This window comes from Nocardia sp. NPDC057440 (assembly GCF_042802915.1).
In the GTDB taxonomy this organism is placed as follows: domain Bacteria; phylum Actinomycetota; class Actinomycetes; order Mycobacteriales; family Mycobacteriaceae; genus Nocardia.
The window spans coordinates 1-95,870 of sequence record NZ_JBHVDF010000020.1; the positions used below are offsets into that span (position 1 = coordinate 1).

Here is a 95,870-nt window from a genome sequence, read left to right on the forward strand (position 1 = left end):
GTCGAATTCCGCCGCTGGGCACTCGGCGAGGAATGGCCCGACGAGCGATTCGACCTGATCGTTTTCAGTGAGGTCTGCTATTACCTCGACGCCGCGAGCCTGCGTGCGGTGTTCGACCGCGCCGTCGAACACCTCGAATCCGGCGGCACGGTGCTGTGTGTGCACTGGCGACGAAAAGTGCCCGAGTACCCGATGTCCGGTGATCAGGTCCACGCGATCGCGTGCACCACTCGTGGCTTGTCGACGCTGGCGCACTACCGGGACGAGGACATGTCCATCGATGTCTTCACGGCGGTCGATCACGAGCCGCTATCGGTCGCGCAGGCCGAAGGGACCGGGTGACACACCGCCCGTTCGGCCACGTGGTATCGAACCGAGGACACGCGCCTGCCCGGACGATCACGGTGTTCGCGCGGATGTGACGTCAGGTGGTTCGGTAGGTGCGGGCGACCAGGGCCGAACGCAGGTACCAGAGGCCGGAAGGCTGGGAGGGGTCGAAGCCGGTGAGTTGGCCGATGCGTTTGAGGCGATAGTCCACGGTGTTGGTGTGCACGTGCAGGACTCGGGCGGTGCGCTGGCGGTTGAGGTTGTTGCCGATGTGGCGTTGCAGGGTTTCCAGTAGTTCGGGGTGCTCGTCGAGTGGATCGAGCAGTGAGCCGAGGTATTCGCGTCCCGGGCCGGGGCGGGTCAGCTGGTATTCGAGTGCCAGCTCGTCGAATCGGTACATTCCTGGCATCGCCTGCAGGCGCTGCACCATGTCGAGCAATTCGTGGGCCTGGTCGGCGGCGTTCGGGATCTGTTCGGGGGTGGCCTGCACCAGTGTCGCGGTGATGCCGACCTGTGCGGCGTGTGAGAGCTGGTTGACCAGAGTATCGAGGCCCTCGTTGTCGAAGGTCGCCGACGGAATGAGAATGGTGCCGCCGTCGACGCTGAGCAGCGACAGCGCGCTGTTGCCGCAGCGGGTCGCCAGCTCGGCCTGGGCTCGGCGGAGTTTGCGCCGGGCCACGACCTGACGGTCGAGGGCCGGGTTGGCTTCGTCGCGGTGCGCCGGAATCGCCGCCGCGACAACGACATACGACTCGGCGATGGAGATTCCGCATTCACGCGCCATGGTCGAGGTGCTGTGGCCGCCCAACAGCGCCGAGGTGAGCGTGTGGACGGCGGTGTGGTGCTCGCTGACCACCGCGCGCAGTTCCCTGACGTAGGCGACCGAGATCGCCGAGGTGATCATGTCCAGCATCTGCACCACCATGTGGGCGCCGTCGACCAGATTGTCGTAGTCCTTGATGGACGCGTTGGAGACCACCAGGTCGAGGCCCATCTGGAAGCCCTCGTGGATGGAGTGGTGGATGGTATCGATGGGCACGCCCTCGCGTGCCCATCCGGCGGCGGCGTCCCGGAGCCGCTGCATCTTTTCCGGGATGCCCTGTCCGTCGAGCATGCTGACCGCGAGCTCGAGGCAGGTCCTGGTGATGGTGGTGACGTCGCCGGAGATGGCATCCACCGGCAGCGTGCCGCAGGGGATGACATTCTCCACGAAGTGACCAACCATCTGGCGCGATAGCGTCCGGACATCTTTCAGCGGGGACGACATCGGCTGACCTGCCAAGGTCAGACTCGGCCAGGTCGGACTGTCGACGGACATTGGCGACTCCTTTGCCCCGGGATATAGCTGTGCAGGGCATTCACAGTAACTGCCCGAAGCGGGGCGTGGATCGATTCGCGATCTTCTGTGATGGCGAGGGGGACCGGCCGGTGTGCCCTTGTGAAGGGCCACAGGCATCATGGGGGCTACTGGCGAGTAATGAAAGCCGTCACACCCGGTTGCCGGACCGGAAGTTTGCGGGACGTTCCGCTGCGACGGTAGGGCATCGGCGGCGAGGTAAAAGCGCTGTTAAGCGACTTCGCATTCTTCTCGAATCATGGTAAAGCCCAATTCAATTGAAAAGTACCGATGGGTTGGTATGAAAATGCGGCTGACCGATCTGTGAACCTCGCGTGAACAGCGAACTCTGCAAAAATAGGACATGTTCCACTCTATGGTGGCGGAATTGGTTGATTGTCTGTGACAACGAATCTCAGAATTTGTTGTCTCAGACGCTAAGTCTCCAACCGTTGTTTCCGGGGCGTGAAACCATGTTTCGCGCGCTACACAGGACGTGATTAGCCGAGTAGTTGCCAATCCGGCAGACAGGCTGTGCTGCAGACGTTTTCGGATTGCAGGCCGCAAATCGACGGTGTACAGATGGGTGCATGCGCCGATGTTGTCGATGACGGTTGTGCAAGTTGACGAGGTATGAGACATAAACAGTCTTGATTGCCGATATCGGAGGGCAAGTGATCGCAGTCTCGGCTGGCGCCGAATCCTGCGCTACCCAGGGGGAATACTTTTACCGCGAGTCGATGGCACACCCATCGGACCGCATTCTGCTCACGGGGGAAGCGGAAGATTCCAGCGCAACGGGAGGTGCGAAATGATGGCGACACAGATGGTAAGCGAGCGCGTGTGCGAACTATTTCGACACGGTCTTCAAGTGGCCGAGATCGAGATAGACACACCGTTGCTGGATTATGGCTTGGACTCGGTCCGTTCGGCCGAACTCGTGATAGATCTCGAGCGAGCCTTCGGCATCGAGATCTCCGACGAGGAGGCTTCGACGCTGCACACAGCACGCGCGGTGATCGACTGTGTATCAGCGAAGATCGGGCAAGCAGCAGCCCGCCGCGCGGGAGTCGGAGCCTAGGTCGTGACTCCGAGTTTACAGTTTTCGGACATAGCATCGAGCAGTCATTCGGTGGCCGAAGTGTTCGATGATTTCGCACGGCACAACCGCCCGGGCCTGGCCCGGCTCCTGCGCGCCTGTCACCTCGATGTGGTTTACACGGGCGCGGAGGGTGATTGGTTGATTCGCGCCGACGGTTCCCGGGTATTGGATCTGGTCGGCGGGTTCGGTGCGGCGCTGTTGGGGCACAACCATCCGGCACTGGTGCGGGTGGCGACGGCGCGGCTGAATCAGCAGTCGCCGTTCGTGTCTCAGGGCAGCGTCCGCCCCGGCGCGGTCCGGCTGGCCCGCCGACTGTCCGAGTCGGTCGGCGCGGCCACCGATCGCGAGTACGTGGTGACTTTCGGTTCCACGGGCGCGGAAGCGGTGGAAGCGGCCATCAGGCACGCGGCGGTGGCGCATGCCCGTTCGCTGACCGACCTCGAGACCGAGTTGCGTCGCACCCTTCGTCGCGCTCGTCGTGACGGGCTGCACGACGTTCGCCCGATCACCGTCGCAGGGGCCGCCGATGCCGCCGCCGATCGCCGATCAGTGGTCGAGCTACTCACCGACTCGCTGCGTGAGATCGAGGAGATGCGCCGTCGCGGACCGATTTTCGTTTCGCTGGCGGGCGCATTCCATGGCAAGACGGCAGGCGCGTTCGCCCTGACCGAGCAGGCCGACACGCCACCGGATCTAGTGGTGCCGGGGCCCGAACGACGCAGGCTCGACACGTGGTCGCCGCGCGAGGTGGCCGCGGCGTTCGCGAGCGAGCTGCGGTCGGTGTGCCGAATCGTCATCGACAGCGCGGGTCGCCCCGTGCGGTCGTGGATGTCGATCTCGCCGATCGCGGCAGTGTTCGCCGAACCGATCCAGGGGGAGGGCGGTGTCCGCGAGGTGCCGGCCGAGACGCTGCGTGCGCTGCGTGCGCTGGCGGACTTGCACACGGCTGCCTTGATTTTCGACGAGATCCAGTCGGGCATGGGCCGGACAGGAACATTCCTGGCGTCGGCGCCCTCCGGGGTGGTTGCCGACTACTACCTGCTGTCCAAGTCGCTCGGTGGCGGATTGGTGAAAATCTCCGCCCTGCTCGTCGATCGCGCACAGTCGATCGGTGATTTCGGCAGGTATCACACGTCCACTTTCGCCGACGACGAGTTGTCGAGCGCGGTCGCCGATGCCGCACTGGACCTGCTGCGCGACAACCAGATCCGGATATCCGATGTCGGCGCTCGATTGCGGGCCCGCCTGGATGCGGTGGCGGGCCGCTGGCCGCGCGTGATCGCCGGAGTGCGCGGCCGCGGGCTGTTGCAGGGCATCGAATTGATCCCTCCGCAGCCGGAATCCGCGCTGCTACGCGAAATCTGCGATCCGGACATGTTCGGGTACGTGGTCGCGGGCTACCTGCTGCACGCCCACGACATCCGAATGCTGCCGACCCTGTCCGCACCGACCACCTTGCGCATCCAGCCCTCGGCCTTCCTCGCCGAGTCGGATATGGCTCGGATGGAGACGGCGCTCGACGAGGTGGCGGCACTGCTGCATCGTGGCGAGCTGGCCACCCTGCTCGCGCACTTGGCGAGCCCGGTGACGACGAATTGGCCGCTGCCCGAACGGACATCGTCCTCGGTGCGGCGCACCCGTGCGGTCGCGCGGGACTGGAACACACCGACCAGGGTGGTGTTTCTCGCCAACCTGCCCGAGGCCGCCGACCTGCGACGGTTCGCTCCCGAACTCGCCGAATGGTCGGACATCCAGTTCGCCGCGTTATTCGAACGCTTGCGCGGGGTGGCCGAGCCGTTCGAACTGACCAGGCAGATCGTCACCTCGCCGACCGGCGCGCAGGTCGAGGTGTGCCTGATCGCAGTACCGATCTCGGCCGCGCAGATCATCGAATGCCTGCGGGCGGGGCATCGGGCCTGGGTGCGCGATCTGGTGCTCGAGGCGGTGGAGCAGGCAATCGAGCTCGGCGCCACCGTGATCGGGCTCGGCGGCTATACCTCCATCGTCACCGATGCCGCCCGCGACGTGGTGGAGGATGCCGTCACGGTGACCTCGGGGAACTCGCTCACCGCGGCATCCGCCTACGAGGTGGTACGCGCGGAGCTCGCCGGGCTCGAGCCGGGTCGACGACGGGTCGGCATCCTCGGCGCGCTCGGCAACATCGGCGCGGTGATGGCCGAACTCCTTGCCCCACTGGCAGATTCGGTGACCCTGATCGGGCGCGCTGGATCGGCGAAGCGACTCGACCGGGTCGCCGCAACGCTGGACGGAACAGTCGAGGTCAGTGAGGACCTGACCGCGCTGCGCGACTGCCACATCGTCCTGACCGCTACCAACTCGGCCGTGCCTGTGGTCACCGCCGAGTCGCTGGCCGACGACCATCGGGTGCTCGTGGTCGATCTCGCGGTCCCCGGTGACGTGGATCGCGCGGTGTCCGACCATCCGAACATCACCCTGGTCTCCGGCGGCCGCATGGCGCTGCCGCTCGGCCAGACACCTCCGTTTCCCGAAACCGGGCTGCCCGGCGGGGTCGTCTACGCGTGCATGGCCGAAACCATTCTGCTCGGCTTCGAACCGCACACGGCGAGTCCCTCCTATGGCGGCCTGAGCGCGGCAGGCGTGCGCGCCGCCCGCGACCTCGCCGCCCGTCACGACGTGCGCCCGGTTCTGCTTCCGACAGGAGCTCCCACCGTGCACCATCCCGCTTCCACCCCGATACCTGGCCCGATGTACCTGGGCGCCGCCGATTTCACGGTCGAGAGCGCCGGCGGCAAGGCAGGCACTTTGCATGAACTGATCGTCGCCGGATTCGAAGTGCCCCCGGGATTCGTCGTCACCGCCGATCTCGACCTCGGCGCCGTCACCGACGAGGATCTGCAACGCTGGGTGCAGGCGCTCGGCGGTTTCCCGGTCGCCGCGCGTTCCAGCGGCGTGCTCGAAGACCTCGACGATGCGAGCTTCGCCGGCCAGTACGAATCCTTCTTGGACATCACCGATGCTTCGACGCTGCGCGGATACATCACCCAGTGCCGCGAGTCGGTGCACAACGAACGCGTCACGGCGTACCTGTCCCGGCACGGCTACCGCGAGGCCGGCGCGTCGGTGGCGGTGCTCGTGCAGCGAATGGTCGATGCCCGGTGGGCCGGTGTCGGTTTCAGCATCGACGCACTCACCGGCATCGAAGACCACGCGGTGGTCGAATGCTGCAACGGCCTCGGTGAACGCCTGGTCTCCGGGCATGTCACGCCGACGAGGTACACGCTGCGACTGTTCGGCGGTGACGTGGTGGCGCGCGACGCGGGCGGCGAAGACATCGAATTGGCGTCTGCCGCCACCGCCGAACTCGCGGCGTTGATGCTCGCGGTGCAGGCGCATCGACATCGGCCGCAGGACATCGAATGGGCCATCGATGGCGCGGGAAAGCTGTGGCTGTTGCAAGCCCGAGCTATCACGGCCATCTCCTGGCGCACCGACATCGACCAGTTCTCCGATGCCGACCTGCGTGACGGCGGCGTCTCGGCGCGGGTCTGCACGCCGATAATGTTCTCGTTGTACGACAACGCATTCCAGTTCTCGATGCAACAGTTCTTCGAGCGCCTGAGGCTGGCGGATCCGAGCGAAGAACCCGACTGGATGGCCATGTACTACGGCCGGGCCTACTGGAACGTGAGTGCGGTCAAGAAGTGCTTCCGGCGCATCCCCGGCTTCGACGAACAGCATTTCGATGACGACCTCGGCGTGCTCAACGAGTACGGCCCCGAGGGGCCCGTGCGCACCCCGAACAACCCGAAAACCATTGCCCGCGCACTGCCGGTGGCGCTCGCCGTGCAGCAGAGCTATCGTACGCAGCTCGACGAGGTCGCCGCATTCGCCGCCGAATGGCCCGCGAAGTACGCGGTGTGGCGGGAGCGGGTGCGCGAATTGCCGCACACCGGCGAGGCCGCTTTCGTCGCGGACCTGGCCGATTGCCTGCTCACCTTCCACGCAGCCACCGAACGCACCTACTTCACCACCATCTACAACAACTCCAGCGTGCAGACGGATTTCAAACAGCTCCTCGACAAGATCGACGCCGCGACCGGCGGCAGCACCTCGGCCATCGATCTGATGGGCGGGCTCGCCGACATCAGCCACATGCAGCTGCAACGCGGCATCGTCGAATTGCATCGGGTGGCCACCGATCACGGCCTGGACAGCGCCGCATGGACCACGGCACTCGACGCGTTCCTGAGCGAGCAGGGATTCCACGCCGACGCGGAACTCGATCTCACCAGCCCGCGCTGGTCGGAGGCGCCCGAGCGGGTGCGATCGATGATCGCGACGATGCTCGAACACGGCACCCCGCCCGCGGATCCCGATGTGACGCTGGTGGATCAGCGCAGGCGCTACGAAGACGAGCTCGCGACGGTGCGCGCGCGGGTGCGCGCCAAGCCGATCGCCCGAGTCAAGCACGCCAAGGCATTGGAAAAGCAGGTCGACCGGATGCGCAGGTACCTCGTTGCGCGCGAACGGATGCGGGAGTTCTCCTCGCAGTGTTACGCGATCGTGCGCGCCTATGTCCTCGAGGCCGGCGTCCGGCTGGCGGCGGCCGGAAGCATCGAGCAGGCAGACGACGTGTTCCAGCTGTCCATCCACGAGCTCACCGATCTCGCCGCGGGACGCATCGAGGCGGCCGCACTGACACCGCAGATCGCGTACCGCCGTGCGGTATACGCCGGATATCGCGATCTCGTGCCGCCGCACGAGCTGGGCGGCGGAGTCACCGTCGGCGCGATCCGTGAAATCGGTGACGGCGACCTGACCGGACTCGGTTGCAGCCCCGGCATCGCCGAGGGCACGGCGCGGGTGATCACGTCACTGGCCGACATCGACCAGCTGCGCGAGGGCGACATCCTGGTGACCCGGTTCACCGACCCCGGCTGGACCCCGGCGCTCGGCCTGGTCGCGGCGGTGGTGACCGAGGTCGGCGGGATGCTCTCGCACGCGGCGGTCATCGGGCGCGAGTACGGCATTCCCGCAGTGCTCAATGTCGCCGGGGCCACCTCGGTTGTTCGATCGGGGCAACGGATTCGGGTGGACGGCCGCGCGGGTGTGGTCAGCGTGTTCGACACCGAGGCCTCGACGGAGCAGGCCGCCGACCCGGGGACCGGTTCGGCGGCGCAATCCACGACACCCCCGGCGGGGCGGCCTCGGAAAGCACTGGCGGCCCCGCGCGCGATAGTGCCGGTCGATCAGCCGACGGCCGACGCGACGATTTCGCCGACCGCAGCCGTGGCGATCGTGCCCGAGACAGTGCCGGATACCGGGATGAAAGCACCGAAAGACACTGCGCCACCGGCGCGCCCGACTCGCAGTAGGGATGAGCAACTGAGCGCACGTAAACGCCTGATCTGCATCGCCGGTGGCGACGGTTCGGGCAAGACCACACAGGTGGCACGGATCGCCGCGGAGTTCGAGGCACAGGGGCAGACCGTTGCCGCGGTGACGATCTGGGACGCGTTCCTCGACCCGAAGGTCTCCTCGAAGCTGCCGTGGCGCAGCCCCGCCGAGATCTACGGCTACCTGAAGTTGTTGTCGCCGCTGAGCCGCGCGCACTTTCTGTTCCATGCCATGCAGCTGTCGTTCGATCTGGCCGCCGAGCGTGGCGTTGAGGTCATGCTGGCGAACGCGTACTGGTACAAGTACTTTGCGACCGAGGTGGCGCACGGCGGCGATCCCACGGTGCTGCGGCAACTCGCGGCGGGCTTTCCGGAACCCGACCGCACCTTCTACCTGACCGTCAGCCCACAGGATGCGCTGGGCCGCAAGCAGTTACGCAGTGACTACGAAAGCGGCTACGGCGACGAGGCAGCCTTTCTCACCTTCCAGCAGCGCAGCCATGGAGCCCTGGAGGCGCTGTCGGAGGAGTTCGGTTGGGTGCGACTGGACGGCACCGCTGCGCCCGCCGACATCACCGAGGCCGTGCTCGCACAACTGCGGGAGGACGACCGATGACCGCGACATCCACCCGCCGCATCGCCATCGTCGGCATCGATGGCGCGGGCAAGTCTTCGGTGATGGCCCGACTGCGTGAGCTCGCACCAGTCGGCGACGGGTCTTTCGCGTCGATGACATGTCCCGACTTCCACAACACCGAAAACGTGCCGCTGTCCGAGCTGTCCGAGCAGCTCAGGGCATTCAGCGTCGGCTGTGACGAAATCTCCAGTCTGGAGATGAAGGCCACCGCGATGTACCTGCAGATGACGCTGTTCGGCCCGGTCGAACGGCACTTCGTGCAGACCTGGTCGCCGGATGTGCTGGTGTTCGAACGGCATCCGCTGATCGAACTGCTCGTCTACGGTCCGCTGTACGTGGCACTCGCGCGTCCGGACTGGAATGGCCACGACCGGCAGGACGAAATCGCCGCTGTGCTGGAGCGGCACCGGCCCGGCACCTTTGCCGACATCCTGGCTTGGCAGCGGTCGGAGTCGACCCGCCTCGGCAGCTCACCCGATATCTGGGATCTGCTGTCGGAAATCGCGGATCTGGTGCGACGGGACGTGACCGCGTCCGTGCCCGGTTTCGCCGCGCGCTTTCGCACCACGCTGCCCGATGCCGTGCTCTGGCTGGACGCTCCGCCCGAACAAGCCGCGGCACGGTGCGCTGAACGTTCGGGGGACGGGCCCACTGAGGCCCATGAAACAGCAGAGCGGCTCGGAGCCCTGCGTGACGGATATCTACGGGTGCGCGACACCCTCGCCGCGGCCTTCCCCGAAGTGGGGTTCCACCGCATAGACACCGGCGACGGTGTCGACATCGAGGAGTCGGTGCGCGCCTGCGTGACGGAAGGGAAGTTACTCGGTTGAACACACGGACTCGCGACAATGCGGGAATCCCGGCGGCCGACGTCGAGGTGCGCGTGCGCGCCATCGTCGCCGAGGTGCTGTGGGTCTCGGTGGACGATCTCGACGCGTCCACACCGCTGATCGACTACGGACTGGATTCCCCGACAGCCATCGAACTGACCATTCAGCTGGAGCAGGCGTTCGGGATCGATATTCCCGAAGATGCTGCGGCACAGCTGAACACGGTCGGACAGATCGTGTACTACGTGAAGGACCAGTCATGATCGCAGTGCCAGCGTCCCAACGGTCCAGCATCGTGCACGCGCTATTGGCCAATGCCGAACTCGGAGCCGACGCGCCCGCCACCGTCTTCGTCCCGGAGCGCGCCGTCGACGGTGCGCGCGACGTGAGCTGGCGGCACGACGAACTCGCGGCGGCGGCCGCCCGGGTCGCCGCAGGTCTGGCCGCCGAAGGCGTCGGGCCGGGGGACCGGGTCATGCTGTGCCTGCCCACCTCGCCCGAGTTCGTCACCGCGTTCTTCGGTGCGCTGCTGCTCGGCGCGGTGCCCACCGCTGTCGCCACGCCGGGTGGCTTCGGTTCGGCAGACATCTTCCTGGACAAGTTCACCCGCTTGCTCGGCTATCTGGAGCCGGCGGCGGTCGTGGCGAGCGTGGCGGTGCTGAACGCCGCACCGATGCCGGACTCCGTGGCCGCGATCGACGGTGCAGTGCTGCACGCATTGGCCTGCGCACCGGATGCGCCCGCGCTGCCCCCGCGGCTGCCTGCACCCGGCGATCTGGCGTTCATTCAGGCGACCTCCGGTTCGACGGGCACCCCGAAGGGTGTGCAGATCACGCACGGCAACGTGGCCGCCAATTGCGAGCAGATCGCCGCGGCCGCAGCAATGGGCCGCGGCGACACCTGGGTGGGCTGGCTGCCGCTGCACCACGACATGGGACTCATCGGGGGTTTCCTGACACCGATGTTCCGAGGCTTCGACGCGGTTCTGATGCCGCCGAGCAGGTTCCTGCGCAGCCCGGGGGACTGGCTGCGCGCGGTCGGCCGCTATCGGGGAACCCTCACCGCCGCCCCGAATTTCGCCTACGGCTACGCGGCGGCGCGGGTGCCCGACGCGGAGCTGGCCGAGGTGGATCTGTCCAGCTGGCGATTCCTGTTCTGCGGCGCGGAGCCGATTCACCCGCCGACCGTGCAGCACTTCGTCGACCGCTTCAGTGCCTGGGGATTGCCGAAGGACGCATTGGTGCCCTGCTACGGCATGGCCGAAGCATCCCTGGCTGTCACCGTCGCCCGCCCGCGCACGCCGGTGGCCTTCGACTCGGTATCGCGCGAAGCGTTGACCGGAAGCGGTGTGGCGCTGGATGTTCCGGTCGGCGACCCGGACGCGATGCAGATCGTGGATTGCGGCGCGCCGGTGGACGGGACCGAGGTGCGGATCGTCGACGCGGATGAGGCCCCGTGCGGCGACGACATCGTCGGACGCGTCCAATTCCGCGGCCCGTCCACCACGGTCGGCTACTTCCGCTTGCCCGAGGCGACCGCGGCGGCCACCCACGAGGGCTGGTGGGACACCGGCGATATCGGGTACCTGCGCGACGGCCGGTTGCGTATCACCGGCAGGCACAAGGATTTGATCATCATCCGGGGCGCGAACTATCTGCCGACCGATTTCGAGATCGCGGCCCAGGAGGTGGCGGGTGTCCGGCTCGGCGGTGTCGCGGCCGTCGGTCACGCCGATACCGCGGGTCTGTCGGAGGAACTGCACCTCATCGTCGAATCCGGCTCGGACGCAGCACAACACGACGCGCTGCGCAGGGCGGTGCGCGTCGCGGTGAGCAAGCAGACCGGAGTGCTGCCCGCCGGTGTGCGAGTGGTGCCACCGCGCAGTATCCCCAAGACCACCAGCGGCAAGGTGCAGCGTGCCGAGGCGCGACGCCTGTTCTTGCTCGATGACAGCCTGATCGATGCCGGGGGTGCCGCATGACCGCTTCGGCGAAGGTTCGCCGCTTGGACGGCCCCACGCTACGTAACCCTTTGGGCGCTTATCTCGAGTACCGCAACGACCCGCTGACGCTGTTCTACGAACAGGCCGTCGCGCACGGTGGCAGCGTACGGCTGCGGCTGGCGCACCAACATGTGCATCTGCTGGTCGAGCCGGCACACATCAACCAGGTGCTGGTCGGCAACGCGGCCAAGTACGCGAAGGGGATCAGCTACCAAAGCCTGAACTACCTGCTCGGCCCAGGTCTGCTCACCAGCGGCGGGGAACTGTGGAAACGGCAGCGCGCGTTGATCAAACCGGCCTTCGCTCGCCGTCACGTGGAGACCGAGATTCCGCTGATGGCGGCGTGCGGAGAGCGAATGCTGGCCAGGCTCGACGCACTCGCCGCGCACGGCGAGGCGTTCGATCTGGTCCCCGAGGTGATGGGGTTCGCCGCCGACGTGGTCTGCCGCGCGGTCATGGGCGCCGATATCGACGGTGTGCTGCCGCAGATCGAAGACGATGTGCGTGAGGGCGTTTCGTGGGTAATGGGACACATGGCCGCACCCATTCAGCTGCCGCCCGGTGTGCCGACACCGGCCAATCGGCGCTTCAACGGCGTACGCGCCCGGCTGCATCGCGTTGTCGACGACGTCGTTCACAAGCACCGACAAGCCGAATCAACCGACACGACATCGCTGTTGGCCCGGTTGCTCGCGGCCCGTGACGACGCGGGCCATGCCATGGACGACGAACAATTGCGCCACGAGGTACTGACCTTCCTGCTGGCCGGTCACGAGACGACCGGCGGCGCGATGGCATGGACGATCTACGAGCTGTGCCGGAATCCGTTGGTACTCGGCCGTATCCGTGCCGAAATCGACACGGTGCTGGAGGCATCGGCCGATCGAGGGTCGAATTCGACCTTCGCGCACACGTTGCCGTCCCTGGAACTGACCGGTCACGCGATCGATGAGGCCATGCGTCTGCATCCGCCCGCCTGGGCGTTCAGCCGGACCGTGCTCGAGCGGGACAGTTTCGACCGCTTCGACCTCGAACCGGGCTCGATCGTGGTGATCAGCCCGTTCGTGAACCACCGGTGGCCCGAATTCTGGGACTCACCACTGACCTTCGATCCGGACCGATTCACCAAGGAACGAACCAAGGCTCGTCCGCCCTTCCACTACTTCCCGTTCGGCTGGGGCGCGCACCTGTGCGTCGGCCAACACATGGCGCTCATGGAGGTGCGGGTCGGCATCACGATGCTGCTGTCCCGCTACGACATCGAGCTGGTGAACGGTATCCGGGTTCGGGAGAACCCGGAAATCTCCAACACCCCCGACCCGGTTCTGGTGCGGCTGACCCGACGCAAGTCGTCGGTCCCGATCGCCAGGACGATGCAGGAGGCTGCGCAATGACCGGAACAACTCTCGGCGCGGTCGTGCAGGCCGCCGTATTGGCGGATTCGGCCACTGCACAGACGAATACCGCTCAGATAGGAGCCAAGGCGGCCAACCTCGGACGCCTGCTGGCCGCCGTCCACCGAGTCCCTGCCTTCGTCGTCCTGAGCGTGGATGCGTGTGCTCGCATCGTCGCCCCGGTCGCCGGCTCCATCACCGACCAACTGGCAACTCTCGACCAGACCGATCCCGCGTCACTGCGCTCGGCGTCGTCGGCGATCCGCGCACTGATCACCGCTCAAACCTTCCCGGATGACATCCGCGCCGAGCTCGACGCCGCCGTCGCCGCGCTCGTCGAGCCCGGCCCGCGATCGGCCGCCCGTGCGATGCGCGCGGTCGCGCAGCCTGCCGATACTCCGCACGGCAACGCCGTCGTCGAACACTCCGCGACATCGTCCGGGCCCGAGGTGCAGTCGGCTTCGGAGACGGCTGGAACCCGCAACAGCGTCGCCGGTTCGGCAGGCCGAGTGCGGTTGGCGGTGCGTTCCTCGGTCAGCGGCGAAGATTCGGCGACGGACTCCTTCGCGGGTCAGCTCGACACCCTCCTGAACGTCGCTCCCGAGGGCGTCGCGCCGGCGGTGCTCGATGTTCTCGCCTCGGCATACTCGGAGCGATCACTCTTCTACCGGGCACATCGCGGCCTGGACAACGCGACCATCGACTGCGCCGTCCTGATTCAGGTCCTGGTCGACAGCGCCGTATCAGGAGTGGTCTTCAGCTGTAACCCACAGACCGGCGATCCCGCCGAAGCGGTGGTCTCCGCGGCCCTCGGCCTAGGAGAGGGCGTGGTTGCGGGCACCGTCGAATGCGACACCTTCTTCGTGGACAACGCGTCGCGCACGATCACCTCACGGGTCGTGGCGGATAAACAGAGCAGAGTCGTCGCCGAATCCGGTTCCGGCACCACGATCGAGCGGTTGGCCGACACCATCGCCACCGCCGCATTGACCGACGCCCAGGTGCGCGAGCTCACCGCCACCGCCGCCGGGCTCGCCGAAACCTTCGGTGCGCCACAGGATATCGAGTGGGCATACGACGCCGACGGGACCCTCTTCCTGCTCCAGGCACGACCGGTCACCGCGACCGGCGCGCGCGAAACCATCTTCGACAACGTCAATGTCGCCGAGTCCTATCCCGGTATATCCAGCCCGTTGACGTTCTCCATTCTGCGGGCCGCCTACGAACAGGTCTTCCGCGCCTGCCACCGGGACTTCGGCGCGACCGAAACCATTGTGGAGCGCAATGCCGCGAGTCTCTATCCGTACCTCGTCGGCACCGCGCACGGCCGCATCTACTACAACATCAGCAACTGGTATCGGCTGTTCCTGCAGATTCCCGGAATGGAATTCGCCATCGAGGGCTGGGAAGCGGCGCTCAATATCGAGAACCGCTACCAGCGCCCCGCCGCACCGAAACGCGGCATGGCCCGCGTGCGGATGTACCTGCTGCGGTTGCGGGTCATCGCGATCATCGCCTTCGGCTGGTTGCGGCTGCGACGCAGGTTGCGGGCGTTCTTCATCGAGCTCGCCGCGTTCACCGCAGACCTCGACCACCGGCTCGCACCGGAAACGCTGGAGCGGGAACGTGATCCGCACGCGCTGCTGGAGTGGATGGAACGCTGCCTGCACGAGCTCGTCCCCGCGTACTCGGTACAGATTTTCAACGATTTCATCGCCCAGCAGATGTTCCATGTCGTCGGTCTCCTGCTCGAGCGGGAAGGTCTCGGCGAAGCGGAAGCGATCACCTTGCGCAACGAATTGTTTTGTGGGGAGGAGGGTGTCGACAGTGTCGACCCGGTTCGGTCGGCGCTGACCCTGACCGCCACCGTCCGCGACGATGCGGCCCTGCGCGAGCTGTTCGAGGGCCCGCTGGCACCACCGCAGGTGTGGAAAGCGCTGGCGCAGGCCGGATTCACGGACTTCAGGGCCGCCTGCCTGCGTCACATCGCCCTGTTCGGCGATCGCACCGTCGACGAACTGAAACTGGAAACCGACCCGCTCGGCGAACATCCCGAGCGGCTGGTGCCGATGCTTCGCAACTACCTGCGCGGCGGTCAGAACATCGACGAGATGGCGGCGCGGGAGAAACTCATTCGGCGTGCGGCCGAAGCCACCGCCGCTACGGTGTTCCGCGGAAAGTTCGGCAGACGCGTGGTGTTCGGTTTCGCGCTGGCTCGAGCCCGTGAGCACGTGAAGCAGCGGGAGAACATGCGCCTGGGCCGCAGCCGCTCGTTCGGGCTGGTCAAACGGGTGTTTCGCGAGTACGGCAGGCAGATGCACGCGATGGGTCTGCTCGAACAGCCGCGTGACATCTTCTGGCTCACCTACGAGGAGATCGCGGCACTGACCCGGGGCACCGCGGTCGACACCAACGCGGCCCGCACCGTCGCCACCCGCAAACGTGATCACGAAGTCTGGCACACCGAGGAACTCCCGTCTCGGATCATCACCTCGGGCATCGCCGCCACCACCATCAACGACCCGGCCTTCGAGCACCCGATCCCCGCCGTGGCGTCCGGTGCCGTGCTACGCGGAATCGGCTGTGCGCCAGGACGAGTCGAAGCCCCCGCGCTTGTTCTCGCGACACCAGACCCGGACATTGTCATCGACGGCCAGATCCTCGTCGCCTCGACCACGGACCCCGGCTGGGTGTTCCTGATGGTCGCGGCGGGCGGGCTGGTCAGTGAGAAGGGCAGCGTGCTCTCCCACACCGCCATTATCGGCCGGGAGCTGGGCATCCCCACCGTCGTCGGCGTCGCGGGCGTCACCCGACGGGTGTCCAGCGGGGACAGGCTGATCCTCGACGGCAAGGCCGGAACCGCAACCATCGTTCAGGAGGAAGGGGCATGACCTCCACCGAAGCTGTCCACGGCGAGAATTTCAGCCTCGAGCACTACCTCGATCCCGCCGCCCACACCTTCCAACAGCGCTTCGACGAATTCCGGCCCTACGTCACCAGGGCACGCGGCACCGGATTCGTGTTGCGCGAGATCACCGGTCCCACGCGAGCCGTCGTACAGGTGCGCGATCCGGGCAGCGCCGAGATCCGTGACCTGATCATGCTGGGCTCCAACAACTATCTGGGCTTGGGCAACGAACCGGAGATCGTCGAGGCGGCCGTCGCGGCAACCCGCGAATTCGGTATCGGCTGCGGCGGGCCCCCACTGCTCAACGGCACCACCTCGGTGCACCGGCGGCTGGAGGAACGCCTCGCCGAGACCAAGGGCTGCGAATCCGCGCTGGTGTTCTCTTCCGGCTACGCCGCGAACGTGGGCTGGGTGACCGGGCTGCTGCGCAAAGGCGACATCCTGCTCTACGACGAGCAGAGCCACGCCAGCCTCTACGACGGCATCCAGCTCGGCCGGGTGCGCTCGATGGCGTTCGATCACAATGATCTTCGGCATCTTCGGCACCGGCTGATGCAGATCCGCTGGCGCAACCCGGGTGCGAACATCGTGGTCGCCGTCGAGGGCGTGTATTCGATGGATGGCGATATCGCGCCGCTGCCCGACATTCGGGCGCTGTGCGATTCCTTCGGCGCCTGGTTGGCCATCGACGACGCGCACGGCACCGGTGTGCTCGGCGCTCGCGGGCACGGCACCGCCGAGCATTTCGGTATGGGCGACGGCTCGGTAGAGCTGTACATGGGCACCTTCTCGAAGGTGTTCGCGACCACCGGCGGATTCGTCGCCGGATCCACCGATTTGGTCGACACCCTGCGGTTCTTCGCGCGCTCCTACATGTTCTCGGCCTCGTTGGCGCCGGCAGTGGTCGCCTCGGTGCTCGCCTCGATCGACTTCATCGACGCGCACCCGGAACGTATCCGCCAATTGCACGACAATGTGGGCTATTTCGTGCGGGAACTGCGCCGCATGGGCTTCGCCGTCGACCCGCAGACCGCGATCATCCCGATCCTGGTGCCGCAGCGGCTGGCCGTGGCGGAGGTGGTGGCCGCGCTGCACGCCGAGGGCGTCTTCGTCAACGGCGTCGAGTTCCCTGCCGTCCCCCGCGAGCAGCAACGGCTGCGCGTCAGCATGATGGCCACCCTCACCCGCGACCAGCTGGACTTCGCGCTGGAAAAGATTTCGACCGTTGCTCGTCGCTTCGGTTTCCATCCCGAACAGGAAGGCAGAACGTGACCGCACCCGAGATCGCCGCGGGCGGCACTGCCGCTGAACGGCTGCTCGTGCACGCGGCGCTGGCCGCGCCGAGCACCGACGAGCGTGCCGAACTGGCCAAACTGGCGCACGAAATATCGGACTGGTCAGAGGTTTTCGATCTGGCACGGATCAATGCGACCGTACCCTTGGTGCAGCGCCGATTGGCGGCCGAAGAGTTGTACCACCTCGTCCCTGAGAGCGTGCGTGCGCGATTCGCCGACCTCATCGAACGCATTGCCGCCGCTAACTATCGGCGTCTGGAAGGTGCGCTGGAACTGTTGCGCCGGTTCGATGAGCGCGGTGTGCGCTGCGTCGTGCTGAAGGGCATGCTGTTCTCCTCGGAGATCTACCACGATCCGCGCTACAAGCGGATGAACGATCTCGACATCCTCGTCGAACTCGACCACGTGGACACGGTCGTCGAGATCTACCGCGAGATGGGTCTTTTCGCCACGTCCGAGCTGCTCGGCAAGGCGCCCAAGGTGCGCGCCGAACGTTCGCATCACCTTCCGTCGTTCGTCTCCAGGGACGGCACGCTGGTCGTCGGCACGCACTGGGGCCTGATCACTCCCTTGGCCGGGTACCGCATCGACTATCCCGCGATCTGGGATCGTGTGCGTCGCATCGACTTCTACGGCGTGCCCGCCTGGGCCATGTCGAACGAGGACAACCTGCACCACCTGGGCGTTCATCTGCCCTATTACAAGACCGGGGTCCGCGAACTCGCCGATATCTGGAACCTCGCCCGCCATTCCGCAGCAGACCTGGACTACGAGCTGCTTGCCGCCGAGATAGCAAAGGCGGGCAGTGAAAGCCTGATGTATCACGCACTCTCGCTGACACATCGCCTTGTTCCGATTCCACATTTCGCGGCTCTCCTAGAGCGGATCGCCCCGCGGATCAACCGGTTCACCCGATACGACACCGCACGCAAGACCGCCGACCTGTACACCCTGCTGCGCAGCCGCTCGACACACACCTCACGCATCGAAAAGGCGTACACCGAATTCAACATGACGGCGCTCGCACACGAGAAGCGCGCGGCGTTCGGGCGGCTGTGGTCGGATCTACTGCTGGTCCCCGCCGAGGAAGCGGCGAAGATGAGCTCGCTGCGGGAGCCGTCGACGCTCTCGGGCCTCGGTGCCAAGGTGGCCGCACCATACCGGCTCACCCGGGTCTTCCAGCGCGACCTCGGTCGCTGGCTGTTCCCAGCGGCCTTGGCGAAGACCGTGTTCGACTTGGGTGCCGCCTATGGTCTGGAACTCGCGGGGAGAGCGGGTATTGCCGCGCAGCAGGAGCGGCCGGGAATCGACGAATACGCGGCACAACTCGGCCTCACCCGCGCCGACCTCCAAGCCGTCCTGGATAGCCAGGAGTGACCGGCTACCGCACGGTGCTGTGGGATCTGGACGGCACCCTAGTCGGCCTTCACCAGCGCACGTTCCAGGTGCTGATGCCGCTGGGGGCGGCGCAGGCCTTCCGCGATCTGATGCCCCCGCGCCGGTTCCTGCGCACGTTGAACGGTGTGCTGGGGGTCGTCCGCGCCAACGACACCGAGTACACCAACACCGATCTCATGATCCGGCTGCTGGCCGAGCGGATGGGTATCGAACAGTCGCTTGCGGCGCGACGTCTGCACCGACTGGCAGAGATCGATTTTCCGCGCTTGCGCTGGTGCTTCTCTCCGCAACCCCAAGCGGTCGACACGGTAAATATGTTGCATGCCAAGGACATAACGCAAGTCGTCGCCACCAATCCGTTGTGGCCGCTGAGCACCGTGACCACTCGGCTGCGCTGGGGCGGCTACGAACCGGAGGTCTTCACCTTCCACACCAGCGGAGAGAACATGCGCAGCTCGAAGCCGCGCATCGAGTTCTATCGCGAACTCCTGGAGCGGCTCGGCGCCGAACCAGGAGAGTGCGTGATGATCGGCAACGATGCCGCCAAGGATGCGCCGGCGGCCCGGATCGGCATTCCCGTTTTCCTGGTCGGTGCGTCGGAATCCGCTGTCCCGTCGAACTGTGCGCAGACCGGTCTTGTCCGCACCGGGGACTGGCGCCGGCTACGTGCGTGGCTGGGTATCGAGGAGGAATCATGCTCGTCGTCCTGAATCCACAGTCCAATGCCGGAACGGCACTGGATCGGTGGCGCCCGGTGGAACGTGCACTGCGCGAACACGATACGGACCTGGAAGTTGAAATGCCCGGTGACACAGAACAAGCCGCGAAGCTGGTGCGCGCCCGCGTCGAGGCCGCCGACGGCGTGACACCCGATGTGATCGTGGCCGCGGGTGGCGACGGCATGGTCAATCTGGTGCTCAACGCGCTCATGGATCCGGCCACCGACCGACCACGGCGCGGCGCGGAAGCGCTAGCCCTTGGCGCCATCGGACTCGGCAGCTCCAACGACTTCCACAAGCCGATGCGCAGGGCAGCCGTCATCGCCGATGTCCCCGCGCGTATCGATACCGAACGCGCCGAACTCGTCGACGTCGGCAAAGCGACCATGCTGTTGCCCGACGGCACCCGCGCCGTTCGCTACTTCCTGCTCAACGCGAGCATGGGACTCGTTGCGGCTGGGAATCATTCGTTCAACCACGCACACGGTGTGGTCGGCTGGCTCAAATCACGCAATGTCGAGGCCGCCATCGTCGCGACCGCGTTGCGCAATATCGCCACGCACCGTCCGCTGCCCATCCAGGTGCGCGGCAGCGACTGGGAGCACACCGCGCCGATCACCAACGTCGGCATCCTCAAGAGCGTGCACTTCGCGGGCGGCATGTACTACGACACTCCGGTCACCCGTGCCGACGGCCGGTTCGACGTGAACATCTGGCAGGCCGCGGGCCGCGCCCGAATCCTCGGGCTCATCGCGGGGCTCTACCGTGGAAAATTCTCGGGATCGGCGCTGGCGACCTGCCATCGCGACCGTGTCGTCGAACTGCGCCCGGCGCACGCCGCCCCGCTCGAGCTCGACGGCGAGATCACGATCGTCGAGTCCGCGCGACTCGAGGTGTTGCCGGAAGTGCTGAAAGTGTGCCTCGCATGACCGTGGTCCTGGTGACCGGCGCCGCCAACGGGATGGGCGCCGCGACTGTCGAATACCTGGCGCATGTGGGCTATACGGTCGAAGGTAGCGACCGGATCGCGGGGGCGAACTCGGCCGTCGTCGACGTCCGTGATGCCGAGGCGGTGCGTGACTGGGTGCAGGCCGCGCACACCAGGCACGGCCGCATCGACGCCGTCGTCACTTTCGCCGCCTACGGCGTGGTCGGATCGGTGGAGGAAACCGACCCCGAGGAGGCCGCCGCGATCCTCGACACCAACGTGATCGGCACCCACCGCGTGCTGCGCGAGGTACTGCCGATCATGCGCGAGCAAGGCCACGGTCGGGTGGTCGTGGTGAGCTCCGGCGCGGCCGCCGTCGCCGAACCCTACGGCGGCTGGTACTCGGCCACCAAGGCCGCCATCGAACGCCTCGGTGAAGCCGCGCGCATGGAAACCGCGGCATTCGGAATCCACGTTTCGGTGCTCGCCCCCGGCTGGACGGTGACACCGATCATCGATGCCGCGGTGCGGGTGGCCGACCCCATCGACGCCTACACACCCGATCGCGTCGCGGTGCTCGGACGAGTCACCGACTATCTCGCGGCAGGCCAGCCCGCCGACGCGGTCGCCAGGAAGGTGCGCAGCATTCTCGAAGCGGCCCGGCCGCGCCAGACCTACCTGTGCGGCACCGACGTTCGGCTGTCGTTCTGGACCCGCCGCCTCGTTCCAGCCAGGATTTATGAACGTTTAGTTCTTCGTTACTACGGCTTGTGACAGGAGCAACCTCGGCGGTACCGGTAGGATCACCCGAGCCGGAACGGCCTCCCAGGAAACTGGGGGCTTGCCCGGTACCTGCCGTGCCTGAATGGTGTGCAGTACCCATCTGCTGGCCCGGCACGGCGGGAAGGCAGCGATGACCGAGCGATAGGGGCAGGCCGATGAGACCGGCTCTGAGATGTCTTGTCTGGGAACTGGACAACACCCTGTGGGACGGTGTCGTGTGCGATGCGACGAGCACCACACCGCGTCCCGAGGCCGTGCGCGCGCTCCAGGAGTTGAGCGATCGCGGCATATGGCACGCCGTCGCCAGCCGTAGCGACCGGGAACGAACCCTCGACAAGCTGTACCGCCACGGCCTCTACGAAATGTTCTCGGCGATCGAAATCGGCTGGGGCCGCAAGTCCGCCTCTCTCGTCCGGATCGCCACGACCCTCGGACTCGAACTGGACACGATCGGCTTCATCGACGCCGAGCCCATCGAACGCGCCGAAGTCCAGCGCGCACTGCCCCGCGTCCGCTGCTACGCCGCCCGCAACGTCGATGTTCTTCCCGCTCTTCCCGACTTCCGCCCGGTTCTGCACACCGGCCCGAACCCGACGCCCCCTTTGGGTTTCGCGAGGGTTCCCGCGTTGTAGAACCGCCCGCGCGGGTGGACGCCGGTTCGACCCGGTGACCAGGAGTGCGTGCACGAGGGCTCGCGGCTGCTGGTCGTGCAACCTGCACGCCGCTTGGGGGCGTCGGGGTGGTGCGAGGTTTTTGCGAGTCGGCTGGCGTCGCTGGTCGGAGTGCGGCGGCTCCTTCTCGGACAGACTCACATGAGGCAGCTACTGGGGCCGCCGGGCAGGTCAGCCGGGTCTCCCTCGCAGTGAGCAGTGTCATGGTGCCCGTGGAGCGGTCGCGGCGTAAATTCGTTAATTAGCGAAATGTCGAAGGGTGGTGTGTGTGCTCGACGAGTGCAAAGCATTGGCCAACGAGACCCGGCTGCGCATCCTGGAATGGCTGAAGGATCCGGACGCGAGCTTCCCCGACCGGACAGGGGAGACCGCTGAGCTCGGGGTCTGTGTGGGTCTTCTACAGCAGAAGGCGGGGACGTCGGCGTCGACCATGTCGGCGCATCTGGCGGTCCTGCAGCGCGTCGGGTTTCTGCGCGCCACGCGGCGGGGGCAGTGGACCTACTACCGGCGTGACGACTCCCGGATCACTGCTTTCACCGAACAACTTCAACGCGTGCTCTAACCCAGGAAAGGCAGCTCTATGCCCACCGCACTATCCATTCTCGATCTCGCGTCGATCGCGCCGGGCCGAACCGCGCGCGATAGTTTCGACAACAGCGTTGCCCTGGCCCGGGCCGCCGAACGCTCCGGCTATCGACGCGTCTGGTACGCCGAGCATCACAACATGCCCTCTATCGCCTCCAGCGCGACGAGCGTTCTGATCGGCCATGTCGCGGCGAACACCGACACCATTCGGCTCGGTTCCGGCGGAATCATGCTGCCCAACCACTCGCCGCTGGTGATCGCGGAACAGTTCGGCACCCTGGAGGTACTGTTTCCCGGCCGGATCGACCTCGGGCTCGGCCGCGCGCCGGGCAGCGACCAGAAGACGATGCTCGCGCTGCGGCGTAATCCGAATTCGGCGGATTCTTTTCCGCAGGATGTGCTGGAACTGCAGGGGTACCTGACGGGTCGGTCGCGGATACCGGGAGTGCAGGCCGTTCCACGTGCGGAAGGGGTTGTGCCGCTGTATATTCTGGGCTCGTCACTGTTCGGTGCGCAGCTCGCCGCGCAGCTCGGTCTGCCCTACGCCTTCGCGTCTCATTTCGCGCCGGACGCTTTGCATCAGGCGGTCGCGGTCTACCGCGACAGCTTCCGGCCGTCGGATCAGCAGGCCGAACCGTACGTGATGGCCGGTGTCAATGTGTTCGCGGCCGAGGACCACGACGAGGCGGTGGCGCAGAAGACGATCGCGTATCGGGCGCGGGCGCGGGCGATGGTGTCTCGTGGCGCTGCGGGAAACACATTCAGCGATGCGGAGATCGACGCGCTTCTTGCCTCGCCGAACGGCAGTCAGCTTGCCTCGATGACCCGCTATACCGCCGTCGGCACGCCTGCCGAAGTTCGTGACTACCTCGACGAATTCGCCGCGCCCATCCAGGCCGACGAGCTGATCCTGGCCCACCACGCCACGCAGATCGACGACCGGGTGCGGTCGGTCGAGCTCACCGGGCGGGCCGTGGCGGCTGCTTCGCTGGTCGCCGAATAATCGGCTGAGCGACGAATTTCCGGAAGTCTCGACGCTTCCGGTGCGGGCGACAGCCGGGCTGGGTCTCGGGTATTGGCTTCAGGCGCCAGCGGAGCAAGAGGGCCGCTCGGGTCGACGCTGGATACGAGGCACCGCACACTCGGCAGTGCACGGCTGGAGTATCCGGCAACTCTGAGCGACGGTGGAGCGAACGGCGATCTGACCGACGGGGCCGATTGTCGGTGCCAAAAAGAGAGCGCCGCTCTTGTTTTTCTCGATGGAGTATGGAATCGTCGGCCTCAATCAAGAGCAGTGCTCTCTGTTCTGGTTCGGATCGTCAGGAGTTCCAGTGAACGGCCATCAATCACGTACTCGTATCGGCGCTGCGGGCCTCGCGCTCGCCGGGGTCCTCTTCCTCGTCTACGAGACCGCCGCCCCGCGCAAAGACCAGGACACCCTCGAAGGCGCCGCCTCGTGGACGTCGACCGGATGGGCGGTCGGACATGTCGCCGCCATCCTCGGCTTGATTCTCATTCCACTCGGCTGGGGTGCATTACGAAATCGGCTGCAAGACAACAGGAACGAGAACCTCGCCTACCTGGCCGCCACCCTCGGCTACATCGGCTCGGCGCTGACGATCTCCTACTACGGCGCCGAAGTGTACGGGCTGCAGGCCATCGGCGCCCGCGCCGTGGCCGACGGTGATGCCTCGTTGACCAAGGTGGGCAACGACTTTCGGATGGACTCCATCGCGGTTACCGTCTTCGCCCTCGGTCTCGCACTGATCGCCGCCGCGGCGATTCTCGCGGCCGTGGCAATCTGGCGATCGGGGATCCTGGCGCGCTGGAGCGGTGTTGCGATGGCAGTCGCCATGGTCGTCTACCTGCCGCACTTCTACCTGCCGCATGCGGTTCGGGTCGGCTGGGGCGCGCTGGTGACCGTCGGCGCCTGCTGGATCGCTGTCGAACTCTGGCGCAGCGCCACGGTCGCGCACGATGCCGAGCTCGCCGCCGCCTGAGGCGTACCGATTTGCCGTGAGTCGCGGACAGTGCGAGCAGCGGCAGGCTCCTTGCGCCGAGTCCGTTGGCCGCGCGCTGCGGCCAACGGTGCGGACCTGAGCAAGACGAGCGAAAGCAGTAATAGCCAACGCATTTCAGGAGGTCCTTCATCGGGTAGGTGCTCCGTTGGGCGGCACCTGTTCCTGCTTGCACCGCCGCGCTGGGCGATCAGGTTAGGGTTCGGCATGGCCGTTATTCATCAGACCTCCATGTCGCCGGGCAAGCTGGAATTGCTCGCATCCTGGTTGCCGACACGGACCTGGTATCGCGCGAGTGGTCGGCCGCCGCAGCTGAGCAAGGCCGGCGGGTTCCGTCTCGATGATCCGGCAGGTGAGGTCGGCATCGAATTCATGGTGATCGCCGACAGTTCCAGTGCCGAGCCGGCTTTCTACCTTGTTCCGCTCACCTATCGAGGTGGCCCGCTCGAGAATGCCGAGGACGGCCTCGTCGGCACTTCATTGCACGGTGTGCTCGGGCAACGGTGGATCTACGACGGAACTCACGACCTGGTGCTGGTTGCGCAGATGATCGCGCTGTTGGCGGGAAAGGCGCAGCCGCAGGCTCAGAACAGCAGTGGCACACCGGATTTATCGGTCATCGTGGCCGCCGCCGACATCGTGTCGCAGGCAGTGGAATCGGCGTCGGTGGTCGATGGGGCCGACGGCACCGACATCGCCACGCCGGATGGTGTGATCGTTCGTGTCGAGCGGCTTCTGCGTTCCGGTGGCGTGTCGCAGAGTCCGCACGTCACCGCACCGTGGCGGCTTCCGGACGGCACCGACACGCGCGGGATCATTCTCACCGCACGAATATGATCGCAAACACCCGGCTATCTGCCCCTCGGGGTCATATCATGTAGCTATGCCCGAAAACGAGGGTGCGGGGCGTGGCGGTGTGCTTTTTCATGGGGCGAGGCAGGCAGTTCTTGTCGCCGGTGTTTGCTCGGTGATCCTCGGTGTGGTCATCGCGGTGTGGCCGCACAAATCGGTGGCGATCGCGGAGCTGCTTCTCGGGCTGTATCTGGTGCTCAGTGGTGTATTACAGATGACCGTCGCGATCGGCTCGCGGTTCGCGATGCCACTGCGGGTGCTGATCTTCGTCAGTGGCGCGCTGTCGGTGTGCCTGGCGTTGCTGTGCTTCCGCGGCGGGAATTCGGTGCTGCTGCTTGCCCTGTGGGTCGGGATCGGCTGGGCGATCCGGGGGGTCACCCAGGCCACCGTGGCGGTGTGGCACGACGGGCTGCCCGACGGCGGCAAGCAGGAGCTGTTCGGCGTGGCCACGATGGTGATCGGGATCGTGGTGATCGTGGTGCCTTTCGATTCGCTGGACGTCTTGGCGCTGGTGGCCGGTGGTCTGCTCGTGGTGCTCGGCGCATGGGAGATCCTCTCCGTCAGCCGTGGCCGAGGCGGTCTGGTGAGCCTGCCCGAGACGGCTCGGGTTCCGTTGGCGCCCAACTGAGCTGGCGAGCGGGCCGGGCAATTGGTTGACTGTGCGGCATGGCATCCACACACCGGCGGCACAGTTCGGATGGGTCGGCGCAGGCGGGGGCGACCCGGTCTGCCGCAGAGCTCATCATCGTCACCGAACGCACGACATCGGCTATCGACGAGATCGCGCTGCACACCAGCCGATCCACTCAATCGCATGTGGCCGACCTGCTGCCCCCGGGTGCCGAGATTGTCCGAATCTTCGGGCCCGCCAATCGACTCCGCCGCAGGTTGGTCGATACCGCAGGGGAGCCGGAGGGTGCGGACTATCTGAACTATTTCTCGGTGCACGGGGTTGCCGATCCGGAATCTGTTGCCGCCCGGCTGCGCACGGATGACTCGGTGGCTGCCGCCTACGTCAAGCCACCCGCCGAACCGCCCATCGCGCCGCCGATCGACGCGGGTATCGATGTCGCACCCTCGCTCGCCGACGCACCGCCGGTGACGCCGAATTTCGAAGCGCGCCAAGGCTATCTGGACGCGGCGCCGCAAGGCGTGAACGCACGCTGGGCCTGGACTCGACCGGGCGGACGCGGCACCGGGATTCGCATCGTGGACGTCGAGGGCGCCTGGCGGTTCACCCACGAAGACCTGCTCGACAACCAGGGTGGCGTGATCGGCGGCAGTCCGTCCGCCGACCTCGGTTGGCGCGACCACGGCACCGCGGTGGCCGGTGAGATCAGCGGCGACGTGAATGCCTTCGGCGTCACCGGCATCGCGCCGGAGGCGAGCATCCGGGCGGTGTCGATTTTCGGAGGCGCCGGCTCCGCGGCCGCGATTCGCACGGCCGCGGACGCGCTGAGCGCCGGAGACATCATCCTGCTCGAGCTCCACCGGCCCGGACCTCGATTCAACTATGCGGGGCGGCCCGATCAGCGCGGCTACATCGCGATCGAATGGTGGCCGGACGACAATGCCGCGATCCGCTACGCCATCGGCCGCGGTGTCATCGTTGTCGAGGCAGGCGGAAACGGGGCCGAGAACCTGGACGACGCGCTGTACGACATGCGACCCGCCGACTTCCCGGTGTCGTGGCGCAACCCGTTCCGTGGCGGCAGCGACGACTCCGGCGCCATCGTCGTCGGCGCGGGCGCTCCGCCACTCGGCTTCCACGGCCGCGATCACGGACCGGCGCGGTCGCGACTGGCCTTCTCCAACTACGGCTCTCGCGTCGACGCGCAGGGCTGGGGGCGTGAGGTGACCACCACCGGATACGGCGACCTGCAGGGCGGCTCCGACGAGGACCTCTGGTACACCGACATCTTCAGCGGCACCTCCAGCGCGTCGCCGATCGTGGTCGGCGCCGTGGCCTCCTATCAGGGCATGTCTGCCGCGAGCTCGGGCCGCAAGACGCCGGCGCAGGTTCGCGCGCGACTGCGTGAAACCGGATCACCACAGACCGACGCGCCACAGCGGCCCGCGACCCAGCGCATCGGCAATCTGCCCGACCTGCGCACACTGATCGAACCGACGCCCGACGCGTAGTTCCACTCACATCGCGATGCCGGACCTGCGGCTGGTCGCTGCGCCACCGTGGCGGTACCGAACTGGCTGATCGGACCGTGGGCGGTCGCCGCCCTCGGGTTCGTCGGGTACTGGCGGGCATGGCGAAAAGGGTTGCGGCACAGCAAATGCTGGTTGCGCGACACTTGGCTCGCTCTGGCGGGGTGCTGTCGGCGTGGTGGGCGTCTTGGCGGCACTGCAAACATCAGGGCAACGTCGGGTGGCGAGTATCCGTGGGGGCGTTGAACTTTGCGTGTCCCAGGGATGGCGGGTGGAGTCGTCTCGCGGATGGCGCACCCTCCGTTCGGCGCGGGGATCGCTATTACGACAAGACTCTGAACTGGTGAAAGGCCGTCTGATCCGGATATTCAGACAGTCGGTCGGCAGCTGAATTGTTGCGCCCGATGTCTCCAAGAGTGGTGAACGCCGCAGTGTCGACCCCCGGAAATGCCGGTAGCGTTCGGCGCGGCGCGGGCAGGCCAGGTGACTTTCTCGCGACTCCAGACCGATTCGAGGCCGAGGAGATTGTGGTGGGTGTTCCTACCGTTCGCGAAGAGCAGGCGATCCGCCGGTTGACCGATCGTCTGGTCGAAAGCTTCACCGACACTTACCCTGTCGAGCGCGTCGAGACCGCCGTCGGCGCCGCGCGCAGTCGCTTCGACGGCCATCCCGTTCGAGAGTTCGTTCCCATTCTGGTCGAACGCATCGCCCGGCGGGAGCTGGAGGCGGTGCCCTCCCCAGCCAGGGACGGCACGGTCACCTCAGTGGCCGAATCTGCCTCGTCGACAGCGCGATCGGACGCTGGAGGACGGTGGAATACGGATCTGCGACGGTCCATCGGCGCGGTCTTCGTCGGAAAGCGCGTCGCGGCGCTGTCGATCGCGGCCGCCGTTGTTGTCGCTGCCATTGTGGTGACAGTCGCGGTGCGCCAACCAGATTCACCTGCCACCACGGCTCCTGTCGCGCAATCGCCTGCCACGCTGCACGGCGTGGTCGGGTCGGAGAAGATCGCGTTCTTCTCCGACCCGAAAGTTGTCGAGGCGCTGGCCCGCAACGGTGTGAAGATCGAGGTCGATCCGGCCGGCTCCCGGCAGATCGCCACCTCGATCGACCTGAGCAAGTACGATTTCGCTTTCCCCTCGAGCGGGCCCGCCGCCGAACGCATCCAGCGCGCCCGCAACATCACCGCGAAATACACACCGTTCGCCTCGCCGATGGCGATCGCGACCTTCCAGCCGATCGCGGATCTGTTGACCGCGGCGGGTGTCGTGCGTCCCGGTCCGGTCGCCACCTTCGATATGGCCCGCTACCTCGAGCTCGCCCGCACCGACACCCAGTGGGATTTCCTGCCGGGCAACACGGCCTATCCGGTGCGCAAGAACATCGTGGTGTCCACGACCGATCCGCGTAGCTCGAACTCCGCCGCCATGTACCTGGCCATCGCCAGCTACGTCGCCAATGACAACACCGTCGTGCAGGGCCCCGCCGCCGAGCAGACGGTGCTGCCCGCGGTGTCGAAACTGTTCGCCCGCCAGGGCTATACCGAGAACTCCAGTGAAGGCCCGTTCAAGGAGTACCTCTCGGCAGGCATGGGCCCGACCCCGCTGGTGCTGATCTATGAAGCCCAGTTCGTCGAGGCCGCGGCCCGTGGACAGGTCAAGCCGGGGATGGTGCTGACCTACCCGTCGCCGACCGTGCTGTCCAAACACACACTGGTGCCGCTCAACGCTGAAGGCGACCGAATCGGCCGGCTGCTGTCGACCGACCCGCAGCTGCAACGGCTCGCCGCGGAACACGGCTTCCGCACCGGTGACACCGCGCCGTTCGCCAAGGTCACCGCGGACAACCACGTCCCGGTTCCCGCCGATCTGATCGACGTGATCGAGACACCCACCTATGACACACTCGAGCACCTCCTCGACGGCGTCACACAGTCCTACAACTGAAGCATCGATCGTTGCTTCCGCAGCGGCGATGGACGCCGTCGGCGGTCCCGTCCACCTTCTGATCGTGACCGGTGAGTAGCCGGATCGTGCCGATTCGAGTAGCACGACACTCGTTGCAGCGCGGTCGGTTCGCGGCATGCTGAGCCGAGGGGCGGGAGGGAATTTCTCGCATCGTCCAATGTTTGTGTCGTCGTACGATGTTCAGGTGGTGCTCGACGTCGAGCGAGGCCGGCCGTGTCAATACGCCGGAGGTCGTGGTCCTCGGCGCATCGGGTAAGGGGCGGAATGCGACTTCGGAGTGACGACCGTTCCAGCACGGGCGGCTACCTTCAGATCATGTCCGGAGCCACCGAATCGGTTCTGCCCGCGACCGCGTCCGGGCGGCGGATCGCGGAAGTCGACGTGCTGCGTGGGTTCGCGCTGTTCGGCATTCTGATCACCAATGTCACCGTCGCCACCATGCTTTGGTCGGCGGGCGGCACCGAAGCCGATCCGACGCTGCGCTTCGACGGCACCATCGACCACGTCACCGGTGGGCTGGTGGAGGCGCTGTTCGAGGGTCGGTTCTACCTGCTGTTCGCATTCCTGTTCGGCTATTCGTTCACCCTGCAGATCGCCGCAGCGCAACGGGCCGGCGCAGCACCGAACAAGCGGCTGCTCCGGCGCTGTGCCGCGCTGATGGCGATCGGGCTAGCCCACGTATTCCTGCTGTGGGTCGGCGACATCCTGACGCTGTATGCCTTCCTCTGCTTGATTTTGATCCTGCTGCGCAAGCTGCGGCCGCGCGCCGCCGTCATCACCGGCGCGGTCCTCTACGCGGCGTGGTCGGTCTGGGCCTTTCTGCCCGGCTCCGACGACGTGATCAGCGGCGTCGCCGAGGTATTCGACTTACCTGCGATTCACGAGGGGTTCACTGGAAACTCGGCCGACACCTTCGCCACTCAGGTGTCCCTGGCACCGGGATTCCTGCTCCTGATCTGGTTCACTCAGGGCATCACCAGTCTCGGCCTGTTCCTCATCGGTATGGCGGCAGGCGAACGTGGAGTGCTCGAGGATCGAAATACCTTGCGCCGCTGGGCTCCTCGCGCACTGTGGCTCGGTCTCGGTGTCGGCCTGCCGATCTCGGCGGTGTCGTTCGCCGGCTCGATGAATTGGTACCAGGTGCCATCCTTCTGGGGCGGTGTGCAGGAGCTGGTCAACCCGCTGATGACCTTCGCCTACATCGCCGGGATCGTGCTGCTTGCGCAGTCGGCGCGCTCCGCCCGCGTCATCGGATGGTTGGCCCCCGCAGGGCGAATGGCGGCGTCGAACTACATCGCGCAATCGGTGGTGCTGATGGTGGTCTACACCGGCTACGGTTTCGCACTGGTAGACACCATCCCACCCGCCGGAGTCATCGGCATCGCCCTACTGACCTACGCCGCGCAGTTGACGGTGAGCAGCTGGTGGCTGCGCACGCATTCCTACGGTCCTGTCGAGTGGTTGCTGCGCGCGGCGACCTACCTGTCGATCCCGTCGTGGCGGCGTTCCGACACGCGGAGTGCCTCGTCCAGGTAAGTCGATCGGGAATTCGGGCTGCCACATGACGTCACCTCCACCGCCGGTGCCGATGGAGGTGCTGTCGTGACTCCGCGACAGTGCGAGACCCCGGATTCGCTTCCGAATCGGGCGGAACGTCAGTGCCAGTCGCTGATCTGGACGTCGTGGGGATCCGGAGCGCCCTTCCCGGTTTCGATCAGTGACTTCAGGCTCATCAGAAAGACCGCCCACTTCGTGCTGCAATGGTGCATGAATTCCACCGGCTCCTTCCAACCTTGGTGTTCGAAGAGAACGATGGTGTAGTCGCCGACTTGATCGAGGTCCCAGTTCACATGTGTGCCGACCCATTCGTCGGGTCCATCGACCACCTCCCACAGCACATGCTTGCCTGGGGCGAGCTCGAGGACTTTCATATCGAATCCACCCGCGCTGAATCGGAATTGGAGCACACCGCCGAGGTCGTTGCCTTCGCCTCGGGTGTTGGTTGCCCACCAGTCGGCTAGCCTTTCGGTGGTGGTCAGGGCCGCGTAGACCTCGGCCGGAGCCGATTTGATTCCGACCCTGTGCAGGATGTCCACCATGTTCGATTCCTCTTTCCAGTAGTGGTTCTCGTAGGACTTTCGTGAGGTCATTGCGCTGTGCTGCGCTGGTCTTTCCCGCGCTGAATCGCTTCGGCGATCCGCTTGATACGCCGGAGCCTGGCGTCCCACGCCGCCCCCACCGAGGACAGCTGTGCGACCGCACGAGCAAGTTGCGCCTCGTCCACCCGGTACCTCTTCTCTCGGCCGGCAGGCGTGGCGTGCACCAAGCCGACGCGGCCGAGCACGCTGAGGTGTTTCGCGATGGCCTGCCGTGTCACCGGTAGCCGCTCACTGAGGCTGGTGGCCGTGCCATCGCCGTCTGCCAGGAGCAGATCGAGCATCCGCCGACGGGTCGGATCCCCGACCGCGGACCACAGGTCGTCGTCGACGGCGGCGGTCATGGAGTCGACACCAGCCGGGCGATGTACTCCCCGAGCCGGGGAACAAAGGTGTCCCAACCGACACTGTGTTCGCGGTACTGCTCCTCCAACTTCGCGGCCTCCCAGCCCATCTCACGGAACCCGGTCTCGGTGAGCCGAATCTTGGTGCCGGTGCCCGACGGGGTGAGCTCGAAGGTGACCAGCATCGAGTTGGCGGAGTCGTCGACCTTGCCCTCGGGATAGCACCAGCGGAACGAGAAAAATCGAGGCGGATCAGCGTTCACCACGGTGATCGGGACGACTTCTGCCCTGTCGCCCCAGACGAGTTCGCCGACCGCGCCGGGAGTCGCTTCGAATTCGGCATCGTCGGTCCACCATTCCGAGATGTGCTCAGGGCTGCTGACGACCTCGAAGACCACCTCGGGCGAGGCGTCGACGTGGATCTCTCGTTCGATGCTGCCGTACTCCATACTCTTCCCACTTCCGTCATGTGCAACGTTTGGTTGCGCATGACGCTAGCCGACCACCGGTCATCGCGCAACCATTGGTTGCTTATCGCACGGTGTTGCTGTGCGCTCGACGGCCGATCATCGCGGCCGCAGCGTGCCGGATGATGCGCTCGGCGCCGCTCGCGGGGTTCGGTCGCGGCTGTAGTGAGCGAAAGGCGGTCCCTATCAAGGTATTTCAGGGTCGCGAGTGCTCGTCGATCAGTGTTTGATACAGCGTGAATGCGGGTTTGGGGCGGTAATCGTCGGTCGTGATACCCAGCTGGTCGGTGGGTTCGGGGGCCGCGGAGTCGGCGTCGCGCAGGCCGAACAGTTCGTAGTGGGTGATGTTGTGAACAGGCGCGGCGTCGATGACTGTTTCGATCATCTGCTGGAGGCTGTCGGCTTGGTGGCGGGGCGAGCGGTCCGGTCCGGTGGGGCTGCCGTTTTCGACGATGTGCAGTGGCGCGGCATCCAGATGTGCTGTGGGGAGGCTATTTTCGCGAAGGTGGCGGATGGCGTGTTCGGTGAGTTCGATGAGGTTGCCTGGTGTGCCCGCGGGAGCGACGGGGGAGAAGGCGTCGGGGTAGAGGGCGAGGCCGACGTAATCGACGTGGTGGGCGAAGTCCGTGGCGGGGATCGTGGACAGGTGCTGCCAGAAGTCGGTATCGCCGCCGAGCCATTCGGGTGGTTCGGCTACCGAGAATCCGAGTTCGACGTGGGTGTGGCCGAGGCGGTTCAGTGCGTGGCGGGCGTGCGCCATGCCGTGGGTGAGTGCGTCGAGGACCGCCGGTGAGCTGCCGTCGATCCAGGGGATGGGGAAATTGGGTTCGAGGGTGATCTGCAGGAATCGGGTGATTGCGCCGTAGCGGTGGATGGCGTTGTCGATGAACGCCAGCCAGCCCGGGATGTCGGCCGTGGTCGGCTGATAGCTGAGCACGAGATCGAGTTCGCGGCGCTGAGTCAGGTACCAGTCGTCGGGCATGGTGAGACCGCGCAGCTCACGTTCCGGATCCGCCACCGCGACGCGTTCCGGCTCCGGTTCGGCGCCCAGATAGTGCAGGTACTCGCGGACGACGAACGGTTTGCCGGACTGCAGCGCGGTGACGAGTGCGTCGATCGCCGCGACATCGTCGGGGGCTCCGATGCTGGTGCCTACCTGGCTTGCGGCGTAGATGCCGAAGGTCAAACCCTTGTTGGCGCGCATACCGTCAACCCTAGGCCGAGACCGGCCCGCCGCCGTAGCGGTTGGGCGCGGTCGGGTCAGCTCGTGGCGCTGCGGGCACCCAGCAGCAGATCGAGCAAAAGCTGCGTGAACGCCTCCGGTTCGTCGGTGAATCCGCTGTGACCGCCGGGGAATATCGTCAGCGGCAGACCGAGGTTCTCGGCGAGGGCAGCGGCCGGGCGGTGCGGCAGCCGCCCGCGAGTGAGCTCGCCCGCACCGAGGACAAGGCGGTCGGAAACGGTCGCGAGCGCGGCCTCGTCGGGCAGATACGAGGTGATCGGTCGCAGTTCGTGCGCCATCATTATTGGTCCATTGGCCACGAGTCGGCGAATCAACCCGGCCGGGCGGGGCGGGAGCTCATCAGGGTTGGGGAAGCCCTTCATGGTGACGCCGACTCCTGCCGCGAACCGAGCGCCTGCTGCAGCGTGACCCTCAGTGCGCAGCAGGCGGCAGACCTCCTCGATGAACGCGTGATGCGCCGCCGCGTCGGGCAGTATTCCGAATATCGGGGGTTCGTGGGCGACGACGAGCCGAAGGCGTTCGGGGTGCTTCGCCAGCAGATCGAGCGCGACGACCGCGCCGCCGCTGCCGCCGAAGACGTAGGCGTCTTCGCCTGCGGGAGTGAGATGTTCGAGGAGGCGGTGGGCGTCGTCACTCATCACTTCGGCGGTCAGATCTCCGCGTTCCGGATCGTCGAGAGTGCTGTGTGAATAGCCGCGCGGGTCGATGGCGACGACGGTGAAATGCTCGGCGAGCGGCTCGGCGAGCTGGTCGAAGATGGCGGCGTCACCGCCGCTGCCCGGCAGCATCAGCAGCAGCGGGCCGCTGCCGCGGATCTCGTAGAAGAGGGTCGCGCCGGGGACCTTCAACGTCGCGCTTCGCATTACTTCTGCTCCTTGTTGTCGGTCGACGGCCACTGTTCGAGTGCGATGTGCAGTGCGTCGATGATGCGGCCCCAGGAGGCATCGGTCGGGCGCGAATGCCCGAAACCGCCGGTGGCCTCCAAGTTCGTGTAGCCGTGAAAGGTGCTGCGCAGCAGGCGAACCGCGTCGGTGAGATCGGGTTCGTCGAGTCCGTACGCGCGCAGCATCCCGTAGGTCAGGTCGATGGCGCGGCGCCACCCCGGCCAGGCGATCGCCGCCGCGGGGTCCACCGGCATCTGGGTCGCCGCGTAGCGACCAGGGTGGGCGAGCGCGTACCGACGCCAGGTGTCGGCGTAGGCGGCGAGCGCGTCGCGTCCCGCGAGACCGGCGACCGCCGCGGCGATCAGGGTGGTCTTCTCCTCGGCGGCCAGGATGGAAACCCGCTGGCGCAGATCCTTGATGTTCTTGATGTGCGAGTACAGGCTCGCGTCCTTGACGTCGAACTTCCGTGCCAGTGCCGACACGGTGATGTTGTCGAAACCGACCTCGTCGGCCAGATCGGCCGCCGCGTGGACGATCTTGTCGGCCGTGAGACCGGCGCGTGGGGACATGCGCACTTCCTTACCTAGGGTCACTAGGATAGAACCTAGTACCTCTAGGTGCAAGTGGCATTGTCCAGGGGGTATCCGGCCGACCGATGAGTTTTCGGCGTAACCGCAGTCAACACTCATGGACCCGCAGGACTACTCCACCAGGAGAATCGATGACCTCGACTTCGACCGCCCCCACCACAACCGGCACTCTCGACGTACCCGGCGCCCGCCTGCACTACGAGCTGCGTGGTACCGGACCACTGGTCGTACTAGTCGGTGCGCCCATGGACGCGGCGGCCTTCGCGCCGCTGGCGGACTTACTCGCCACCGATCACACCGTCCTCACCACCGACCCGCGCGGCCACCAGGGCAGCGTGCTCGACGACCCGACGCAGGACTCGACCCCCGAGTTGCGCGCCGACGACCTGGGCCGCCTGATCGCCTCCGTCGGCGTGGGCCCGGCCGTGGTGTTCGGCTCCAGTGGCGGCGCTGTCACCGCGCTGGCGCTGGCCCAAGCCCAGCCCGATCTGGTCACTACGGTCGTTGCGCACGAGCCGCCGTTGCTCGCGCTGCTCGACGACCGCGCGGAGCAGCGGGCGAAAACCGAGGAGATCATTGCCACCTATCAGAGCGGCGACACCTTGGGCGCCTGGCGGAAGTTCATGGCGCAGGCCAACATTCAGATGCCGGAGCCGGTGCTCGAACAGATCTTCGGCGGTGAGCGCGAGCCGAGGCAGCAGGCGAGCGAGAGTTATTGGTTCGGGCACGAGCTCCGCGGAACCACCTCGTGGGAACCCGATTCGGCGGCGTTGCGCGCGACGGCCGCACGCATCGTGATCGGTCTGGGCGCGGATTCGGCCGGAGAGTTGTGTGAGCGCACGTCGCGGGAGTTGGGGGAGATGCTCGGAGTCGAGCCGGTGCTCTTCCCAGGCGGTCATACCGGTTTCGTGGAGGACCCGGCGGCCTTCGCTCCGCGGTTGCGCGAGGTGTTGCAGGCTTAATGAGCAGGCGGACATAGAAATTGGTACCACCCCGGGCCGGGCGTTGAGTACCCGGGCAGGCGGTCGGGCCGCGCAGGCCGGTTCGGCTGTGGCCGGATTCGGTGGCCCTTGGTGACACACACCCAGGCGGCCGCCTATGTCAGTCCGCGAATGAACTCCACCAAGTTCTCGCCGCTGCAATCCGGCTTGCCGTTGTTCTGCACCGCCGCGGCCCCGATGTGGGTGTACCTCCATGGTCGGCGTCGCGCGAGGGCTCAGGCCCGGCGACCGGCCGATATCTCAGATACCCCGTGCGATCTCGTGCAGAAGGGGCGCCGTCCTGGACGGCACCCCACCTACGAATGATCTACTCCGCCGACTCCAAGTAGACCGGCAGCTGTGCATGTCCGTTGGAGATAAAGCTGCCTACCGGTGCCAGTTGTTGTGGATCCACAGCGAAACGCAGGTCGGGGAAACGGCTGAACAGCGCAGGCAGCGCGATAGTGGCCTCCATGCGGGCAAGGGGAGCGCCGATGCAATGGTGAGCGCCGTGGCCAAAGGCTACATGCTGGTCTTTGGTCGCGCGGTGCACGTCGAACTCGTCGGCAGTTGCGCCGTGCACCTTCGGGTCGCGGCTCGCGCCCGCGTATGAGGCGAGGATCGCGTCGCCCTTGGGGATGCGGATGCCGTCGATGTCGATATCTTCGACGGCATAACGCAGCGGCAGATGCGCGACGGGCGCTTCGTAGCGCAGTGTCTCCTCCACCAGATCCGACCAGGGCACCCGGCCCTCGACCACGTCGGCGCGCTGCTCGGGATGGGTCAGCAGCGCGAAGATCGCCTGATCGAGCAGGTTGACTGTGGTCTCGTGTCCGGCGTTGATGACCAGCATCAGCGTGTCGACGAGTTCCTTCTCGGTCAATCGTGAGCCGTCGTCCTCGTCGCGGGTGGCGATCAACACGCTGGTGATGTCGTCGCCGGGCGTCTCACGCCGGTAGGCCACCAGTTCGCTGATGTGCCCGTACATCTCGAGGTAGTTGGCCTGAGCCTGCTCGGGCGTGAACGAGGTGTCGAAGAACCCGTCGACGCACTTGTGGATGCTGGGGCCGAGATGGTCCGGCACACCCATCAGCTCGCTGATGACCTGGATCGGCACTGGATAGGCGAATCGCGCACGCAGATCGACGGACTCACCACGCGGTGTCGCCGCGAGCTGCGCAACCAGGTTCTCGGTGATCTCCTCGATCCGCGGCCGCACCGCCGCGGTGCGGCGGTGCGTGAAGGCGGGCGCGACCAACTTCCGCAGCCGCCGATGCTCGCTGCCGTACGCGGTGAACATATTTTCCACCGCCACCCATGGCAGCAACGGCCACGCCTCGGTGATCTCGCCGTTCATGTACGCCGCCCAGTGCTGCCGCGGGTCCTTCGACACCCGAGGGTCGGCCAGCAGGCCGCGTAGCGCCACCGCGTCGGTCACCGACCACGCGGGCACTCCGCCGGGCAACTCGACCAGCGCCACCGGCCCGCGCGCCCGGATCCGGGCGGACTCGCCTTGGATGTCGAGACCGGCTGTGTCCAGGACTATCGGTTCATGTTCCATCAGGACGCTCCTTACACCAGGTTCAACGGAGGGGACTTGGGGAACACGACCGGCAACGCGGCCATCGCCCGGTGGAAAGGACCCGGCCGCCAGACCAATTCGTCCTGCGGCACGGCCAGTTGCATCTCAGGAAGGGCGTCGAGCAGCTGATCGATAGCATCCTGGACGACCATGTACGCCAACGACTTGGCCGGGCAGGCGTGCGGCCCGGCGCTCCACGCCAGATGCGAGCGATTGCCGGTGCGGTCGCCACCGCGGATCTCGGGGTCGTTGTTGCAGCCGGCGAGGCTGATGAGGACCGGCTGATGTGCGGGCAGCCAGGTGTTTTCGATGAGGATCGGCTGCTTCGGGTAACTCATGCAGTAGTTCGCCATCGGTGGGTCGTTGAAGAGCACCTCATCGAGCGCGTCGCGCGTCGATAGGCTCCCGCCGAGGACCTCGTCGCCGAACCGGTCGTCGGTGAGCATCAGCAGCAGGGTGTTGGTGATCAGATTCTGTTGCGGTTCGATACCGGCGCCGTAGAAGCTGATCAGCTGGGAGAGCATTTCGGTGTCGTCGAGTTCGGCGGGATGGTGCGCGAGCCGCGAGGTGACATCGTCCCCGGGCGCGGCGCGGCGCAGATGGATCAGCTCCAACAGCGCCTCGCTGAGCGTCTGCATTCCCCATGCGGCGTTGACCGTATCGAAGAGTGCGGCCATTCCGGTCGCGACCCGCTGTCCGATTTCCGTCGGGCAGCCGACCAACTGGTTGATCAGCTCGAAGACCAGCGGTAACGCGTACTGCGACACCAGATCGGCCGAACCGGCCTCGCAGAAAGTATTGATCAGCGGAACGGCGACCTTTTCGACCGTGGAATGTAGCGCGTGTAGGTCGATTCCGTCGATGCTCGCGGTGTACGCCTGTCGATAGCGCGTATGCGCGGTTCCGCTGTTGCGCAGCGCGTTCGGATACCACTCCATCATCGGCTTGATGGGGGAGTCGTCGGGCACGTGCTGCTGCCAGGTCCGCGGGTCGGCCGGAAAATGGTCCGGGTCGTTGAGGATTCGCAATGCGGTGTTGTAGCCGATTACCAAGGTGGCGGGCACATCCGGAGCCAGCTCCATCGGCACCATCGAACCGTACTGGCTGCGCATCTCGCGGTAGGCGCGGTGCGGGTCGGCGGCGAATTCCGGCGTGTGCAGCGAGACCCGCGGACCATCGGTACGGATTGGTGAGCCGTGCGCGACGGGGCAGGTTCCGTTCGTGGCTGCGTTGGGTGCGGCCGACAACGGCGAGTGCGGCTTGGTCATAGGCGTGACTCCAGACGATGGATCAGAACTCGACGAGGTCGGTGATGCGGGCATGCGCCTCGGTCACGTGCGTCGAGAAAGGTCAGGGGTTCGCCGGGGTTTCGACGGTATGCTGCGCGCTTCGATCATCGCCTTACAGCCTCCCGCCACATCGCTTCGTTCAGCCCTTCCTCGCGGTTGCCGACCATCGTGACCCCGGCAAAGAGGTCAGTGCCGAAGACCGGAGTTCTGGCGAGGCCAACCACAGTCTCACCATCGTCACCTCACAGTCCCTGCAGGACAGATGATTTCGACAATCACCGACCGAACAAAGCAAGCCCTTCCAGTCGTCCGAAATCCGACGACTGGCTCACATTAGCAGCAAGACCGCCCGGTCTGCCTCGACGCCGCAACAGTGCGGGCCATCGATCCGGGCGCGCACGGCCCGGCAAATATGCTCATCTGCTATCGATCACATGCGGTTTTTCCGTGGCCGGCGGGCGTGGCGATGTCGACGACGAGTCGTGATGGCAGGCTGGGGGCATGGTGATGGACAAATGAGTCGTGGTGTGTTGGTGACGGGTGCGTCGCGGGGGATCGGACGGGCTATCGCGCACGCGTTCGCCGAGAACGGCGACCGGGTGGCGGTGCACTACGCGACCGGTAAGGACGATGCCGAGAAGACGTTGCGTGGGCTGCCGGGAACCGGACACATGCTTGTCAGCGGGGATGTCGGGTCACCGGAGGAGGCCGAAGCGATCGTCGCGGCGGCCGTCGAGGGGCTCGGCACCGTGCATGTTCTCATCAACAATGCGGCGGTGAACATCGCGCATCCGTTGGCGGAGACCAGCTATGCGGACTGGCAGCAGGCATGGCGCACGACCATGGATGTCAACGTGTTCGGCACCGCCAACGTCTCCTACTGCGCGGCCCGGCACATGATCGACCGCGGTGTCGCGGGCCGCATCGTGAATATCGGCTCCCGGGGCGCGTTCCGCGGCGAACCCGACTACCCCGCATACGGCGCGAGCAAAGCGGGCGTGCACGCTCTCGGTCAATCGCTGGCGGTCTATCTCGCTCCCTACGGAATCGCGGTCGCCTCGGTGGCGCCCGGTTTCGTAGCGACCGAACGCGTCGTGCACCGCGTCACCGATGAAGTCCGAGCCCAGAGCCCCTTCGACCGGGTCGCCGAGCCGGAGGAAATCGCCTCGGCGGTACGGTATCTCGCCTCGGCGGAAGCGACCTGGACCTCGGGTGCGGTGTTGAATGTCAACGGAGCCTCGTACCTGCACTGACGTTCCCGTGCGCGAAATGTCCCGAACGCGAAAGTACCGCCGCACTTCTTGCGTGTGCGGCGGTACCGGTCGGTGCGTGACTAGTGCACGAAGATCGCTGCGCGTTCGGCGATGTCCAGCATCGACTGGGGCAGGATGCCGAGCAGGACTGTTGCTCCCGCGGTGAAGGTGACCACCGCGGTGGTCAGGAATGGGCTGACCACCGCGGGGGCGGCTTCGGGCGGGTCGGTGAAGAACATCAGCACGATGACGCGGACGTAGAAGAAGGCCGCGATGGCGCTGGAGATCACACCGACGAGGACAAGCGGCGTTGCTCCGCCGGCGGCCGCCGCTTGGAAGACGGCGAACTTACTGACGAAGCCGCTGGTCAGGGGCAGGCCCGCGAAGGAGAGCAGGAAAAGGGCGAACACCGTTGCCAGGGCAGGGGAGTGGCGGCCGAGGCCGGCCCACTGGGACATGGCGGTGGCTTCGTCACCGGAGCTGTCCCGAACCAGGCTGACGACGGCGAAGGCGCCGACGGTGCCGATGCCGTAGGCCAGCAAGTAGAACAGGATGGCGGCGACGCCGGCGTCGGTGCCGGCGATCAGGCCGGTGAGAATGAAACCGGCGTGCGCGACCGAGGAGTACGCGAGCATGCGCTTCACGTCGGTCTGGGTGATCGCCATGACCGCGCCGATGAGCATGGTGGCGATGGCGATGGCGGCGAGCACCGGCCGCCAGTCGTCGCGCAGGCCGGGCACCGCGACCTGGAGCAGGCGCAGCAGTGCGCCGACCGAAGCGATCTTCGTTGCGGCGGCCATGAATCCGGTGATCGGCGTCGGCGCGCCCTGGTACACGTCAGGGACCCAGGACTGGAACGGCACCGCGCCGATCTTGAACAGCAGGCCGACCGCGAGCAGGCCGACACCGAGCGTGGCGAGGGTGGTGTTCTCCGGATGCCGCGCTATCGCATCCGCGATACCGCCGAGCCGGACGGTGCCCGCCTGGCCATAGAGCAGGGCGACGCCGTAGAGGAAGAACGCCGACGAGAACGCACCGAGCAGAAAGTATTTGAGCGCTGCTTCCTGGGAGAGCAGCCGCTTGCGACGGGCGAGCCCGCACAGCAGATACAGCGGCAGCGACAGCACCTCGAGCGCGACGAACATCGTGAGCAGATCGTTCGACGCCGGGAAGAGCAGCAGTCCACCGATCGCGAGCATCGTCAGAGGGAACACCTCGGTGGTCGCGACACCCGCTCGGATGGCGGCCATCTCGCCCGCGCCTCCGGGCACCGCGGAGGCTTGCGGCGTGAACGCGTCCAAGCTGCGTCCGACGGTGGCCGCCGCCAGACTCCAGGTGCCGGGACCAGAACGTCCTTCGGCGCGTGGCGGCGCGTCACGCTCGGCGATGAGCAGCAGCGCCAGGATCGAGACCACCAGGATCGTGCCCTGCAGGAACAGTGTGACGCCGTCGATCGACACCGCTCCGACCATCACGGTGGCATTGGTGCCCGAGAGGCGTACGACGGCAACCAGTGCCGCCAGCAAGCCGGCGAGCCCGAGCACCACCTGCGTCGCATACCGATACGGCCGGGGCAGGAACGCTTCGACCAGCACCCCGACCACAGCGACACCGAAAACGATGAGCATCGGCGAGAGCTTGCTGTACTCGATGCTCGGTGCGGGGACCGTGGCGGCGAGCACAGTTCCGTATTCGTAGGAAGTCACTTATGCCGTCCTTGATACGTGGAACATGGTGGCGACCTGCCTGACGGCACCGAAGTGCGCGCCACGGCCGGTACTGAGGCGGTCCGGTTGACGCTCGGCGGCGCTCACTTGTGCTCACCTCCGGTGTGCCCGGTCGCCCCCGCTTCGGGCAGCGACGGCACCGAGGGAGCGGGGTCGTGACGGCCGATGGTGGTCAGCGTCTGCCCGACCGCCGGATTGATGAAGTCCAGCAGCGGTTTCGGGTAGACGCCGAGGAACAGCAGCGCGGCGATCAGTGGTACTACCACGGCGAGTTCGCGGGGCACCAGATCGTAGAGGCGCTCGTTGCCTTCCTTCACCGGGCCGGTCATCATGCGTTGGTAGAGCCACAGCACATACAGCGCGGCGAGCACGAGTGCGCCGGTCGCGATGACGGCGGCGACCTGGTAGCGGCTGAACGTGCCCGCCAGGACCAGGAATTCGCTGACGAACGGGGCGAGGCCGGGCAGCGACAGCGTGGCGAGACCGGCGATGAAGAAGGTGCCCGCGAGCACGGGTGCGACTTTCTGCACCCCGCCGAATTCGGCGATGACCCGGGTACCCCTGCGCGACACCAGGAATCCGGCGATCAGGAACAGCGCGGCGGTCGAAATGCCGTGGTTGACCATGTAGAGGGTCGCGCCGGTTTGTCCCTGGCTCGTCATCGCGAAGATGCCGAGAATGATGAATCCGAAGTGCGAGATCGAGGTGTAAGCGATCAGCCGCATCACGTCGGTCTGGCCGACGGCCAGTAGCGCGCCGTAGATGATGCCGATGACCGCGAGAGTGATCACCAGTGGCGCATACGTACCCGAGGCATCCGGGAACAGCATCAGGCAGTAGCGCAGCATGCCGAAGGTGCCGACCTTGTCGACCACCGCCATCATCAGCACCGCACTCGACGGCGTCGCCGCGACCGCAGCATCGGGCAGCCAGGTGTGCAGCGGCCACAGCGGGGCCTTCACCGCGAACGCGAACATGAATCCGAGGAACAGGGCGTTGAGCACGGCGGGACCGGCGCCGAGCTGGCCGGCGTTGGCCGCGGTGACCACGGTGCGGAAGTCGAAGGTGCCCGCCGAGCCCGCGCCGAGCCCTTCTCGCGCGGTGAGCACATACAGTCCGATCACCGCGGCCAGCATGATCAGCCCACCGAACAGGTTGTAGAGCAGGAACTTCACCGCCGCCCGCGACCGCTGCTGGCGCAGCTGCACATCCGCACTGCGCGGTCCGAAGCCGCCGATGAGGAAGTACATCGGGATGAGCATGGCCTCGAAGAATACGTAGAACAGCAGGATGTCGAGCGAGACGAAGGAAATCAACACCATCGCCTCGACCATGAGGCTGAGCGCGACGTAGGTGTGCACGACGCGGCGGCCGCTGCCGACCTCGCGCTCGTCGTTCCAGCCCGCGAGGATCAGCAGCGGCACCAGCGCCGTGGTGAGCAGTACGAGTACCAGCGCGATCCCGTCGAGTCCCACGGTGTATCCGGCGCCGAAGGCCGGAATCCACTCGTGGTCCTCGACGAACTGATATTGCGCCCCACCGGGATCGAAGCGCACCGCCAACACGATGCCGATCACCAGCACCGCGATCGAGAGGCACAGGGCCAGGCAGCGGGCCAGTGTGCGTTGAGCGGCGGGCAGCAGGAGCACCGCAACAGAGCCGACTGCGGGCAACGCCCACAGCAAGGTCAACCAGGGAAAATCGGTCACCAGATCCTCACCGCCAGCAGGGCGGCGGCCACCAGGGCCGCGCCGGTGAACATGGACAGGGCATAGGAGCGTACGAATCCGGACTGGACGCGCCGGATGCGGCCGGAGAGGCCGCCGATCAGTGCGGCAGTGCCGTTGACGATCCCGTCGATGCCGCGGTTGTCGAGGAAGACGAGGACCCGGGTCAGGTAGGCGCCCGGCCGCATGAACACGCCCTCGTTGAACGCGTCGCCGTAGAGATCCTTGCGAGCCGCGACGGTCAGCGCGCTCACCGGTTCCGGTGCGGTCTCGGGGATTTCACGCTGGGCGTACTGGTAGTAGGCGAACGCGACGCCCACAGCGACGACGATCAGCGCGAACGCGGTGATGACCGCGGCGGGAACGGCCTCTTCACCGTGGTGTGCTCCGACAACGGGTTCCAGCCAGTTCTGCAGCGACGATCCGAGGACGAACAGTCCGCCCGCGGCCACCGATCCGACGGCGAGCAGGATCATCGGTCCCGTCATCACCGCGGGTGACTCGTGCGGGTGGGTGTCGGGTTTCCAGCGGCGTTCGCCGAAGAAGGTCATCAGCATCACTCGCGTCATGTAGAACGCGGTCAGTCCGGCGCCCAGCAGCGTGACGGCGCCGAGCGCGAAACCGCTCATGCCGCCCTGGTTGAACGCTGCTTCGATAATGCGGTCCTTGGAGAAGAACCCGGCGAACGGCGGCACCCCGATGATGGCGAGATAGCCGAGCCCGAAGGTGATGTAGGTGACCGGCAGCAACGTGCGCAGTCCGCCGTAGCGGCGCATGTCGGTCTCCTCGTCCATCGCGTGCATCACCGAACCCGCACCGAGGAACAGTCCGGCCTTGAAGAAGCCGTGGGTGAGCAGATGCATGATGGCGACCGCGTAGCCGGCCGGACCGAGCCCTGCGGCCAGCACCATATAGCCGATCTGGCTCATGGTGCTGGCGGCGAGCGCCTTCTTGATGTCGTCTTTCGCGCAACCGACGATCGCACCGAACAACAGCGTCACCGCGCCGACGAGCACCACCCCGAGCCGGGCATTGGGCGCCAGGTCGAAGATCGGGCCGGACCGGGCGATCAGGTATACGCCCGCGGTGACCATGGTTGCCGCGTGGATGAGCGCCGACACCGGGGTCGGGCCCTCCATCGCGTCACCGAGCCAGGACTGCAGCGGCACCTGCGCGGACTTGCCACACGCGGCCAGCAGCAGCAGCAATCCGATCGCCGTGAGCTTTCCCTCGCTGGCGGCGGACGCTGCGCCGAACACGTCGGTGAAGTTGATCGACCCGAAGGTAGTGAACATGGTGAACATGGCGATCGCCAGGCCCATATCGCCGACCCGGTTGACCACGAAGGCTTTTTTGGCCGCTGTCGCGGCGGACGGCTTTTCGTGCCAGAACCCGATCAGCAGATAGGACGCGAGGCCGACGCCTTCCCAGCCGAGATAGAGCACGAGATAGTTGTTCGCCAGCACCAGCAGCAGCATCGCCGCGAGGAACAGGTTGAGATAAGCGAAGAACCGTCGTCGCGCCGGATCGTGGCTCATATAGCCGATGGAGTAGATGTGGATCAGGGATCCGACTCCGGTGATCAGCAGTGCGAAACAGATGGACAGCTGGTCCAATTGGAGGCCGAAGTCGACCTCGAGTCCCGGCACCGGCACCCAGCTGAACAAGTCCTGGTGGATGGCTCGTTCGGCGTTGTCGCGGTCGAGCATGCTGAAGAATGCCATCCCGGCGACCACGAACGACGCGAGCGCCGCGACCGTGCCGAGCAGGTGACCCCATTTGTTGGTGTACTTCCCGCCGAGCAGCAGGAGGACGGCGCCTGCCAGCGGCAGCGCGGGCAGCAGCCCGAGAGTTGTCATCTCGTCCATGTCAGAACTTCAGCAGGTTGGCGTCGTCGACCGAGGTCGAGCGGCGGGCGCGGAAGATGGTCATGATGATGGCCAGGCCGACGACGACCTCGGCCGCGGCGACCACCATGGTGAAGAAAGCGAACACCTGGCCATCCAGATTGGCATGCAGCCTGGCGAAGGTGACGAAGGCGAGATTCACCGCGTTGAGCATCAACTCGATGCACATGAACACGACGATGGCGTTGCGCCGCAAGAGGACTCCCGCGGCGCCGATCGTGAACAACAGCGCGGACAGGAACAGGTAGTTCTGGGGGTTCACCGTATGCCTTCCTCGTCAGCTCTGTGGGGAATCGTCGGCGGGCGCGTGGTTTTCGGTCCCGTCGGGTGTGCTCGTCGAGCCGACCGAGATGACGGCCGCTTCGGTGAGCGCCCTGGTGCGGCGGTGCCGCAGGATGGTGCTGACCGACAATTCCTCGAAGGACCCGTCCGGCAGTCTGGCCGGGATGTCGACCGCGTTGTGCCTGGCGTAGACGCCGGGTGTGGGCAGCGGGGTGGCGCGGCGCGTGGGATGCAGCGGGTCACCTTGGCTGCGGAACCGGCGTTGCGACATCTCGCGCTGGCCGAGCCGCTGGCCGAACTGCTCGCGGTGCGCGAGCACCATCGCGCCGATGGTGGCGGCGATGAGCAGTGCACCGGTGAGCTCGAAGGCCCACACGTAGCGGATGAAGATCAGCTCGGCGAGCTCGCCGATCACGTCACGACCTGCGAATCCGGTGGCCGGGTAGGTGATTCCGGAGTTTCGGATGCCGTTGGCGATACCGCTGACCAGCAGCAGACCGAAGCCGAGGCCGACCGCGGCGGCGGAAAGCCGTTGCCCGCGAATGGTTTCCCGCAGCGACTCGGCGGAATCGACGCCGACCAGCATGAGCACGAAGAGGAACAACATCATCACCGCGCCGGTGTAGACGACGATCTGCACCACGCCGAGGAACAGGGCGTCCTGGGCGATGTACATGACCGCGAGCGCGATCATCGTCGAGGCGAGGCACAGCGCCGAATGCACTGCCTTGGGTGCGAAGACCATGCCGAGTGCGCCGATCACGGCCAGCGGGGCGAGGATCCAGAAACTGACAGCCTCACCGGTGGAGGCTCGGGTCAGTGGCTCGGCGGCCAGGATCAATGCGTTCACAGCGCGCCTCCTTCCGCGCCCGCGGTGGCGGGCAGCCTCGGGGGAGTGGGTTCCGCCTCGGCGGTGCCACCGGGCACGTTGCCCCGGTAGTAGTCGCCTTCGTCGGCGCCGGGATACATGGCGTGGGGTGGCGCGGTCATGCCCGGCTGCAGTGGGGCGAGCAGCTGGTCCTTCTCGTAGATCAGATCGGCGCGATTGTCGTCGGTCATCTCGTATTCGTTGGTCATCGTCAGCGCCCGTGTCGGGCACGCTTCGATGCACAGACCGCAGCCGATGCAGCGCAGGTAGTTGATCTGATAGACCTGGCCGTAGCGCTCACCCGGCGAGAAGCGCTGCTCCTCAGTGTTGTCCGCGCCCTCGACATAGATGGCGTCGGCGGGACAGGCCCAGGCGCACAGTTCGCAGCCGATGCACTTCTCGAGTCCGTCCGGATGCCGGTTGAGCTGGTGGCGACCGTGATAGCGCGGCGCGGTCGGCACCTTCTGCTCCGGATAGAACTCGGTGTTGGCCTTCTTGAACATGGTCGATGCGGTGACGACGAATCCGGCAAGCGGTGCGAACAGACCGGGTTTCGGCATGGGATGCGTCAGCGCGGGATCGGGCATGGGCGGTGTCGGGAAACCGAGGAACACCGTGGACCCGCCCGCGCCGGATGCCTCGGGACTCGGTTCCGCCACCGGCGGCGGCATGCCGTCCGCGCGTCCGGCCCGCAGGAACATGCCCACCATCAGCACGGAGATGATCAGCCCGCCGATGACCAACGCGGGCGTCTGGACGTGATAGCCCTCGGCCTCCAACACTCGAGCGGTCGCCACCAGCATCACCCACAGCAGCGACGCCGGAATCAGCAGCTTCCAGCCGAGGTTCATGAACTGGTCGTAGCGCAGCCGCGGCAGCGTGCCGCGCAGCCAGATGAACACGAACAGGAACGTCCACACCTTGAGGGTGAACCAGAGCACCGGCCACCAGCCGGAATTGGCGCCGTCCCACATGTTCAGCGGCCACGGTGCGTGCCAGCCGCCGAGGAACAGCGTGGTCGCCAGTGCGGAAACCGTTGCCATGTTGATGTATTCGGCGAGCATGAACATCGCGAACTTGAGCGAGGAGTACTCGGTGTGGAAACCGCCGACGAGCTCGCCCTCGGCCTCGGGCAGGTCGAACGGCGCCCGATTGGTCTCGCCGACCATCGAGACGCAATAGATCAGGAACGACGGCAGCAGCAGGAAGACGTACCAGGTGCCCTCCTGCGCCTTGACGATGCCCGAGGTGGCCATGGTGCCGCCGAGCAGGAACACCGTCGCGAAGCACAGTGCCATCGCGATCTCGTAGGAGATCACCTGCGCGGTCGAGCGCAGGCCGCCCAGCAGCGGGTAGGTGGAGCCGGACGACCACCCGGCGAGCACGATGCCGTAGACGCCGATCGAGGTGATCGCGAGGATGTAGAGCACGGCGACCGGCATATCGGTCAGCTGCAGCGCGGTGCGATGTCCCAGGATCGACACCTCCGGCCCGAACGGGATCACCGCGAACGCCATCACGGCGGGGATCACCGAAATGATCGGCGCCATGATGAAGATCGGCTTGTCCACGATCGTCGGGATGATGTCTTCCTTGAGCGCCATTTTCACGCCGTCGGCGATGGCCTGCAGCGTGCCCTTGGGGCCGACCCGGTTCGGGCCGACCCGCATCTGCATCCAGGCCACGATCTTTCGTTCCAGATACACCGCCATCAACGGGGTGAGCAGCAGGAAGCCGAAGATGGCGAGGGACTTTGCGAGCACGAGCCACAGCGGGTCGTGACCGAAGAGGGCGAACGCGTCAGGCCCGTAGGCGGCAGCGTGCGTAGCCACGGAGGGCCCCGTGGATGTCGCGACGAGCAGAGCCAGATCACTCATGACGGTGTTCCTTCATCCTCTCGTCCGCACGTCGCAGATGAACCACGCCGCCCGGTTGGGTGGCGAGTTGTTCGAAGACCGAACTTCCCGGCGAATTCAGCGGCAGCCAGACCACCCGGTCGGGCAGGTCGGTGATCATCAGCGGCAGTGTGATGGTGCCGCGCTCGGTCACGACGCTGATCGGATCGTCTTCGGCGGCACCGATTTCGGTGGCTGTTGCCTGCGAGAGTCGCACCACCGGCGGGCGTGCGATACCTGCCAGGTTCGGCTCCCCGTCCTGCATCCGGCCCTGGTCCAACAGCATTCGCCAGCCCGCGAGGACAGCGGTGCCCGGTTCGGGCCGGGTGATCGGGTGTGCGCGATGCGCGGGCGGCGCGATGGGCGGACCGTCCCACGCGCCGAGTTCGGCGAGTTCGGCACGGGCCGCGTTGACATCGGGCAGTCCGAGCGGCACGTGCATCTCATCCGCGATCGCCTGGATGACGCGCTGATCCGAGAGGGGAGCCGCCGTACGCCGCACGGCGGAGTCGTGCAGCGCTGCGTCGAATTGCCGCGCCCGGCCCTCCCAGGTGCGGAAGGTGCCGGACTTCTCCATCGCCGAGGCCACGGGGAACACGACATCGGCGCGGTCGGTGATAACACTGTGGCGCAGTTCCAGGCTGACCACGAAGCGGGCGGCGTCGACGGCGGCGAGCGCGGCCTGCGGGTCCGGCAGATCGGCGAGATCGACGCCGCCGATGACCAGAGCGCCGAGGGTGGACGCGGCCTCCAGGATCGCGGCGGTGTCGCGGCCGACGGTCACCGGCAGGTCGGGTACGTTCCAGATGGTCCGAACCTGTTGGCGAGCACGAGGATCCACGACGGGCCTACCGCCCGGGAGCAGGCCGGGCAGTGCGCCCGCCTCCACCGCACCGCGTTCGCCCGCCCGCCGCGGCACCCAGGCCAAGGCGGCGCCGGTTTCATCGGCGAGTCGGACCGCTGCCGAGAGCGCGCCGGGGATTCCGGCGAGCCGCTCGCCGACCATGATCACCGCGCCCGGTTGGCGCAGCAGCCGCGACGCCTCGGTCAACTGTGCGGAATAGACTTCCGCGGTGGCGATTTCACCGGTACGCAGCGTGTCGAGCAGGTGCGGCTCCGCGCCGGGCATCGCCTGCAGCAGGGTGCCGGACATGCGGTCGAGGCCACGTGAGGCGTAGGCGGCCAACGAGTAGACCGGCAGCCCGCGCTTGCGTGCGGCCTTGCGCAGCCGCAGATAGACGATCGGTGATTCCTCCTCCGGCTCGAAACCGGCGAGCAGGACGATCGGCGCCTTCTCCAGGCTGTCGTAGTCGACGGTGACACCCTGCCCCGCGATGCGGGCGGCAAGGAAATCGGCTTCTTCGACCGAATGCACGCGGTTGCGGAAGTCGATGTCGTTGGTGCCGAGGGCAACTCGCGCGAATTTCGCGTAGGCGTAGGCGTCTTCTTCGGTGACGCGGCCGCCGACCAGCACGCCCGCGCTGCCGTGCGCGGCGGCCAAACCTTCCGCGGCGGCGGCGAGTGCCTCCGACCACGAGGCAGGCGCGAGCTTGCCGTCCCAGCCGCGCACCATGGGTGTGGTCAGCCGGTCGCGTTCGGTGGCATACGCGAAAGCCCAGCGACCCTTGTCGCAGTTCCATTCCTCGTTGACCTGGGGATCATCGCCCGCCAGCCGGCGAAGCACCTTGCCGCGGCGATGGTCGGTGCGCTGCGCGCAACCCGACGCGCAATGCTCGCAGACGCTCGGACTCGACACCAGGTCGAACGGACGCGCGCGGAACCGGTAGCTGGTGCCGGTGAGCGCGCCGACCGGGCAGATCTGCACGGTGTTGCCGGAGAAATACGAATCGAGCGGCTCGGCCTGCGCGATGCCGACCTGTTGCAGGGCACCACGATCCATGAGCTCGATGAAGGGGTCACCGGCAACCTGCTGGGAGAACCGCGTGCAGCGGGCACAGAGCACGCAGCGTTCCCGGTCCAGCAGCACCGCCGTGGACAGCGGTATCGGCTTGGGGTAGGTGCGTTTCACGCCGTCGAACCGGGTTTCGGGCCGACCGCTGGACATCGCCTGGTTCTGCAGCGGGCATTCGCCGCCTTTGTCGCAGACCGGGCAGTCGAGAGGATGGTTGATGAGCAGCAGCTCCATCACGCCCTCTTGCGCCTTGTCGGCGACGGCGGAGGTGAGCTGGGTGCGCACCACCATGCCGTCGGTGACGGCCATGGTGCAGGAGGCGACCGGCTTGCGCTGACCCTCCACCTCGACGATGCACTGCCTGCAGGCACCGACCGGGTCGAGCAGCGGGTGGTCGCAGAAGCGGGGGATCTGGGTGCCGATCAGTTCGGCGGCCCGGATCACCAGCGTGCCCGCGGGCACGCTGACGGTGGTGTCGTCGATGGTCACGGTCACCAGATCGGCGGGGACGAGCCCGCTGGTGTTGGCATCAACAGTGGCGCGCCCACCCGTCACTCGTCCGCCACTCCCCATCGAATCGTTACGCGATGCTGTACTCATCGGACTCCTTCGGCCCAGGCAGTGGTGCGCGCGGGATCGAACGGACAGCCGTCGAGGCGCAGATGGTCGATGAACTCCTCGCGGAAGAACTTCAGGGAGGAGATGATCGGGCTGGCCGCGCCGTCACCGAGGGCGCAGAACGACTTGCCGTTGATGGTGTCGCTGATATCGAGCAGCTTGTCCAGATCGGATTCGGTGCCGCGGCCCGCCTCGATGCGCTTCAACAACTGGACGAGCCAGTAGGTGCCCTCGCGGCAGGGTGTGCACTTGCCGCAGGATTCGTGCGCGTAGAACTCGGTCCAGCGTAGGACGGCACGCACGACGCAGGTGGTGTCGTCGAAGATCTGCAACGCCTTGGTGCCCAGCATGGAACCGGCGCCCGCGACGCCCTCGTAGTCCAGCGGCACATCGAGGTGCTCGTCGGTGAACAACGGTGTCGACGAGCCGCCCGGCGTCCAGAACTTCACCCGATGCCCGGCGCGCACACCGCCTGCGTAATCGAGCAGTTCCCGCAGCGTGATGCCGAGCGGCGCTTCGTACTGGCCGGGCCGGGCGACGTGGCCCGACAGGGAGTACAGCGTGAAGCCTGGTGATTTCTCGGTGCCCATGGACCGGAACCAGGCCGTGCCGTTGAGGATGATCGGCGGCACACTGGCAATGGATTCGACGTTGTTCACCACGGTCGGGCAGGCGTAGAGCCCGGCGACGGCGGGGAACGGCGGTCGCAGGCGGGGCTGGCCGCGGCGGCCTTCCAGCGAATCCAGCAGCGCGGTTTCCTCGCCGCAGATGTAGGCGCCCGCACCGGCGTGCACGATCAGCTCGAGGTCGTAGCCGGTGCCGAGGATATTGCGGCCGAGGTACCCGGCCTCGTAGGCCTGGGCCACCGCGGCTTGCAGGCGACGCAGCACCGGCACCACCTCACCGCGCACATAGATGAAGGCGTGCGCCGCGCGGATGGCGTAGGCGGCGATGATCACGCCCTCGATCAGCGTGTGCGGAGTGGCCAGCATGAGCGGAATGTCCTTGCAGGTGCCGGGTTCCGACTCGTCGGCATTGACAACCAGGTAATGCGGCTTGCTGGTGCCGTCGGGGCCTGGACCCTGCGGAATGAAGCTCCACTTCATGCCGGTCGGGAACCCCGCGCCGCCGCGGCCGCGCAGACCCGCGTCCTTGACGGTCTGGATGACCTGATCGGGGTCCATCCGCAGGGCTTTGCGCAGCGCTCGGTAGCCGTCGTGGCGATGGTAGGTGTCCATCGTCCACGATTCGGGGTCGTCCCAGTAGCGGGTGAGAACCGGAGTCAACGTCATATCAGGCGCCCTCCATATTCGGTTGCGGCGCAGGCGGATTCATGTTGTGTTCCTGAGCGACCCGCAGACCGGCCAGGGTGGCCTCGCCCGCCGCGCCGTCGAGCACGCCGGGTCGCTGGTCGGGGAATCCGGCGAGGATGCGTGCGGTCTGCTTGAACGTGCACAGCGGCGCCCCGCGGGTCGGGGTCACCTGCTCGCCCGCGCGTAGCGAATCCACCAGTGCCTGAGCTGATTCCGGCGTCTGGTTGTCGAAGAACTCCCAATTGACCATGACGACCGGCGCGAAATCGCACGCCGCGTTGCACTCGACGTGCTCGAGCGTGATCGCACCGTCCTGGGTGGTCTCGCCGTGCTGGATGCCGAGATGCTGCTGCAGTGTCGCGAGAATGGCGTCGCCACCCATCACCGCGCACAGCGTGTTGGTGCAGACCCCGACGTGGTAGTCGCCGGTCGGTGTGCGCCGGTACATCGAATAGAAGGTGGCCACCGCGGTCACCTCGGCGCCGGTCAGTCCGAGCTGGTCGGCGCAGAATTCGATGCCGGTGCCGGTGACATAGCCCTCTTCGGCCTGCACCAGGTGCAGCAATGGCAGCAGCGCCGACCGGGGGTGCGGGTAACGGCCGATGATTTCCTTGGCGTCGACCTCGAGACGCTCGCGCACATAGACCGGGTACGGCTCTGGTCGCGTGGTCAGTTTCAGCAGAATCTCGGTCATCGGTCCACTCCGCCCATAACGGGATCGATACTGGCGACGGCCGCGATGACGTCGGCGAGCATGCCGCCCTCACACATCGCCGCCACCGCTTGCAGATTTGTGAACGAGGGGTCGCGATAGTGCACGCGGAAGGGCCGGGTGCCGCCGTCGCTGACCATGTGCACGCCCAGTTCGCCGCGCGGCGACTCGACGGCCGTGTACACCTGTCCCGCCGGCACCCGGATGCCCTCGGTGACGAGTTTGAAGTGGTGGATCAGTCCTTCCATGGATGTGCCCATGATTTTGCCGATGTGCTTGGGGGAGTTGCCGAGTCCGTCCTTGCCGATCGAGAGGTCGGCGGGCCAGGCGATCTTCTTGTCGTCCACCATCACCGGACCGGGGCGCAGCCGGTCGAGGCACTGTTCGACGATCTTGAGCGATTCCTTCATCTCCTCCACCCGGATCACGTAGCGGCCGTAGCAGTCGCAGCCGGTGGTGGTGGGAATGTCGAATTCGTAGGTCTCGTAGCCGCAGTAGGGCTGCGACTTGCGCAGATCGTGCGGCAAACCGGTCGAGCGCAGCACCGGGCCGGTGATGCCGAGCGCCATGCAGCCGGTGAGATCCAGGTAGCCGATGTTCTGGGTGCGTGCCTTCCAGATCGGGTTGGCGGTGAGCAGTTTCTCCATGTCCCGCAGCCGTTTCGGCATCAGCTCGAGCAGCTCGCGGACCTTCGCGACACCGTTGTCCGGCAGGTCCTGGATGAGACCGCCCGGTCGAACGTAGGCGTGGTTCATGCGCAGGCCGGTGATGGTCTCGAAGACGTCCAGGATCAGTTCGCGTTCACGGAAACCGAACAGCATCGGGGTCAGCGCGCCCAATTCCATGCCACCGGTGGCCAGTGCGACCAGGTGCGAGGAGATGCGGTTGAGCTCCATCAGCATGACCCGGATGACGGTGGCCCGCTCGGGGATCTGCTCGGTGATGTCGAGCAGCTTCTCCACGCCGAGGCAGTACGCCGTCTCGTTGAAGAACGGCGACAGGTAGTCCATCCTGGTGACGAAGGTGACGCCCTGGGTCCAGTTCCGGAATTCGAGATTCTTCTCGATTCCGGTGTGCAGGTACCCGATTCCGCAGCGCGCCTCGGTGACCGTCTCGCCCTCGATCTCGAGAATGAGGCGCAGCACGCCGTGCGTGGACGGGTGCTGCGGACCCATATTGACGACGATGCGTTCTTCACCCGCGCCGTCGAGCGCTTCGGCGACCTGGCCCCAGTCCTGTCCCGCGACCGTGACCACGGTGGGCTCTGCCCCCGCAGCCGACTCATGCCCGGCGTCATCTGCGACGTCGGGCCGAATGTCTGTTTCATTCATTAGCTGTACGTCCTCCGCTCGTCGGGCGGCGGGATACGCGCGCCCTTGTACTCGACCGGGATCCCGCCGAGCGGGTAGTCCTTGCGCTGGGGGTGGCCGCGCCAGTCGTCTGGCATGGTGATGCGGGTCAGCGAGGGGTGACCGTCGAAGAGGATGCCGAAGAAGTCGTAGGTCTCCCGCTCGTGCCAGTCGGTGGTCGGGTACACGCTGTACAGCGATGGGATGTGCGGGTCGGCGTCCGGCACGGACACCTCGATGCGCAGCCTGCGGTTGTGCGTGATCGACATGAGCGGGTAGACCGCGTGCAGTTCGCGGCCCTCGTCGTCCGGGTAGTGCACGCCGCTGACGCCGAGGCAGAGTTCGAAGCGCAGTGCGGCGTCGTTGCGCAGCGTGAGCGCGACGGTGGGGAGGTGTTCGCGGCGCACGTGCACGGTGAGCTCGCCGCGGAACACGACGATCTTCTCGATCGCGGTCTCGAAGCCGACGCCCGCGGCGGTGAGCGCGGCGCGCAACGCGTCGACTACCTCGTCGAAGTAACCGCCGTAGGGTGGCGGGGTGCTGCCCGGCAGGGTGACCGGCTGGACCAGCTGGCCGTAGCCGGAGGTATCGCCGGTGCCGCTGACACCGAACATGCCACGGCGCACGCCGATCACCTCGGCGCCCGATGCGGCCGACTCTTCCTCGGGGGCAGTGCCTTCCGGCCCGGCCGTCGCGGCCTGCGCGAGTTCCTCCGATGAAGGTGTTCCGGTGTTGTCCGGGGAGTCGAAGGTCATCGCAGCAGACCCTCCATCCGGATGGTCGGCGTCGATGCCAGCGCGGCCTGCTCGGCGGCGCGGACCGCCTCGTCGCGATTGACGCCCAGCGGCATCTCCTGAATCTTTGCGTGCAGTGCGAGAATCGCGTTCAGCAGCATCTCCGGCCGCGGCGGGCAGCCGGGGAGGTAGATGTCGACGGGAACGACATGGTCGACGCCCTGCACGATGGCGTAGTTGTTGAACATGCCGCCGGAGGATGCGCAGACGCCCATCGCGAGGACCCATTTCGGCTCGGTCATCTGGTCGTAGACCTGACGCAACACCGGTGCCATCTTCTGGCTGACCCGTCCTGCGACGATCATCAGATCGGCCTGTCGCGGGGAAGCGCGGAAGGCTTCCATGCCGAAGCGAGCGATGTCGAAACGGCCGGCGCCGGTGGCCATCATCTCGATCGCGCAGCAGGCGAGACCGAAGGTGGCGGGCCAGAGGGAACCCTTGCGCAGATAGCCGGCGAAATCCTCGACCGTGCTCAGCAGAAAGCCGCTGGGCAGTTTTTCTTCGAGACCCATGTTGGACTACTTCTCACTTCCACTGTGTCGACATGACGGCGTGCGTACGACCGCGCGGTATCAGTCCCAACTGAGGCCGCCGCGACGCCATTCGTAGGCGTAGGCGACAGAGACGTTGACGATGAACAGCGCCATCGCGGCAAGACCGAAGAGACCGAGCGCATCGAAGTGGACAGCCCACGGGTAGAGGAACACGATCTCGATGTCGAAAATGATGAATAGCATCGCGGTGAGGTAGTACTTCACCGGAAAGCGTTGTCCGGTAATGCTTCCAGGACCGCCGGCGACGGCGTGCGGAGTCGGCTCGATGCCGCACTCGTAGGCCTCGAGTTTGGCCCGGTTGTAGCGCTTCGGGCCGACAAGGGCGGCCATCACTATGGAAAAGACCGCGAACGCAGCGCCGATCGCGCCGAGCACAAGCGTCGGCATTTCGATATTCACTACTGCACTTCCCCTCCTGCGAGCTGGAGTCAGCGTGTCGGGTGGGCGCGGGTTCGGTGGGTAGTGAGACCTGCTGATGCGGGTCTCATACCGCGCCCGCGCTCATGTGAGCTAGGGCACACACTACAACTGGCACGCCTGGGTGAGCCCGGTTTCGGGGCGGAGTTTGATCGAATTCGCGACTGCTATTTATGACTGACACGGGGGTAATCGAGATGTCGTCACGTGACAATCGGGCACCGCGATGACGGGCTTTGCGCGCCATTTCGACGGATGCCGGAATACGGGATGCATAAAAGAGTCCCGGCGGATGCCGGGACTACGGAGATGTGGTTCGAGTCAGGCCGCGGTGCGCTTGCGCAGCAGAGCGACGACCGCCTCGGTCAGCCGGATCGGATCGATCGGGTGCGCGACGGCGGCCTCTGCGCGCGACCAACTGGCCAGCCAGGCGTCGTCGGGGCGGCCGGTGAGCACGAGAACCGGTGGGCACCGGTCGATCTCGTCCTTGAGCTGCTTGGCGATGCCGAGCCCGCCCGCGGGCGCCGCCTCGCCGTCCAGGATGGCCAGGTCGATACCGCCTGCGTCCATCTGGTCGATCACCACCGGTGCGGTGGCGACTTCGAGGAACTCCAGGCCGGGTAGCTCGGGGTGCGGGTGTTTGCCCAGCGCCAGCATCACCTGGCGCCGAGTATCGGCGTCGTTGCTGTACACCAGGACCCGCAGAGGGGTGGAACGAATCGTGTCGGCCACGGAGGGGATGGTACGTCCGCGAGGGCACTCGCCGTGGCAGGTTCGCCCAGATTGCTTCGCGCGTCGCGAGAGGTTGCGAATCGCAAGGGTTTCATAAGTTCTCGCCGGTAGTGTCCGAACGCATGCGGGGAGATATCACCCAGGCCCTCGTCGATACCGACATCTGGACCGACGACATGGTCGGCGCCGCCGGGATCCCGGTGATCGACGTGCCGTTCGTGACCATCGGGAGTGGGATCGGCTCGTTCGTCACCTACGACGCGCTCCGGATCTACGGGGTGCCCGCCGCATCGATGGCCGTGCTCGGCCCGCAGCAGGTGCCGTGGTCGTCCTACGAGTACCTCACCCGTGTCTCGCAGATTCCGCGTGGCGAACGGCTGCGCAGCGACTCCAGTTCGACGCCGGACAATATGTGGGGATTTCCCTCGTACGCGGTCCGTGAGGCCATCGCGGACACATCGATCAAACCGCTCTGGAATGTGTTCGTCGAGCCGATCTTCGCCAACTACTACACGCCGAAGGCCGGGCAGGCGTTCGTGGCGATGGAGCGCGAATTCCATCGCATCGACTATGCGAGCTCCTTGCATAAAGGGCATGTTCGCATGGTGCGTAAACGCAATGGCGGCGGCTATTTCACCATCCTGACACCGCCCGAAGGCCGGACGCCGACCAAACGCATTGCCTTTCGCAGCAACTATGTCCACGTGGGGGTGGGATATCCGGGTCTGAAGCTGCTGCCGGATCTGCAGCAATATCGGGAGAAATATCGCGATCCGACGCGGGTTGTGAATGCCTACGAGCCGCACGAGCACGTTTATCAGGCATTGCAGCGCAAGGCAGGCTCGGTGATGATCAGAGGCAGCGGCATCGTGGCCAGCCGGGTATTGCAGCGGTTGATCGACGACCGCGACAAGTTTCGGTTGAACACTCGGATCCTGCACTTGTTCCGCACGTACATCGCCGGTGCGCACGGACCGAATGTCTTCAGTAGACGCCGCGGCGGCGACGGTTGGGCGTATCAGGGTTTCAACTATCCGAAATCGGTGTGGGGTGGGCAACTGAAGGCGAAGATGCGCGCACTGCAAGGGGAAGAACGCGCCCGCGCCTATAGGGAGTTCAGCGGCACCAATACGCCGATCAGGGACTCGTGGCAGGAGCAGCTGCGGCGCGGCCGGAAAGAAGGTTGGTATCAGGTGATGGCCGGGACCGCGCGTGACCTGCGGCCCGCGCGCGGGCGGCCGGGCGTGGTCACCACCGTCGACCCGGATCCGAAGGCTCCGCTGCCCTTCCCGCCGCCGACTCGGCCGTTCGATACGACGGTGGACTACATCATCGACTGCACCGGGTTGGAGGCCGATATCCGGGAGCATCGGGTGCTGGCGGATCTGCTCGATCATGCCGGGGCCGGTCGCAATCCGGTCGGCAGACTAGATGTCGAAACGACTTTCGAGCTCATCGGCACCCGAAGCGGCACCGGACGCGTGTATGCATCGGGTTCCGCGACGCTGGGTGGGCCGTTCGTCGGGGTCGATACCTTCCTCGGTCTGCAGATCGCCGCGCAGGAGATCGCGGACGATCTTGCCGCCGTGGGATTCTGCCGCAGGATGGGTCCGCTGCGGTCGACTCATCAGTGGTGGTTGTGGGTCACGAACAAGAAGATTTGACGCCATGCTTCCTACACTGAACGGGCGAATCCAGACCCGTCTTCTCGCACTCGGCACTATCGGATTCATCGTCGCCCTCGTGATCACGCCAGTGCTGCCGACTGGCTCGCAGCCGCTGGGACAGACCTATCGGGTGACGCTGTCGGTGCTGCTCGCCACCGTTCTCATCGGAGTGCTGTGGGAATTGCTCTACCATTTTCTGCAGCAGTTCCGGTGGGAGAAGGACTGGCCCACGTTGTTCGGATTCGTCACCATTGTCAATGAGGGGGCGCTGATGTGGTTTCTCGTGCACTCCACGACGCTGGTGCTGCCACGGGATCTGCATCCGTCGCCCGTTGCGTTTCTCATCCAGTTCATCGTGACGTGGATGGTGTTCTGGCTCATCGTGAACGGGCCGATGCGGTTGGTGTTCCATCGGTGGCGGCTACAGGGCGGGCGATTTCTGTGACCTCCCAACTGGAGGTGCTGCCCGGTGCGCACCTGGTGGCGAATCGCGGCGGGGTGATCGTCGTTGTCGCGCACCGTCTCGAGGCACCCGCCACGGTGGAATCGCCTGCGGGGGAGGCATTGACGGCGCTGCTCGGGTTGGTGGACCAGGCTGCGCGCACGGAGCAGCGACGCACCGGCCGGGTGTTTGCACGGCTCGCCACGAACTGGCTGATGAGTCTGGAGGATGAGGACTCGGTGGAGTTCGGGGTGTTGACCCCGAACGAGTCCGGGCTCGCGGTCTTCCTGCACGGCGGTGTGACGGCGGTGCTTGCCGGCGCGGATCAGTCGGAGGTGTTGCAGGGCAGGGACGCCGGATTCACGGTCGATCGGGTGGTGACACCGGTGCCTGTGATCGGGGTCGGTGTGTTCGTGGACGAGGGTGGGGAGGATCGGGAGTCGTTGCCGGCGCGGGGGATCTATGAGTTGGGTGCGGGGACGGTGCCGGGACGCGGGGTGGTGCTGTGGTTCGGGGCGAAGGGGGTCGCGGAGTCGGATCGGCCGATGCTGCGGAAGAGTGGCCGGCTCGAGGCTCGGAGCGAGGGGCAGGAGATTGCGCCGGAAACCGGTGAGGTTGCGCCGACGCAGCGAGAATCGGTGGCTGTGGAGGATCCGGCACCGGGCGCGGACATGCGGTCCGGAGGAATATCCGCGGCCGGAGGGGCGGTGGCAGGCAGCGCTGCCGCGCCCGGCATCGGTGCGGTCGCGGGCAGCGGGGCGCAGCCCGGTACCCGGCCGGATCCGGTGTTCGAGGAGGATTTCGAAGAGACACTGGTGCCAACCACGGAAGTGGTGGCCCGCGCTGTGGCGGACGCCGCGAGTGCGGTCGGGCCCGGTGCTGTCGTCAAGGGCTTCCAGTGTTCTCGTCATCATCTGAACGACCCTCGCGTGTCGTTCTGCGCGATCTGCGGGATTCGGATGGATCAATTGACGTGCGTATTGACCGACGGTGTCCGGCCGCCGCTCGGATTGCTGCTGCTCGATGACGGCACCTCGATCGTGCTCGACACCGATTGCGTGCTCGGCAGGGAACCGGAGCATGCCGATGCGGTGAGCCGGGGCGCGCGGCCGGTCCGGCTGGCCGACAGTTCGGGCGGAATGTCGCGGGCGCATGCCGAGATCCGGCTCGTCAACTGGGACGTCTTCGTGGTCGATCACGGCTCGGCCAACGGGACCTTCGTCAAGTCGCCTGGCCGGCACGAGTGGACGCGCACGATCCCGGGACATCCGGCAATCCTCGTGGCCGGAGCACAGGTGCTTCTCGGCGGGCGTGTGCTGACGTTCGATTCACAGCACAGTCAGTTCTGAGGGGTGTGCCGCAACCGCACGACTCCGGACCACGGGTACCGACCGGGCGTGCGCGGGTCCGGTTGCCGCAGGTAGGTGAACAGGCGCAGGAACCACGGCGCCCGCCGGAGCTTGCGAGCGTGCACCAGCAGATGCTCCACCTCGAGCGGCTGCCAGCCGAGTTGCTCGAAGAACGCGATGCCGTTCGCGGGTTCGAAACGCAGTGGCGCGTTCTCGAACATCGACGCGTTGCTGCGCATGCGCTTCATGCCGACGGTGCCGTCGGCCAGCCACCAGGCGATCTCGGGGCGAGTCAGTGCGCGGACCAGATCGGCGACGGTCTTCTCGTCGAGGTACATCAGCAAACCCTCGGTCAGCACCAGTGCTTTGGTGGCGGGCGCTGCCTTCGGGCCGAGCGGACCGAGCGCCTCGTCGAGGAACTTCGCGCGAGCATCGGTGTCGGCGAGATCCACGCCGCGGCGCATGAGCGTGCAGCGAGACGTCTCGGTGGCCAGCGTGGTGTCCTTTTCCGCGGTCATCTTCGGCAGGTCGGCCTCGACCCACACGAAGTCTTCGGGCAGGTTCAGACGATAGGGCCGGGTATCGAGACCGGCGGCGAGATTCACCACCCGATCACAGCCCTCCTGGATCGAGGTCGCGATGAGATCGTCGATGAGTGTGGTCCGAGTGACCACCGGCCAGCCATTGCGCATAATCCATGGCGCGGCCGCCGCCATGGCATATCCACGTTCTCCCGCCAGTCGATCGGCAAGCGGGTCACGAAACAGGGCATCCGGTCGCGCGCTCTCGACAGCGCGATACGCCGCCACCCAACGGGCGGTGTCGGACACGTTCGATATCAGCGAGTCCTCGCCGGCCATGCGGGCAGTCTTGCACAGCACTGCGCCGGACTCGGGGAATGCCACACCGCTACCGCGTTGAGTCGCAACATGGATATTCACCGGCTTGTAACAGCGAACCTCGCTGCTCAGGTCGTCTATGGTCCACAATCGTCACAGCAGGCTTCGCAACCCGACGACCTTATGGTCGCTGGATCGCCGATCGGGTGGGGTCCGGGATGTGCACGCCCCCCGGACCTCACCGCCCGATCATTCGCGGCTCGCGCTTCGATCAGCTCGAGTACCTCGGACGTCGGGCGCACATCTCCGAATGACCGATAGATGGCGTACATCGCGGCACGTTCCGGCCCGAAGAACTCGAGGTTGCCCGGAGTGGGACCGCTCGCCGTCGGCAGCACCCAGGCGACGGTGCTCCGGCCGCCCACAGCTCCTGCCCAGCAGGCCGCTCATGGGCACAATGCCGAGGCAGTACGGATACCCGTCGACGTGAAACGGCACCATGTCGATCACCACCAGCGCGGTGCGCCGCGGATCGAGCCGCGAATACGCGAACCGTCTGCTCGGGTGCGCCTCCTGCCGGGCGTACTCACGCTCCTGGATCAGCCAATCATGTTGCATGGCAATAGCTTCGGCTTCTATTCGACTCCTTCGATTGCTGTTGCGGGTGTATAGCTCGGCGCAGCAATGAATTTGAACTGAACGGCACGCGACGGAATGCGGTGTAGACCACACCGATGCTCGATGTCGAGATCGATCTGATACCGACTGGGCAGTTCGAAATAGGTTCCCAGACTGGGGAATTGGGCGGTTGACTGGCGTCGGGAAAAGATCGAGTCTGATGCAGGAACAACATTATGCCGGAGTCGACCGGCTTCGGCGGATGTCCGTTGCGAATCGAGGTACGAACATGACTGCAATGATCAACGCGCCCAAGGCGGATCCGACGGATCTGGCCCAGGTGCCACCCGCGGACTTCGACACGACCAGCCTCGAGGAAAACCTCCGCTGGGGCCATTTGTTCTGGCCCGGTTCCACGGCGCTCACCGACGAACAGATTGCCGATCGGGTGGCCCGGTACCAGGCGTCATTGCAGCGGTATCGCGCGAGCGGTATGCAGGGCAACTACCTCCCGGACGACCTCGAGGTCGATTCCGCATGGCATGCGCATCAGTGTGACCCGGTCGGGTATCTCGAGTTCTGCAACACCTACTTCGGTGGCATCCTGGCTCATAACGTCCAGCTCTGTGTGTGCAACCTGGTAGACCCCGACGAGGCGCCGACGGCGAAATAGGCGCGAAAAGCGTTGAGGGCGGCGGCTGTTCGCAGCCACCGCCCTCGCGTTTTCGAATCGGTCAGAATTCGGCTGTACTGAGGTCGGACGGAAAGTCGTCACTCGCCGGTACGTGCGGCTGGGCATCGGGAGGGCCGACGATGACGGCGATTTGGTCGAAGGCGCAGAACTGGTAGGCCGCGGGATCGCCCGGTACCTGCTTGCCGTTGACGTAGAGCCGAACGGTTTCGAACGGCGTCAACAAGACCGGGCCGACCTGAGTCGCCGTCAGTGACTCATCCCATTCGGTGAAGAACTGCCCGAGAGTGAACGGGATGTCTGTCTCGGATTCGATGTGGATGATGCCGGAGGTGTCGTGGGTGTGCAGCGGCGAACCGCGCCGCGCCACATCATCGATCCCGATAAGGGCCGGAACGGTGATCTGCCTTCCATCCACGAATACGTCGAGGTGCGCATGGTAGTGATTCCAGCGATCCTGCATCTGGACCGCACAGCCCGGCTGCAAACCATCGATCCGACCGCGAACAGCGCCGCCGCGCGCGTCCTCTCGGCCTACGAACGGATCAGCGGCATACCGGTGCTGTGCAATGCCAGCGCCAATCTCCATGGCCGCGGGTTCTTCCCCGACGTCGCCTCGGCTGCCCGATGGGGCGGAACGCGCTACATCTGGTCGGCGGGGATGCTATACGCGAATGAGACGGAACATCATGGGCTGCAACATGATTCGATATAGGACTCCTAACCGTGGCGATAGGTCGTCACCAAATGCTCTGCAAATGAAGGGGAATCGCGGATGAGGCGGCCGTCACAACCAGCCGGTTGGACGCATTATTCTGTGCCGCTTGTCTATTCGTCGCTTCACTTCGGCTGGAAGAGGAGAGGAGTTGGAATCATGGATGCACTTATGTTCTTTGTTGCCAGTCTGTTCGGACACCAGATCACCGGACCGGGCGGCCCGGGGCGTGCAGTCAATCGCTGCTGATGCGCCCGCGGGTAGCTGAAGAAATATGAGCGCTCGACGTGCGCGGGTTATTCCTGTTACGCGTGGGTGGGCAACGGCAGTTCGTGCAGATGCGCCTTCAGTTCGATGTGCGTCTGCTCATGGATTCATGTTCACATTCGGCACCTGTGCGGCCATTCCGGTGAGGGGAATGCTGGGGATTCCGGTCCGAGGACCTGTAGCCGCAACGATGTCGTGACCTCACGTCGGGTGGAAGGCGGCCGCGCCGACCTCTGCCGAGTCGAGGATGTGGGCGAGGAACAGTCGAGTGGTGGGGGTGGGGGTTCGGGTGGTGATGGCGTGCCATGGACGGTCGAGTGGGGTGCCGTCTACCGGAAGTGCGTGCAGCAGACCGGACTCGAGGTCGCTGACGAGTGCGTCGCTGTGCATCAGGGTGACGCCGAGGCCCTCGCGGGCCGCGGCAAGGACTGCGCCGTGGCTGCCGAGGGTGAGAGTGGGCGGCGCGATTTCGAGTCGGTCGAGCAGGTTCAGTGTGGCGTCGCGGGTGCCGGAGCCGCGGCCGCGCAGCAACCAGGTGCTGCGAAGCGGGTCGGTGCAGTGTTCGGGGGCGCCGACCACGACGAGCTGGCAGGCTCGCCGACCGCGGATGACCAGGCCGGTGTCGCGTGGGGGACGCCCCGCGATGACGAGATCTGTTTCGTGGTGGTGCAATTCGAGGAACAGGACATCACGGGGATGGACCGACAGACTCAGCTCGATGTCGGGGTAGCGGTTGCGGAACGACGCGAGCAGTCGCAGCAGCACGTATTCACCGGCGGTGGCGACGACTCCGATGCGTAGCCGCCCGGTCTCGGCGCGACGGACCGCCGCGTGTGCTTCCTTCATGAGCCCGAGGATGGTGCGGCAGTACTCGGCGTAGACCCGCCCGGCCTCGGTGAGCACGATGCCGCGACCGGATTTGGTGGTGAGTTTCGCCCCGAGTTGCTTCTCGATGTGCGCGACAGCCGCGGAGACGGCGGCTTCGGTGATGTGCAGCTGGCTCGCGGCGCGGCGGATGCTGCCCTGGCGGGACACAGCCAGGAATGTTTCCATCCGAGATGCGCTCACCATGCCCATATTCCACGGTACCAAACTCGAAGAAACCGTTGAGTATTCGGAGAAACAATCAAATTGTTTGTCGCCGTCGACCCCGTCATCCTGGAAATCGCAAGGCGCACACCCTCAGGATCTGGAGGAATGATGGCCGAGGAAACCGAACGGGACCGCTGGGATCCGGGTGTCCAATCGTATGCATCGATGGGGTATTACGCGCCGGACTATGAGCCGAAGGACACGGATGTCCTCGCCGTCTTCCGGGTCACCCCCCAGCAGGGTGTCGACCCGATCGAAGCCGCGGCGGCGGTTGCGGGCGAATCGTCCACGGCCACCTGGACCGTGGTGTGGACCGACCGGCTGACCGCGCACTCGCGCTACCAGGCCAAGTGCTATCGGATCGATGAGGTGCCCGGGCGGCAGGGGGAGTACTTCGCCTACATCGCCTATGACCTCGACCTGTTCGAGGAAGGTTCGATCACCAATCTCACCTCGTCCATCATCGGCAATGTCTTCGGCTTCAAGCCGCTGCTGGCGCTGCGGCTGGAGGACATGCGCATTCCGGTCGCCTATGTCAAGACCTTCCAGGGGCCGCCGCACGGGACTGTCATGGAACGCGAGTATCTGAACAAATACGGCAGGGCGCTGCTCGGTGCGACGGTGAAACCGAAACTGGGTCTGTCCGCGCGCAATTACGGCCGGGTGATCTACGAAGCGTGCAAGGGCGGTCTCGATTTCACCAAAGACGACGAGAACATCAATTCGCAGCCGTTCATGCGGTGGCGCGATCGCTATCTGTTCGCCATGGAGGGTGTCAATCGCGCCATGGCCGAGACCGGCGAAATCAAGGGCCACTATCTCAATGTGACCGCGGCGACGATGGAGGACATGTACGAACGCGCGGAGTTCGCCAAGGAACTGGGCAGCATCGTGATCATGATGGACCTGACGGTCGGCTACACCGCCATGCAATCCATGTCGCATTGGGCGCGGCGCAACGGTCTCCTGCTGCACCTGCACCGGGCAGGCCATTCGACCTTCACGCGGCAGAAGACGCACGGTGTCAGCTTCCGGGTGCTGGCCAAGTGGTGCAGGCTGATCGGAGTCGACCATCTGCACGCGGGGACGGTGGTCGGGAAGCTGGAGGGTGATCCGGCCACCACCCGCGGCTTCTATGACACGTTGCGGGAGAACCATATTCCGGCGAACCTGGGCAACGGGATCTTCTTCGACCAGGACTGGGCGAGCCTGCCGGGGGTCATGCCGGTGGCTTCGGGTGGTATCCACGCGGGCCAGATGCATCAACTGGTCGACCTGTTCGGTGACGATGTGGTGTTGCAGTTCGGCGGCGGCACCATCGGCCACCCGCTCGGGATCGCGGCGGGGGCGGAAGCCAACCGGGTCGCGCTGGAGGCAATCGTGAAGGCGCGCAACGAGGGCCGCGATCTGTTGAAGGAAGGACCGGATGTGCTGCGCAAGGCGGCCGAGTCCTGCCGTCCGCTGGATGTCGCACTGGCGACCTGGGGTGATGTCACCTTCGACTACACCTCTACCGATGCACCCGACGCCGTGCCGACGGCAAGCCACTGAGGCCGAATCTATGAAGGACATGCCATGTATCTGCGTCAGGGAACATTCTCGTACCTGCCCGAACTCTCCGATGCGGAGATCGCCGCGCAGGTGCGCTACGCACTGCTGAACAACTGGCCGGTGTCCATCGAGTACACCGACGACCCGCATCCGCGCAATGCCTATTGGGAAATGTGGGGGCTGCCGCTGTTCGATCTCGACGAGCCCGACGGCGTACTCGCCGAGATCGATGCGTGCCGGAAAACCTTTCCGCGACACTACATTCGGTTACTGGCCTATGACGCCCGTTACGGCAGGCAGACCACGGCGCTGAGCTTCCTCGTGCAGCGGCCCGCCGATGAACCGGGGTTCCTGCTCACCCGCAACGAAGGGCCCGATCGGCGGCAGATCTACGGGCTGCATTCCTACGCCACGAACGACCGTCCGGGGACGCGGTATGGCGGTTGAGCGTTCCGGAGCGGCCGGCGGTTTCCGGCTGCACCGGCCGGGGGCCGATGATCCCCGGCCGGTGCGGGCGGTGCCGCCCGATGCGACATCCGACACCGGCGCCGAGCTCCTCGACGACGCCGCGATGCTCGACCTGTCGACCGATATCGCGGGTAACGACGTCGAGGACGTGCTGACCAGACTCGATGCGGAACTGGTCGGCTTGGCGAATGTGAAGCTTCGTGTCCGGGAGATCGCGGCGCTGCTGCTGATCGATCGGGCGCGTCAGCGCTTCGGGCTCCAGGCGTCCCGGCCGACCATGCACATGAGTTTCACCGGCGGGCCCGGCACCGGCAAGACCACCGTCGCGCTACGCATGGCGGAAATGCTGCACGCCCTCGGTTATATCCGGAAACCGAAGGTGCACACCGTCACCCGCGACGATCTGGTCGGTCAGTTCATCGGACACACCGCGCCGAAGACGAAAGAGGCGCTGGCCAGGGCGGCCGGGGGAGTGCTGTTCATCGACGAGGCCTATTACCTGTTCCGCCCCGAGAACGAACGGGACTACGGGCAGGAGGTCATCGAGATCCTGCTGCAGGAGATGGAGGACGAACGCGCGAGTTCGGTGGTGATCTTCGCCGGTTATGCCGATCGGATGGACCGATTCTTCTCCGCCAATCCCGGACTGTCCTCGCGCGTGGCGCACCATCTGGAATTCAGTGACTACACCCATGGCGAGCTGCTGGAGATCGCCGAGATCATTGTGGCGCGGGAAAACTTTCGCTTCGACGAGGCCGCGCGGTGCGCGTTCGCCGAGTATGTCGAGTTGAGGATGCGCAGGCCGCGATTCTCCAACGCGCGCAGCGTCCGCAACGCCCTCGATCGGTGCCGGCTGCGCCAGGCCAAACGCCTGGTCGAGCTGGGGCAACCGCTCACCAAGACCGACCTGATCACGCTGACCGCGCAGGATGTCCATGGCAGCAGCGTGTTCGGTGGCGGCGGTGCGAGCGACGGGTCCGGAGGCGGTAGCTCGCGTGACCGCGAAGGGCCCAGGGAGCACCGCGAATCGAGCACTTCCGAGCTGCCGGACGGGCCGACCGCAAGGGCCCCCGCCTGACGAGATCGAGTCACCATGCCAGAAGGACTGAAGACCCTCACCCGTTACACCATCGAGGAGGAGCACCGGCACCCCGGCTCGTCCGGTGAGTTCTCCGCTCTGGTGAATGTTGTTGCGACAGCGACGAAGATCATCGCCAACCAGGTGATGCGGGGAGCCATTGTCGGCTCGCTCGGCGCGGCGGCGCCGGACAATCTGCCGCCGACGGTGCACCGCAAACTGGATGCGATCGCCAACGACATCATGGTTTCGGAGACCCAGTGGACGGGGCATCTGTCGGCATTGCTGTCGGAGCAGATGACGCAGATTCATCCGGTGCCGGACATCCACCGGCGCGGTAAGTATCTGCTGGCCTTCGACCCGTTGGACGGCTCCTCCAATATCGACGTGAATCTGCCCGTCGGAACGATATTCAGTGTGCTGCGGGCGCCGGATCGGGCGCGGGCTTCCGAGGGCGGCGCGGCGCCGATCGCGGATGACTTCCTGCAGCCGGGCGTGCGGCAGGTCTGCGCCGGGTTCACCCTCTACGGCCCGGCGACGATGCTGGTGATCACCACCGGCAGCGGGGTCGACGGGTTCACTCTCGACCGGGAGATCGGCGCGTTCGTGCTGACCCATCCGCGGATGCGAATCCCCGAGGACACATCGGGTTTCGCGATCAATGCCGCGAACGAGCGCTTCTGGGAGCGGCCGGTGCGCAGATATGTGCACGAATGCCTCGATGGAGTAGACGGGCCGCGTGGCCGTGATTTCAATATGCGCTGGGTGGCGTCGCTGGTCGCCGACACTTTCCACATTCTCACTCGCGGTGGCGTCTACCTGTACCCGCACGACGCCAGGCCGCCACTGCGGCCGGGGCGGGTGTCATTGCTGTATGGAGCCAATCCGATCGCCTTCATTGTCGAGCAGGCGGGTGGCTGGGCCACCACGGGTGGCGAGCGCGTGCTCGAGGTGCCGCCGGAGCACGTGCACCACCAGGTGCCGTTGATCTTCGGATCGCGCAACGAGGTGGAGCGGATCGAGCGCTATCACAGTGAGCCCGACGAAGGGCCGAGCTTCGACAGCTCGTTATTCGGCTCCCGGTCGCTGTTCCGGCCTGCCCCCCATTGAGAATCGAGGAGATGCCATGTCGGTGAAGCATCCCGTCGTCGCGATCACCGGATCATCCGGTGCGGGAACGACCAGCGTCACACGGACTTTCCAGGAGATCTTCCGCCGCGAGGGTGTCAACGCGGTGGTCGTGGAGGGCGACTCCTTCCATCGCTACGACCGCAACGAGATGAAGCTCGCCATGGTGGAGGCCGAACAGAGCGGCAACCTCACCTTCTCCCATTTCGGCGAGGAGGCGAATCTGCTGAAGGAGTTGGAGACGCTCTTCCGTGACTACGGCGAGACCGGGGTCGGCTCGGTCCGCAAGTACCTGCACGACGACGCAGAAGCGAAACCCTACGGCCGGCCCGCGGGCACCTTCACACCGTGGCAGGACCTGTCTCCCGGCAGCGACCTGCTGTTCTACGAAGGTCTGCACGGCGCCGCCGTCACCGACTCCGTGAACGTCGCGCGGCACGCGGATCTGCTGGTCGGCGTGGTGCCGATCGTGAACCTCGAGTGGACGCAGAAAGTCATCCGCGACAAGACCGAACGCGGCTACTCGAGCGAAGCTGTCATCGATACGATCCTGCGCCGCATGCCCGATTACGTGAAGTACATCTGCCCCCAGTTCTCCCACACCTACGTCAACTTTCAGCGAGTGCCGACCGTCGACACCTCCAACCCCTTCATCGCCCGCACCATCCCCACCGCCGACGAAAGCTTCGTGGTAATCCGCTTCGCCGACCCCAAAGTGATCGACTTCCCCTACCTTCTCTCGATGCTGCACGACTCGTTCATGTCCCGCCCCAATTGCATCGTCGTCCCCGGCGGCAAAATGGAACTGGCCATGCAGTTGATCTTCACTCCCCTCATCCTGCGTCTGATGGACAAGCGCCCCAAACGAAGTCGCTGACCCCTTCCAGTCCGTCGCCGAACGGGACATGACAGTGGCGCTTGTCGCGGTAGCCGTGTCCCGTTCGGCCGGGACGGTGGACCTGGGTGTGCGCAGTGCTGCGGGATTGGCGTAAGGTGGCGATAAGTTAATGATGATTCACGTGATGGTTGCTGGTTTGGACAGGGAGTAGTTATGACTTCTGCCGTCGTTGTCGACGTGGTGCGCACACCCTCGGGCAAGGGGAAAGTGGGTGGTGGGCTGTCCGAAGTTCACCCCGCCACGCTGTTGGCCGAGGTGTTGCGGACGCTGGTGGAGCGCAACGACCTGGATCCGGCGCTTGTCGATGATGTGATCGGTGGTTGTGTCACGCAGAGCGGTGAGCAGGCGTTCAATATTTCGCGGACGGCGGTGTTGGCTGCCGGGTTTCCCGAGACCGTGCCCGCCACGACGGTGGATCGGCAGTGCGGGTCCAGTCAGCAGGCGGCGCACTTCGCGGCGCAGGGTGTGATCGCGGGGGCCTATGACATCGCGATCGCGTGCGGCGTGGAGTCGATGAGCCGGGTGCCGATGTTCTCCAACGCACAGGGCAAGGACGCGAACCGCGGTCCGCTGGCGCACCGGTTCCCGGAAGGTCTTATCGGACAAGGCATTGCGGCGGAGATCATCGCCCAGCGGTGGAAGCTCGACAGGGAGACCCTTGACGCGTTCGCCGCGCGTTCGCATCGGCTCGCGGCTCGGACCGCCGCGGCAGGCGGTTTCGACAATGAGCTCGTCGCGGCGGGGACATTGACCGCGGACGAGACGATTCGCGCTGACACCACAGTCGAGGGGCTCGCCGGTTTGCGTCCCGCGTTCGCCGCCGGCGAGTTCCAGACGCGGTTTCCGGAGATCGAATGGTCGATCACGCCCGGCAATTCCTCGCCGCTCACCGACGGCGCTTCGGCCGCACTGATCATGAGCGAGGAGCAGGCCGACGCCCTCGGCCTGCGCCCGCGCGCTCGCTTCCATTCGTTCGCTGTCACCGGCGACGACCCGCTGCTCATGCTCACCGCCGTCATTCCGGCCACCCGCAAGGTGCTCACCAAGGCCGGCCTTACCATCGACGACATCGACGTCTACGAAGTGAACGAGGCCTTCGCCCCCGTGCCACTGGTCTGGCAGCACGACTTGCACGCCGACCCCGCCAAACTCAACCCCCGTGGCGGCGCGATCGCCCTCGGTCACCCCCTCGGCGCCTCCGGCACGCGCATCCTCGCCACCATGCTCAATCACCTCGAACAAACCGGCGGTCGCTACGCGCTGCAAACCATGTGCGAGGCAGGCGGTCTCGCCAACGCCACCATTATCGAACGGTTGTAGTGCGGCTGCGCGGCAGATCGGATCGCCGACTGTTGCGACGTAGTCCGGGGCCGCGGATCGGCGCGGAGATCAGTCGGGGAGCAGGGGGACCGAGATGCCCTCGCCGCGGCCGATGAGGGCGGCGCGGGTGACGGCGCTGGAGCCGAAGCGCTGCCGGAGATCGTCGAGGGTGGAGTCGAGGGTGTTGCTGGCGCGTGGTTCCAGCGGGAGGGTCAGTTGGACCGCGTCGGCGTCCTCGAGATTGGTGAGAGCCAGGCCGACGAGGGTGAGTCCGCGTTCCTGGATCATCGGCATGGCGGTGGCGAGCAGGGTGCGGGCGGTGCGCAGGATGGTTTCGGTGTGATCGGTCGCTTCGGTGAGGGTGTGGGAGCGGGTGGCTCGGGTGAAATCGTCGAAGCGCATGCGTAGCACCACGGTTCGGCACACGCGGTCGGCGGCGCGCAGGCGGCGGCCGAGGCGGTCGGTGAGGCCGTGCAGGTAAGCCTCGATTTCGTCGGGCGGGCGCGGGCGGCGGCCGAGAGCGCGTTGGGCGCCGATCGAGCGGCGGCGGCGTCCGGTCTCGACGCGGCGTGGGTCGCGGGCCCATGAGAGGGCGAACAGGTGCCGTGCCGCGCCAGGGCCGAGGATCGAGCGCAGTATGGGTTCACCGAGCTCGGCGAGGTGGCCGACGCGGGTGATGCCATGGCCGTGCAGCGTGCGTGCCGTGACTTCGCCTACGCCCCACAGTCTTTCGACGGGCAGCGGGTGCAGGAAACCGAGTTCGCCATCCGGGGGGACGAGGCGTAGGCCGTCGGGTTTGGATACCGCGCTTGCCACTTTCGCGAGGAATTTGGTGCGGGCGATGCCGACGGAGATCGGCAGGCCGACCTGGTCTCGGACGTCGGCGCGGAGCCGGTGTGCGATGTCGACGGGCTCGCCCGCGATCCGGCGCAGACCGCCGACATCCAGAAACGCTTCGTCGATCGAGATGCCTTCGACAATGGGGGTGGTGTTGCGGAAGACTTCGAACACCGCTTTGCTCGCCTCGGCGTAGGCGGACATGCGTGGTTGCACCACGATGGCGTTCGGGCACAGTCGCAGGGCCGCGGCGCCGTTCATCGGGGTGCGTACACCGAAGGCCTTCGCCTCGTAACTGGCGGCGAGCACGACGCCGCCGCCGACGATGACCGGACGTCCCCGCAATCGCGGGTCGTCGCGCTGTTCGACCGACGCGTAGAAGGAATCGAGGTCGGCATGCAGGATCGACGCTTCCGCGCGTGCTTCGATCCGGGGTCTACCGGATCGTGCTGCGGGGGCGGAGTCGGACACGAGACCATGTTCGCACATACGTTCGAAAAATTGAAGCATTCGGGCCGCTGCCACCACCGACGATGCGGCCGGGGTGGGGTACTACGATGACGGTGTGTTTGTCGAATCGGCGTGTCGAACTAGGCGAATTTCTGGCGAATCGACTGTGGGAGAAGGCAATTGAGCAATGAACCCGCTGTGGTGCACGGCGCGGACGCGTTCCCGCTGCCGCAGGCGCCGATCCACGTGCCCGATGACGTGCTCGCCGATCTTCGGCAGCGCCTGGCTCTGACGCGGTGGCCGGTCGACGCGGACAATGGTGACTGGTCCTACGGGATTGATCGTCGCTACCTGCGGGAACTCGTCGATTACTGGCGCGATGGCTACGACTGGCGCAAGGCCGAAGCCGCGATCAACGCCTACCAGCACTACCGGGTCGAGGTCGACGGTGTGCCGGTGCATTTCCTGCGCAAGGCGGGTGTCGGCCCGAACCCGACGCCATTGATCCTCACCCACGGCTGGCCGTGGACGTTCTGGCACTGGTCCAAGGTCATCGACCAGCTGGCCGACCCCGGTGCGCACGGCGGTGATCCGGCCGAGGCGTTCGACGTGATCGTTCCGTCGTTCCCCGGCTTCGGCTTTTCGACGCCGCTGCCGAACAACCCGGACATGAACTTCTGGAAGGTCGCCGACCTCTGGCACACCCTCATGACCGAGACTCTCGGCCACGGCAAGTACGCGGCGGCGGGCTGTGACGTCGGCGCGCTGGTCACCGGCCAGCTCGGGCACAAATACGCGGACGAGCTGTACGCGATCCACATCGGGTCCGGTCAGAAGCTGAGTCTGTTCGAGGGTGACCGGGCCTGGGACGTCAGCGGCGGCAGGCCCATCCCCGACGGGCTGCCCGCCGAGGTCCATGACCGGATCATCGAGATGGAGCGGCGCTTCGCGGTCCACCTCGCAGCCCATGTGCTGGAACCGAGCACGCTGGCGGTCGGGCTGTCCGACTCGCCCGCCGGGATGCTCGCCTGGATACTGCAACGCTGGGTGAAATGGAGTGACAACGGCGGCGACATCGAGACGGTTTTCACCAAGGACGAGCTGCTCACCCACGCCATGATCTTCTGGGTCACCAACTCGATCGGCACCTCGATTCGTACCTACGCCAACAACAATCGCTACCCATGGATGCCATCACACGACCGGCAGCCTGTGATCGAAGCGCCGACCGGCATCACCTTCGTCGGCTACGAGAACCCGCCTGGTGTCGGCACGGATCGGCGCGTGCAGAGCTTCCTCGACAGCGACCGCGCCGAGTGGTACAACCACGTCAACCTCACCGTCCACGACCACGGTGGTCACTTCATCCCGTGGGAAATCCCCGATCTGTGGGTCGACGATCTGCGCAGGACCTTCCGCGGCCGCCGCTGACAATCTACGGCCTACCTACGTAGGAATTCGGCGAAGCCGGTATCCTGGTGCGTCAATCGGACGAGTAACTACGAGGGAGTCGGCACGGTGCGTGGATTCGGGGACCTGGAGGCGGTGATCATGGACCGCATCTGGGATCGGGACGCGGAGACCACAACGGTCCGCGAAATCTTCGACGAACTGGCGGCCGAACGCGGCATCGCCTACACCACGGTCATGTCGACCATGGACAACCTGCACCGCAAAGGCTGGCTGGCGCGCGAACGCGCGGGCAAGGCCTACCGCTACTGGCCGACCCTGACCCGCGAGGAGCACAGCGCGCGGCTGATGCTGGAGGCGCTCGGTTCCGGCGGCCGTTCGGATCTGGTGCTCAGCCATTTCGTCGACCGGATCAGCGCCGACGAATCGGCGGGCCTGCGCGCTGCGCTGCGCAGGCTGACCTCCCACAAGCCGCCCGAAGCGCCGTGAACGTAGCCCTTTGTCTCCTGGTGTACGGCGGCGTTGTCGCGCTGTTCGGGCCGTCGGTGCTGCAACGGCTGACCCATAGCGGCGCCGCGCCGAGGCTGGGCGTCGCCGCCTGGCTGGTGGCGGTCGTCGGTGCGCTCGGATCGTGGCTACTGGCGGCCGGGATGTTGCTCGTCGAATTCGCCACGTACTGGCACGCGGATGTGGCGGTGCGCGTGTGTGTCGACGCATTGTCGACACCGGTGAACGAGGCGGCCAGCCCGACGCTGCGCGCGGTGTCGTTCGCGGTCGCGGCAGTGGTGATCACCGGCGCCGGGGTGGTGTTGTGGCGGTCTGTCCTGATTCTGCTGCGCATGCGTCGACGCACATTGGAACACGCGCGGGCGGTATTGCTCGTCGGACGTTCGCGGCCCGATCTCGGCGCGGTCGTGCTGGATTCGCCACAACCGCAGGCCTATTGCGTCGCAGGGCGGCCGGACGCGATCGTCGTCACCACTGCCGCATTGGACGCGCTCGCTCCCGATCAGCTGACCGCGGTGCTCGCGCACGAGCGCGCGCACCTGCGTGGCAGGCATGCCGCACTGACGGCGTTCGTGCGTGGGTTGGCGACGATCTTGCCGCGCGTGCGGCTGCTGACGGTCGGTGCCGAGGAGATCGACCGGCTGCTCGAAATGTGCGCCGATGACGAGGCCGCACGCAGGCATGGCGCCGAACCTTTGCTCGGTGGATTGATCGCGCTGGTCGGTGCCGGGACGGCGACCCCGGCGCATGTCATGAACGCTGCGGGCACCGCGGTGGTGGCCAGGGCCGAGCGGCTGGTGTCACCGGCCAGCGCGGTGCGCAGGGCGACCAACCGCACCGCATTGCTCGGTGTGATCACCGCGACCATGATGGGAATGCTCGAGGTGGCCGCCGGATTGTTGATCTGCAGCTGGATTTTCGGCTGAGCAGCTCGCCGCCGCGGTCGACCACTTGGCCGCCGCTCTCGGGCGGCATCTCGCGTCCGTGCGGGTTCGAGTAGCGGCTATTCGGCGGCGCGGGCGGCGACCAGGACTTCGAGGCCGTCCAGGATGCGGCCAAGGCCGAATTCGAAGTGGTCGAAGCCAGGATCGAACGCATCGCTGGACAGTGCCGCCATCGTCGGATAGCGGCCGCTGGCCATGGCGCGTTCCAGAACCGGGACCTGGGTCTGCCAGAACTCCGCGTTGGTCAGGCCCGATTTGCGTTCTGCCTCTTGCAGATACAGCTGGGTGCGGGCGGCGCCCGCGACGTAGTCGCTGACCAGGATGACCGCGGAGACGAGCTCGGGGTCGGTCAGGCCCATGGGTTTGATGCGCGATACCACCAGCTCCATGCCTTCCACGGCACTGGGGCCCATCACCGGTCGGGACTGATTGACCTGAAGCAGCCAGGGGTGGCGGCGAAAGAGGGCGAGGGATTCGTGGGCCAAGGCCTCCAGCGCACCGCGCCAGCCCTCGCCGTGGTACGCGTCGGCGGCGGGCCGCTGCACCCGATCCAGCATGACGTCGAGTAGCTCGGCTTTGCCCGGGAGATAGCGATACAGCGACATGGTTCCGGTGCCGAGCTCGGTGGCGACGCGGCGCATGGTGAGTGCTTCCAAGCCCTCGGCGTCGGCCACCACGATCGCCGCTTCGACGATGCGGTCCAGTGTGAGTGCCGGTTTGGGTCCGCGACTCGGCCGGGCGCCGGTGTCCCAGAGCAGGTCGAGAGTGCGGGCGATGTCGCCGCTGCCGCTGGCCTCCGTGCTCGTCATGGGAGCCAGCTTAACCGCTTGGCGAAAAACTGGGTACGTTGTACCCTAATTGGGGTACGTTGTACCCAGTTCTGATTCGACGGGTGATGCGGAGGGCGAGAGTGAGCGACGAATTCGCGGTCCGGGCCGAGGGGCTCGACAAGAGATATGGGGACAAGCGGGCGTTGGACGGTTTCGATCTGACCGTCCGGCGCGGGACGGTGCACGGACTGCTCGGCCCGAACGGCGCCGGCAAGACCACGGCCGTGCGGATCTTGTCGACGCTGGTCCGGCTCGACGGCGGCCGGGCCGAGGTGGCGGGGCTCGATGTGGCACGCGAACCCCGGCTCGTGCGCTCGCGCATCGGGCTCACCGGGCAGTACGCCGCGGTGGACGAGGTGCTCACCGGGCGTCAGAACCTCGAAATGTTCGGCAGGCTCTTTCATCTCGGCGGGCGCCCGGCCCAGCAGCGCGCGACCGAGTTGCTCGAGCGCTTCGGTCTCACCGATGCCGCCGACAAGGGTGTCGGCAAATATAGCGGCGGTATGCGGCGCAGGCTCGACCTCGCGGCATCGATGATCCTGTCGCCGGAGGTGCTCTTCCTCGACGAGCCGACCACCGGTCTCGACCCGCGCAGCCGGGGTGAGGTGTGGGAATCGGTGCGGGCGTTGGTCGCCGACGGCACCACCGTCCTGCTCACCACCCAATATCTGGAGGAGGCGGACAAACTCGCCTCCCGCATCACGGTGATCGATCACGGCAGGGCCATCGCCGACGACACCCCGGACGGACTGAAGAACACCGTGGGAGCCGATCTCATCGAGGTCGTCGCCGCCGAGGTCGCCGATCTGCCTGCGGTCGCCAAGGTGGTCGCCAGGGTCTGTGCGGGGGAGCCCGAGACCGACGATCTCGAACGCAGGGTCCACGCGCCCGTCGCCGACCGCGTCGCCGCGCTCACCGAGGTGGCACGCGCTCTGCAGGACGAGGGAATCGGCGTCGAGGACATCGGATTGCGCAGGCCGAGCCTCGACGACGTCTTTCTGCAGTTGACCGGACACCGCAGTGTTGCCGAGGAGGCCGCCTGATGACCACCGTGACCGTGACGCCGACCCGCTCGCGGGCATTCTGGGCCGTCGCCGATTGCTGGAATGTGGTGCGGCGCGGGCTGACCCACTATCAGCGCCAGCCGGTGAACATCGCCTGGCAGCTCGGGTTCCCGATTCTGTCGGTGCTGCTGTACGGATATGTGTTCGGCAGTGCGATGAGCGTGCCGGGCGGCGGCGACTACCGGAGCTTCCTGATGCCGGGCATGTTCGCGATGACGATGGCGTTCGGGTTCATCAATACCGCGACGGTGGTCGTGTACGACGCGACCAACGGCGTGATCGACCGATTCCGTTCCATGCCGATGGCGTCCTCGGCGGTGGTGTCCGGGCGCGGCGTCACCGACCTGATCGTGGCCTGTGCGGAGCTGACGATCCTCATGCTCACCGCGCTGGCCATCGGCTGGCGGCCCGATGGTGGAATCGCCAACGGCCTTGCGGCTTTCGGGCTGCTGCTGTTGCTGCGGTTCGCCCTGATCTGGGTCGGTGTCTGGCTCGGACTACTGGTGCCGAATCCGGAGGCGGCGGGTGGGCTGTTCGCGGTGGCCTTCCCGTTGACCATGATCTCGAGCATCTTCGTCGCACCGCAGCTGATGCCGAGCTGGCTCGGCGGTATCGCCGCGTGGAATCCGATCTCGTCCACGGTCGCCGCAACCCGTGAGCTGTTCGGAACTCCGGTGGGCAGCGGTGATTCGTGGATCGAACAGCACGCACTGCTCATGGCGATGGTGTGGCCGGTGATCCTCACGGCGATCTTCCTGCCGCTGGCAGTGCGGCGATTCCAGCGCCTGAGTCGCTGACACGGGCACGGTGCCCGGCCATTCCGAGGGATGCCGGGCACCGCGCCTGCTTGTCGAGTCAGACGGCGGCACGCTCGCTCGTCGGATTCGGTGGTGCGACAGCGGGTCGCGGCATTCTGGCCGCCAACCCGATAAGCCCCGCGACCAGCGCGACGGCTGCCGTGACGTACCAGCTGCGGTGGAAGGCGTCGAGGGTTTGCTGCGGTCCGGTGGGGGAGCCGAGGGTTGCCACGACGACGGCGACACCGACGGCGAGGCCGATCTGCCTGGACATGCTCAGCACGGCCGATCCGGTGGCGAATCGCTGGGGAGGCAGGCCTGCGCTACCCGCGGCGAACGCGGTGGGCAGTGTGAGCCCGACGCCGAGCCCGCTGACGACCATGCCGCCCAGTAGACCACCCACGTAGTCGGGTTCGAGGGTGATGGCGGTGGCCCACCACACCATGCCCGCGGCGAAGGCGACGCCACCGGCGGCGATGGCCGGCCCAGCGCCGATCCGGCTGATGAGTCGACCGGCCAGGATCGCCACGACCGGCACCACCAAGGGGCCCGGCGCGATCGCCAATCCGGTGCGCAGGGCCGACCACTCCCAGACATTCTGCGCCCAGAGCACCACCGACAGCAGCATGCCGGCGAATGCGATCTGGAAGAACAGTGAATTACCCGCCATCAGTGCGAAGTTGGGCGCGCGCAGCAGTGCTGGGTCGACAACGGGACTGTGATGGCGGGCCGAGGAGATCGCGAATGCGACGGCGAGCACCGCCGCGACGGCGAAGGATGTGAGCACGCCCGCCGAAGTCCAGCCCCAGTCCTCCCCTTTCACCAGGGCGAGGATGAACGCGCCGATGGCGCCGATCAGCATGATCGCGCCGAACACATCGGGCAGTGGCCCGCCGTCGCCGCGCGGGCGGGGCAGCAGCCGCACGCCCAAGGCCAACGCGGCAAGTCCGATCGGCACGTTCACGAGAAACACCCAGCGCCAGTCGATTTCGACTAGCAGCCCGCCGATCACCGGGCCGAGTGCGGCGCCGAGGCCGCCGAAGGCCACCCACAGCCGCACGGCCATCGGACGGCGCTCGGCCGGAGTCGCGGCCAGCACAAGGCCGAGCGAGGACGGGGTCAGCATGGCGCCGCCCACCGCCTGCAGCACCCGAAAGGCCACCAGCGACTCGATATTCCATGCGGCCGAACACAGCCCCGAACCGAGCACGAACACGGCGAGACCGATCAGGAAGGTCGTCCGGTTGCTGCCGCGATCGCCGAGCCGCCCCGCGGGCACCAGTAGCGCCGCGAACACGATCGCGTAGGCATTCAGCACCCACGACAGCCCGGACAGCTCGGCGTCGCCGAAATCCTTGCCCATATCCGGCAAGGCGACATTGACGATGAACAGATCCAGACTCGACAGCAGCACGCCGACCGACACGATGGCGAGGACGACTCGCGAATCGACGGCGGGCCGATCTGTGGTTGACACAACGGTATTCACGTTCGCTTCTCCGATTCAGCCGAGCACTCGACGGGTTTGGCGGGCCGTCGCCAGCAGCAGGCCGCCGCGGTCCCAGATCTCGATGTCGTCGACCGACCAGCCGCCGGCGGTGCTGGCATTGGTCGCGCGGACCAGCACCTCCTGCGATACCGGCCGGGTGAAATCGGTGTGCAGGTGCATCGAGAACGTGACAGTGGGCACCGCGACCGGTGCGGTCAGAGTAGGGAAGAGGCCGGGCGGCAGCGCATCGGCCAGCACGGCCAATACCGCGGCGTCGGTCGGCAGCTGGGGGATCAGTGCGATCCACGCGCACATCCACGCCTCGTCCGACCCGCTCAACGGCAGCGGGCCCGCGGCGGGACGAATCTCGAAATGAGCGCCGACGGGCACGATTTCTGGTGGCAGGCGGAATTTCCAGCAGTCGGCGGGCGGCGGGACCTGCGGGGCGGGCGCCGCGGGCCGCTCGGGCAGCTGTGTCGCCGCGCTCCGCCCGAAAGTGACCGCGGCCGAGGCAACGAGCACACCTTCCTGATCGGCGACCACATCGACGACGGTGGTACTGCGGCCCACTGGATGCTCGGTCGCCCGGAACGTGAACGTCCCCTCGGCCGGTCGGCCGAGAAAGCGCACGTCGACCGCCCGCACCGGCAGGTCGCTTGCTACCGCGCGACGCGCGACCTCGATCAGCAGTCCACCGACAACGCCACCGTGCGGCCCGGTCCAGCCGCGCCAGCTGTCGTCGACGTGTGCCCGCCAGACGCGGTAGTCGAGTTCGGCCAGCGCGAACTCGTCGCCGAGCCGTTGAGTGAGTTGCATCATGCAACGAACCATAGGCGAGTGAGTTCTTTGAAGCAACCGACTATGCTGTGACGATGCGGAGGACGAGCTTCGAGGACATGAACTGCTCGATTGCCCAGTGCCTGGAGGTGGTCGGCGAGTGGTGGACCCTGCTGATCGTGCGCGACGCACTGATGGGAGTGACTCGCTTCGACGACTTCCGCGAACGTCTCGGCATCGCGCGCAATGTGCTCACCCAGCGTCTGGAACACCTTGTCGCACACGACATCATGACGAAAGTGCCGTACCAGGAGAACCCGGTCCGCCACGACTACCGGCTCACCCGCAAGGGGCGGTCGCTCTGGCTCGTGCTCACCGCGATGCGTCAGTGGGGTGACGAGTGGGCGGCTCCGGACGGCCCGCCGGTGCAGTCCTTGCACAAGACCTGCGGTCACGTCACGGTGCTCGAGCCGGTGTGCTCGGCGTGCGGGGAACGGGTGCACGGCCGTGACCTGCGGCCGGTCGACGGTCCTGGAGTCCGCGACGTTTCGATGATCCCTGCCGTCCGCTGACATTCATCGGCCGAGCCGCACTGGATTAAGCTGCGGCGGTGGCGGACGGGCGAGTGGGGCAGCTGATCGATACGGTCGCGTGGGTGCGCATCGAAGACGGGCGCATCCTGTGTGCACGCCCGCGCGGGAAGGACATCTTCTACATTCCCGGCGGAAAACGCGAGGGTGAGGAGACAGATCTGCAGACGCTGCTGCGGGAGATCGAGGAAGAGCTGACCGTCGCGCTGCTGCCGGAGACGGTCGCTCACGTCGGCACCTACGAGGCGGCGGTGCACGGCCCCGACAGTGGTGTGGTGGTGCGGATGAGCTGCTACACGGCCGACTACCGCGGCACGCTCGCGGCGAGCAGCGAGATCGAAGAGGTCGCCTGGTTCAACTACGCCGATCGCGCTCTGGTGCCACCGGTGGACCAGCTGCTGTTCGACGATCTCGTCGACGCCGGGCGATTGGCTTGAGCCAACCGGATCAATTGCGGTTCCGGGCGTCGTCCGCCGATGCGCTGTCGCGGCGACCGTATACCGCGATACGGTCGCCTACATGAGATCGGTGTGCTCGTTGTTGCGCTGGGCCGGTTACGCATTGGTGGCGGGTCCGCTCGCGTGTCGCCCGGTGGCTGTCAGATTGCGGGTGCCGCGCCGCTTGTTCGGTGCGACGTTCCCGATGGGAGCTCGGTCGCGTCTGCGCGCCGCGGTGCACACGGCGCTCGCGATCTCGGTCTGTGTGCTGACGTGGTTTCTGGCGTTCCTCGCCATGGTCGCCGCGGTGCGCGGCATCGCCTATCCGCTGATCGCGAACAACGACCTCGAACATTCCTGGGGCGGACCGACACTGGCCGGTGCGTGGGCGGTGCACGCGCTCCTCGGAGTCGGGTTGTTGCCCGCGTGGCTGGCATTGCTGGCCGGGCTCGGCGTGATGCAGGTGCGATTGAGCCACCAATTGCTCGGGCGCAGCGGGCCGCGGTGGCCGATCCCGGTGTCCCTCGTGCTCGGCGCCGCAGGCGTCCTGCTCTTCATTTCCTGGCTGTACCAGATATGAAGCCGAGGGGCCACCTGGCGGTGATCAGGTGGCGACCGTGGGCCTGCTCGCGCGCTCGATCAGGTGCTGCACAAGATTCACCAGCACTTCCTTGGAGGATTCGCGGCTGCGGGCGTCGCACAGCAGCACCGGAATATGGACGTCGAGGTCGAGGGCGTCGCGCACTTCGTCGACGGTGTAGACGGGCGCACCGTCGAAGCAGTTCACCGCGACCGTGAATGCGAGGCCCCGGCGTTCGAAGAAGTCAACGGCGGCAAAGGAATTGCCGAGACGGCGGGTATCGGCGAGCACGACGGCGCCGAGCGCGCCGCGGGCCAGCTCGTCCCACAGGAACCAGAACCGGTCCTGCCCCGGCGTTCCGAACAGATACAGCACCAGATCACGGTCGATGGTGATGCGTCCGAAGTCCAGCGCCACCGTGGTAGTGGTCTTCTGCTCGACGCCGGACAGGTCGTCGACCCCGGTGCTGACCTCGGTGATCAGCTCCTCGGTGCGCAGCGGCGTGATTTCGCTGATCGCCGAGACCATGGTGGTCTTGCCGACGCCGAATCCACCGGCGATGAGAATCTTGACCGAGGCGGCCAAATGCGGGTCAGAGTTTTCGGATGCCATCGAGTACCGCTCGCAATATGTTGAGATCGCCCGGGCCGGCCTCCGGCTGTACCGGAGCCCGGAAGATCAGATGTCCCTCGCCGATCAGATCGCCGACGAGGATCTTGGTCACCGCCAAGGGAAGTTTCACATGGGCCGCCACCTCGGCGACCGACTGCGGGACGCGGCAGAGCCGAACGATGTCGGTGTACTCGGGCTCGGTCCGCCGCAGGGTGGGCGCGCGATCAGCGGTGACGACCACCGTGAGCATGTCCAGATCATGACCGGCACCGATGGTGCGGCCACGGGTCACCGCGTAAGGCCGGACCAGCGGACCGGCGGCCTCGTCGAACCACGGCTCACCCTTGCGTGTCATGGCAGTCGCGCGGGGGTGGACAGATAGGTGCCGACACGTTGGACGGTGACATTCATTTCGTAGGCCACCATGCCGAGATTCGCGGTCTCGGCCGCTTGCAGTGCGAGGCAGGCGTTATCGCCGGCGGAGGTCACGAACAGCACGGCGCGATCGAGTTCGATCACCGCCTGCCGGACCCCGCCGCCGTCGAAACGGCTGCCCGCGCTGCGCGCCAATCCGTAGAGGGTCGAGGACATCGCGGCGAAGTGTTCGGCGTCCTCGCGGGTCATGGCAGTGGATCTGCCGAGCAGCAGGCCATCGGTGGACAGCACCACCGCGTGACGTACGCCCGCCAGCCGGTCGACCAGATCGTCGAGCAGCCAGTTCAGATCACCGGTGTTGGAAGAAGTCACCATTGCCTTCCTGTTCGTCCGCGGGCACGGCGGCCGCGGTAGCGGGGAACTCCTCGGGCACGGCCCTCGGCAGCTCGTCGGGCACAGCCCGGCGGCCCTGCCTGGTGCCGTTCTCGATGGCGGACATGAGATCTCGGGCCTGTTCGGCGCTGCGTGCGCGCTCGGTGCCCGGGTCGGCGACCGGCTCGACCGGAGCGGGTTGCGCCAATTGTGGCGCGATGCTGGCCTGCCGGTGCCTGCGCGGCAGGGCGGGCCTGCCGTCGGGGTCCGCGTGCGGTGTCGGCGCGCTCGGCCGCGGCCCGTTCACGGGAGTCGGCCGCGGCGGTTCCACCACCGGCGGCGCTTCCGGTGGCGCGGTCAGCACCGCGGATTCGGGTTCGGCGAACTCGTGTGCCGCGGATTCGACATACGACACCGGGTGGCGGCGCCTGCGTCCGGCGTCGGTCGTCTCCGATGCCGATGCGGGCAGGGAGTTTTCGCCGGCGATCAACGCGGACGGGATGAGCACGATGGCCCGGATCCCGCCGTAGTCGGACTCCGCGAGCCGGACCGAGACACCGTGCCGGACGGCGAGCTGGGCGACGACGAACAGACCGAGGCGGGAATCGGCGGACAGCGCCGCGACTCCGAAATCCGGTGGGTTGCGCAGCATGTCGTTCATCTTGGCCATGTCGGCATCCGACATTCCCATGCCCTGATCGCTGATCTCGGCGACGATGCCCTTGCCGACCACATTGCCGGTCACCTCGACCCGCGACTGCGGCGGCGAGAAGGCGGTCGCGTTGTCGACCAGCTCGGCGAGCAGGTGGATGAGGTCGGCCACGACGTTGCCCATGACGTGGGTCTCGGGCAGTCGGGCGACGCGGACCCGCGTGTAGTCGAGAGTTTCGCTGACGGCGCTGCGCACCACGTCGATCAGGGGTACCGGGTTGCGCCACTGCCTGCCGGGCTGTCCGCCGCCGAGGATGGTGAGGTTCTCGGCGTTGCGGCGCTCGCGGGTGGCCAGATGGTCGAGCCGGAAGAGAGTGTCGAGCAAGGCCGGATCCTCCTGCTTGGATTCGGCCTCGTCGAGAATCTCCAGCTGCCGATGGACCACGATCTGGCTGCGGTGGGCGATATTGAGGAAGACGGCCTTCACGCCCTCCCGGGTGCGGGCCTCGTTCACGGCGGCGGCGATGGCCGCGGAGTGCGCGTGCTCGAATGCCTTGGCCACCTGGCCGATTTCGTCGTGTCCGTAGTCGAGGGTCGGCGATTCGGTGGCCGGATCGATGATTTCGCCCTCGCTCAGCCGCCGCATCGTCTCGGGCAGGCGCTCGTCGGCGAGCGCGAGGGTTTCGCTACGCAGCCGCTTGAGCCTGCGGATGATGCGGTTGGCCAGCAGCAGCGCGATCACGAAGGCCAGCACGCTGACCGCCATGACCCCGCCGCCTGCCCACGCGGAGGTCGCCGCGGACTCGGCGGCCTTGTCTTCGGCCAGTTTCTGTGACTGCTTGTTCTGCGCGATCCAGACGTCGATCAGCCCGCGATTCACCTCGGCCGCGGCGTTGTGCCATTCGGATGGGCTCGACGGCAGTGCCGGAGTGGTCGATGGCTTGCCGGCAGAACTCGAGGAGCTGGAGGAATTCGAAGAGTTAGACGTGCCGGCGGAGCTGGAGGAGCTCGCGGTGCTGGTCGTATTGTGTTGGGCGAGGGCATTTTCCACCGCAGTCAGCTGTTGCCATGCGGCGCTGTTCGTCAGTGCCTGCAAACGCTCGCGTTGGGACGGGTCGAGTTCGGCCGTCAGGTTCGCGACTTCGGTGTGATAGAAGCCGATCTGCCGAAGGTATTCCTCTATCGGAATGGGAGTGGGGCCGTTCGCATTGGCGATCATGTCTGCCAGTGCGTTACTGCGCGACATCGCTTCCACGGCAAGGAAAATGCGCATCCCGTCGGCGATGCCCACGCCGATCTCGGCGTCGGGCGCGGTCTGCTCGGCGATCTCGGTGCCGAAGGTGATGACGTCGAGCAGGCGGTTGTAGAACATGTACGCATCGGGCACCGGTAGCTGGCCCGCGTCGGTGGCGGTACGCACCTGGGTTATCTGGGTGCCGAGGGTCATGAAGTTCGCGGCGTCGTCGCCGATCTTCGAATCGTCGACCTCGCGCAGGCCGGTGGAGGCCGCGATCAGTCCCCGCAGTGCGCTGTCGAGCCGTATTCGGGCCGCTCCGAGCGTCGGCGTGACGGAATCGTCGCCGGTCAGCGCGGCAATTGTCAGGTGACGTTCCTGCTGGACGGCCTCTAGCAGCTCTCTGGTCGGCGGGATCGCGTGCTGATTCTGCGAAGCCCAATCCTGGGCCTTGTTTCCCTGGGCTACCAGGTATCCCGCTGCACCCACGCCGACCACGAGCAGAGTCAGGCTCGGGATGAGCGCGATCGCCAGTATCCGTGTTCGGACACCGAGCCTCGCTCTGAACATCGGCACAACGTAATCGAGATGCCGACCCGTACGGCGATCGGGTCCCGGTGAGCGAGACTCGATTTGACATCGGAGCTCAACTCTGAAGCGCCGACGTCGAGGTGATGAATTCCAGTGGACGCCTTGGCTTCTGCGGTGCTCATCGGCTATTCGGAGCCTGCGGCAGTTCGGACCGGTCCGGATGTAGGTGCGGAGCCTGTGCGTTCCGCCGAATCGGCGACATCGGCGGCCGAACCGGGTCGGGTGTGTGCCGCGCGGGCGTGCGGCGGCGTAGATTGTGTGTAATCTGCGGTTACTCACAAGTAGGAGGCAACGATGCCCGCGCCGGAAGCCGAAGTTTTCGCTCGTCTGAGCGCACTGGCGGCGATCGATAGCCCCGAGGCCCGCTCGACCAAGACGATCGTCGAGACCTTCACTGGTAAGCCGCTCGGCACGGTGCCGGTGGGCACCGCTGACGACGTGACCGCCGCATTCGATCGGGCACGGGCGGCGCAGGCACGGTGGGCCGCGCGATCGGCCAAGGAACGCGCCGCCGTGCTGGAGCGTTATCGGGAGCTGGTAATCGAGCACCGCGAGTTCCTCATGGACGTGGTGCAGGCCGAGACCGGTAAGGCGCGGTGGGCCGCTCAAGAAGAGATCCTGGGCCTGATGTTCGCCGCGCGGTACTTCGCGAAGGCGGCGCCGGGGCTACTCGAACCACGCTCGGTGCCCGGCGCTTTCCCCGTGCTCAATCGGGCATCGGTGCACACCCAGCCCAAGGGCGTTGTCGGTGTCATCGCACCCTGGAACTATCCGATGCTGCTGTCCATCGGCGACTCGATCCCCGCGCTGCTCGCCGGCAACGCCGTTGTCGTGAAGCCCGACAGCCAAACGCCGTTCTCGTCCTTGGCCAGCGCGGAATTGCTGTACCAAGCCGGGCTGCCGCGCGATCTGCTCGCGGTGGTGACCGGTCCAGGCACCGTTGTCGGCACCGCGATCGTCGATGCCTGCGACTATCTGATGTTCACCGGCTCCTCGGCGACCGGCCGTTCGCTCGCCGAGCAGTGCGGGCGCAGGCTGATCGGTTTCTCTGCCGAACTGGGCGGCAAGAACCCGATGATCGTCACCAAGGGCGCGAAGCTGGACAAAGCCGCCAAGGCGGCGGTGCGGGCCTGCTTCTCCAACGCCGGACAGTTGTGCATCTCGATCGAGCGACTGTACGTCGAGCGTTCGGTCGCCACGGAGTTCACCGAGAAGTTCATCGCTGCGGTGCACGCCGCGAAACTCGGTGCCGCCTACAACTATTCGGCCGATATCGGCAGCCTGATCTCCGAAGCGCAGCTGGAGACCGTGACCAAGCACGTCGCCGACGCCACGTCCAAAGGGGCGAAGGTGCTCGCGGGCGGCAAAGCACGTCCGGATCTCGGCCCGCTGTTCTTCGAACCGACGGTGCTCGCCGAGGTGACCGACGAGATGGAGTGCGGCCGCGACGAAACTTTCGGTCCGCTGGTCTCGATCTACCCGGTCGACACCGTCGACGAAGCCGTCCAACTGGCCAACGACACCGAGTACGGCCTCAACGCCAGCGTGTGGGCGGCGAGCAAGAGCGACGGCGAGCAGATCGCCCGGCAACTGCATGCGGGCACCGTGTGCGTCGACGAGGGATACGCGCCTGCCTGGGGCACCACCTCGGCGCCGATGGGTGGCATGGGCATCTCGGGAGTCGGTCGCAGGCACGGCCCGGACGGACTGCTGAAGTTCACCGAGCCGCAGACCGTGGTCGTCACCCGGTTCATGAACTTGGATGCGCCCCCGGTGATCTCACAGGACAAGTGGCAGCGACTGCTGATGACGCTCGCGCGCAGCTTCCGGTTCCTGCCGGGCCGGTAGCGAGGTCGTAGGGAACCGCACCTCGTCGCCCCGGTGCGAACCGGGACGACGAGGCCGTGCGGTGCCGGCCAAGGGCTGCGGATCCCCGGACCGTCACCCGTCCCTGTGGTGTCAGGTCATGCGGTCAGCTCCGGTGTGCGGTGGCGGCCCGGCAGCCAGTGCAGCGGATTCTTCATCGGTGAGCAGCCGGGATCGGACGATGAAGCGCACGCCGTCCGGCGCTTCGAGGGAGAACCCACTGCCGCGGCCGCTGACCACATCCACGGTGAGATGGGTGTGCTTCCACAGCTCGTATTGGTCACCGCTGATCCAGAATTCGGTGTGCCACGGCAGTCGGCCGAGCAGGACGTCGGCGCCGCCGATGCGGAATTCGCGGGCCGGGAAGCACATCGGTGAGCTGCCGTCGCAGCAACCGCCCGACTGATGGAACAGCACTGGGCCGTTCTGTTCGATCAACCGCCGCAACACGGTTCGTGCCCGATCGGTGATGGCGACGCGATGGACCCGGCCATGCATCAGAATAGCCCGAGCTTGGTCGGCGTATAACTGACCAGCAGATTCTTGGTGTGCTGGTAATGATCGAGCATCATTTTGTGGTTCTCGCGCCCGATTCCGGACTTTTTGTAGCCGCCGAACGCGGCGTGCGCTGGGTATGCGTGGAAGCAGTTGGTCCATACTCGTCCTGCCTTGATCGCTCGACCCATCCGGTATGCGGTGTTGACGTCCCTTGTCCAAACACCGGCGCCGAGTCCATAGAGGGTGTCGTTGGCGATGCGCACTGCTTCCTCGACGGTGTCGAACCGGGTCACCGAGACCACCGGTCCGAAGATCTCCTCCTGGAAGATCCGCATGGTGTTGTTGCCCTCGAAGATCGTCGGCTGGATGTAGTACCCGCCGGGTAGTCCGTCGACCTTGCGTGCTTCCCCTCCGGCGAGCACGCGGGCGCCTTCCTGCCTGCCGATGTCGATGTAGGACAGGATCTTTTCGTATTGGTCGTTGCTGGCCTGGGCTCCGATCATGGTGGTGTCGTCGAGTGGGTTGCCGCCCTTGATGGCTTTGGTGCGTTCGATGCAGCGGGCCAGGAATTCTTCGTAGATCGAGGAGTGGATCAGCGCTCGGGACGGGCAGGTGCAGACTTCGCCCTGGTTGAGCGCGAACATCACGAAGCCTTCGACAGCCTTGTCGAGGAATTCGTCGTCGGCGGCCATCACATCGGGCAGAAAGATGTTGGGGCTCTTGCCACCCAGCTCCAGGCTGACCGGAATGATGTTCTCGCTGGCGTACTGCATGATCAGCCTGCCGGTGGTGGTCTCGCCGGTGAAGGCGACCTTCGCCACCCGCGGGCTGGCGGCGAGCGGCTTGCCCGCCTCGACGCCGAAACCGTTGACCACGTTGAGCACACCGGGCGGCAGCAGATCGGCGATGAGCTCCACCACCAACAGCAGCGACGCCGGTGTCTGCTCGGCCGGTTTGAGCACCACACAGTTGCCGGCGGCCAAAGCGGGCGCCAGCTTCCATGCCGCCATCAGGATCGGAAAATTCCACGGAATGATCTGCCCGACCACGCCGAGCGGCTCGTGGAAGTGGTAGGCGACGGTGTCGGCGTCGATCTCGGCGATGCTGCCCTCTTGTGCGCGAATGGCACCCGCGAAGTAGCGGAAGTGGTCGACCGCCAAAGGCAGGTCAGCGGCGAGGGTTTCGCGGACCGGCTTGCCGTTGTCCCAGGATTCGGCGACCGCGAGCGGTTCGATGCTGTTCTCGATCCGGTCGGCGATCCGGTTGAGAATATTGGCGCGCTCGGTGACGGAGGTGGCGGCCCAGCCTTCGGCAGCGTGGTGTGCGGCTTCCAGGGCCATATCGATATCGGCGGCGGTCGACCGGGCCACCGCGCAGAAGATCTCGCCGTCGACAGGGGAGGGATTGTCGAAATACCGTCCCTCGATGGGAGCCGCCCAGTCGCCTCCGATGAAGTTGTCGTAGCGGGCGGCGTAACTGACAATGCCGGTTCCGGACCCGGGTTTGGCGTAGATCATGGCAGTGCTCCTCGCGGAATCTTCCTCTGAGGGGCCACTATGACCCGTGAAGGTTGGTGCGAGGTTGGTGCCGTCGACCCGCGGAAGCTAGGTGTGCAATGCGGTGTGGAGGCGCGCGGCAACCACGGCACGCCGCACGTCGTCGGCGGGCAACAACCGCAGCGCGTGCTCGTGTATTTCGATGTCGTCGGGGACGCGTTCTCCGAGCGTCACCGCATGCTCGGCGCGATCGCTCGCCAGCACCACGGTGCGCACACCCACGTCCAGATACGTGCGCCACTCCACCACGCCCGGCGTGTCCGAGCCGGGCAGCAGCGGTCCGCGATAGAGCCACAGCGCCGAGGTGGCGTCCCCCGCCGCGATGGCGGCGAGCAACTCGACCGCGTCGCAGGACACCGCGCCGGTGAGCATGTACCTGCGGTTGGTGATCTCGCCGCCTGTGGTCCGGCGCAGGTGCGAGACATCGGCTTTGAGCGTGTTGGCGGAGACCTGGCGGTCGCCGTAGACCGCGGCGTGCAGTTGCTCGGGGGTGAAGCCGTCGGGCTCCAGTGCGAGCAGAGCCAGGATTTGCAGTTGGCGTGGTGGTAGCGGGACCGGTCTGCCTTCGCGTAAAAGCTTTGCGGCGCCGAGGCATTCGAGACGTACACCCGGCGCCGGGGTGGGCGCGGCCGCGCGCAGCATGGTCTCGACGGCGGTGACGAGGGCACGCACCGAGGTCATGACTGCAGGATGCGAGCGGTTCCACGAGCTGGAGAGGTCGAGCACGCCGACCTGTCTGCCGTCGGGCGCGTGGATCGGCGCGGAGTAGCAGACCCAGCCGTGCAGTGCGGCGACCAGGTGTTCGGCCGAGAACACTGTGGTGGGGCGGTCGTCGTGGAGCGCGAGCGATAAACCGTTGGTGCCCATATGGCTTTCGTCCCAGCGACCGCCGGGGGCGAAGTTCACCTGTTCGGCTTGCCGACGGACCGCGCGGTCACCGCAGGACCACAGGACGATGCCCGATTCGTCGGTGACCGCGGCAACGTAGCCCGCTTCCTCGGCGATGCTGCGTAGTTGGCCTCCCAGTTCGGTAATCGGTGCGCGCAAGGCGGATTCCGACCAGCGGTCGCCGACATCGTCGAGGCCGGGCGCGGCCGTGCGGCCCGGGTCGACGGTGTGTAGTGAGCGCTGCCAGGATTGTGCGACTTCAGCGCGGAGCACGCTGGTTTCCGCCGAGATGTCAGTCGCCGCCGCGGTCGGCGCTGTCGCCCAGCGGGTCCATTCCTTTTCCAGTTCTGCCCGCTGCTGGGTGAGGGTGCGGAACAGTGCCACCTCGAAACCCCGTCGTCGATTGAGAGCTCACATTCGCTCTCTCATCATGGCGTATGCACCCCGGATGCGGGAGAGATTGACGCTGAACCAGCCGGTCGTCATGTTTACCGCTGTCATTCCAGGCAGGTCAGAGGCTGTATTCGCGCTCCGCGAAACGACTTCCAGCAGGCCAACTTGCCAAGAACTTGCCAACGCGCGGAGAGCGCTCATCAGGTCACCCGAACAGTGCAGCGCCGGCGGCGCGCAAATCCTCGGGTTGTGCATCACTGTAGATGGACAGCGACACCGCCGGATCGTGGCCGTGCCAGGCCGCGACTATGTGCAACGAACAGGCATTACCGGGCGTTGCCCATACCCGGTCTGAATCCATCGGAACAGCCGATATGCGTAGGGGATTTCGTGGCCATCGCGATAGGATGTCGACGCGGCTGTGACGAGCGTGACGAACTCTGAGCCGCATCGGCTGGTCACCGATCGAAGCAAAGACCATCAGAGGCAGCGAGCTTCGCTGCGAAGGTGTGGTGGCACCGCGACGGACCCGATCCCCACACCTCCCGGGGACATCAACCAGGAGGCTGCCGAACAACGGAATTCCGCTGGCCCGTACTGGATGACCGTGGCGGCCAGCACTGCGTGCTGGAATCCATCGAGCAGGTGCGTGTGTGGGCGGCCCTCACGCCGTGTAGGAACCCGATCGCGGTGGCCGCCTTCTCATTCGGCAGAGGTTCGGTGTAGGCGAGGCGGGTGTGGCCGTCGACGGCGGAGTGCAGGTACACGTATCCGCGCTTCCCGGTCTTGGTCTTCGATCGTGCCGCCGCACGGGCTTGCTCCGAGTCGCGGCCGTACACACGCCATCCGCCGCCGTCGGGTATGCGGCCAACCTTCTTCACATCGACATGCACAATGTGCCCCGGCCTCTTCGAGACGATTGTTCGAGGTCGCCGGTTGGTGTCGCCGTCGGGGTCGATGAATCTGCGCCGGTTCAGCCCGAGTCGGCCGATGATTCGGGTGACCGTGCGCCGGCTGATTTGAACGCCGTCGTCGTTGAGTTCGAACGTGATCCGGTATGCGGACCATTTACGCTCCCGCCGCCAGGTCTCGATCAACTCGACAACCTCCGGCGATATCGCTGTCGGTTGACGGTGCGACGCGGACGATCGGTCCAGCAGGCCGAAGTCCCCGTAGCGGCGCCACCGATTCACCCACTTGGACGCGCTGCCCGAGAGATTCCCATCTCGGCTGCCACGTGCGCGATTGGTCGGGTGCGGCAGCGCTCTACGAGCCGACGCCGGCCTTCGAAGCTCAGCGGCGAATTCCGATGAGTTATCGAACCTGGCGAAGATCCCCGCTGATGACCCAGAGATGGCCGAACGGGTCTTTGACCCTGCCTTGCCGCTTGCCGTACGGCCGGTCGTCGATGGGGATCACGATCTCGGCCCCGTGGCGCACCATGCGCTCCGCTATCGCGTCAGGGTCCGGCACGGTGAGCAGGATCAAGACAGGCGAGCCGCCAATAGATCGTGGATCGTTCCATCCCCATTCCTCCACGCTCTGCGCCAGGGAGAACGTGACGGAGCCGAATGTGAGGTCGGCGTGGTTCACGATGCCGTGGTCATCAGCGACTCGAAGTTGCACCTGGGCGTCGAGCGCCCGAGTGTAGTAGGTGATCGCTGCGTCGGCGTCGGAGACCAGGAGTTTGGGGAGCAGTTGGCTATTCATGCCCCCATCGTCATGGGGCGGGGCGCTGCCAGCCTTGTAGATTTCGGCCCTCTTCATCAAGCCAGGCGGTGGGACTCGTGCCCATCAGGTCACGGAAGTCATGCACAAGGTGACTCTGGTCGTGGTAGCCGTACTCGGCGGCAACTTCGGCCCACGAGCCCGCCCCTGCGCTAGCACCCGTCAAAGCGGAGCCCAAGCGTGCCACCCGAGAAGCGAACTTGGGGCTGATTCCCAGGGAGCGCCGCATTACATACCGCAACCGCCGAGGGCTTAGGTGAGACGATTGCGCCAAGTCCTCCACCGACGCCGTACCTCGCGTGTCTCTGATCTGGTCCAGTGTTCGGAAGGCGTCTTCGGAACCAGCGTCGTCAGTCCGATGCAGCTGGTCGAGAAGCCTTGCACGCAAGACCGCCTCTCGTTGATCGACCGGCCGGTCGGCGAGTTCTTCAGACAGTGAATTCACCCACGGAAGAACCTCATCGGCGCTCACACCGCCAGCGTCTATCTCACTCAGCGGCACCCCCGTCAGACGTTGCAATGCCGATGGCGACAACTCCACGTAGGCGATCGGCTGCTGCGAACGCAGAGTCGTGGCCGCCGCCACGATTCCCGGACGCATGAACCCTGCGACGATTGCCCGGGCGTGGTGGACCCTTGTGTCGTAGTGGACCTCGATCGGGCCGTCCAGGCTCATCACCAATCGAGCCGAGAGCCCAGGGCGGCCCGATGCAGACGCGCCGCTCCGTCGTGTTCACTGACAGCCACCATGCCGATGCCCAGGGCGAGACATGCGTGATGTAGCTCCACCGTCACATTGTCACATCCCTCGGCAGCCTCACCGGACAGAATGGACATGTCAACAAGGTGTTGTCCCGCAACACCTAGCTCAGCGCGCCGGTCAAGGTCGCCAGTTCGTTGCGCGAGGTGACGCCGAGTTTCGGGAACGCCTTGTACAGGTGGTAACCGACCGTACGTGGGCTGAGGAACAGTTGAGCGCCGATTTCCCGGTTCGATGCGCCGGCCGCGGCGAGCCGTATCACCTTGAGTTCCTGCGGTGTCAACGTCCCCAGCGGGCCCGTGGCCTGCTCGGGCGCGGCGATGACAGCTCCGGTAGCACGCAGTTCCGCGGTCGCTCGCTCCCACCACGGCAGCGCGCCGAGCCGAGCGAAAGTATCCGCGGCCGTGCGCAAGTGGTCCCGTGATTCGATCTTGCGCTGCTCACGCCGCAGCCATTCCCCGTACAGCAGTTCGGTGCGCGCGCGGGCGAACGGCTGGTCTTCCGCCTGGTGCAGCGCCAGTGCTCGTCGATAGTGTGCCTCGGCCGTGGGCCCCGTGGACAACAAGGCGGCGCAGCGTTCGGTGATGGCGAGCGCCCAGTCGCGTCCGGTCGAGCGGGCCCACTCGCTGATCCTCGCGTAGGGCCGTTTCGCGAGTTCGCTTCTGCCGCAACGAACTGCGGCCTCGATATGGTCGGCGTCACCGAACAGCGGCTCGAAGTTGTGCCGGATCGGTCCGGTCGCGGCGGCCTGGCGGCGGTCGAGCACCCTGTCGTAGCGTCGGCTGCCGAGATCGAGCGCGGTGAGCGCGTAGTCCGACCACGCGAGTGGCGTAATCCATACACCCGAGGCGTGCGCGGCAACCTCGTCAACGAGTGCCCGGCATCGGCTCACGTCTCCGGAGACCGCGGCCAGCCACGCTGCGACACCGGTAGCGTAGGCGAACCACAACTGCTGTCCGGTATCGGTAGCGATCATTCGTGCCTCGTCCACATTGATCGCGGCTTCGGCGTGCGCGCCGAGCAGACATTGCGAGACGGCGAGCAACACCAGGGCTCCGGCTAGCTGTCCGGCCATACCACGATCCCGGCATTCGAACTCCAGGCGAATCGCTTCCGCTTGCGCCCCTTCGATATCGCCGCGTGCGAGGTGAACGTAGGCGCGAGCAGTCCGTGCGGACGCGGGGACGTCCTCGTCGTCCAAGGGGCCGGGCATGGAGAACGGCGCGTCGTCGTCGTAGCGCCAGAGCAGGATGGCGTTCAGCGCGAAGGAGGAGCACGACGCGCCACCCATCGCTCGACTCAATTCGGCGATCCGGCGGCCGAGCACGATCTGTTCCGGATCGGCCGTACTGGCCCACACGCAGACGGCCGCCTGACCGACCAGGGACATGAACGTATCCGACTCGAGGTCCAGCGCCTTCTCCGCGACATCGAGCAGGATCCGCGCGGCATCGATCGGTCGTCCCCTTTCGAAGGCGACGCTCGCCCGGACCCAGGCGAGTGCGGCAACGAGATGCCCGGCGTCGATGAGCGGCGCTGCCCGGTCTGCCAGAATCCCGGCCCGACGCAGCTGCCCGGCGTGCACCGCGCCCTCGGCGGCCGCCGTGTAGCGGCGACCCGCGGTGACTGCCTCGACGGACAACGACGCGGCACGTTCGTAGGCAGCCGATGCGGCGGCGAATCCGCCCCGCTGACCGGCGCGTTCGGCGGCGTGCTCGAGTTCGTCGGCGACAGCCTGGTCCGGCCCGGTCGCGTTCGCCGCTCGATGCCACACGGCCTGGTCGCCGTCTAAGACCTCGGCGAGAGCGCGATGCGCGGTCATGCGCTGCGCGACATCGGCGATCGATCGGGCGACGGCCCGCACCAGGGGGTGCCGGAACACGATGGCCGACGGAGTGACTTCCAGCAGCCCCGCCCGTTCGGCGGGTACGAAGTCCGTGATCGACGCGCCAAGGAGCTGGATTGCCCTGGTGACGGCGGATAATTCCGCCATACCACTCACCGCGACTACCAGGACGCACAGGTGGGTCATTTCGGGCAGGGCTGCGATGCGGTCGCGGAACGATGCCATCACCCGGTCGGCGGCGATCGGGTTCGCGCCGAGTCGCAGGCTCAATGGGGCGATGTTGCCGATCCGCTGCTCGTCGGTCAGGGCGCGGGACAGTTCGATGAGGGCGAGTGGATTGCCAGCGGCCTCGGCGACCACCTGATCACGGACCGCCAGAACCAATTCCTGTCCCGACTCGGCGACGAGTTGCCCAGCGGCATCCGGGGTCAACCCGGAGAGGTGGAGCTCCTTGATCCCGGGCGCACTGAACGACCGGCCGTTCTCGCGAGCGGTGATCAGCACGGCGAAGGACTCGGCGTGAAACCGGCGAACGGCGAACAACAGGGCATCGATGGACTCCTGGTCCAGCCATTGCGCGTCGTCGACGAGACACAGCAGCGGCCGATCTGGTGATAGTTCCGCGATCATGGTCAGGGTCGCGAGCCCGACGAGGAAGCGGTCGATGCCCTCGGCGGGGGGGGGCGGCGCGGGGGGCCCGGGGGCGGCGCTCCGCCCGCGGGGGCGCGCGGTGACCCCGCCCCCCCCGAGCACACCCCCCCCCCCCGCCCGCACCCCGGC

At 66.3% G+C, this 95,870-nt stretch carries 84 protein-coding genes and 3 pseudogenes; 44 read left to right on the forward strand and 43 right to left on the reverse strand.

Annotated features, from left to right (window positions below; translation table 11 throughout):
- Window positions 1-342, forward strand: a pseudogene (locus ACFU4Z_RS30985) (SAM-dependent methyltransferase); the annotation flags it as partial.
- A gap of 82 nt (window positions 343-424) precedes the next feature.
- Here ACFU4Z_RS30985 and ACFU4Z_RS30990 read toward each other — a convergent pair.
- Window positions 425-1,645, reverse strand: a complete 1,221-nt coding sequence (locus ACFU4Z_RS30990; RefSeq protein ID WP_379070112.1) for a PucR family transcriptional regulator — start codon at window positions 1,643-1,645, stop codon at window positions 425-427.
- 844 nt (window positions 1,646-2,489) lie between these two features.
- On the opposite strand from ACFU4Z_RS30990, the gene ACFU4Z_RS30995 reads away from it, so the two are divergent.
- From ACFU4Z_RS30995 to ACFU4Z_RS31095, 21 genes are all read left to right on the forward strand, one after another.
- Window positions 2,490-2,744: an acyl carrier protein gene (locus ACFU4Z_RS30995; RefSeq protein WP_379070412.1), complete on the forward strand. Its 255-nt coding sequence runs from the start codon at window positions 2,490-2,492 to the stop codon at window positions 2,742-2,744.
- Between the two features lie 51 nt (window positions 2,745-2,795).
- Entirely contained in the window at window positions 2,796-8,759 is a 5,964-nt protein-coding gene (locus ACFU4Z_RS31000; protein ID WP_379070115.1) for an aminotransferase class III-fold pyridoxal phosphate-dependent enzyme, read from the forward strand.
- The gene (locus ACFU4Z_RS31005; RefSeq protein ID WP_379070118.1) at window positions 8,756-9,610 is read left to right on the forward strand and encodes a hypothetical protein; all 855 of its coding nucleotides are present in this window, start codon (window positions 8,756-8,758) and stop codon (window positions 9,608-9,610) included. Before ACFU4Z_RS31000 ends, ACFU4Z_RS31005 begins: the two co-directional genes overlap by 4 nt.
- A complete protein-coding gene (locus tag ACFU4Z_RS31010) occupies window positions 9,607-9,873 on the forward strand; it encodes an acyl carrier protein (RefSeq protein WP_379070121.1) in 267 nt (88 codons plus the stop codon). The genes ACFU4Z_RS31005 and ACFU4Z_RS31010 overlap by 4 nt, the downstream gene beginning before the upstream one ends.
- Window positions 9,870-11,591 carry a fatty acyl-AMP ligase gene (locus tag ACFU4Z_RS31015; protein WP_379070124.1) on the forward strand — a complete coding sequence of 574 codons (1,722 nt, stop codon included), beginning with the start codon at window positions 9,870-9,872 and terminating at the stop codon, window positions 11,589-11,591. Before ACFU4Z_RS31010 ends, ACFU4Z_RS31015 begins: the two co-directional genes overlap by 4 nt.
- Complete coding sequence (locus ACFU4Z_RS31020) at window positions 11,588-13,006, forward strand: cytochrome P450 (protein ID WP_379070127.1); 1,419 nt, start codon at window positions 11,588-11,590, stop codon at window positions 13,004-13,006. The genes ACFU4Z_RS31015 and ACFU4Z_RS31020 overlap by 4 nt, the downstream gene beginning before the upstream one ends.
- Entirely contained in the window at window positions 13,003-15,897 is a 2,895-nt protein-coding gene (locus ACFU4Z_RS31025; RefSeq protein ID WP_379070130.1) for a PEP/pyruvate-binding domain-containing protein, read from the forward strand. Before ACFU4Z_RS31020 ends, ACFU4Z_RS31025 begins: the two co-directional genes overlap by 4 nt.
- Window positions 15,894-17,186 carry an aminotransferase class I/II-fold pyridoxal phosphate-dependent enzyme gene (locus ACFU4Z_RS31030; protein WP_379070133.1) on the forward strand — a complete coding sequence of 431 codons (1,293 nt, stop codon included), beginning with the start codon at window positions 15,894-15,896 and terminating at the stop codon, window positions 17,184-17,186. Before ACFU4Z_RS31025 ends, ACFU4Z_RS31030 begins: the two co-directional genes overlap by 4 nt.
- Window positions 17,183-18,586: a nucleotidyltransferase family protein gene (locus ACFU4Z_RS31035; RefSeq protein WP_379070137.1), complete on the forward strand. Its 1,404-nt coding sequence runs from the start codon at window positions 17,183-17,185 to the stop codon at window positions 18,584-18,586. Before ACFU4Z_RS31030 ends, ACFU4Z_RS31035 begins: the two co-directional genes overlap by 4 nt.
- Entirely contained in the window at window positions 18,583-19,317 is a 735-nt protein-coding gene (locus ACFU4Z_RS31040; RefSeq protein WP_379070140.1) for an HAD family hydrolase, read from the forward strand. The genes ACFU4Z_RS31035 and ACFU4Z_RS31040 overlap by 4 nt, the downstream gene beginning before the upstream one ends.
- A complete protein-coding gene (locus ACFU4Z_RS31045; RefSeq protein WP_379070143.1) occupies window positions 19,302-20,255 on the forward strand; it encodes a diacylglycerol/lipid kinase family protein in 954 nt (317 codons plus the stop codon). Before ACFU4Z_RS31040 ends, ACFU4Z_RS31045 begins: the two co-directional genes overlap by 16 nt.
- Entirely contained in the window at window positions 20,252-21,028 is a 777-nt protein-coding gene (locus ACFU4Z_RS31050; protein ID WP_379070146.1) for an SDR family NAD(P)-dependent oxidoreductase, read from the forward strand. Before ACFU4Z_RS31045 ends, ACFU4Z_RS31050 begins: the two co-directional genes overlap by 4 nt.
- Window positions 21,029-21,192: 164 nt before the next feature.
- On the forward strand, window positions 21,193-21,669 hold the full coding sequence (locus ACFU4Z_RS31055) for an HAD-IIIC family phosphatase (RefSeq protein ID WP_379070149.1): 477 nt from the start codon (window positions 21,193-21,195) through the stop codon (window positions 21,667-21,669).
- Between the two features lie 307 nt (window positions 21,670-21,976).
- Complete coding sequence (locus tag ACFU4Z_RS31060; protein ID WP_379070152.1) at window positions 21,977-22,270, forward strand: ArsR/SmtB family transcription factor; 294 nt, start codon at window positions 21,977-21,979, stop codon at window positions 22,268-22,270.
- Window positions 22,271-22,288: 18 nt separating this feature from the next.
- A complete protein-coding gene (locus tag ACFU4Z_RS31065; RefSeq protein WP_379070155.1) occupies window positions 22,289-23,296 on the forward strand; it encodes an LLM class flavin-dependent oxidoreductase in 1,008 nt (335 codons plus the stop codon).
- 328 nt (window positions 23,297-23,624) lie between these two features.
- The gene (locus ACFU4Z_RS31070; protein WP_379070158.1) at window positions 23,625-24,293 is read left to right on the forward strand and encodes a hypothetical protein; all 669 of its coding nucleotides are present in this window, start codon (window positions 23,625-23,627) and stop codon (window positions 24,291-24,293) included.
- Window positions 24,294-24,518: 225 nt separating this feature from the next.
- Window positions 24,519-25,148 carry a 1,4-alpha-glucan branching protein gene (locus ACFU4Z_RS31075; protein WP_379070161.1) on the forward strand — a complete coding sequence of 210 codons (630 nt, stop codon included), beginning with the start codon at window positions 24,519-24,521 and terminating at the stop codon, window positions 25,146-25,148.
- 46 nt (window positions 25,149-25,194) lie between these two features.
- A complete protein-coding gene (locus ACFU4Z_RS31080; protein WP_379070164.1) occupies window positions 25,195-25,791 on the forward strand; it encodes a DUF308 domain-containing protein in 597 nt (198 codons plus the stop codon).
- A gap of 38 nt (window positions 25,792-25,829) precedes the next feature.
- Window positions 25,830-27,305: a S8 family serine peptidase gene (locus ACFU4Z_RS31085; RefSeq protein WP_379070167.1), complete on the forward strand. Its 1,476-nt coding sequence runs from the start codon at window positions 25,830-25,832 to the stop codon at window positions 27,303-27,305.
- Between the two features lie 548 nt (window positions 27,306-27,853).
- Window positions 27,854-29,269: a three-helix bundle dimerization domain-containing protein gene (locus tag ACFU4Z_RS31090; RefSeq protein WP_379070170.1), complete on the forward strand. Its 1,416-nt coding sequence runs from the start codon at window positions 27,854-27,856 to the stop codon at window positions 29,267-29,269.
- A 336-nt stretch (window positions 29,270-29,605) separates the two neighbouring features.
- A complete protein-coding gene (locus ACFU4Z_RS31095) occupies window positions 29,606-30,826 on the forward strand; it encodes a DUF418 domain-containing protein (protein WP_379070173.1) in 1,221 nt (406 codons plus the stop codon).
- A 119-nt stretch (window positions 30,827-30,945) separates the two neighbouring features.
- On the opposite strand, the gene ACFU4Z_RS31100 is transcribed toward ACFU4Z_RS31095, so the two are convergent.
- The 6 genes from ACFU4Z_RS31100 to ACFU4Z_RS31125 form a co-directional block, all read right to left on the reverse strand.
- Window positions 30,946-31,440, reverse strand: a complete 495-nt coding sequence (locus ACFU4Z_RS31100; RefSeq protein ID WP_379070176.1) for an SRPBCC domain-containing protein — start codon at window positions 31,438-31,440, stop codon at window positions 30,946-30,948.
- Window positions 31,437-31,790 carry an ArsR/SmtB family transcription factor gene (locus tag ACFU4Z_RS31105; RefSeq protein ID WP_379070179.1) on the reverse strand — a complete coding sequence of 118 codons (354 nt, stop codon included), beginning with the start codon at window positions 31,788-31,790 and terminating at the stop codon, window positions 31,437-31,439. The genes ACFU4Z_RS31100 and ACFU4Z_RS31105 overlap by 4 nt, the downstream gene beginning before the upstream one ends.
- Complete coding sequence (locus ACFU4Z_RS31110) at window positions 31,787-32,239, reverse strand: SRPBCC family protein (protein WP_379070182.1); 453 nt, start codon at window positions 32,237-32,239, stop codon at window positions 31,787-31,789. The genes ACFU4Z_RS31105 and ACFU4Z_RS31110 overlap by 4 nt, the downstream gene beginning before the upstream one ends.
- Before the next feature lie 214 nt (window positions 32,240-32,453).
- On the reverse strand, window positions 32,454-33,461 hold the full coding sequence (locus ACFU4Z_RS31115) for a hypothetical protein (protein ID WP_379070185.1): 1,008 nt from the start codon (window positions 33,459-33,461) through the stop codon (window positions 32,454-32,456).
- A gap of 56 nt (window positions 33,462-33,517) precedes the next feature.
- The gene (locus ACFU4Z_RS31120) at window positions 33,518-34,363 is read right to left on the reverse strand and encodes an alpha/beta fold hydrolase (RefSeq protein WP_379070188.1); all 846 of its coding nucleotides are present in this window, start codon (window positions 34,361-34,363) and stop codon (window positions 33,518-33,520) included.
- A complete protein-coding gene (locus tag ACFU4Z_RS31125) occupies window positions 34,363-34,953 on the reverse strand; it encodes a TetR/AcrR family transcriptional regulator (RefSeq protein ID WP_379070192.1) in 591 nt (196 codons plus the stop codon). Before ACFU4Z_RS31125 ends, ACFU4Z_RS31120 begins: the two co-directional genes overlap by 1 nt.
- Window positions 34,954-35,105: 152 nt before the next feature.
- Between ACFU4Z_RS31125 and ACFU4Z_RS31130 the strand changes: the two genes are divergently transcribed.
- A complete protein-coding gene (locus ACFU4Z_RS31130; protein WP_379070195.1) occupies window positions 35,106-35,936 on the forward strand; it encodes an alpha/beta fold hydrolase in 831 nt (276 codons plus the stop codon).
- Window positions 35,937-36,282: 346 nt separating this feature from the next.
- Here ACFU4Z_RS31130 and ACFU4Z_RS31135 read toward each other — a convergent pair whose 3' ends face one another.
- The gene (locus tag ACFU4Z_RS31135) at window positions 36,283-37,515 is read right to left on the reverse strand and encodes a cytochrome P450 (RefSeq protein ID WP_379070198.1); all 1,233 of its coding nucleotides are present in this window, start codon (window positions 37,513-37,515) and stop codon (window positions 36,283-36,285) included.
- A gap of 11 nt (window positions 37,516-37,526) precedes the next feature.
- Window positions 37,527-38,804 (reverse strand): cytochrome P450, encoded by a 1,278-nt coding sequence (locus ACFU4Z_RS31140; protein ID WP_379070201.1) that lies wholly within the window; start codon window positions 38,802-38,804, stop codon window positions 37,527-37,529.
- A 536-nt stretch (window positions 38,805-39,340) separates the two neighbouring features.
- Here ACFU4Z_RS31140 and ACFU4Z_RS31145 point away from each other — a divergent pair.
- The gene (locus tag ACFU4Z_RS31145; RefSeq protein ID WP_379070203.1) at window positions 39,341-40,078 is read left to right on the forward strand and encodes an SDR family NAD(P)-dependent oxidoreductase; all 738 of its coding nucleotides are present in this window, start codon (window positions 39,341-39,343) and stop codon (window positions 40,076-40,078) included.
- 80 nt (window positions 40,079-40,158) lie between these two features.
- Here ACFU4Z_RS31145 and nuoN read toward each other — a convergent pair whose 3' ends face one another.
- The 15 genes and pseudogenes from nuoN to ACFU4Z_RS31220 all read right to left on the reverse strand — a co-directional run bounded on the left by nuoN (window position 40,159) and on the right by ACFU4Z_RS31220 (window position 56,810).
- The gene (nuoN, locus tag ACFU4Z_RS31150; RefSeq protein WP_379070206.1) at window positions 40,159-41,784 is read right to left on the reverse strand and encodes an NADH-quinone oxidoreductase subunit NuoN; all 1,626 of its coding nucleotides are present in this window, start codon (window positions 41,782-41,784) and stop codon (window positions 40,159-40,161) included.
- 104 nt (window positions 41,785-41,888) lie between these two features.
- On the reverse strand, window positions 41,889-43,514 hold the full coding sequence (locus ACFU4Z_RS31155) for an NADH-quinone oxidoreductase subunit M (RefSeq protein ID WP_379070209.1): 1,626 nt from the start codon (window positions 43,512-43,514) through the stop codon (window positions 41,889-41,891).
- Window positions 43,511-45,400 (reverse strand): NADH-quinone oxidoreductase subunit L, encoded by a 1,890-nt coding sequence (gene nuoL, locus ACFU4Z_RS31160; RefSeq protein WP_379070212.1) that lies wholly within the window; start codon window positions 45,398-45,400, stop codon window positions 43,511-43,513. The genes ACFU4Z_RS31155 and nuoL overlap by 4 nt, the downstream gene beginning before the upstream one ends.
- A gap of 1 nt (window position 45,401) precedes the next feature.
- Window positions 45,402-45,701, reverse strand: coding sequence for an NADH-quinone oxidoreductase subunit NuoK (gene nuoK / locus ACFU4Z_RS31165; protein WP_107656630.1), 300 nt, complete (start codon window positions 45,699-45,701; stop codon window positions 45,402-45,404).
- A gap of 15 nt (window positions 45,702-45,716) precedes the next feature.
- Window positions 45,717-46,571, reverse strand: a complete 855-nt coding sequence (locus ACFU4Z_RS31170) for an NADH-quinone oxidoreductase subunit J (RefSeq protein WP_379070215.1) — start codon at window positions 46,569-46,571, stop codon at window positions 45,717-45,719.
- Entirely contained in the window at window positions 46,568-47,176 is a 609-nt protein-coding gene (nuoI, locus tag ACFU4Z_RS31175; RefSeq protein ID WP_379070415.1) for an NADH-quinone oxidoreductase subunit NuoI, read from the reverse strand. Before nuoI ends, ACFU4Z_RS31170 begins: the two co-directional genes overlap by 4 nt.
- Window positions 47,159-48,466, reverse strand: a pseudogene (nuoH, locus tag ACFU4Z_RS31180) (NADH-quinone oxidoreductase subunit NuoH); the annotation flags it as partial. The gene nuoI and the pseudogene nuoH, both read right to left, overlap by 18 nt.
- Complete coding sequence (locus tag ACFU4Z_RS31185) at window positions 48,459-50,969, reverse strand: NADH-quinone oxidoreductase subunit G (protein ID WP_379070418.1); 2,511 nt, start codon at window positions 50,967-50,969, stop codon at window positions 48,459-48,461. The gene ACFU4Z_RS31185 and the pseudogene nuoH, both read right to left, overlap by 8 nt.
- A gap of 23 nt (window positions 50,970-50,992) precedes the next feature.
- Window positions 50,993-52,306, reverse strand: coding sequence for an NADH-quinone oxidoreductase subunit NuoF (nuoF, locus tag ACFU4Z_RS31190; protein WP_379070217.1), 1,314 nt, complete (start codon window positions 52,304-52,306; stop codon window positions 50,993-50,995).
- Between the two features lies 1 nt (window position 52,307).
- Entirely contained in the window at window positions 52,308-53,021 is a 714-nt protein-coding gene (gene nuoE, locus ACFU4Z_RS31195; RefSeq protein WP_379070219.1) for an NADH-quinone oxidoreductase subunit NuoE, read from the reverse strand.
- Entirely contained in the window at window positions 53,018-54,370 is a 1,353-nt protein-coding gene (gene nuoD, locus ACFU4Z_RS31200) for an NADH dehydrogenase (quinone) subunit D (protein WP_379070221.1), read from the reverse strand. Before nuoD ends, nuoE begins: the two co-directional genes overlap by 4 nt.
- The gene (locus tag ACFU4Z_RS31205; RefSeq protein WP_379070224.1) at window positions 54,370-55,143 is read right to left on the reverse strand and encodes an NADH-quinone oxidoreductase subunit C; all 774 of its coding nucleotides are present in this window, start codon (window positions 55,141-55,143) and stop codon (window positions 54,370-54,372) included. Before ACFU4Z_RS31205 ends, nuoD begins: the two co-directional genes overlap by 1 nt.
- Window positions 55,140-55,694 carry an NADH-quinone oxidoreductase subunit B family protein gene (locus ACFU4Z_RS31210; RefSeq protein ID WP_328402372.1) on the reverse strand — a complete coding sequence of 185 codons (555 nt, stop codon included), beginning with the start codon at window positions 55,692-55,694 and terminating at the stop codon, window positions 55,140-55,142. The genes ACFU4Z_RS31205 and ACFU4Z_RS31210 overlap by 4 nt, the downstream gene beginning before the upstream one ends.
- Window positions 55,695-55,754: 60 nt before the next feature.
- On the reverse strand, window positions 55,755-56,123 hold the full coding sequence (locus tag ACFU4Z_RS31215) for an NADH-quinone oxidoreductase subunit A (RefSeq protein ID WP_379070420.1): 369 nt from the start codon (window positions 56,121-56,123) through the stop codon (window positions 55,755-55,757).
- 351 nt (window positions 56,124-56,474) lie between these two features.
- The gene (locus ACFU4Z_RS31220) at window positions 56,475-56,810 is read right to left on the reverse strand and encodes a hypothetical protein (RefSeq protein WP_379070423.1); all 336 of its coding nucleotides are present in this window, start codon (window positions 56,808-56,810) and stop codon (window positions 56,475-56,477) included.
- Between the two features lie 197 nt (window positions 56,811-57,007).
- Here ACFU4Z_RS31220 and ACFU4Z_RS31225 point away from each other — a divergent pair, with 197 nt between their 5' ends.
- The 3 genes from ACFU4Z_RS31225 to ACFU4Z_RS31235 are packed head-to-tail and all read left to right on the forward strand — an operon-like array spanning window position 57,008 to window position 60,343.
- Entirely contained in the window at window positions 57,008-58,549 is a 1,542-nt protein-coding gene (locus ACFU4Z_RS31225) for a hypothetical protein (RefSeq protein ID WP_379070226.1), read from the forward strand.
- 4 nt (window positions 58,550-58,553) lie between these two features.
- Window positions 58,554-58,997 (forward strand): hypothetical protein, encoded by a 444-nt coding sequence (locus ACFU4Z_RS31230; protein ID WP_379070228.1) that lies wholly within the window; start codon window positions 58,554-58,556, stop codon window positions 58,995-58,997.
- On the forward strand, window positions 58,994-60,343 hold the full coding sequence (locus ACFU4Z_RS31235; RefSeq protein WP_379070231.1) for an FHA domain-containing protein: 1,350 nt from the start codon (window positions 58,994-58,996) through the stop codon (window positions 60,341-60,343). Before ACFU4Z_RS31230 ends, ACFU4Z_RS31235 begins: the two co-directional genes overlap by 4 nt.
- Here the strand turns inward: ACFU4Z_RS31235 and ACFU4Z_RS31240 are convergent.
- Complete coding sequence (locus tag ACFU4Z_RS31240) at window positions 60,334-61,203, reverse strand: class I SAM-dependent methyltransferase (protein ID WP_379070233.1); 870 nt, start codon at window positions 61,201-61,203, stop codon at window positions 60,334-60,336. The two genes, ACFU4Z_RS31235 and ACFU4Z_RS31240, sit on opposite strands and share 10 nt — an antisense overlap.
- Window positions 61,204-62,089: 886 nt before the next feature.
- Here ACFU4Z_RS31240 and ACFU4Z_RS31245 point away from each other — a divergent pair.
- Window positions 62,090-62,473 carry a hypothetical protein gene (locus tag ACFU4Z_RS31245; protein WP_379070236.1) on the forward strand — a complete coding sequence of 128 codons (384 nt, stop codon included), beginning with the start codon at window positions 62,090-62,092 and terminating at the stop codon, window positions 62,471-62,473.
- A gap of 61 nt (window positions 62,474-62,534) precedes the next feature.
- Here ACFU4Z_RS31245 and ACFU4Z_RS31250 read toward each other — a convergent pair whose 3' ends face one another.
- Window positions 62,535-62,861, reverse strand: a complete 327-nt coding sequence (locus ACFU4Z_RS31250; RefSeq protein ID WP_379070239.1) for a hypothetical protein — start codon at window positions 62,859-62,861, stop codon at window positions 62,535-62,537.
- Between ACFU4Z_RS31250 and ACFU4Z_RS31255 the strand changes: the two genes are divergently transcribed.
- Window positions 62,835-63,206, forward strand: coding sequence for a carbamoyltransferase C-terminal domain-containing protein (locus ACFU4Z_RS31255; RefSeq protein WP_379070242.1), 372 nt, complete (start codon window positions 62,835-62,837; stop codon window positions 63,204-63,206). The genes ACFU4Z_RS31250 and ACFU4Z_RS31255 overlap by 27 nt on opposite strands.
- 468 nt (window positions 63,207-63,674) lie before the next feature.
- On the opposite strand, the gene ACFU4Z_RS31260 is transcribed toward ACFU4Z_RS31255, so the two are convergent.
- On the reverse strand, window positions 63,675-64,544 hold the full coding sequence (locus ACFU4Z_RS31260; protein ID WP_379070244.1) for a LysR family transcriptional regulator: 870 nt from the start codon (window positions 64,542-64,544) through the stop codon (window positions 63,675-63,677).
- 129 nt (window positions 64,545-64,673) lie between these two features.
- Here ACFU4Z_RS31260 and ACFU4Z_RS31265 point away from each other — a divergent pair, with 129 nt between their 5' ends.
- The 6 genes from ACFU4Z_RS31265 (at window position 64,674) to ACFU4Z_RS31290 (ending at window position 71,008) form a co-directional block, all read left to right on the forward strand.
- The gene (locus tag ACFU4Z_RS31265; RefSeq protein ID WP_379070426.1) at window positions 64,674-66,116 is read left to right on the forward strand and encodes a form I ribulose bisphosphate carboxylase large subunit; all 1,443 of its coding nucleotides are present in this window, start codon (window positions 64,674-64,676) and stop codon (window positions 66,114-66,116) included.
- Between the two features lie 24 nt (window positions 66,117-66,140).
- Window positions 66,141-66,563 carry a ribulose bisphosphate carboxylase small subunit gene (locus tag ACFU4Z_RS31270; RefSeq protein ID WP_379070247.1) on the forward strand — a complete coding sequence of 141 codons (423 nt, stop codon included), beginning with the start codon at window positions 66,141-66,143 and terminating at the stop codon, window positions 66,561-66,563.
- On the forward strand, window positions 66,553-67,662 hold the full coding sequence (locus tag ACFU4Z_RS31275) for an AAA family ATPase (protein ID WP_379070250.1): 1,110 nt from the start codon (window positions 66,553-66,555) through the stop codon (window positions 67,660-67,662). The genes ACFU4Z_RS31270 and ACFU4Z_RS31275 overlap by 11 nt, the downstream gene beginning before the upstream one ends.
- A 15-nt stretch (window positions 67,663-67,677) precedes the next feature.
- The gene (locus ACFU4Z_RS31280; protein ID WP_379070253.1) at window positions 67,678-68,772 is read left to right on the forward strand and encodes a class 1 fructose-bisphosphatase; all 1,095 of its coding nucleotides are present in this window, start codon (window positions 67,678-67,680) and stop codon (window positions 68,770-68,772) included.
- 16 nt (window positions 68,773-68,788) lie between these two features.
- A complete protein-coding gene (locus ACFU4Z_RS31285; RefSeq protein WP_379070255.1) occupies window positions 68,789-69,667 on the forward strand; it encodes a phosphoribulokinase in 879 nt (292 codons plus the stop codon).
- A gap of 174 nt (window positions 69,668-69,841) precedes the next feature.
- Window positions 69,842-71,008 carry a thiolase family protein gene (locus tag ACFU4Z_RS31290; RefSeq protein WP_379070258.1) on the forward strand — a complete coding sequence of 389 codons (1,167 nt, stop codon included), beginning with the start codon at window positions 69,842-69,844 and terminating at the stop codon, window positions 71,006-71,008.
- 69 nt (window positions 71,009-71,077) lie between these two features.
- Here the strand turns inward: ACFU4Z_RS31290 and dinB are convergent, their stop codons facing one another.
- Window positions 71,078-72,334 carry a DNA polymerase IV gene (dinB, locus tag ACFU4Z_RS31295; RefSeq protein WP_379070261.1) on the reverse strand — a complete coding sequence of 419 codons (1,257 nt, stop codon included), beginning with the start codon at window positions 72,332-72,334 and terminating at the stop codon, window positions 71,078-71,080.
- Between the two features lie 141 nt (window positions 72,335-72,475).
- Here dinB and ACFU4Z_RS31300 point away from each other — a divergent pair, with 141 nt between their 5' ends.
- The 3 genes from ACFU4Z_RS31300 (at window position 72,476) to ACFU4Z_RS31310 (ending at window position 75,138) form a co-directional block, all read left to right on the forward strand.
- Window positions 72,476-73,726, forward strand: coding sequence for an epoxide hydrolase family protein (locus tag ACFU4Z_RS31300; protein WP_379070264.1), 1,251 nt, complete (start codon window positions 72,476-72,478; stop codon window positions 73,724-73,726).
- 87 nt (window positions 73,727-73,813) lie between these two features.
- A complete protein-coding gene (locus tag ACFU4Z_RS31305; RefSeq protein ID WP_379070266.1) occupies window positions 73,814-74,194 on the forward strand; it encodes a BlaI/MecI/CopY family transcriptional regulator in 381 nt (126 codons plus the stop codon).
- Window positions 74,191-75,138, forward strand: a complete 948-nt coding sequence (locus tag ACFU4Z_RS31310; protein ID WP_379070269.1) for a M56 family metallopeptidase — start codon at window positions 74,191-74,193, stop codon at window positions 75,136-75,138. Before ACFU4Z_RS31305 ends, ACFU4Z_RS31310 begins: the two co-directional genes overlap by 4 nt.
- A gap of 77 nt (window positions 75,139-75,215) precedes the next feature.
- On the opposite strand, the gene ACFU4Z_RS31315 is transcribed toward ACFU4Z_RS31310, so the two are convergent.
- Window positions 75,216-75,965 (reverse strand): TetR/AcrR family transcriptional regulator, encoded by a 750-nt coding sequence (locus ACFU4Z_RS31315; protein WP_379070271.1) that lies wholly within the window; start codon window positions 75,963-75,965, stop codon window positions 75,216-75,218.
- Between the two features lie 101 nt (window positions 75,966-76,066).
- Between ACFU4Z_RS31315 and ACFU4Z_RS31320 the strand changes: the two genes are divergently transcribed.
- Both ACFU4Z_RS31320 and ACFU4Z_RS31325 read left to right on the forward strand, forming a co-directional pair.
- A complete protein-coding gene (locus ACFU4Z_RS31320) occupies window positions 76,067-77,029 on the forward strand; it encodes an ATP-binding cassette domain-containing protein (RefSeq protein ID WP_379070274.1) in 963 nt (320 codons plus the stop codon).
- Entirely contained in the window at window positions 77,029-77,847 is an 819-nt protein-coding gene (locus ACFU4Z_RS31325; RefSeq protein ID WP_379070276.1) for an ABC transporter permease, read from the forward strand. The genes ACFU4Z_RS31320 and ACFU4Z_RS31325 overlap by 1 nt, the downstream gene beginning before the upstream one ends.
- 58 nt (window positions 77,848-77,905) lie before the next feature.
- Here ACFU4Z_RS31325 and ACFU4Z_RS31330 read toward each other — a convergent pair whose 3' ends face one another.
- A complete protein-coding gene (locus ACFU4Z_RS31330; protein ID WP_379070279.1) occupies window positions 77,906-79,324 on the reverse strand; it encodes an MFS transporter in 1,419 nt (472 codons plus the stop codon).
- Window positions 79,325-79,351: 27 nt separating this feature from the next.
- Window positions 79,352-80,155 carry an acyl-CoA thioesterase gene (locus ACFU4Z_RS31335; RefSeq protein WP_379070282.1) on the reverse strand — a complete coding sequence of 268 codons (804 nt, stop codon included), beginning with the start codon at window positions 80,153-80,155 and terminating at the stop codon, window positions 79,352-79,354.
- Window positions 80,156-80,208: 53 nt separating this feature from the next.
- Between ACFU4Z_RS31335 and ACFU4Z_RS31340 the strand changes: the two genes are divergently transcribed.
- The 3 genes from ACFU4Z_RS31340 (at window position 80,209) to ACFU4Z_RS31350 (ending at window position 81,720) form a co-directional block, all read left to right on the forward strand.
- Window positions 80,209-80,685, forward strand: coding sequence for a winged helix-turn-helix transcriptional regulator (locus ACFU4Z_RS31340; RefSeq protein WP_379070285.1), 477 nt, complete (start codon window positions 80,209-80,211; stop codon window positions 80,683-80,685).
- Between the two features lie 38 nt (window positions 80,686-80,723).
- The gene (locus tag ACFU4Z_RS31345) at window positions 80,724-81,140 is read left to right on the forward strand and encodes an NUDIX domain-containing protein (RefSeq protein ID WP_379070287.1); all 417 of its coding nucleotides are present in this window, start codon (window positions 80,724-80,726) and stop codon (window positions 81,138-81,140) included.
- An 82-nt stretch (window positions 81,141-81,222) separates the two neighbouring features.
- On the forward strand, window positions 81,223-81,720 hold the full coding sequence (locus tag ACFU4Z_RS31350; RefSeq protein WP_379070289.1) for a hypothetical protein: 498 nt from the start codon (window positions 81,223-81,225) through the stop codon (window positions 81,718-81,720).
- A 24-nt stretch (window positions 81,721-81,744) separates the two neighbouring features.
- Here the strand turns inward: ACFU4Z_RS31350 and ACFU4Z_RS31355 are convergent, their stop codons facing one another.
- The 4 genes from ACFU4Z_RS31355 to ACFU4Z_RS31370 are packed head-to-tail and all read right to left on the reverse strand — an operon-like array spanning window position 81,745 to window position 85,534.
- A complete protein-coding gene (locus ACFU4Z_RS31355) occupies window positions 81,745-82,332 on the reverse strand; it encodes an ATP/GTP-binding protein (RefSeq protein ID WP_379070292.1) in 588 nt (195 codons plus the stop codon).
- Window positions 82,313-82,687 carry a DUF742 domain-containing protein gene (locus tag ACFU4Z_RS31360; RefSeq protein ID WP_378674428.1) on the reverse strand — a complete coding sequence of 125 codons (375 nt, stop codon included), beginning with the start codon at window positions 82,685-82,687 and terminating at the stop codon, window positions 82,313-82,315. Before ACFU4Z_RS31360 ends, ACFU4Z_RS31355 begins: the two co-directional genes overlap by 20 nt.
- Window positions 82,684-83,082: a roadblock/LC7 domain-containing protein gene (locus tag ACFU4Z_RS31365; RefSeq protein ID WP_378674425.1), complete on the reverse strand. Its 399-nt coding sequence runs from the start codon at window positions 83,080-83,082 to the stop codon at window positions 82,684-82,686. Before ACFU4Z_RS31365 ends, ACFU4Z_RS31360 begins: the two co-directional genes overlap by 4 nt.
- Window positions 83,057-85,534: a nitrate- and nitrite sensing domain-containing protein gene (locus ACFU4Z_RS31370; protein WP_379070295.1), complete on the reverse strand. Its 2,478-nt coding sequence runs from the start codon at window positions 85,532-85,534 to the stop codon at window positions 83,057-83,059. The genes ACFU4Z_RS31365 and ACFU4Z_RS31370 overlap by 26 nt, the downstream gene beginning before the upstream one ends.
- Window positions 85,535-85,849: 315 nt before the next feature.
- On the opposite strand from ACFU4Z_RS31370, the gene ACFU4Z_RS31375 reads away from it, so the two are divergent.
- Window positions 85,850-87,403: a succinic semialdehyde dehydrogenase gene (locus ACFU4Z_RS31375; RefSeq protein ID WP_379070298.1), complete on the forward strand. Its 1,554-nt coding sequence runs from the start codon at window positions 85,850-85,852 to the stop codon at window positions 87,401-87,403.
- A 111-nt stretch (window positions 87,404-87,514) separates the two neighbouring features.
- Here the strand turns inward: ACFU4Z_RS31375 and ACFU4Z_RS31380 are convergent, their stop codons facing one another.
- From ACFU4Z_RS31380 to ACFU4Z_RS31415, 8 genes and pseudogenes are all read right to left on the reverse strand, one after another.
- Complete coding sequence (locus ACFU4Z_RS31380; RefSeq protein WP_379070301.1) at window positions 87,515-87,919, reverse strand: DUF779 domain-containing protein; 405 nt, start codon at window positions 87,917-87,919, stop codon at window positions 87,515-87,517.
- Window positions 87,919-89,436, reverse strand: coding sequence for an aldehyde dehydrogenase family protein (locus ACFU4Z_RS31385; RefSeq protein WP_379070304.1), 1,518 nt, complete (start codon window positions 89,434-89,436; stop codon window positions 87,919-87,921). The genes ACFU4Z_RS31380 and ACFU4Z_RS31385 overlap by 1 nt, the downstream gene beginning before the upstream one ends.
- 87 nt (window positions 89,437-89,523) lie before the next feature.
- Complete coding sequence (locus tag ACFU4Z_RS31390; RefSeq protein ID WP_379070306.1) at window positions 89,524-90,747, reverse strand: transcriptional regulator; 1,224 nt, start codon at window positions 90,745-90,747, stop codon at window positions 89,524-89,526.
- Window positions 90,748-91,409: 662 nt separating this feature from the next.
- Window positions 91,410-92,074 (reverse strand): annotated as a pseudogene (locus ACFU4Z_RS31395) (helix-turn-helix domain-containing protein); the annotation flags it as partial.
- The gene (locus ACFU4Z_RS31400) at window positions 92,071-92,466 is read right to left on the reverse strand and encodes a VOC family protein (protein WP_379070309.1); all 396 of its coding nucleotides are present in this window, start codon (window positions 92,464-92,466) and stop codon (window positions 92,071-92,073) included. The gene ACFU4Z_RS31400 and the pseudogene ACFU4Z_RS31395, both read right to left, overlap by 4 nt.
- Before the next feature lie 10 nt (window positions 92,467-92,476).
- Window positions 92,477-93,160, reverse strand: a complete 684-nt coding sequence (locus ACFU4Z_RS31405; RefSeq protein WP_379070429.1) for a helix-turn-helix domain-containing protein — start codon at window positions 93,158-93,160, stop codon at window positions 92,477-92,479.
- Window positions 93,160-93,321, reverse strand: a complete 162-nt coding sequence (locus ACFU4Z_RS31410; protein WP_379070312.1) for a hypothetical protein — start codon at window positions 93,319-93,321, stop codon at window positions 93,160-93,162. The genes ACFU4Z_RS31405 and ACFU4Z_RS31410 overlap by 1 nt, the downstream gene beginning before the upstream one ends.
- A gap of 26 nt (window positions 93,322-93,347) precedes the next feature.
- On the reverse strand, window positions 93,348-95,870 hold a 2,523-nt coding region (locus tag ACFU4Z_RS31415; protein WP_379070315.1), incomplete at its 5' end, for a LuxR C-terminal-related transcriptional regulator.

Excerpts from the sequence above, each read along its gene's own strand:
- ACFU4Z_RS30990 (WP_379070112.1), bottom strand. The coding sequence starts at position 1,645 with ATGTCCGTCGACAGTCCGACCTGGCCGAGTCTGACCTTGGCAGGTCAG.
- ACFU4Z_RS30995 (WP_379070412.1), top strand. The coding sequence starts at position 2,490 with ATGGTAAGCGAGCGCGTGTGCGAACTATTTCGACACGGTCTTCAAGTG.
- ACFU4Z_RS31005 (WP_379070118.1), top strand. The coding sequence starts at position 8,756 with ATGACCGCGACATCCACCCGCCGCATCGCCATCGTCGGCATCGATGGC.
- ACFU4Z_RS31015 (WP_379070124.1), top strand. The coding sequence starts at position 9,870 with ATGATCGCAGTGCCAGCGTCCCAACGGTCCAGCATCGTGCACGCGCTA.
- ACFU4Z_RS31020 (WP_379070127.1), top strand. The coding sequence starts at position 11,588 with ATGACCGCTTCGGCGAAGGTTCGCCGCTTGGACGGCCCCACGCTACGT.
- ACFU4Z_RS31025 (WP_379070130.1), top strand. The coding sequence starts at position 13,003 with ATGACCGGAACAACTCTCGGCGCGGTCGTGCAGGCCGCCGTATTGGCG.
- ACFU4Z_RS31030 (WP_379070133.1), top strand. The coding sequence starts at position 15,894 with ATGACCTCCACCGAAGCTGTCCACGGCGAGAATTTCAGCCTCGAGCAC.
- ACFU4Z_RS31045 (WP_379070143.1), top strand. The coding sequence starts at position 19,302 with ATGCTCGTCGTCCTGAATCCACAGTCCAATGCCGGAACGGCACTGGAT.
- ACFU4Z_RS31050 (WP_379070146.1), top strand. The coding sequence starts at position 20,252 with ATGACCGTGGTCCTGGTGACCGGCGCCGCCAACGGGATGGGCGCCGCG.
- ACFU4Z_RS31055 (WP_379070149.1), top strand. The coding sequence starts at position 21,193 with ATGAGACCGGCTCTGAGATGTCTTGTCTGGGAACTGGACAACACCCTG.
- ACFU4Z_RS31065 (WP_379070155.1), top strand. The coding sequence starts at position 22,289 with ATGCCCACCGCACTATCCATTCTCGATCTCGCGTCGATCGCGCCGGGC.
- ACFU4Z_RS31075 (WP_379070161.1), top strand. The coding sequence starts at position 24,519 with ATGGCCGTTATTCATCAGACCTCCATGTCGCCGGGCAAGCTGGAATTG.
- ACFU4Z_RS31080 (WP_379070164.1), top strand. The coding sequence starts at position 25,195 with ATGCCCGAAAACGAGGGTGCGGGGCGTGGCGGTGTGCTTTTTCATGGG.
- ACFU4Z_RS31085 (WP_379070167.1), top strand. The coding sequence starts at position 25,830 with ATGGCATCCACACACCGGCGGCACAGTTCGGATGGGTCGGCGCAGGCG.
- ACFU4Z_RS31095 (WP_379070173.1), top strand. The coding sequence starts at position 29,606 with ATGTCCGGAGCCACCGAATCGGTTCTGCCCGCGACCGCGTCCGGGCGG.
- ACFU4Z_RS31100 (WP_379070176.1), bottom strand. The coding sequence starts at position 31,440 with ATGACCTCACGAAAGTCCTACGAGAACCACTACTGGAAAGAGGAATCG.
- ACFU4Z_RS31105 (WP_379070179.1), bottom strand. The coding sequence starts at position 31,790 with ATGACCGCCGCCGTCGACGACGACCTGTGGTCCGCGGTCGGGGATCCG.
- ACFU4Z_RS31110 (WP_379070182.1), bottom strand. The coding sequence starts at position 32,239 with ATGGAGTACGGCAGCATCGAACGAGAGATCCACGTCGACGCCTCGCCC.
- ACFU4Z_RS31115 (WP_379070185.1), bottom strand. The coding sequence starts at position 33,461 with ATGCGCGCCAACAAGGGTTTGACCTTCGGCATCTACGCCGCAAGCCAG.
- ACFU4Z_RS31120 (WP_379070188.1), bottom strand. The coding sequence starts at position 34,363 with ATGCGAAGCGCGACGTTGAAGGTCCCCGGCGCGACCCTCTTCTACGAG.
- ACFU4Z_RS31125 (WP_379070192.1), bottom strand. The coding sequence starts at position 34,953 with ATGTCCCCACGCGCCGGTCTCACGGCCGACAAGATCGTCCACGCGGCG.
- ACFU4Z_RS31130 (WP_379070195.1), top strand. The coding sequence starts at position 35,106 with ATGACCTCGACTTCGACCGCCCCCACCACAACCGGCACTCTCGACGTA.
- ACFU4Z_RS31135 (WP_379070198.1), bottom strand. The coding sequence starts at position 37,515 with ATGGAACATGAACCGATAGTCCTGGACACAGCCGGTCTCGACATCCAA.
- ACFU4Z_RS31140 (WP_379070201.1), bottom strand. The coding sequence starts at position 38,804 with ATGACCAAGCCGCACTCGCCGTTGTCGGCCGCACCCAACGCAGCCACG.
- ACFU4Z_RS31145 (WP_379070203.1), top strand. The coding sequence starts at position 39,341 with ATGAGTCGTGGTGTGTTGGTGACGGGTGCGTCGCGGGGGATCGGACGG.
- nuoL (WP_379070212.1), bottom strand. The coding sequence starts at position 45,400 with ATGGACGAGATGACAACTCTCGGGCTGCTGCCCGCGCTGCCGCTGGCA.
- nuoI (WP_379070415.1), bottom strand. The coding sequence starts at position 47,176 with ATGCCCGATCCCGCGCTGACGCATCCCATGCCGAAACCCGGTCTGTTC.
- ACFU4Z_RS31185 (WP_379070418.1), bottom strand. The coding sequence starts at position 50,969 with ATGGGGAGTGGCGGACGAGTGACGGGTGGGCGCGCCACTGTTGATGCC.
- nuoF (WP_379070217.1), bottom strand. The coding sequence starts at position 52,306 with ATGACGTTGACTCCGGTTCTCACCCGCTACTGGGACGACCCCGAATCG.
- nuoE (WP_379070219.1), bottom strand. The coding sequence starts at position 53,021 with ATGACCGAGATTCTGCTGAAACTGACCACGCGACCAGAGCCGTACCCG.
- nuoD (WP_379070221.1), bottom strand. The coding sequence starts at position 54,370 with ATGAATGAAACAGACATTCGGCCCGACGTCGCAGATGACGCCGGGCAT.
- ACFU4Z_RS31205 (WP_379070224.1), bottom strand. The coding sequence starts at position 55,143 with ATGACCTTCGACTCCCCGGACAACACCGGAACACCTTCATCGGAGGAA.
- ACFU4Z_RS31210 (WP_328402372.1), bottom strand. The coding sequence starts at position 55,694 with ATGGGTCTCGAAGAAAAACTGCCCAGCGGCTTTCTGCTGAGCACGGTC.
- ACFU4Z_RS31215 (WP_379070420.1), bottom strand. The coding sequence starts at position 56,123 with ATGCCGACGCTTGTGCTCGGCGCGATCGGCGCTGCGTTCGCGGTCTTT.
- ACFU4Z_RS31220 (WP_379070423.1), bottom strand. The coding sequence starts at position 56,810 with ATGCTGGCGCTGGGCAAACACCCGCACCCCGAGCTACCCGGCCTGGAG.
- ACFU4Z_RS31225 (WP_379070226.1), top strand. The coding sequence starts at position 57,008 with ATGCGGGGAGATATCACCCAGGCCCTCGTCGATACCGACATCTGGACC.
- ACFU4Z_RS31230 (WP_379070228.1), top strand. The coding sequence starts at position 58,554 with ATGCTTCCTACACTGAACGGGCGAATCCAGACCCGTCTTCTCGCACTC.
- ACFU4Z_RS31240 (WP_379070233.1), bottom strand. The coding sequence starts at position 61,203 with ATGGCCGGCGAGGACTCGCTGATATCGAACGTGTCCGACACCGCCCGT.
- ACFU4Z_RS31245 (WP_379070236.1), top strand. The coding sequence starts at position 62,090 with ATGACTGCAATGATCAACGCGCCCAAGGCGGATCCGACGGATCTGGCC.
- ACFU4Z_RS31260 (WP_379070244.1), bottom strand. The coding sequence starts at position 64,544 with ATGGTGAGCGCATCTCGGATGGAAACATTCCTGGCTGTGTCCCGCCAG.
- ACFU4Z_RS31265 (WP_379070426.1), top strand. The coding sequence starts at position 64,674 with ATGGCCGAGGAAACCGAACGGGACCGCTGGGATCCGGGTGTCCAATCG.
- ACFU4Z_RS31270 (WP_379070247.1), top strand. The coding sequence starts at position 66,141 with ATGTATCTGCGTCAGGGAACATTCTCGTACCTGCCCGAACTCTCCGAT.
- ACFU4Z_RS31275 (WP_379070250.1), top strand. The coding sequence starts at position 66,553 with ATGGCGGTTGAGCGTTCCGGAGCGGCCGGCGGTTTCCGGCTGCACCGG.
- ACFU4Z_RS31280 (WP_379070253.1), top strand. The coding sequence starts at position 67,678 with ATGCCAGAAGGACTGAAGACCCTCACCCGTTACACCATCGAGGAGGAG.
- ACFU4Z_RS31285 (WP_379070255.1), top strand. The coding sequence starts at position 68,789 with ATGTCGGTGAAGCATCCCGTCGTCGCGATCACCGGATCATCCGGTGCG.
- ACFU4Z_RS31290 (WP_379070258.1), top strand. The coding sequence starts at position 69,842 with ATGACTTCTGCCGTCGTTGTCGACGTGGTGCGCACACCCTCGGGCAAG.
- dinB (WP_379070261.1), bottom strand. The coding sequence starts at position 72,334 with ATGTGCGAACATGGTCTCGTGTCCGACTCCGCCCCCGCAGCACGATCC.
- ACFU4Z_RS31315 (WP_379070271.1), bottom strand. The coding sequence starts at position 75,965 with ATGACGAGCACGGAGGCCAGCGGCAGCGGCGACATCGCCCGCACTCTC.
- ACFU4Z_RS31325 (WP_379070276.1), top strand. The coding sequence starts at position 77,029 with ATGACCACCGTGACCGTGACGCCGACCCGCTCGCGGGCATTCTGGGCC.
- ACFU4Z_RS31335 (WP_379070282.1), bottom strand. The coding sequence starts at position 80,155 with ATGATGCAACTCACTCAACGGCTCGGCGACGAGTTCGCGCTGGCCGAA.
- ACFU4Z_RS31340 (WP_379070285.1), top strand. The coding sequence starts at position 80,209 with ATGCGGAGGACGAGCTTCGAGGACATGAACTGCTCGATTGCCCAGTGC.
- ACFU4Z_RS31350 (WP_379070289.1), top strand. The coding sequence starts at position 81,223 with ATGAGATCGGTGTGCTCGTTGTTGCGCTGGGCCGGTTACGCATTGGTG.
- ACFU4Z_RS31355 (WP_379070292.1), bottom strand. The coding sequence starts at position 82,332 with ATGGCATCCGAAAACTCTGACCCGCATTTGGCCGCCTCGGTCAAGATT.
- ACFU4Z_RS31360 (WP_378674428.1), bottom strand. The coding sequence starts at position 82,687 with ATGACACGCAAGGGTGAGCCGTGGTTCGACGAGGCCGCCGGTCCGCTG.
- ACFU4Z_RS31365 (WP_378674425.1), bottom strand. The coding sequence starts at position 83,082 with ATGGTGACTTCTTCCAACACCGGTGATCTGAACTGGCTGCTCGACGAT.
- ACFU4Z_RS31370 (WP_379070295.1), bottom strand. The coding sequence starts at position 85,534 with ATGTTCAGAGCGAGGCTCGGTGTCCGAACACGGATACTGGCGATCGCG.
- ACFU4Z_RS31375 (WP_379070298.1), top strand. The coding sequence starts at position 85,850 with ATGCCCGCGCCGGAAGCCGAAGTTTTCGCTCGTCTGAGCGCACTGGCG.
- ACFU4Z_RS31380 (WP_379070301.1), bottom strand. The coding sequence starts at position 87,919 with ATGCATGGCCGGGTCCATCGCGTCGCCATCACCGATCGGGCACGAACC.
- ACFU4Z_RS31385 (WP_379070304.1), bottom strand. The coding sequence starts at position 89,436 with ATGATCTACGCCAAACCCGGGTCCGGAACCGGCATTGTCAGTTACGCC.
- ACFU4Z_RS31400 (WP_379070309.1), bottom strand. The coding sequence starts at position 92,466 with ATGAATAGCCAACTGCTCCCCAAACTCCTGGTCTCCGACGCCGACGCA.
- ACFU4Z_RS31405 (WP_379070429.1), bottom strand. The coding sequence starts at position 93,160 with ATGAGCCTGGACGGCCCGATCGAGGTCCACTACGACACAAGGGTCCAC.
- ACFU4Z_RS31410 (WP_379070312.1), bottom strand. The coding sequence starts at position 93,321 with ATGTCCATTCTGTCCGGTGAGGCTGCCGAGGGATGTGACAATGTGACG.